Here is an 86,396-nt window from a genome sequence, read left to right on the forward strand (position 1 = left end):
TATTGAACAAGGAACTCCAGAGTGGCACAAATGGCGTAGAACAGGTGTTACGGCAACATGCTCCCCAATTCTCTTGGGTGCGCCTGGAGCTATGAAAACGCCTTATCAGTTATACCTTCAGTATGCAGGCTTGCTTGCTTCTGAAGATCTATCTGCGATTAAGCAGGTGGATGCCGGTAACAAACTCGAAGCGCTTGCGCGGTCTTACTGCGAAAGTGAATTGGGGCAAATAGCCTCACCCTTTTGCGTTCGACATGCCAAGTACCCGTTCATGATAGCTTCGCTTGATGGACAGCTCGATGACCGTTCTGTACTGGAGATCAAGAATCTCTCAGAGAAAAAACATTTAGCTATCCTCGAACAAGGTTCAGCCTCGCCGGAATTTAAATATTACTTCTGGCAGGTGCAGCATCAGTTATTCGTAACAGGTGCCCCGCAAGCTTATCTTGTTTTCTGGTCCGCTAAAGATCAGCCGAAGATTTTCCTTATCAAACCTAACCAGGGCGCTTTCACACGTTTGTTTGCTGCATGCAAAGAGTTCTGGGAACGTTTAAATCAAAAGGTAGCTCCGGCTTTTGATAAACAGCAAGACATCCTGCTGGTTTCTGATGCCGATATTCTGGCCCAAACCAGTGAATTTACTGCTCCAGATGATCTCTCTGCTCGTATCGCTGACATCCGCCGTCAAGTTGCGAATGTCCGCGCCAAAGAAGCCGAGTTTGAAGCCGTGAAAGCCCAGTTGTCTAATCTTGAAGAAACGCTTAAGGCGTCGATTCAAGGTCTTGCAACAGGTCTTGGTTTCAAAAGCACAGACCCTGTCCGTATTGATGGGTTTGGTTTTCGCTATCTGGAAAGTAAAGTCAAAGGTCGCACTAACTGGAAAATGATCGCTGAGCGTCTTAATGTGACTGCTGAGCAATATCCGGACTGTGTGACTCAGGAGTCTCTTCGCTCCAGCCTGTCTGTCTATGAGTATGAAGCTTCCCCAGAGGACAGCGTTTATATTCCACCTGAAGCCATCAAACCTGTTGTGGCAGAAGGAGATGCACTCACCGGTGTTGAAGACAATGCCTTGTTGTTGTTTTAACTCTCTCACACCCGACTTCGGTCGGGTTTTTTCTTGTTGACCCAGCTGTAAGAATTGATTATTGTAGCGGTGCGGTACACACCGCCTAACTTCTGGCAACCTGCCCCTAAACACCTAATTTCGGCCATATCGCCATTCTGAATGCGTTTACTCTCATTCACACGGCACACGCATATCTGTACCAAATTCGATAGCCCGTTGCTTTTTAAGCAGCGGGTTTTTTTATGCGTCGAAAACGGTGTTTCGTTCTCAAGCTGAGAACAACAAGTGCCTCCAGTCACTCTACTGGAACTTTGCAATACCTTAAATCTCGCCTCTTTTCTGAGGCCTTAAACCTTTTAAATCTATTAATTTTAGGAGTCTCTCCATGTCCATCGTTAATCTGACTGCATATAAAGCATCCGACGCACAACGCGAAATGGGTGTGATTGATGTTGAACGTGACATTTCACAAATCATTCGTGAAAAACTCTCGTTCAATGACTGCCCCACCGTTTCGTTAATGCAGCAACGTGCCGACGAACTAGCAGATATCGCTTTGCTGCTGTGTTCCCGTCACCAGGCTGAAGGTGTTTTGGTTTATGCCAAAACCTACTTTATGCCAACCCTGATCACCGCGCTTTCCGAGCGTGGTATTACGGCGTTTGCCACTTATGCACCTAAGTCGATTGTCTGTGAACAAGGACAAATGAGTAGCCGGTATACACATTCCAATCTGGTTTGCTGTTCTCCTGCTGCTTAATTCGACGACTCTTCACTTTTAAATTCCCTAACTCTTTTAAATCTATCTAAATTATTGAGGTAATACATGTCTACTTTTAACACTACTCTAGCTGCTGATACCCTGGTTCGTAACGTCGCAATCTCTCCGGAATTATTCGGCGTTGTCATTCCAGAACACATGAAAGCGCAGGTTAAACCGTATGCTGGTTTCGCTGCGGATAATGCATTCAGTGCTGCCATCCCTAGCCGAAATGATCATTACGTGTTTGAGCCGTCTCTGCGTGCGTCTGTCCTGATGTGGATTAACTACCCTCAGGGTCAGTCGCTGTGGATCTCCGGCCCTACAGGCTGCGGTAAAACCAGTATTGTTGAGCAAGTTGCCGCTCGACTGAACTGGCCTTTGATGAAAACAACAGCTTCTCAGGATTTGGACATTAATAGTCTTGTCGGTGGTCTTCGTCTCGTTTGCGACACAATGACCGGTGATACCCGTACAGACTTCCTTTATGGTCCTCTGGCACTTGCTTACAAATTTGGCCTCATTTTCCTTTTGGATGAATACGACCAACTTGACCCAAGCTGTGCTAACGCTTTTAACGCGATCTTAGAAGGTGGGAATCTTGTTATTCCTGAAACCAACGAAGTGATCAAAAAGCATCCTAACTTCCGTTTTGTCGCTACAGCCAACTCGATCGGCCAAGGTGATTTAACGGGTGTCTATGGTGGTGTAAAAGTGCTGAACGTCGCGAACCTCGATCGCTATATGTTCATCAACGCGAATTACATGCCAAAAGACGTTGAAACCTCGTTAATCAAGAAGTTCATTTCAGATGAAGTGCTCGCAGGTAAGTTTGTTGAAATCGCTAACATCATTCGTAAGTTGTTTGTCGGCAGTGATATCGCTGGTGATTTTAATCAGTCCAATGACAGTTCTTCTGTCAAGGTATCCGCTGTTTCGCCAGACACGCGATTGTCTGTTACGTGCTCTACTCGCTCGCTGATTGCCTGGGTTGAACGTTTCTCGCTGATGAATAAGGCCAAAATGCCTGAAGCTCTGCAAGTTTCCTTCGACTTACAAATCGGTAACCGTGCCGGTGCTGATGATAAGCGTGCTCTGCATGCCATCCTCAAAGCGGTATTCGGTTAAACCTTGTTAACACCTCTCTAAATGCAATTCTCTAAATAAATAATGGCCCATTTCTGGGCCTTTTTAATATTTTAAATTTATAAATAAAAGGTAACTAATATGTCTACGAATAACCAAACTCACACTCAAGTTTTAGACCAATTAATCCTGGTTTCTCTTTCTGAGATTTCCTGCATTAGCGGCCGTAAAAAGCTGCAACGTCAAGACTTAGGTGAAAATGCCGAACTGCCACCAGAAGTCATGGTGTCTCTTGGTTCTAAGAAAGTGATTGACCCGCAGTTGATTAACCCGTTTGAACGCTTTAAGAACAAGGCTAAGAAAGCTTGTTTGTCCTACGGTGTTGCTTTCATGGGCGGCTATGCTGTCCCAACGGATAAGGTCAATGCACTCATCGATGAACTGAAGGATGTGAAGCAAGAGTTTTATGACTACAAAAAAGAATTTTTGAAGGCTGATTTTAATGGCTGGATTAATTCATTTGAGGAAAAGTATCGTGCAATCCTTGTGCGCGATGCCGCGATTGATATCGGCTATATGGATTCCCAAATTCAATTTGGGTTTACTGCGATTCATATCACTCCTTATGGCAATGCCATCATTCAAGATGGTTTTGCAAGTCAGGTAAAAAGTCTAGCAGATGAAGTCTATGAAGACGTTGCCTCCGTTGCTGACAAGTTCTTAAAGAACCTGAATAGCAAAGATGCAATCAGTCAACACACACTGAATCCGCTACGTCGTTCTGCTGAAAAACTTCGTACTCTGGCGTTTATTGACCCCAGTGTTGAAGGTCTGTGCGAGTACATGTCTCAAGTGCTTGATAACTTACCTTTGACAGGCAAAGTTACCGGTCAAGACTACAACAATGCATTATCCCTTCTAAACAACCTCCGCGATCCACAAGCTGCTAAGTCGTTTGTATCGTTGCTTTCAAATCCGCAAGCTGATTCTGGTTTGGATGCCTCTTTGGTTCTCGACGCCTCTTTTGAGTTGCCGACTACCGATTTGGTTTCTCCACCAGCACAACCTGCTTTGGAAACAACACCAGCCACTCCTGCTGACGTGGTTCCACACACGAACGCATTCGCTGTTGCTGAAACGATTGATGATAGCTTCTTGGCCGACCTGCCACTCGACTTGCCTCCGGCCGGTCCTGTTGCAGACCCGGTTGTTACAGTGGCTGATACGTCAAGCACTGTTGAAGTTAATCAGCCTGCTGGTTCTGTTGAAGTTGTTGATGATAGCGCGCTGCTGAGTTCTTTCGTCGTTCCTGCTGCCGCTGTCGATTTGAATGCCCCGGCTTCTGCTACTCCAGTTAATCTGGATTTTGCTGATACCGATTCAGACGATGGGATCATGATGTTCTAAATCTAAGGCCCCTTTACGGGCCTTTTTTAATTTCCTAAATATGGACTTGGTTATGCAAAAGTATCTTTTGTGCAACAACGAGTTACTTGTTGAGTTTAGTAAATACGGTGAGCAGCTTCCTATGGCTTTTGCTGTGTTGTTTGGTAATACCCTGCCCTGGCTTGGTGTTTCTGAAACTGATTTCGACATCCTCCGTTTAGGCCCGTCTCACTCTCTCTACCGCTTTACCTGGCAACAGGTACTGCAAAACGCCTCGGTGACTTTGGATAGCAAAACGTTTTTTTTACGTTTGGCTGACAACGGTGACCTTCGCACCTGTTTGAAACGTCCTTAACGACTCGTTTTCGTCCTTTTAAATTTATATTAAATCTATTGTGAGGTAAGTATGGGTATTTATAACTCTCTGCCCGTCGTTGCACGCGCCCTGAGCGATCAGCTCGGAGTGAATGTAACTGTTGGTGGTTCTACGGCTTGTGCTTCTCAGCAAGGTTCTTCATTCACTATCAACATTCCTTTCTATAAGGATGCTGAAAAATTGTCTGACGTCCTTCTGGGTTATTTGGTTCACGAAGCTGCGCATGTCAAATACACAGAATTTCCGATTCTGAAAGAAGACATTCCTGCTCGTGCCAAACAAGGCTACAACCCAAGTGTTCTTGGTAAGTTGGTAAACATAACCGAAGATCTTCGTATTGAACGTGCGATAGGTCGTCGCTTTCCCGGAGTGCCTTCATTTCTCAAAGCGTTAAATCACTTTGTTTTTAATGAGGACACGAAACCAACTGATGATCCTGCTGTAGCATTTATCAACGGTTTACTCTTGTGTGGTTTCAAACGGTATCACGCACTTAACATTCCTGTTGATCAAGCCCAATCAGACTTCATTCGCTTATTCGGACAAAACATGTTTGATACAGCGATGGACATTCTCGGTTTGGCGATTAACGCGCCTTCCATTGCCGACTGTCTGGATATTTCCTGTCGTCTTTACGATCTTGCAGTAGATGCTTTTAACGATAATCAACAAGACCAACATGATCTGCCTCCTGAGACCGGTGACGATTCACAATCCGAACCAAGCAGTGATAACTCACAGCCTGGCGAAGATAATGATAGTGCTGACTCTAATGTAGATGCTGGCGATGGCTCTTCTGACGGTCAATCGTCTCAAGGTACTTCCGCTCAGCCTGGTAATGAACCTGAAAATGGTGACAGCCCTGCTTCTGGCAGTGATGTTTCCACCAGCGTTTCTACCAGCTCAACACCGTCTAAATCAGACCATTCAGACCCTTTTGCCAATGTCACTGATGATAATCTCAACGAGGTTATTAAAGGTGCTGGTGAACGCTTGAATGACTGTATTAAAGACAACGTTTCTCCAAGTGAACGCACACCTGCTGCTACCCCGTTCGGTATTGCTCCGGCTAAGCGTCACGCAACCAGAGAAGCTTCGGTTCTCCGAGGTGTTCAGGCTGCGTCTGGCCTTCGTCAGTCAATGCACGGGCTACTACAAGGTATGCAACAAACTCGTCGTACACACAAAGAAACGGGTCGTGTTATGGATACGCGTCGGCTGACTTCGGCTCTTTTAGGAGAAACCAAGTTATTCCGACACAAATCTAAAGCTGTTGAGTTCAACTCTGCCTTTACTGTTCTGCTTGATTCAAGCAGTTCATTGGGTTCTGACATGGTTGAAGCTGAAGCCGCTGTTGTCTCCTTGCTCTTTGCGTTGGACGGCATCAAAGGTGTTTCGACTTCGGCCTATCATTTCCCACATGCCACCGCAAATAACGTTGGCTTGCTAAAAGCGCGTGAACAAAGCTTCCGGGCTGCGGTTAACGCTAAGCAATTTGGTATTAGCGCAAATGGTTGTACGCCACTGGAACAAGCTTTATGGCCTGCGTTCAGTGACTTGCTAAATGCGCGCGCTGATCGCCATGTCATGGTCGTGGTCACTGATGGTAAGCCCGATAACTCCGGGCCTGTTATTCAGATGGTTAATGACGCGAAAAAAGAAGGTGTGATTGTTATTGGTATTGGCTTCGGCGGTGCTAATTCAAACATTATGACTTCTCTATTCGATGATACTGGTGTTGCTGTAGGTTCTGTCTCTGCCCTTCGCGGAAAGCTTCTCGAAGTCTCCCGCAAAGCTTTAACTCGTTAATTTTAAAACCTTCCTAAACAAATCCTTAGCCTCCTGCTTTGCATGAGGCCGGGTTTTTAATTCCTAAATTTATTTTAAATCTATTAAAGGTGATCAAAATGACTATGTCCAAAAATGCATTTGCTCATGAAAATCAGCTGTCCTTCAACGAACTGTTTGAAGCTGACGACCGGACTTATGAAGCAATTTGCGCTGCCAAAGATGATCGTTATGAATTGCGTTATTCGCAACAGATGGCTTACGAAATTATTCGTGACTCTCTGTACATCATGACGGCCCCCAGAAGCAACGTTGAACAGCGTGTTGATGAAATTCTCTGGATCTTCTCTGATAAAAATCAGTCGGATCTGTGCTCTTTCACTAGCTGCTGCTTCTTCGCCAAACTGGACCCAGAAGAGACTCGTATGAGTGTTCTGCATCGCTGGAAGCATGACCTGGCTGAACAAGATCGTTTAATTCAGTCGAACCACTACGATGCGCCATCAAATATGGACTTCGTTGAATCACAGCGTCGCGGTTTCGAAAAATACAAGAAGGCGTTCTATCACTACTACCCGAACGAAGCTGCTCGGAAGTGTGCATAACCGCTTAAAGAATAACGCTGGCATTTGTCAGCGTTTTACTTTCTCTTGGAGATATTCATCATGGCTAAATATATTAATTTTGATACTTCTGTCGTTGAACCACAAAGCGGCTTTACCGTTGAAATGATTGATGACCTCATTGGTTACGTGCATGGCAATTCACCAAAGCGTAGTGTTAGTTTGTTTGAAAACCTACCCGTTTTTGAAGAGTCTTTCGTGATCAATACGTACCACCCAATGGCCCCGGATTCACTAGAAATACACTTCTTCCGTGATGAGACAGGTAATTGGTGGCCGTACATGACCGTTGATGCACTGTGTTTAGTGCATACGTTAACGACATACGGCTACGGTCTGATGGGCTCAGAGGGTTAAGCAATGCTGATACCTTATGTGTCTTTCACATCAAATAAACGGTCATATTTAATCCGCGAAACCTCAATTTCTCAGTCCTGGCCTGATAGTCGCCATGCTGATGTTGAGACCTTTGTGCTCTCTACTGGCAAAGTGCTTCGCGCCACCAACATTAAACGTTTTAACTTCATCGATATTGCTGCACATCAGGATCCTATTCCTGTCACAGTAAACGATAATATTAACTTCTGAAAAGCAAAGGCCCCGTAGCGGGCCTTTCGTTTTGGTGAACTGTATGAGTGCTTGTGCATTGATTGAATACAATAACGCTTCCGCGAAACTGCGTGGCGTTGTCGTTCCGGGTGATGAAGCTTGTATTAAATATGCTTTATCACGTTGGGCAGTGATTGCATTTCGTATCCGCAATACAGACGACAAATTCACCCGCATACCGGTTGAGGATTGGATGGAAGGCATTCAGGCAACTGTTAGCCCCTCCCCTGCTCGCGAACGCATTCTGGCCGCATTGGCTCGTTGCAAGCCCGGTATCTTTTAATTTTCTAAATTCATAAATCTATTAAAGAGGTACGTATGTCTCATTCTGTCGAATTGAGCATTTACGGATTCGTATCTGAAAAGATGCGCCTTTGGCCCACTTCTGATGTTCAGGAGCAAGCTGACTTGGCGTTAATTCATTCCGATATGTTAACTGTGAAATTGCTTAACGATCGTGGACTTGGCATTGCCAATACTGCGTTTGGTATTAATCAGAACGAATCCCAGGTATTAAAGCTGGCGACTCGTTTTGCGTATTGTTGTGCATGTGGCCGTTTCTCCGACCCTAGCCTTGACCTTCTCAAAAAAGAGATAGTCATGCTTGGCCGGAGTTTGTGTTCCAGGTTCTTCGACTCAACGATGGCTGAGGCTGTTCGTTTCGTGGCACATGAGCCCGAGTTCATGAAAGAACAATGTGTTTGGTAATCCTTACCCTTCATTTTTATCTACAGGAGTATTTCTCATGCGTTACGTTACCTCTGACAATAGCTACACCACAACTTTCCCTATCGCTGTTCGCAACATCCTTTTGGAAATTGTGCCCGTTGATGAAGAAGATTACTCGCGCGGTTCTGATTTACGCGATGATCTCGGTGTGGTGATTAATGAAGAAACCTATATTGACATCAATCATCGCTTTGCTGATTTGGAAGGCGAGGTTCGGACATTGCTTGCAATGAACCGAATTGGTGTTGGTACGGAATCGTTCAATGACCCTGACTGCCCTTCGCTGTCTGTTAATCAAGCATTATTGATTAACTTGGCGATGGACTTGAATGGGGTGATTCATACCAGTTTGTACCGGGATTTGTTTAAGAAAAACTCATTCTGCGCGCAGATGTTGGTGAGTATCGTGGAGATGGCTGAGGCTGTTTTGTCTGATAATGAAGAACCGGATGTTTTCAAAGATTCTCTCTTTGGTGGTATCTACTCTCGTTACACCATCGGTTTAAAAGCACACCTGTTTCACTAATTGCTTTTTTGCTGTCCACAAACTCTCTTTCACTGGTGATGTATGAAAAACATATTTAAATTCCTGCCGCTGATTCCTGCGGTAATCATTGTAGCTGCAACGGTATTTTTCAGCTTTGATGTCATGACTATGGTAGTTGTTATTGTTGTCATGTCTGTCATTGCTGCCGGTTGTGTTGCATTGGCCGCTTATTTCATCGTGCTCATCCTTCAGGATGTCTACGGTAAAATTATGAAACTGCGTCACTCTCTATAACTTCGATTTAACTTCCCCTCCGCACAACATCCTCGTTGTGCTTAACTTCCCTCAGTGAGCCCTAAAATGAAACTTAATACCCTTCGCTTCTTCTCTCTTGTTTTTACTGTTGCAATTGCTGTCATGGTGATTGTTTTCGGTAGTCACTTTGGCATCAAGGTGACAGAGGACTTTGTCATCAAAGTTCTTTTGATTGTCTCGATGCCGATCGCGTTTACTCGCAACAAGAGCAAATCGTAATTCCAGCCTAGGGTAACCACCCAAAACCCTGTCTTCGGACAGGGTTTTTTTTTGCTTTTTTTTACCAGCCATAACCGGAGCTGCATTCACAGACAACGGAAGGATGGTAAACAAAACGCAAGCACATGCGATTCCTTCAACCCTTTGAGAACACCGGTTTTTGGCCTCATTTTGCTGGCCTTTTTTGCCGTTTTCCTTGCCTGTGTATGACAAAATGACCGCTCATTGATTCATCAGATGAGGGATTTGATGAAACTTCTCGTATGTGCTCACAGCCGTTCGATGCTCATGCCTGTTTTTAAGCTGCCAGCCATACTCTGCACTGACTCTAACCGTCTCAGCTTGCAGCGTGAACTTGAACGTAAGTACGGCGGACGCATGACCCTCGATGAGGCCTGTAAGGAAATTGGTATAAAACCCGAAAGCATCATTAAGAAGATCGGGCAACAAAGATATAGACACTATCAACTGTGCCAACAGCTTGAAAAAGCCAGGGTTTTTAAGGGGAAAAACTCCTTTTTTTGGACTGACAGGATAGCGGCAATTCTTACCAAAGGTAATGAAGATGAAATTCCAAAGTTTCAATAAAACAGTCATCGCTACCCTGGTATTTGGGGTGCTCTCTGCTCATGCGGTAGCAGAGGGTGGCAAAGATAATAAACCAAAGGCTTCCAACGGGCAGGTTACCGCTGGAGGTACCTCGTTTCTGGATGGAAAAGAAGAAGGCTGGTTCTGGAAAAAAATGCCTCCTGAACCGCCGAAAGAAATCGAACCTGAGACTACTGTTGCTAAAGCGGACAAAACCGTAGAGCAGGACAAGCAAATGCCTGTCCCTGAACCTTCCGTTGCGGTTACTCCTGAAGAGGGGCCTGAAGCCTTTACCGTGGCCTGGTACCGTGAAAACGTACAGAAATTACGTGACCGCGCAATTGACGAGCCAACCCAGGAAAACGTCCGGGCCTATTACCTTGCGCAGCGCATTATGTTGGACAAGGCGAGCCGGTTTACTGATATGGCGCGCTTAGTGACATCTACAGATCCATTGATTGATGAAAGCAGTCGTCGCTCTACGTCTACCTTCGGCGCTATGGACCAGTCTGCGGAGGCTGAAAAAAACTCACGGCTTGTTATAAAAGACATTGCCACACGCGCTGGGGTTTTCTTTTTCTTCCGTGGCGAAGATTGCTCAATCTGTGTGAAACAAGCGGCGATCATGAATACGTTCACTTACATGACCGGTATGAAAGTTATTCCAATTTCGATTGATGGTAAACCAATGCCTGGAAACATCATGGAGAACTGGCGTGCAGATACTGGTCAAGCAGCAAAATTGCAGATCACCAACACTCCTGCGCTCGCACTGGCTATTCCTCCAGAGGCAACGCGGATTCTTTCATTCGGGCCTCTCAGTGCCGATCAGTTGATATCCCGCACAATCATGATTGCACATGACTCGGGGCTCATCACCAACGAGCAGTACAAAAGCACGCTTCCATATAACGACAATGGGTATATCGATTCGAGCATCCTGAAAGATATGCCGGAAGAGTACCTGGAGAACTCGGACGACTTTATCAAATACATTCAGAAGAAATCTGGTTACGCAGCATCTACAAAGGCGAAATAACAGTAGCGGGAGTAACAAAAAATGGTTTTACAACATCAAAAATCTAAAGGGCTCAAACGCACTATCTTAGCAATATCGATTGCTCTGTCGGGTGTGTTCACGTCTTCTTCCAATGCTGCGGATATCAGTACCCAGCTCGATAGTATGTTCGGTTCAATGTCCAATGTAACTGGCGCGGGAGATTATCACAGCATTACTCGTGATGGGTACACTGGTGGGGGCTTTGTTCTCCGAAATAAACTAAGAACTCTTACGCCAGTCACAATCGATCTTCCTGCCGCGTCGGGCGGCTGTGGAGGGATCGACCTTTTTGGTGGGTCTTTCTCATTTATCAATGCCGAGCAGTTTGTTCAGATGCTACGTAACATCGCCGCTAACGCGGCTGGTCTGGCTTTTCAGCTGGCACTTAACGCAATGGATGCAGTTCTGGATAATGCCATTTCAAAAATGCAGGCTGTTGTTCAGCAAATGAACGATCTGACCGTTAACTCCTGCCAATTAGCAAAAGGATTACTGGTAGATACAGCTTCCGCATTTGGTGAAAATGCCAAAATGTCCGTGTCATCCCAACTCTCGTCTGATGGTGTTGTTGACCAGTTCAAGGCAATGTGGGGTAACTCAGGTGGTGGTGAAGCCCCAGAGAAAGTCAAAGGTGATACAGGGAAACGTAAGCCTTGTGGCGACTATGGCAACCTCATGTGGTGCTTGCTGCAAAATGGACAGTTCTCATCTCAATTCGAAGGCTCTGAGCAACAACAGAAAGAATTGGTTATGTCTCTCACTGGTACGATTATTGTTGGAAAAGATATCAGTACAGACAAAGACGGATCCATTAAAAAAAGCGTTGTTCGACTTGGCCCTCTGGCAACTAGCTCCGTGTTGGATTCTATTATTCATGGTGACCCCGCCTTCCATATGTGGAGTTGCGTAAACCAAACCGAAACGTGCGAAAACCCAGTGCAACAGCAAATTGGCTTGAATGGCGTTGCTAACACCATTAATAAATTCTTCATTGATGATGGGTATCTGGTTTCGGCAAAATCGGGTGGTGAAGTATCTAGAGAGCGGCATGAACAGGCTGGGTATTACAACGTTGGTGGCGCTGGTAATAAAGCTATCATTTTGGCAAGGCATGACCTGAACGCCAGTCATTCGTATATTCGAGCCATCTCACCTGTCCTATCCTACTCGGCTGCGAATCAATACCTCAGTGATCTACTAACGGCCGCAGCAACAGGGGCCCGTATGGCGCAGTCTAACGATGATTCTGCTTCAGCTTACTACGAAGAGATGTATAAGTTGATAGAAGATGCGCGACGTAATTTGGCAATTTCCTATAGCACATTAGCGGCCAGATACGGCGGTGAAGAGAAGATCCAGGAAACCTTCCAGTCCTACATGCAATCCCTGCCTTTAACTGAATATCAAGGTGAAGGGTCGGTAGACGGCGCACTCTAAGAGGATATGAGTAAATGACTCAGTGGAACGTATATACCGTTGGTGACATTGAATTTATGCATAATGTTTTCAACGCAGTTGCAATGCTAATGAATAGTGGGATGTTCTCAGATCTATTTCGCATTGCTGCATTGTTAGGGGTGATCGGGATTGTTATTTCATCGGCTATTTCAGCAGGTAAAACCGTCTCCTTCCAAAACATGGCCGTCTGTATTGTCATGTATATGGTGTTCTTCCAGGTTTCGGCTCGTGTCAACATCGAAGATGTTACTAGCGGACGTTTCCGTGCAGTTGATAACGTTCCGGCAGGCCTTGCAGCATCGGCCTCCATCATATCCACTGTCGGGTATTCAATTACAGAAAAAATGGAGCAAGCATTCTCCACTCCTTCAATGACTGAGTATGGTGCATTGGATCCATTGGTGGCAATGACGTCTCTTTATGACACATTAAAAAACCCAATGCGCTGGTTTTTAGCCAACGAAAAACCGCGTGTAGATTTCGCCAGAAGCGTGGAAAGTTATATGAAAACCTGCGTGACTAAAGATGTTATTCGGGGGGCGAAAACCTACTCAACTCTTTATAGAGGCACTCAAGGCGTGCAAGGGCTGAGATCTGATGACCGCTTCCAGCACGTCGTGCTTTATGATGGCAATATGGTGGGCTGGGCTCCAGGAATGGAAGATATGAAAGGTGTATCTTCACAATATTCTTGTGCAGATGCTTTTGATAAATTGATCATGCAACATGCATCCTCTTCTGACATGTTCCGTAAAGCCTACCAGCGTTCTTATGCCGCTTTGGGCCGGACTTGTCAGGGCGATGGTGACGTCTGTAATACGAGCAGAAAAGTTCAGGAGATCATGAATTTTTACAACCTAAGCGGTACAACGATGCGTGATTTCCAAATGACGATGATCATGTACCCCTACCTTCGTGATGTGCCTAAGTATGGATATGAAGCCTCCTTCCGAGGTGCCGCTGCTATCACCCGAACTCAAACGCAAACCCAACAAGCCTTCCAGTGGGCATCCTCCGGCGCGTCTTTCCTGTCTTGGATGGCGGCGTTTATGCCAATTTTCCAAGGGCTAATCTATGCTCTTACGCCATTCATGGCCTTTTTATTCGGTCTGGGCATTATGGGTGTTCGCTTGGTTATGAAATATTTTCTGGTCATTATCTGGACTCAGACTTGGATGCCACTGGCAGCAGTTGTAAACATGTACGTGCTTGTTCACACTCAAACTAACTTGTCTGCCATTTTCAATGGTATAGATCCGATTTCATTCGATAAGCTATATCTGATGCTATTTGAAACTCAAAAAAGCATCGGCCTTGCTGGGAATTTATATGCGATGATCCCTGCATTGGGTGGCTTTATCGTATGGGGTAGTTCGGTCGCCTTTAACTCACTGGCAAACTCCGCCGCTGCGCCTCACGCAGCTGATACCAAGCAGATGGCTCCTGATGTATCGAACGCGCCAGCCATGAACAACCGAAGCGCTGATGTGAACTTCGATCGCTCCAGTGGGTCTGTCATGGGTGGTGCATCTTCCGCATTGCCTAAATTTGATATGAAGCAATCTGCTTCTACTAACCTCGCCAGCGCTAAACAGAACGTCGAGTCAGCCTCGGTTGAACGCTCTGCATCAGAAGGGAAAATGTTCCAAGAGGTTGCTTCCAACATGCGAAATGGAACCCAGTCTCAACAAAGCCAGGATGCCATGCAAGCTGCTTTGGGTTCTCTAACCTCTTCCCAGCGTTCGTTTGTTCAAGATGTCGCTTCGCGTAACGGGACTTCCGAAGCTGAAGCATTGACAGCTTTGAATATGGGCTCTGTTCAAGGTAGCGCTGAGGCATCTGCTGGTTTGAAAATTGGAGGGTCTGGTGCCTCAGTTTCTGGGTCGGCATCCTTACAGCGTAATGAGTCAGCTTCAAAAGGTAAAACTCACACGGCGGACGCGAGCTACTCAAGCAGTGATAACGCTTCAAACAGTGACGCGCTAAGCTCGCAACTCAGTCAAATCAGGTCACAGTCTTCAATGGCTTATTACAGCAGCATGCAGGCAGCAGGACAAAGCACTGCGGCAACCCAACAATACGGTGAAGCTTATAAAAAACAGGAGTCGGCTCAAAAATCCTATTCTGAAGCACAACAGTATTCGATGAGTAGCTCTCTGGGCCAAAACATGAACTCAGCACAGATTGCGCAATCCATTGGAGGTAGCAACGAAGCTCAAGCCGCACTAACTCAGGTATTGGCTGGTCGCGAAGACTTATCTCAGCGGATCAACGAAGATACAGCACGCCTCTCTTCACTAGGGATGACACAGGAAGATGCGCATACATTCGCTCAGTTCAGCGCAGCGGCTTCAATAGGTCAAGCTGGCGAAGTAGCTAAACTGTCAGGTTTCGTTAGTGGAGGTTCGCAACAACCAGAGGTCAGCGCTGATGCTGCCAGGGCAAACCAAGGGATCGCAGCTAACGCAGAGCAAGCCGAAGCGCATATCGATAGTATTGCTGGTGGTGTTAATAATGGTTCAAGTTCTACCCAGGGTCAGGCAGCAGCAGGCATAGCTGGTAATTATGCCCAATCAGCACCAGGCACAGCCCAGGGGCACGTTATTGATCAGCATTTCGATAATAAAGGACAGGTTGAGAATCATGAATCCCGTTCAACCCAAGAACTCAACACTATGAGAGGCAATGCTGCACGATATGAACTGGTGAACAAATCAAATTATGGAATGACGGGGGATGCGATGCCTAAGGTTCAAAGCGCCTTAGACAAGGTTTCAAACGGCATTAAGCCGGGGGGGTTCTCTTATCAGGAAGGTTACGGTCAGGGACAGGAAATGGCTTCTCAAGTAACTGGTGTTGGAGGTGAAAGAGGCGAATACGCTAAAAATGCCATCTCACACTTGTACGGTACCGTCAAAGACAAAGACAATACGCCAGAGCAAATGGAACACGCTCGTATTCAGGCCTTCCACGCTGTCACCCTCGCAACCGGCGGTGAATATGTGAACGGTAGGCTTGAAGGCGGCGATCAGCAGCTAGCAATGGCGATTATTGGCAAGGTAGAATCCACGAAGAGCAACATGCATCGTACTGATGCTCATGTCGTAAAAGAATCTGTCGAGGCGCTGATGTCTGATAACGAGAAGAAATAACCCTTAACATACAAAAGCCTCCAGTCGGAGGTTTTTTTTTGGCCTAAAAAACTCAACCGATATAGAGCATATAAGCAGCGGGAACGCTGAGTACCAGCCAAAACATGCAAAGCGCAATGTCTCTTTGGATCCCCGGTGGTTTGGGTGGTGACTTTTTCGTGCTTATTGGAACTCTGTGAACCACAATGGGGGGTAGATAGGCTACGCCGTGTGCGCCAAATGTACTCATGTTTTACTCCCAAATATCAGTAAAAGAAAAGCACCTCGTTTTGCTGCCCTTCTTTGTTGCCCGTATACGTCATTGATTTATGCTTGCTCAATGGCGTCTCTATGCATTGATTCTCTCACAGTTCTTTCAGGTGACGAAATTTTCTGTGATACGCCTAGCCATCAATGCCTGCAATCTACAAGGTGATTACGAATGATAACCCTTTTTAGGAAAAATTGGTTTTCAAAAACGGTCTGCACGTTGTTCACGATGAGCCACTTGGGTGTAGCGATGTATGCCCCCTACGCTTACTCGGCAAACTCGGCAGCAAATGCTCAGTCAGCGGTTGAATTCTATAAGTCTCTACCCGGTCTTTCTGCAAATAGTAACGGCACTGTTCAGTATGGGGATGGTGAGGCCGTTAACTTAAATAACGTGTATCCTGGCGAGGCGTCATCCACCTCCCTGGATCAGCTGAAATCCGTGTATGGTAATGATGGTGAAACCCAAAAGTTAGGCTTTGATACTGGTTCTGCACTTGCCTCTGAATCGTCATTGCGAGGCGAAGCCTATCGCGCCGTTTCAGGCTCAACGAAAACGACTGCAAAACTGAAAGCCACGGATTCTATCTTTGACAAACACAAAGATTTCTTGGCGAACCAGGATAAATACATGCAGGATCTGGATGACTGCTCAATGACCTCCGAACTGAATACGGACGGTGTTAAGCAACACATTCCTGATTATAAAGAGTGCACTCGCACCACCAGCGTCAGTGGCACCTATCGTTTAACCCACCCTTACGTGGCAGGCTTCCTGAGCCATAGCTCCGGTTCTGCCAACATTGAAGGTTGCGGTGAAGCCTGCGTAACTCTTTGGGTGGGTAGAGTCGGCGATAACTACTGGGATGGTCGTTGTAAAATATATGAAGAATATACAGGTGTTCGCGTTTACAACCCGCAAGCCATTTCCAGTGCAAAACTGACTTACGCAACCTGGGATGATTATATGCAGATCTACCTTGGTGAGAAAAAAGTATTTGCGGGCCCTGTTGCAGGAATGAAGGATGCAGGTACTGATGGGAAATACCGACCTTGGAACTACAGCAAAGGTGAGTTATTCCCACCAGAAACCGAAGGGCCTTGCGAGTTGGATACCAGTTGGCGTGTTGATCCACAGGCTGACGTGACTCAGAACTTCCAGGAAGTACAAGACGGCGATGAACTGATTTTCAAAACACGCGTTTCAGTTTATGGCAATGGTGAAGGCTATGCGAAATTGGAAGTTCGCTACGACCCATCTAAGGCCGTTAGCAAAGATGAATGGATTGCCGACAACCAAGAAGGGTTCAATACTTTTCTGGATGCAGTCAATCAGGGTTATTGCCAAAACTATTCGGTCACCTGCAATGAAACAGTCACACCTGACGCGAATGGCTGCGCTTATATCAATGGGGTTACTGTGTGCGAAAAGGATCTTAAAACACCACCGATCGGCGGGCTTTCCCCATTCTGCCGTAGTGCAACCGTTGTATCTAACTGTGGTACTGATGCCGGAGTGAATAACTCATGCAAAGACTTTGATAATAACAATGCCTGCAAATTTATTAAGTCTTCCTGCATCACAGGCGCAGCTGGTGGGCAAAGCGGTTGTTGGCAAGCTTCTGAGACCTGGGACTGCGGTCAAGATGTTACAGTGCCAAGCACTACACAAACCGAGACTTACCAGTGTGCTGGAGCGGTGCAGTGCATCAACGGTACCTGTTTAACGCCAGAATCGGAACCTAGTGGAGACTTCCAAACGGCAGTCGCAATGCTTCAAGCGGCGACTTACGCGGTTAACGAAATGACCTGCGGTGATGAAACTATCAACGTCAATCGCACTTGCACCTTATTCAAAGGTGAAGCTGCTACTTGTAAATCAGCACTGGGTGGCTGGGTCGATTGCTGCAACCAGCCTGTTGATGTCAGCTGGATTGAGTATCTTCAGCTAACCTACTACACCCTGAAAGTTTCAGATGCGCTGGCCGTTAAAGCGGGCATGTTCGAGCAAGGTAAAGGCATGTTCGACATGGGTTCTGAATTGGCTAACAGTGCTATTGATGCAATCACTAAACCTGCAATGTCTGCACTGGATAGCTTAACTGGTAATGCAGGGTCAGCGGTTGCAGATAAAATTGCAGATCTCGGTATCGGAGAAATGATGGATCAGGCGGTGGGCACTTTAACTAAACAAGTTGCTCAATGGACTTTGGACACCTTTGGTTCGAGCGTAACAAATGCGTTATTCCAGGCCGGGGGCACAGCTGCTGGGTCAGAATCGGTTGCTGCGGTCGGGTCCGACGGCGCATTAGCCAGTTCTGTAGAGCTGTCTTCCACCCTTACTTCCGCTATTTCCGTTGTCGGTTATGCCTACATGGCATATCAGGTTGCAAACATCTTGGTAAACATCATCTGGGCTTGTACAGCAGATGAATTTAAGCTTGCTGTGAAAAAAGAAACCAAACTTGCGACCTTCATCGATAGCTGGTGCCAATCCAAAGTGTTAGGGCAGTGCATTGAAAAACGGTCAAGTTACTGCACGTTCAACTCACAGATTGGGCGAATTTTCCAAGAACAAGGGCGCGCCCAGTTGGGCATTGGTTGGGGTGATAACAAGAATCCGGATTGCCGTGGCTTAACGTTGGAAGAGTTTGGTCGAATTGACTTCCAAAAAGTCGATCTGTCGGAATGGATTGGTTCACTTTACTCAGCCGATTTACTGCCAACGCCCGAATCAGTCAATCTCGACAGCATTACCGGTTCAGGCAGCATTCTCAACGTTGACGGTAAACGTAAAAACAGCCTCGACCGTTTCAAGGATGGCGTTGATAGCGTTGATATAAATGACCTGAAGGATAAAGCAGGCGCTTCAATACAAGTGCGTTAATCATAAAAAACCCCGCTCAGTTTTGGCGGGGTTTCTACTTTCGTCTGTAATATTAGTTTTTGAATTCAAGAACCTTACCGTTGTAAAACACATACGGAGCATGCTCTTGGGAGGCTGGCACAAACAGAGCTCGTTTTGCACCAAGGGCCACAGATAGTTCCTTCATCAATGGCATGTTTTCTTTTTTCGCCGCAAGATAGAAGAAACAGGCCGATGCGTACCCAGAGCGATACTCTTCAGGGCTGACTAAAACAGGCGGTTTTGGTAGGTGCCCGGTTTCTTTAGCTTTACTTAACGAGAACCAACTCCAGCTCTTGTCCTGCCCGCATAGTTCATATTCATTAAAACCTGCCATTTTAGGGGCGAAGGTTTTAAAGGCTTCAAACATTTGAGACTGATCTACTTCCCGGTCTCCCCCTGCCCAGGAACCGAATAAAACAACCCCATCAGTATAAGGCTGAGGTCTTTTCGCGGTTAAAAAACCTGTTAAAGCAATGAATGGATCTTTAATAGCCAACCCACCAACAACATCTGCCGTACCGGCACCTGACCGTTGAGTTTTGGCAACCTCTCCTGCTCTTACTGGATTCTCAAGTGGGAGAATACGCCCGCCGTCAACCAGCTTGTTATAGATGACATAATTATCACCTGCATCTGTAATTTGGCGCATCTCCATTGCACGGGCAAACTGTAAAGCCTCCGACGGATTGGTATCCACCGGCATCGGAACAGGTTTAGAAGCACAGCCCGTCATTGCCATTGCCAGAGTAATCAAAGAAGCGGTCAGAATCTTTTTCATGTTCGGTACCTTATTCGTAGAGTTGCAGGTAAGTAGTTTTTCGTGTTGAGAGCATAGTAACCCCGCCATGACAGCTGACGAAGAAATCTGGCTAAAAAAAATCCCCTATTGTTTAAATAAGGGATCTAACACTGTGAATTTGATTTAAATTGAATCTTTCCAAGCGGTTAGCACTTGCTGGTGGCTGCATGTCGCATCTTTCGTGCAAGGTACTTTAAGGGCTGGTTCGAAATTTCCCGGAATAAATTCCCCTTCCAGAGGGGGGATTTCTGTCTTCAGTTCCGGGTCGTAGAAAACAAAAGGTGCATTCACTTTGTTTACCACCCATCCCCAACCAACAGAATCTGGAATGATATACCCCGCCGTGGAGGAAATGTCTTTCACGATCAGCCGTTTCTTGAACTCGCCAAACTTCGACTTGCAAAGCTCGGGCGAGTCCAGCTTTTGGCACAGATTCACGCGCATATAACCGGGAGCAACCAACTGGCTGCCAGGCAACGTATGAAAAGTGCATCCCTGCAAAGCTAACGCTGTGAATATTCCAATCAAAGTTCGCGTTTGCATTAATGAGCCTTATCTTCGCAGAACGGGCACTTATGCTTTTTATTCGAACGATCACCATCAAAGGGAGTGATAAAGGACATTTTACAATGTACGCATTTCACCATTCGGATCTCATCAGAACGGAAGTCACGCGCCAGTGTCCAGGCTTCGTTCGGATGAAGCATAACATCCGCCGCAATAGTCGGTCTGAATCGCATATTTAACTCGCGATACACTTCAAACGAATCGACCACTTCACTGATGTCATCCTGATTGCTAGGGTCCTTCGCGCGACGTAGATAGATGCTCATAAAGTTGGTTGCCTCCATCTTTTTTGGCTGCGAAGCCAAGAAGGTTTCCGACAGTTTCAAGCGTCCGATTGCCACTTCTTCCTGACCGAACTGTTTTTTCAAATGGTCAATGAGTCGGTCACTTGCATTAAGCGACGTGGTAATGATACGACGACGGAAGCCCAGTTTGACCATCCGCTGTGCCAAAGCAAAAATGTCTTCATCTTTTACGAGTGCGGCTTTCATAGATCTGTGCTCCAATGTTCAAAACGTAATTGCAAATAAGCTGGCAAAGTCATGTGCGGGTTATCACTGCCAAAAACAGAGCTCCACTCCCCAGAAGCGAGCTCCCGCAGCGAACGAACCGGTTTGATATACAGTTCGCCCTTGATGATGGCGTCAATGGTTTGACTATCGTCAAGCCGCTCAATGAAATTCAACGCTTCATCGGAGCCCAACCAGTAAAATGACTCGGCCAGCGTGCCGTTGAGAATTTTCACCCTGATGCTGTACACGAGAAGTGCAAGCCGAAGAATATAGGAGTCATGCCGGACGAAGTTATCCACTTCTGTAAGTTTGCGTCCAGGCATGTAGTCAACTATAAAAACAGGTACGTTGTATGATTTAACAGATTTTGTCAGCTGCGCTAGAAGGTCTTTGTCTTTTAACACTAAGCGATCATCTTCAGACAGAACAAACGGACTGCGGAAAAAAGATTGCGCGCGTGTTTCCAGTGAAGCAGCGCAGCTCAATAGCGATATGTTTTCATTAACCATTTTCAATCAGCCTCTTCCAGATTCTGAGCACATTCGTACCGTACCAACGCGCTTTGTCACGCAGTTCCGGGTTCGGAGTGTGATAACTACCTATTGCTAAAACGATGTCATCTGGGGAGTTTTTGATAGCGTTACATAACACTTTCGCGCCAACCCGAATGTTAGTGTCTACATCCAGAAGATCCTCTGGCTTGCTGACATACTTCCCGTTCCAGCGATAGTTGACCTGGGCGATACCGATATCGGTTACTTTAGATGCGGCTATGTAGCGCTTAAGCGCGCGCTTCGCATCTTCGTAGTTTTTTGGATAGTAGGCACCGTAAACTGCATTATTCAGTGCCCAAGGGCTTGGGGCGACATAACCGCCGCCACCGGCACGCTGTTTGCTTTCCCACAAAGCAACGGCGTATAAGAGATGCGGGTCCAGACCGCATTCATTCTTGGCATGTTTTTCCCATGCCGTTCCTTTCAAATCAACCACCCCAGCTTGTGCCGGGAGTATTTGAGATGAGAGGATTACTGCTGCCACACTGGCGCTTAACAGTAATTTACCCATTTTGTTTACCCCTAACCCAACAGAGTGGCTTAGCCTAAGCGGAACCGCTTACGCGGCAACGCGGTCTCTGTATGGATCGATTTTTCAGCGTTAACATAGGTATCCCTCTCAGTAGATTGAGTATCTACTGATACCGACAATGTATTTTCGCTTCCTGCCTCGCTCTTCATCAACACCGCCCCACGCGGCTCCGAAGACTCAATATTGCTTCCTGGTATAACGGATACTGCTTCTACTGCTTTTGATGCCAACGGCTGAGCTACTTGCTGCTTTGCTAACTCAGGTTGGTTTTCAGAATAAGACGATTGTAGACCGGTCCCCACCGGCGACGAAATATTCTGCCCTGTTTTTCCTCCTTTTGCCAATTTTTGTGAGCGCGGCTTCTCGCTTACCTTTCCTTTCTTGTAGATGTTGGGCGTTGCCTCACGCCCTAACCCTTCAAGATAAGCCCTGTTCGCCAGGGCAACCAGTGCGCTACTTCTTTTGCCTGGTGGACAGGACTCAAGGTACGCAGCGAGCTCGGGACAAAGAATGTCATTAATCGTCACCCGTAACTGCATTACGTATCCTTATCCGTTATTCGTCACCGTAGATGACGGTGTCAACGCCGTAGTTCCAGAAGCCAATTGCGTTGCTTGCGACCGGATTTGGGCTCGTTACAATACGGGCATTCTGGAACGCTTCGCGCACGGCCTGCTCATAATAAGGAGCTCCACCACCAGCGGTCACAATGATGTGAATAGCCCCTAACGCACGGACATTTTTGCGCAATTCTTTTACTACGCCACCAGCGATTTGCGGAATAACTTTGCTTAGCAGCGGTTTTACTTCAATGTGGCGGGCACCATTGAAGAACGAAGCCGCATCTTTGCGTAACGCAATTTCGACCATTTCAGGAAGATCATCACGCCGCTCATGCGGGTTTTCTTCATTGAGAGTGCGAACAATTCCTTCAATGATCGTGCTGGTGGCTTTCAGTGAAGAGCCGCTGGAGCCCATCACGCGGCTACCATTACTGAAGGCCACATAGTCCATCGAGAAAAAACCAGGGTCGATGACCAGAATATTAGATTCTGACAGTTCATCTTCACTGATAAAGCCTTCGCGGTTCGCGACATCGTTGATAACACCAACACCTTGCGGGATTACCATCACTTGCTTGACCGTCACTTTTGTGGACGGATTAATCGTGAATGTACCTGTCAACCTGGCGACCAACTTGGAGCGCTCGTTATCATCACTGGCGAGCCTTACAGGCAAACCAGTTACCAACAGGTCAATGGTGCTACCGACCTTCTCGGCAATTTTTGCCAACGAGCCAAAGTACAGCGCCAAGTACATTTCCGTGGTGTGATAACTGTCATGTAGTTCACGCCCATCTGGACGATCAGTAAATGCTCGCCACATGTTTCCGTTCGGGTAGACGGTGACTTCGTGGTCACGATTGCGCTTCACCAGATTTACATCCTCTTCTTCTTCCGTGGTGGCATACGCTGGGAAGATTGAGACGTCTGGTACAGAAGCAAAAGCATCGCCAGTCGCAATTTTGACGTTGCTATAACCAATGTCCACACCACATACGATCGCGTTTTTCTTACTCATTTGTTAACCTTTTATTAACACAATTACAGCTTGTGATACCCTTCCGTCCCCCCCATCCTTGCCACTTCATGCTGCTAACAAAGTGAGACAGTCGAGATATCACCCCGAAAAATTCGTTCGCCCCGAGACAATCGGAGCACATCATAGCCATTCGAAAATCACAAAACATCCTTTTTCATCGACAAAACGAGGACGAAAAAGGACATGATTTACGGCTATATTTAGCCAATTTTTAAGGCCAGATTTAGCCTTCATTCATGGCCTTTTTTATCCCTGATTTACGGCTAGATATGGCCGTAAATCAGGGCTATCGACTTAAAAATAATTCTTGTTTTTGGTACGGATTACCCCTCTCGTTTTATCATGGGGATAACCGCTGACGAAATTAACTAACCCAAATACAGGTCAGAAACTCACCGATTGAACCAAATTATTTTGAGTGGCAACACCTGCTAATCTTCATCTCTTTTCCACGATGTTTCGGCTGTTACCAGGATAGATTTTGATGGGACGATTTCGATCGCAAGCCGGAAAAGCGCCTCGTTTCGGGGACGAAAAACCTTGAGTTGATGTGCTGTTTTAGTGCTTAGTGTGCCTGGTGACTGGATTACGTAACGACTATTGAACTCTTATGCCTTTCTTTTCGCCATAAGAGTGTTAATCAAGGGAAATGCCACAAGATCACTCTGCTGCCATATTATATACGGGGTTAGTTAAAAGGCAGTGATTTAGCCTCTTTGCCCCCCAAAATCGCAGTCTTGCTCAAAAAGGTATTTTCATGTGTTCACCCAACAACTCTGATGCCTTTCTTTTCGCCATGAGAGTGCAAAAGAAGAGAAACAGTCCATGAGATCACTAAGGCGGCGTAATAATATTACCGCTTTTTTTGGGGGGGCTGAGTTTTTGAACCTATTTAGGGTGTTTTTGCTTTAGCCGGAAGAGATCTCATGTGGGGTAATAATAGGGGTTCCGTTTTTTTGGTCTTTTTGAATTTTTAAAGTGAGGGTAACTCTATGGATGTGGAAAGCTACATCAAGCATCTGGAGGAAAGCGTCAAAGCCTTGGACAGATCGGCTGATGTTTTGACTGCCGAAGCAACGACGCTGAGAGAAGATTTTTGGAAGCTGGCAACGGCCGGTGGTGAAAAAGCGCATTACTCATTCAACGTTGTTAAGCAGGGTCCATCCGTTCGGATCCGCTGGGCGAGGATGACTCCATTGCGAAAGGCGGGAGGGGAAATTGCAAGGGTGGTTCCGAAGTATTTGAAAGTGAACAAAGGGGAAAGCTATCCAGCGAAAGTTTTCACGGATGCTACACCCCGTGAATTGACGCTCATTGTTACTTACGAACCGCAGCTGAGTTTGATCCGTTCTGAGATGAAAAAGAACCGGGCAATTCGCCAGCTGTTATCCCGGCGGATAACAGAGAGTAGGAAGCAGCTTTAGCGTGGGGTTATAGCTGCGTAAACAAAACGACCGGTATGGTTAAAATCAACTCAAGAGGAATGTTGAGAATGTCTCACGAAAACGTTAACAGACACGCAACAATTGCAATCAGTGAAGTGTGCGCAAATTTCACCCGCAACCTGGGTACAAAACACGAAGAGTTACTTTGGGGACTAAAGGCGACCCATGAAGTTTTGGACGGTACTGTCGAAACGGTAATGACAATGGCGAATCACAAAAAGATCGCGGCCGTTAAGGTGTTGGCTGATACCAATAGTGATCTGGCTGCACTTGAAGTATTTGCGAAGGGTCTGCAACGCAACACTCTGGTGTATATCCATCATGCTGATGAATGGGATCAGGACGTTCTCTTGAAGGTGATGGCATTGTTCGGGGCGAGGGAATCGAAATGCATGCTGGGCTTCACTGAGCCTTCACGCTTGTGCTTCGGGATTTACATGTTCCTGGTCAGCTATCAAGTTGATGCTGAGAACAAGGTCTCCCGCTGGTCTCTCAATATGAGCGCGCCAATCCATGAGCTTGCCTCTATGAGCTAACTTAACGCATCGCCATAGCACATCTGAAGCCGGGCACCGTCCCGGTTTTTTACGCCTAATTTTAAACACGTCTCCCTCTGTAAAGTGAGCCTTCAGGCGATCAGTTAGTGAGCCTTTAGGCGACTCTCGGGCTTTCAACGGGCGCTGGGGTATCAAGAATGAATTCGGGATGGCCGGGTTTGTTTTTTTTGCGGTGACTATTTGCGATCGGGAAAGGTGGGAAGGTAAACGAAACAAGAAGGAGCGATTTTGTTTTTGTTTTGTTCTCGATGTGAATGTAATTCGGGTAAACAAAGTGAGAATGAGGTACGGAAATGGCGCTTTGTTTTTTCTCAGGGATTGCGGGCAATGATATGGGTGGGATTGTTTAGGGTGTTGAGTTAGAGCACTTCGCGGGTCGCGGATGGCGGGTTCAGTATGAGGTTTAGATGAGCAGGATGCCTCGAATGATTTTCCTCCGGGGGTTGTTGAGGGGTGTGAATGCATTTTGGATTTTTGGAGTGAGTTTCCTCCGGGGGTTTTGGGGTTTTTTACGGTTTATTCCACTGGGGGTGTTAACGGATTTGGTTTTGAGTCCGTCCCAAAACGGGCGCAAAACGAGGCCGATAACCTTTGCCTGATTTTTTTGGCTCCCGTACTCTTTGAGTCGTTTCTCGGGTGTGAAAGAGGGTTCAGCTTTCCACCCGGTTATTTGAGAAGGAAGCCCTGAGGGAGAGTTTTGGGGGTCCCCATAGTTCACGCTGTTGAAAAGTGTGGAGCCGAGCTTGTCGGATGCGGCGGAATTGCCACAGAGCGATCGGCGCAACGAGCATCTGGGGTGGGAGAGCGCACAGAGGTAGTTGCGTTGACGTTGAGCCTGGCGCTGGTGGATGAGATAGGTTTGGTGAAGTTACTTTGTGATTTCGCGGGCAAGGCATTCAGTGACGAAATTGGATACTCATCATTGGCTTCGTTAAGCAATTTCGTCACGGAGCGTATGGGTCTTAATATTCATCTGGTGATGTTGTGTCACAAGGTGGGTCACTCTGTCGGGGGCGAAGAAAGTGGCTTTATCGCGATTTGGTGATGAGGCTGGGCAGGGTTTTAAAGTTCTGAGTTTTGCTCTCGTTATCCGTGGGGGATGTCGAGGGCTCAAGTGATTGGATTGGCCGATCACGAACTAACAATCAACGAGGGGTAAGCATGAGCATCGAAGCGGCAAAGGCACCGAGTGAGTCTGGATTGTTTGGCACTAAAATACCGGCACCGGGATCTCTGTACTGGTTTAACGTATCGTTACTGTTTCTGGTTGTGGCGGGGATGAATGCCCTGGCTGATGGAGCGTTTCCGAGCCTGTTTATCTGTTTCGCTTTATTTGGTTGCGCGGTGTATGGGTGGCTAAGGCCATTGACAAACGGAGAGCAACGTTTGGTATCCGTTCCTGGTTTTCTGTGTTACGCCGGTTGCATGTGGGCGATCATGAACATTCAGCAGCATGTACTGCATGAACCAATTGGGTTTACTGGAACCATGTGTGTGGTGTTGAGCTCGTTCGTCGGGTTCTATCTGGGTCGCTATACCCGGATTGGGCGTTTCTCGTTGAAGCCTCTGACCGAGGAATAACGCGAGCAATATGCTGGATTTGAAACCGCCTTCACTTGGGCGGTTTTTTCATTTTGGGAACCGTGAACAGGAAAATAACTTGTTGTTCTCCTGTGAGGGGTTGGCCGAGAGAATCGCTGGCAAGTTGTGTTAATCCCGCTTTGTCGGAGGGTGCTTGGTGGTAGGATTGACCACAGACAAGAAAACGACACAGGAGAAGCGTATGGAGTTGGCAGGCAAGGTAAAAACGGCAAATGGTTATGCGCATGTTTCAGTGGAAGCGAGCTTCAGCCGATCGGTACATGGTGAACAAGTAGAGTTTCTGGTTACCCGCTCCATGAATGACCATCACCTGGTGGTCACCCATAAGCTGTCTGGCCGCATGGTGTGCCCGATCGACTTCCTGGCAACGGCATTGGAAGGGGCTGAGTTAGCGGGCCGTAAAGCGCTGGACTCGTTCTTGTTTGGTGTTGGGGAAAAACGTTTTATCGACGCCGTGAGTCGCTCCACGGCGTCGTAAAGTAGATCGGAGAAGGATCGGGATCCCTTCTCATTCGCCATGAAAACGTCTCAGGGCGACTTTTTGATTTAAATCCACATACGATTGCACTGGAAACAAAGAAACGCCTCTGGGAGCCGCTGAGGCGTTTTTAGCACATTTTAAGATCCCTTGGTTCAGTATCACTACATAGGGTGGAATTATGTCTGGGTGTATCCATGCAGTACATAGCAAAAAGCGGATTGAAGCCACCAGCGACGTGAGTACCATCCTCGAACGACTGGAGTCAGTAGGCATTGTGGTTGAGTATCAGTGCCGGGAAGGTTACTGCGGTTCGTGCCGAGTGTCTTTACTGGCCGGTACGGTGGAGTATGTGACTAAGCCCCTGGCCTTTGTGAATCCAGGCGAAGTGTTGCCTTGTTGTTGTCGTCCCCGAACTGACGTTGAGCTGGATATCTAATCGCTTCCGTCTGTTCCGTTCGATAATTCATACACGATATGATTAAGCGCCACCAGCAACAGTGGCGTTTTTTTCTGGTATCTCTCATACGTAATCAAGCGCTCTCACTTACCCAAAAAAGACGTTCTACTGTGGCCGCTCGCTATTCGTCAGCCAAATGCACCGTGCTAGCTTTGTTTTAAGATTAACAACCGGAGTATTTACGATGGCACTCTACGACCCCTCTCAAGGTGTTCTCCTTTCCATCCGGGATGACCGCTTCAGTACCATTCGCCCAATCATGCGCCCAGTAGTTCTATTGGTCATTGCGGTGCTGGTGGTAAAGCTGTCTATGTGGATTAACGACGGCAGTTCCTCTATGCCGATGACATCACTCCCAGCCATTTCCTTCTCGCTGATCGGTAGTGGGGTATTGGTATTTGCTCTCTTTGTTATGCGTATACAGCGGCGTGCTCGCTATCACCTCTATCTCGATTCCATTCTGGAGGAACAAATCACATTGCAGGCCGGTGACATGGATGCTGATTCTCAAAGAGAGATTGAGGCCTGGCAACAAATTCAGAAGAGCAAAATCAGTCAGTAAGCAGTAAAGACCCGTTACAAGTTGGCTTTAAAATCTGCGCGTTAAAGCGTTTATGAAATCGGAGAGAAGATGACTTTGCCGAAGTACACTAAACAGCAGCTTGAATTCCTTCAGGCAGATACGTCTGGTAATTTGACTGTGTTGGAGCGGTCGCTGGTGGCGCAGTTGTTGGCAGCTATGCACGTACAAGTAAAACAAGGCTCCGCCCCGGATTGGATACTGACCCACAGCGGGAAACGTTTTTCGTTCCAAGATATCAACCCTGATGCGATTAATATTGAGGATATCGCGACGGCTCTGTCCAATATCTGTCGTTTTACCGGTCACCTGGATCAGCATTACAGCGTGGCTCAGCATTGCGTGCTGGTCAGCCATTTGGTTGAACTGTAGTGGTCAACTAAAATTGGCCACGGTTTTAGAGTTTTTCCGGTATTGGTTTTCTGATTCGTTTGGTGGTAATCCACCGTTATATTCATGCGGCCTGACTTCGCTGTAATACCCGACGATATAATCCGTTATTGCATGGGCTGCTTCACTGAAGCTGATGTAGCCGGTCACCGGCACCCACTCATTTTTCAGACTTCTGAAGAAGCGCTCCATCGGGCTGTTATCCCAGCAGTTACCACGCCTACTCATACTTTGTTTTATCCGGTATCGCCACAGTAACTGTCGGAACTGCCTGCTTGTATAGTGGCTACCCTGATCACTGTGGAACATGAGCCCGGATGGCTTATTTCGTATTTCCCATGCCATTTTCAGCGCTTTGGTTGTCAGTTTGCTGTCCGGAGAAAATGACATTGCCCAGCCCACGGGTTTCCTTGCGAACAGGTCGAGTACAACGGCCAGGTATGCCCAGCGTTTACCGGTCCAGATATACGTTACGTCGCCGCACCATACCTGATTGGGCTCTGTCACTGCGAACTGTCGCTCAAGGTGGTTCGGGATAGCAATGTGTTCATGACCGCCACGTTTATACCGGTGAACAGGCTGCTGACAGCTCACCAGCCCCATCTCCTTCATTAGCCGTCCGGCAAGCCATCGTCCCATCCGGAAGCCCCTGTGTGTTGCCATTACAGCGATACTTCTTGCACCTGCTGAGCCATGACTGAGGCCGTGCAGCTCCTGAACCTGACTACGTAATACGGCTCTCCTGCCGTCCGGATTGTCAGGCCGGTTTTCCCGGTATCTATAGCTGCTGCGGTGAACTCCGAACACGCAGCAAAGAGTGGCCACAGGATAATGCGCTCTGAGTTTCCCGATCACCGAGACCTGTTCAGGGAGTCTGACATCAAGAGCGCGGTAGCCTTTTTTAATATTTCGTTTTCCATTTCAATACGTTGAATTTTTTTCTTCAGCTCACGTATCTCAATTTGTTCCGGCGTGATAGGGGATGCTTTCGGTGTTTTGCCTGCCCGTTCGTCCCGTAATTGCTTTACCCACCGCGTCAAGGTGGAAAGCCCGATATTCATGGCTTTCGCGGCATCTGCAACTGTATAGTTCTGATCCACAACCAGCTGGGCTGATTCACGTCTGAATTCTGCACTGAAATTTCGTTTTTTCATTAAGGCACCTGTGTTGTTCTGAGGTGAGCATATCACCTCTGTTCAGGTGGCCAAATTTATTAAACCACTACAAACCGCATCTTGCGTTCGAAGCCTTGATGCATGATGCCAGTGAAGCATACTGCGGTGATGTGAGCAGCCCTCTTAAAGCGCGCTTGCCGGACTACCGTGAAATCGAAGGTCGTGTCGATCGCGCTATTCGAGCAAAGTATGGTTTGCCGCTGGTGGAGTCGCCGGAGGTGAAAGTGGCTGATTTGCGTATGCTCGCAACTGAAATGAGTATGTTCGGCCGACATGGTGCCCAGGCGTTTCCGGATCCCGCTAAATATCCACCAGCGGATTTGATGGGGTTACGACTTCTCCCGGCGGAGGAAGCCCGCGTTGCTTTCCTTCAACGTTTCGAGTTGCTTTACCCTGGCGGATAACCCAAAAAAACAGAACCGAGGTATATCAGAAATGATATGCTTCGGCAGATTATAATCCCAACAGGTTAATATCCAATGAAAAGATTGCTTATTTTATTGTCGCTGACCCTTGCGTTACCTACATTGGCTCAAGCTACTACGGCTGAGGGTGAGTTGCCAAAACTGCATCTGAACGAAGAGAACGAGCACATCGCTCGCAAGGTTGCATTTGATTATTTAGCAAATGCAAAGATTTTCATTTCCCAGGGTACGGTTTCTAAAGACACGTTAACCTATGAAGCCATCATTGCAGACCAGAGATGTACCATTGAAATGGAGTTAGAGACCCTCCCGGTTCAGCGCTGGCTCGTCAAAAAGCTCGACTGCAAAAACTGAGATCTGCTGCGCCATTCATATCGGCAGACCTAAGCATGATGTGGTTTGCCAATCTCTTTGCAATTAATCCCCGTTTTAACACCTTCCAAATTTGTCGTCCTTTTAACTTCGTCAGCGGTAAAGGTCATGGTTAACTATTAACACAAAAATAATTAACACATGGAGTTACAATGTTAAATCTGATTGCTCACCTGGCAGAAAGTGGTCATCAAGTTTGGTTCGGTGAAAACGATACTGTGACGGTGACACAGGTTCGTGGTGATTCGCGAGTGGTTCTTGAAAGCATCCTCGCTAAGGAACCAGCGGCCATCCTGAATCTGTTATCCCGTTATGGGGCTAGCGTTAAGGCTGTAGATGATAAACTGCTTATCTGGCGTGACGTAGATGGTGATGACTGGGCCTGCGATCGTGGTCACCTCTATCGTGGCATCAGAGGTGAATATGGTGTTCGCTGGGAAGTGAAGCTGATACATGGCATCAATATCCACTCCCCATTCGATGCCGTGTTCTGGTTTGCTATACCTTGGGCGTCCCGCGTTGATGTGAACGTCCATTTCTCTATCGGTAATTCGCTCCTGGTTGCCGCTCCGGCTTACATCACCCTGAGCGGCCAGTTGGACAAAGAACAAGTTATGGCCTGGGTGAAACTTTCCGGAATGCAAAATGCCACCAGCATTACCGAACGGTAATACGCCATCTAAACTATGGGGGGATCTCCCCCATTCTGTTTTGCCCTCCCCTCTCAAAAAAATATCTTTTTTTCCTTCGATTCGCTTCGTCAGCGGTTACCCGTGGGTGATACTGTTTTTAGAGGCAGTAAACAAAACGAATAACAGTTATCGAGGTCATTACTATGAACGCTATCAACCAAAAACCAAAACGCCCGAGCCAGACTCCGGCTCAGTTCATGCGCATAGCAAACGAGTCCGACCTGTTCAAGAAAGGTCGCACGTTGTGGTACCACTACAGCAGCAGCTTTGGTTATGAGCGTGAGCTGGTTCGTTCTAACACTCAGCGCCTGGCGCATGGCAGTGGTCTGCCGGTCTCGTTCGTTGAGCGTGCCATCAACCATTATCTGACCCACAGATCCACCAGCGTAAGGACAAAAGCGATGAGCGCAATCAACGGTACATACTGGGTCAAGAACGGCCACACATTTGGTTATACCTTTCCTGAGCAACCGAACATCTTAGGCGTTCTGGCAAGCAAGCCGCAGTTAGGTGCGTGCCTGTCTATGGAGCCGCAGCTGATCACCCCATCGGATGACATGCGTAAGGCCACCGTGCAGGACTTCGATTTTTTCCGCGTTGTCGTCCCTTCGGACTTCAAGCCTGAATAAAACCCTCGGTGCTCTTCGGGGCACCCTGCATTGAGAGTTACCTCCATGATTGACGAACTGAAGGGCCTGATCGTAATGCTCCTGGAAGATGCAACGCGTATTCAGCAGTTGGAACCAAACGCCGGAACATCGGCACGCATTCAAGCCGCTAAAAAAGCCTTGGCCTCTGGAGTATTCGACACACTGTTAATGCTGGTGGCTTCCAATTATCGCTTAGCAATTGCAGAAGCTGGGTATGAGTATGTCATTGGCGCTGATGGTTCGCTGATTGTCAGGGATCCTGTCCAATGCAGTAACGGTGCTTTCAAGTGGGTGGAGCACAAAGACGTTGTTCTGCGTAGCAACGATGATGCTATGCAATTCCTCATTGAGCGAAGTTAGGGGGTAGGTATGTTTCCTCAGGGTATAGAGGTGCGCGCACACCGTTACACTCAGGCGGGTGGCAAGCGCATGGTGCAATACAGCACCCCAGGCACCAATGGTTGGCTGATCACTAACGGCAGCGTAAGTGACTTGGCAGATGTACAGTCACGGCACAATGCTTTGCTAATACATGCCCGCGATAACGGCCTATTGGTGAAATCCCTACACTGATTAGCCATTTCAAAACTCGATACCCTGCCCGAACGCGCGTCGAGCGGGGTATGTCTGCTTGCCAATTTTGCGGCCAAGAGTTTGGCTCTGGTTTTCCTGGGGAATGGGATGAAAGGGCGCGTATTTTTTATCGTGATTCACTTCGTCAGCAGTTCGGGTCGTGTGAGAATTTAATGAGTAAACAAAACAAATAACACGAGGAAAACCGATGCATACTTTAGCTGAGTTGTTACGTTACGCAGGTATCACTTCCCATAAACGTACCCTGCTATCCATCCGTCAGCACACGACCAATTGGGGTCGCTCCGGTCGCGGTGTGCGTCAGAAGCCTCGTTACACGGTCTGGTACGACACCGAAGACAATAACGACCGTATTGTCTTTACCTTCGATGCTGTGCTTAACCTCAAACGTACCGCGCCGGAAAAGCTGGCGGATATCGATATTCAAATCAGTCATTACAGTGGCTGGGATCCCGTGAAGCGCAGATTGACCGTCACCCACCCAGAACGCTACCTGAAGGTCGATGGCATGGTTGAAGGTGGCGGTGAGAAGACCAAAGCCCTCTGGCAAGAAATCATCGCGCTGACTGAAGGCATGGAACGTGACGATAAACTGAGTTCGTATGAGATCACGTTCCTCGCAGCTTAATTGACTGACGACTGACCGCTCCGGCGGTCACTCCCCCTTCCCTATACCAATAACGAGGCAATAATGGGATATGAGATAATCATCACCTCTGACGAGGAACAAGCTGTTTTCGATTCACTCTTGGCAAGCGCGCTTACGGGTGTGGCATCTACCCTTTGGGACAATAACCGTCCATCGGGGCCGAGGGATAGCGAAGCGGCTAACGTGGCATTCAATCTTGCTGAAGAAGCCTTTAAACTCAGACAGGCATATTGCCGTCGAGCGTAATTGTATCGCCTCCGGTTACGGGGGCTAATTTCCCAATCTGAGGAATTTGTATGAATTTCGGCACTCGTGAGTACCTGATCAATTATCTGATGAGCAATTTCAAAGAAGGCCAGATGATTGCCATCGATACACTGACGCTCGAAAACGTCGCGGATGTTGCTTCTGACCTTTCCCTGGAACGCGCCCTTACTCCAGCCGAACAGGTACAGGTGCTGAATGCGGTAGTCAGTGATTATGATGTGAATACTGGGGCTGGCTTTGACCATATTCGCAAAGAGATCGCAGCTCTGGGTATTGCCCAACAGGACGGTGACAAATGAAAAAGGGGCTGCGCAAATTTTACTGCACACTGCCAAATGGCAAAGTGCAAGAAGCGGAACTGACGTGGAAAGCTACCCATGCTGTTGCCTGCCGAACTGGAGAGCGTGACTGGTATGCGCACTCGTGGTGCTCTGCAAAATCTGCGGCGTTGCGCTGTGTCGAGTTAACGCAAAAGGAACAGGGCGCTGAAGTTGAGATCTTGGTCGTTAAAGAAGTTCCACCCGCTGCGTAGCGAGTGAATCAAGTCGCGTGAGGTAGAACAATGCTGATACTTACAACCGATCTCATTCCTGATATTTATGCCATACAAAAAATTCATGGGATGGTTCAAGTCATCGCTAATTTTGAAGCCAATAGGCGGGGAGTGATACCGTCAAGGCAAGCTCGCGTCGCATTGGAGGAATTAAGTGCGGCTGCATCCGAGGCGTCAAATGGCGAGGCGAATGCCGTGTACGGTGTTAAAGCAACACCACTCCTGAACGGCGGCATGCTGTATATCGGAACTGCGGTAACCCTCAAGTGATGCAGCGGTAATAAATATGTTTTTTTCATCCTTTTGCCTTCGTCACCGGTTGGTGCTGGTGGATACTGGAAGTCCAACAACTGATAACACAAACGAGGATACACCATGTCTCTGAACCCAACTCTGGTCGCGATGTTCATCTTCAGCAGCTTCAACGAAACCCGCGTCCCACTCATCGTGAATGATGACACCGCGCAGGAACGTATCGACTTCAACGTTGCTGGTGGTGGTGAAATCGAATGTGCCGATTGGATCCGTGAACTGGCTATCGACATCGTTGAAGAGTGCGATGAGACCTTCACCGGGAAAGAAGGGCCGGGCATCTGGTATTACGAAGTGGCTGAAGTTATCGGCGCTAAGATCGCGAACGATGCTAACGAGGGGCACGTTTACCAATGTGACATCGTTAAGTTCGCGCTGGAGCAAACCACCAGCTGGGTTAACTCCTAACGTCCATCCACCAGCCGCCTGCGGGCGGCTTCATTTTATCTGCCGGGAACTCTGCTATGGTCATTAGCAAACTGAAGGTGGGCGATACCGTATGGTCTATCACTCGCCACAAACTGGGGAGCACGAATATTCCCACCGTGTCTGTACACCCTGTCCTGATCGTCGAGGTCAATGAGACCAGTGTTATCGCAAGCTGGAATCACAACAAGCCGAAGCCGTTTGGCTTGAACTCCATCAAGGGATGGAAAAAAGAGAAACCTGTTCTGATCAAGGGGTTGTTTGGTAGTCAGCGCCTTGCCACAAGAGCGGAAGTCGCTGCGTTACAGACTCAATAATTCGTCAAACGTACATTCCCTCTCAAACACAGTAATGCCAGTGCATTGGAGGGGGTGACCTATCTTTTAAATGTGAAAACAACCCCCTTGTTCGCCAACCCCCACCCTGACATTCACGATGCGAATATTTAATAATTGTGCATTACAATGCACTTTTACCTTGTCTTGCGCTCAATTTGCATTAATAATAATGAAAAACAATTAGAGGGCTATTTATGTCAATTCTTGATCAAATCCTGGTCATCGGCCAGCGAATGAAAGCCGAGCAAATTTCTCTGAAAGAATCCATCACCGAAGCCAATACCATCAAGGTCACTGATGAGCAGGTAGATGGCTTAGATAGACTCATTTATAACCATTGCCTGAACAAAACGATGCTCGCTGATTTCTTCGGCAAGTCACGTAATACGTTCACTAAAATTCTGACCGAGTTACAAGATCAGAAAATTATTGGTGAGCCTATCTTCCAAAACAAAAACCACCTTTACACACGATTTGACGTGCAGGCCATCATGAATGAGTTGGGCGCGCCCCGTTACTCCGACATGTATGAGTCTCGGGTTATCGTCGTTGAAAACCACAAAGGTGGTACAGGCAAAAGTACCACGACCGCGACGATCGCCTTGGCGTCAGCTTTGGATTTAAATCTGAACGCGCGTTGCTGCATCATTGACCTTGACCCCCAAGGGTCTATCGGTAACAACCTGATCCGCTCCACCAGCGAAGATGATATCTATCTGACTATCACTGATGTGCTGTTAGCCGAATACGAGCCTGAGGGTGATTTCTCACAGTACATCAACGCCGGTTACTCAGAAGCGGACATCATTGCCAACATTCCGTTTAGCACTCACCTGCCAAATATGGACGTCATCACGGCCTTCCCTACTGATGACCGTTTTACTGATACCTATTGGCGGTTGAACAAGGAAGAGCGCAATACGCTTTTAACGCGCTTTAGAGATGTTGTTATCCCTGTGCTGAAACAGCATTACGACCTAATCTTCATCGACACCCCACCGCAGGACTCACCAATTATCTGGTCTACGAACGAAGCCGCCGACGCCCTTCTCGTTCCTATCACTCCGCGTGAATATGACTTTGCATCCACGACGAACTACATGTTGACGATCGGCGCTCGTCTGCAACAACTTCCATCCAGGGGTGAAAACATCAAATGGATGAAGGTGCTGGCTGTTAATGTCGATGATAAAAGCCAGCACGAAGTTCGCACTCTGAATAAGCTGGTGCGAACTGTGCAGGACAAGTTTATGACTACGAACATCAAACACTCTGAAGCGTTTGTTGCTGCGGCCGAACGAGGCCGCACCGTCTTGGATATCAAGAAGTCAGAAGACCTGTGCCCTGCAAAACAATTTGACATGGCAGAAATGTCAGTCACTTCTGTGTATCAGCAATTTATTAATGAAATCAAAAGTTTTTCGGCGAAAAGTGAGAAATAAAAATGACCGACGTAGAAAGAGGCACAAGCAAGGATATGTATCTGGGTGCAGGCAAGCGAACCGGCTTTGAGCAAAAAAGCGGATTACCACCACTGCGGGGTGCAGGCGCACCTAAGAGAACATTCACCTTAAAAGATGGCCGTAAAGTCGATGCCGAGCATGTTGTCGTTCCTGGCAGTAAAGTATCTGAGCAAACAGTGGTTCACGCCCTCAACCCACGCAACCAGGAAGCGCTCGACGAGAACTCCATGCGTGACATCCTTGAGCAGATCAGGGAAAGAGGGGTGGATACCGAAGGTATCGCTGTCCGCGTAGATGGAATCTATCAACTCATTGAAGGTAGCCGACGCCGCTACTGCTGTGAAAAGCTATCAGCTGATTTACCGCTGTGGGTATTACCAAACGATATCTCAAACGAAGATATCTTCTCTATCATCAGCGCCGCACAAAGCTCTCGCAAATTCTCGTATCGCGAAGTTGGTATGCAGTATTTGAAACTGATGGAAGAGAATGGTTTCACGACCAATGAGGAACTTGCGCAGCATATCGGCATTAGTACCGAGTCTGTCCGTAAGCGGATTCAAGCTGCCCAAATCGACCCTCGCCTGATCGCTCTGTTCCCAGATTGCGAAGGTATCCCGAATACTTTCTATAGCCGTTTAGCGAAGGTGCAGGGTTCGGCGAAGAAGGAAATGATCGACATTGGTGAGCTGTGCCAGGAAGTCCAAGACAACCGTAAGGACAAGCCTGTTGAGAATATTCAGGAGACGCAGAAAGATATCCTGGAAGAAGTAGCCACTATGTTGGAAATCATGGCTGATAAAGCGAAGCCCGCCGCTGCATGGAAAACATCTGATATTGTCGCATTCGAGAACAAGGATCAGTATGCACGAATCAGTTACAGTGGTAACGGCCGGAAAGTCCGCTTTGAGTTTAACAGGCTCAATCAAAAAGTCGTCGAAGACATAGAGCGTCTGATACGTCTGAAGCTAACAAAAAGTCTTCAGGAAGACAGTGAGTAAGTTCTTTTCTAAGCCACCTACCCCGGTGGCTTTTTCTTTACAGCCCTCCCCTCCCCTCATTTCCTGTAGCAAAAACCATTTTTTTCGCCAAAAAAACCAAAGTTTAAAATCGCTTAATAAACAGCGTGTTACGATAGAATATCAACTAAAGCAGAAGAAAAACCAATAAAAACCACCCCCTTGTTCGCCAAAACAAAAAACACCTCCATCCCCCTTCGTCAACTGTAGAACTGCTGGATAATAGAACTCAATACCGCCCTTACTCGTGGATTAAAAATGCAGATCTCAAAGACAACCCATAGCTTTGCCGAGCGTCGCGGTTTGGAACTGACGACCGAAAATAACGACGGTACCGAGTTGCTGTGTATTTGGGAAACCAATAACGATTGGGAGTGGATTTGCAGCTTCCAACCAACTCAAGATCAGCTGGTATTCTTCGGTAATATCTACCTGCCCCAGGAATGCCTGAACGCCATCCCGGCTATCATCGCCGATGAAACTCAGCTGCGTGCGGTGCTCACCAAAATTGCCGAATCACTGAAAACCAAATCCTGACGCTGGAAAGGAAAATCATGAAGACGTGGACGCCGAACGAGAACATCACACAGGTCATTCTGGCATTTGGGCCTCCGGACATTGAAAAGTTTCTGCCAAAATGGGATCTCATCCCTGACGAATTCAAACAGGGAAAGAACCCCTGGATTGCATTCATTGAGCGTTGGTTTTACCACGGGCTTGAATGCCCACCAGCAGCCAAGGAAGGTGTCGAACTGAAATGGGCGCTGGCGCATATCGTGGTTATCCTGAAAAGCTTCGACCCGAAGCACGAACAAAAGATTGCCGGGTGCGCCTATCTTGCCTCGCTCTGGTTTGTGGAGTAAGTGAACTAAACCGCCTTTGTGGCGGTTTAATTTTGGATGTCACTTTGTCAGCGCTGGTGGTGCGATAAAATTAAATCAGTAAATAATAAATCTATGGGATAGAACGATGAGCAGCAAAACCAAATTGACCGCCGAAGAACAAACGGCAAAAGCATACAGCAACTTCCTGGAATCCAAGGGACTGAAGCCGCGTGCTGGTCAACAAGACATGATCCGCTTTTGCTCATCCATCATTACCAACATTCCCGAAGATAACGACAAGCCTATTGTCGGTGTAGTTGAAGCCGGTACCGGCACCGGTAAAACGCTGGGGTACTGCCTGCCGCTGATCCCGTTGGCGATGGAAAAGGGAAAGACTCTCGTTCTGTCTACAGCAACCGTGGCGCTTCAGGAGCAAGTTGTCGTTAAAGACCTGCCGGAAATCCAAAGCCAGGGCGGTCTTAAATTTTCATACGCTATGGCGAAAGGTCGTGGCCGTTACTTCTGCCGACTGCGCTACGATGCGCACGTCGATGCCGAGCATAATGCGTATGGTTACGTTCGCGACGACATGACGAGTCTGGGTAACGAATTCGCAAGTGGTGACTGGAATGGTGAGCGTGATACATATCCGCTGGAGCTTGCCGACAAATCCTGGAACAAAGTTAATGCGGTCGCCAGCCAGTGCCCTAAGATTAAATGCCCGCATTACAAAAACTGCCCCTTCTTTGCCGCGCGTAGCCGACTGGAAGAAGTCGATGTGGTGATAGCTAACCACGATATCGTTTTGAGCGATCTGTCTTTGGGTGGTGGTGTCATCCTGCCACCGCCGAAAGAAACCATCTACGTTTTCGACGAAGGCCATCACCTTACAAGTAAGGCCATTGAGCACTTTGCCGCAAATGCCTCGTTGGATAACACGGCGCGCTGGTTGGGTGACGTCAGTGACATGGTGATGGACATGCAGACCCCTTACGGTGAGAAGATGAATGACCACGTTTACAAGCTGGTGGCGCTGGCATCGGACACGGCTGCCGAGATGATGACAGTTCGCGGAACTCTTTTATCTTCACTCAACTTCCGGAACGACCACGGTAACATTGACGTCTATCGGTTCCCTGAAGGTGACGTACCCAATGATGTGCGCGCACTGTTTAAAAACGGGCTGTACCTGGCAAACCAAATGCAGAGTTTGGTTGAGAAAATGATAATCATCATTGATGAGGCAGGCGATAAAATTGTCGCTGAGGATAATGCCCGCCACAAAATGGCTATCGGTGATTTAAAGAACCGTGTAGAAAACTTGCTTGAAGCGATGAGTCGTTTTGCTGCCCCGGCGAAGAAAGGTGAGTTTGCAGTACCGGTAGCGCGCTGGGTAAACATCAAGCGTGACAATAAATCCGAGGTCATTATTCATAGCAGCCCAGTGCATGCTGGTGAGCAATTGGATAGAGAGCTGTGGAACGAAGCCTATGGGGTGATCATTACTTCAGCGACTTTGCGGACAATGGGCAACTTCAATGCCTACCTGAATGAAGCGGGTTTGAAAATGGACACGCCAACGTTGCTGGCGAGAAGCCCGTTCGACTACGAGAACAACGGTGTTCTGTTCGTACCCAGGATGCGCAGTACCCCAAAGAATGCCGAGGCGCATACCGATGAGCTGATCGAGTTGATGCCTAAGCTGATGTTACGGCGTAAAGGATGTCTGGTGCTGTTTTCATCCCGCAAGCAAATGACAGAGGTGTGTGAGGGTATGCCGGAGGACATCAAAGAGCACATCCTCATGCAGACCACGATGCCGAAAACGGAAATCGTTTCCCGTCATAAGCTGCGTATTGATCGTGGCGAGCCAAGCATTATCTTCGGCATGGCCTCTTTCAGTGAAGGCGTGGACCTGCCTGGGGATTACTGCGATAACGTGATTATTGCCAAGCTGCCATTTAGCGTACCGAGCGATCCGGTTAGTCAGACGATGACTGAGTGGATGGAGAAGGCGGGGCGTAACACCTTTGAAGAAATAACCGTTCCTCAGGCGTGTATCAAACTTATCCAGGCTGTGGGGCGACTCATCCGAACCGAGACCGATACAGGTGCAGTGACGATACTGGACTCTCGCATCAAGAACACACGGTACGGCCAGAACATTCTCGACTCGCTTCCGCCGTTTCGCCGTGTGATCAGATAGTGGTATCATTCGGTAAACAAAACGAATGAATAGGTGTGTAATGGAAAAGTATGAAAGTGTCATCACTGTGGTATTTCAGTTTGTAGGCAAAGTGCCCGCACCTTTTTCCACAAGCAGCCTGTTTGCCGAAAACCTACTGAAGGGCGAGAAACTGTGGAATGACCCTGGGACAGCAGGCAACCTGATGCTGCAAAAAATTCTGGCAGAGCAGGGCGCAGCCGATCACGACGATGGTAAAATTCATACTCGCACTACGGAGCTGAAAACACACGATGAACGTATGGCTTTCCAAAAGCTGGTGGGTTTGCCGCCTTACAGCGATTTGACCAATGCCGTAGGTATCCTGATCGGTGGACTGGAGAAAGCAGGGCGGTTGATTAGTGTGAAAACCACTTCAGCCACCCCGCTACCAAACGGGGAAACTATTATCTCTACCCGTGATGCACAACGTCGTTTGTTCTTCATGAACCAGCACGGGATATGCTTTACGGTAGATAGCCAGTTACTGATCGCTGTCGATAAACTGGAAGGAGCAAAGTTCTTCGCCACAGAAGAAGAGCTGGACGCTGCTGGTGTTAAGCTTTGGGGTGAGAATGGTACAGGTCGCTGGCGCGTGCTGGTGGCTCCGATCGGGGAAGAGATTTGCGGCCTCTTTGAATTCGGCGAGATGACGACCTTGGGTAAACGGCCGGAGGGCAGGATTAACGAACTGTCGTTGTAAGGCAAATCCCACTATGCATAGAAAGCACCTTTTTTGGTGCTTTTTTTGTTTTAGCTATTCGTCAGCGGGTGGAGTGGGATGATACTGATTGCAGGTAAACAAAACAAACAACATAAGGGAATCATCATGAAAACTCTTCTTGCTGCTCTGCGTGTTACTGATCAGGTTCAGCCTGATATTGCTATCCCGGCTTCAGGTAAAACTACTGGCTTTACCTACGACGCTGCCAAGATCGGTTCGTTCAAAGGTGAAACCATTGCTATTTATCCGGCCTGGTCAAAACCTAACTCACACGGCGCGGCCGGTAACCCAACTGAATTCTACGGTGGCTTGCCGCTGTATTCGACCAAGCTACTTGCCTATCAGGCACTGCGTAACGAAATCGAAAAGCGTTTCGCTGCACAGCTTCAGGCGATTGATAAACAGATCCTGGCACTGGAAGACCGTCCATAACCAATAGGGCAGGGGGGTTCCCCCTGTTTATGACAACCACCAGCTGAGGAACGAAAAATGAAAGAACAAGAACTGGTCACCAAAGCGGAACAGCTTATTCAGCGCAATGATGGTTCGCAGGCAAAAATTGTTGCTACGGCAATGTTTGGCGCTGGCCTGCACATGTCGGTCGATGTCTTCGTGCTTCGCCGCGATAGCGCTGACCAGAATTGGCAGCTTTGTAACGACAGGCCACATCCGGATTACAAAACCATGTCCCGTGAGGATTACGTTAAGTTCGGGCGCTCCGAAATGCTGCGCACAGTCACCGCTGGAGAACTGTTGAAGGTCACTGGGATGATCGGTCAACCACTTTCCAATTATCAGTAAAAGCACGGTTGCAGCGCCCCCCATTTTTCCACCAAACATCATGCGGGCCTGGCGTTTTAAAATACCAAAATAAAAGCATCTTTCGAGGTGCTTTTTTTATGTCAAATGCTTCGTCAGCCGTTGGGGGGAGGGGATACTGGTTGCAGGTAAACAAACTAACCGATAACAGGGGTCACCATGAAAGTCATTATCTTCAGCCTCCCAAATTGCCAGCCTTGCCGTATGACCAAAGAGCGCCTGGCCGCAAACGGTGTTGAGTTCGTAGAAGGCAGCATCGAAATTCATCGCGAGCTGTTCCGCAATATGGGCTTCAAGTCTGCGCCGGTTGTGCTGGTGGAGCCTGATGCAGGCGAAGCGGTGTCCTGGTCGGGTTATCGCCCCGATTGTATCAAGGCGCTGATTGACGGAAAGCCAGAAGGCGATGCTATCTCTGGTTATACCCGGATGTGTGTCATGATCGAGATGCGCGAGCCTGAACTGTTTTCGGCTCCTGGCGAAGCCAAGTAAGAAGGTGAATGCCGTGAGCTATCAAACCGTCGCAATCCCTCCAGCCTTAGGGCTTCAACCACCAAGCGGGGCTGACGTTGTCTTGCTCGCCGAGCTGACACAAGCGCTGGTGGATGCAAAAGTCGAAATGAAAGTGATGCTGGAGCCTATCAACTGGACGCCGCCTTCCGGCCGTCCGGTGATGTACCGACAGGACGCTATCGACGTACTGTTTAAAGCCGGGGTTCCTGTTGATGCGGGCGAAGTAGTGTCGGCCACCAGCAATGCCGTGCAGCCGATCGACGATGCCGAGCTGGAAGCGCTGCTGGATATGCGTGACGAAATGGCTGGCACAGATTCGTTTTACAAAGCGCTGGATGGCGCGCTGGATGGCATTCTGGCTCGCCTGTATGCCGCTGAACGTCAAACCAATCACTAAGAGTATCGATAATGACTGTACACGACTTTGTATCAGGAGCGAGTGGCATTTCACCCTTTGCCATTGTTATGTTGGCCTTTTTCATCCTCTTTTTCGTCGTAGCGTGCTGTATCCCTCGCCCATCATTGGGTCTGATGGTGGCGGGCGGAATTGCTGGGCTGGGTGCAATTGCCACAATTCTTTGGATTAACTTTGCTTAGACCTTAAGGCGATTTGTCATTAATGGGCCATTTAAACCAGATTTTATCGGCTATCGGTAAAACACCAGAAGGGCACGCTACCCTGGGTTATTTTCTTCTTGGGCTGATGAGTGTGATATTCGGTTGGGCCCTTTTTCAATTCAACAGCGAGAATGACATTCCTAAACGTTACCGCGTGATGTTGTCACTTTCTCTCTGTGCAATATGGCTGAGCATAGCCATAGAAATCATCGACCATCTCTGAGGAAAGTCGAATGTCACCAGTTCTGATGAACAGTTATTTTTGCGGTGCCGGGCTGATGGATATCGGCCTGAAGAATGCCGGTATTCAGATCGCCCAGTCTTTCGAACTGGACGAAGATGCCGTTAAGACCTATCGCCACAACCTGGGCGACCATATCAAACACTGCGATATCACACAGGAAATGGTGCTGGAGCAGGATAGCTGCCACGGCATGTCGTTTACCTATCCCTGTACGAAGTATTCGACGATCGGCGACATCCACGGCACGCGAACGGGTGATGAGCTATTCCTTCACGCACTGCGCCACCTGGCTGTCGCCCGGCCTGAGTTCTATGTCATTGAAAACGTGCCGGGCATGCAGGCTTTCCCGGTCGTTATGGAAGCCATGACCAAGCTGGCGGGCTATTTCATTCAGGTATTCTGCCCCGTGAAATCTGAGCTGTGGGTACCGCAGCGTCGGCACCGCCTGATCATCATTGGCACACGACGCCCGTTCGATATCCGCCCGCCGGAAAATACGCGCCCAATCCCCCTCAGCGCGATTTTAGAGGATAACCCGGATGTTCGTATCCCTAAGTCGGTAGAAACACGCCTACAGGGCGGATATCGCGATTTACCCATCATTAGCGACCCGGCCAAAGACGATATCGCGCCGACGTGTGTAGCTCACTATGCAAAGGATAAATCGACACGATTAGTCGTTGATAAACGTTTCCCTCTGGGAGCGCGTCCGTATTCAGTGCGTGAATATGCACGTTTGCAAGGGGTTCCAGACTGGTTTGAATTCCCGGTATGCGATACCTCCGCGTATAAGCAGATCGGTAACGGTGTCAGCACCTACGTCGGCGAGTGGGTAGGGATTGAGATGATCCGCTACATGGCGCAGGTTAGCGATAAGTTTTCCCTCATTCATTAACCCTGGAGAAAAAGATGAAATTAACGGAAGAGCAAAAAGCCGACCGTCGGGAACTTGCCATGCTGGTTCAGTATGCCGCTTTGGCATACGCACTGTTTGGTGCAGGCGTCGCGGGAATTCTGGGAGCGTTGGATATCAACTCACTGTGGATGGGAGTCGCGATTGCGCTGGTTTCTCATGTTCTCATTTTTTCCAGGCCTTCTGTCCGAGAGAACTTCCCTGAAACCATCTATTGGTTATCGCTGTGGGCGTGTGCCCTTGGCGGGCCGATCGTGATCGGTTTCGGTCCCTTTGAACCACCGTTTAAAAACCCACTCATTATGGCCGCGCTGATTGTGTTCATCGTTACAGCGCTATACCGTCGGCAGGAAAAAAAGGATATGCAGTAATGAGCCACTCACCAGCTAAAACCACCAGCGAACAGATACTGGAAGCGGGGCTGCGGATAATTCACACCTGCACGCACAGCGATCACCAGGGGTATTATGTGATAGGCAAAAACAGGGCTGTCTTATCCGATTGTGCAACGGTTAAGGCCTATGACGGCGGGGCTGTATCGGTTGAGTATTTCCGTCCTGGCAATATCCCCCTGGTGGTCGTTAACAATGATGATTGGCTCAAAATCATCACTCACCTGTTAAATGAGCCACCTGCACCATCATCGCTAGGCCGGATCCCTTTAGAACTGGTGAATTTTCTGGAGAAGATTGCGGGGCAAACACTGTCGCCTGAAGCCCGCATCCGCGCGCGCGATCTGGCTGAAGGTGAGTGCTTTAAAAATGAAGTGCTCACGTTAACGACGCTGTTCAACGTCTGGATGAGGGATCCGCTGCTGACTGAGTTCGTCTCGCCGCTGAAGCAATATACATTGCCAGGAGAGCACGCCAAACATTTCTGGTCATGTTGCAAATGACAGGGGCGAAAGCCCCTTTTTTTGTACCTGCAATAGCTTCGTTGGCTGAGAGGGCGGGGCGATACTGGTTGTGGAATATAAGCGCCCTTTGGATGGAAAAACGAAACAATGACTACTGAACAGAAACCCTCGCTCGCGACCGGTGCGCCATTAAACGCGGAAACCTGGGCTGATTTTGTCTCCCGCCTGAAATATCACTGCGTCGGCAAAGGCGTTGATGAGCACTGTACCGCAGACCCGTTGTTCGTCGTTCAAAAGAAACGCCTGATCACGGGGCTGGATATGGACTACATCGAAGACCGGCTGGTGGCCATAGATGATGCTCGCTGGTTTAGCCCCCAAGAATACTGGGATGACCTGGATACGGACGAGCGAAACGAGCTCAACCAAAAATGCCAGGCCGAATACCAAGCTGATTTTCTGGCTATTCGCGTCGATCAGCAATGGGATGTGCTCGGCGAGTTACCAGAGCATACCGTAACCGGCTACGTCTGGGAGTGGGAATACGTCAACGCACACTTCACGCGCGAAGCCGCGCAGGCCTTCATTCAACGCAAAAAGCACGACTACAACAAGTTGGAAATTTTCGTCGATTCGCAGTATTGGGCGAAGGAGTTCAACACCATCCGCGACGCCATTTTGACTGGCAAACTGGTATATCAGGAGAAGAAAGATGACACCAATTGAGATCCAAGGTCTGCTGGACGGCAAATGCATTCCTCGCGACATGAAGGTCAACGAGCCGCTGGTGAATTATCTGGCGCGCAAATTGACTGAAGGCGAGCAGATGCGCGCTGAGAACATCCATCTGGTGGAAGAGCTCAAGCGCGTGACCGACGGTTTGGAGTTTTTCTCCTACAGTACCGACGGCGGTTACGATGAGCACGACAGCGCCGACAAAGCCCGAAAAGCCGCTGAAGAGCATATCGACTACTACCGGGGAGAGGCCTGTGACGGCTGGCCTGAAGAAACAGACCAGGTTGTTTGGGGTATCGTCGTGCAACGCGCCAGTCAGACCGACCTGCGCGAAGTGGGGCCGGAAGACAGCGTGGGCCGTCACATCACTCAGGTTTGTGACTATGCACTGATGCCTGCACTGGAAAACAGCCCGACGAAAGGTTACATCCCGACGTCTGAAGTGGAACAGCTGATGGCTGAAGGTAAAATGCTGAAAGATGCTCATGCGGCCATTCTTGAGCACATCGACGTGACGGACAAAGGCGCGGCCGGTACTGCGGCTATGATCGCAAACGACGCTCTCCACAACACGGACTACCCGGCGATTGAACGCGGCCTGCGGAAAATCAAGAAGGATGCCACCATCGCAGCGGCAAACCATGCCGGTAACATTGCGCAGGAAATGACGCGTGAAACTAGCCAGGAAGTTGTCAAGGCCGTCGGTCGTCGCCTCCTTGTGCTGGCGGAACATGTAGGGAACGGCCAATGAACAACCTGAAGGCAACGATGCGCCGGATGTTGGATGGCGATGATATGGACTGCGTGAGCGATCGCACAGGTAAAAGCGGCGACTACTGCGAAGGCTTTGTGGACGGTATGCACGAAGCGCTTAACCAGCTGACTGAAGGCGTTGCACCTTTGCTGGCTGGGGCTGAAATCGCTGGGTTGGAGCGCTTTGTTGCTCGCATGTACCAGCGCGCTAATCAGCTAGTGGACGACAGCATGAGCACGGCGCTGATTAACCAGGCGCGCTCTGCGGCGGTATTGGCTGAGCAGATGATCAGCGAACTGAAAGGTGAAAGTAGGCAGTTATAGTCCCAACTTAGCAGTTCTTACTGACCAAGTTGGGATTGTACAAATTTTAATGTCTGCTCATGCCGTAATTTACAAACGACATTTTGGTTCGCGAAGACGCCTGAAAACGTTTTCGCCTGCTCTTTCGGAAGTTGTTTGATCCAGCGAACACCAACAACCCATTCTGAAAGCTCTTCATTGTCAGCGTTTTCGTCTGGGTATTGCGCTTTTAATCCGGCAGAGAGAAGAGGAACATTTGAATCAGTAATGAAATCGCGAATCATAACTGCTGATTTGGTTACTTCTCCAAAACCGACATAACCACATCCCTTCATGTAAGCATAAATTTTGTCACCAACTGCAAGTCGCTTAAGCGCAGATGAATACACTTTCCCTTGACCTGCGCCAATGAATCCAAATTTTCTATTATCATCCCAAGTTCTATATTCGCATTCACCTACATTCACGAACCAACTACCAGTCCAATCATCTTGACTTGAAGCAATGACTCTTTGCTTAACTTCTTTTCGTTCAATATAATCTTTAGCCTCCGGTAACGGAATAATCGTTTCAGGCTTAATAAATAGCTCCCCATTGGAATCAACATATGGAGCCAAGCGAGTGCATTGAATGTCTACACCATATTCTCGCAACCATAATACTGCTGAGATGACTTCCGAATTGAACTCCTTTGAGGCCAAGATAATATGCTGTTTAGTGTTAAGTGACGTGATATCAGCATCGATAAATTGCTCAATTTCTTTTGTTGCATCAAATTCTGATTTACCTAAATACGACGCGTATTGCTTAAAAATCTCACTGGGTAAAAGGCTTGAGCAATACGATGCATATTTTATTGCCTGCCATTCAACGGACGAGCCTGAATCATCCCTTTTTAGTTCTACAATAACAAGTGCTGCCGATTTATTCACGCAAAGCAAATCAAGACGCTTGTTGGAAGTAAGGGTGACCTCTTTTCCAATAACAAGGAGTTCCTGGCCTAAAATAGTTGGACTTTTTTCGATCCACTCCTGAATATCAAAGCGTTCCTTTAGCCCAAGCTCCGAAAAGCTTGTTGGTTTTAGTTTGATTAATGACTTATTTTCTACATCAACACGAAACATTGGTTATATCTCCTTTCAGAGGTTTCCCCCTCTTGAATATGCCATACTTGGCACGATAAGGCTGCCAAAGATAGTACGATAGCTCTGCTTTCCTCATAACAGAACATCGGGGGTTGATTGGAGTTCCAGTAAATAAGGAATAAAAAAGATATTAATTTTCATTTAATTCTTCATTACAATATTGACGATGTTCTTCCAAGTGAATTTCTAATGGCCAATGTCGTTTATCACTTGGTAATCTTAGTTTTTGCCCATCAAGTTCTGCATATTCTGTTCCAGCTAACAAATCAGATAACCTAATTAACATTTTGGAATCAATCCAAAGCAAGCCTCGGTCAAAAAGAGTATGAATGTCTGTTTTAAGTAACAATCCATGCTGGACTTGGGTGTGCCAGAGGCCTTCATAGGGAATTATATGAGCAGCCTCTAATAACACTTGGATAGAACACCCTGTCACAGCGCACTTACCCTCATAAGCTTCAATCAGCTTTCTTCTGAACGCTGGCTGGCCTTGTCGAATAACAACTTCACGTAAAGCTTTTAATCGGGAATCAACTTCTTCTTCAGATAAATCAGCAAATAATTCATCCCTAGCTTCCACAACTAAGCGATCACATTGCCTAGGGGAAATAATGCGCTTTGGCGTTTTGCCATCATCACTAATATCCCAAACTCCATGAAGCTCCTGAACATATAGCTCATATCTTGTATTTCTCAATTTTCCTGTACGGAATAATAAGTCATATGGGCTGCCCTGATCAGAACGTGCATTTTTGCGGCTACCAAGATATCTATATCTGGCCTTGCTGTTAACTGTTAATGCATCTAATTGAATACGAACTTCAGATTCCTTTAACGGAGCATTGCTATTAAGAATCCATTTGACAATATCCACTGCTGAAGCAGAACTAAGCTGAGTGACAGCATACCAAACACGAAGATATTGAGGATGAAGCATTTCTTCAGGAATAATCCCCGGAATGTCTGCTACATAAGTTGAAAAGTTATGAAAACGAATCCATTCTCCCCATTGCCGAGAATGAGTGCTAATACCAGTTCGATGGGGCTCACGTTTTCGTATTTCATTGTTAAATTCCTGACGGCTAGGAGCGCGGCCAAGTTTTTCATAAAGATCATCACAACAGTCCCAAACCGCCCGCACTAGCAAGCCAGTTGGATAGCCATTTTTATTTAATTCCATAAGCCCCTCTAGCAAAAATGAATTGAGCTGAGTAATAACAGATTCCGTTACGACGTTCACTATAATTCATTAACGCAACTGTAGCGAATGACAACTATCAAATTAAAGTGTATGGAAGGTTGTGAGTGCCAAACCTTCCAACACAAAATATCCATTCTATACATCACTCATGCCTCATGCCAAAAATCAGATCGGTAAGCAATAAAATAGGCGCCTTCAATAACTTCGTCAGCTGAACGGGTGGGGTAATACTGGTTTCACGGCAAGCAACACCGCCACACAATCCATAAATAATTTATGCGCCATCAGCGCGATAAGGATCTGACATGAAAAACGAACTGCTGGAAGTTGTCATTGCAATGCGCGATTACATCGACGCGCTGCCGTCTGATGTTGTGTCACGTTTGCCTGCAATGCCAGGGTTCGACCGCGATTGGGCTAATGAAGTGATTGATGCGGCGCAGCGCGCTGAAATAAGCCAAACGATCAGCGCTCCGGGTGCTGTGGCGTTCCGTGAACAGATCGTGAAATATGTCGGCGGTCTGGGTAGCTCCGTTATCGCACAATCCGTGGTGGAAGCCATTTTGAGTGCAGCTAAGCGCTCCGAAGCGAAGGATGCCAAAGCATGAAAGCATTATCTATCCGACAGCCGTGGGCATGGCTTATCACTCACGGCCACAAGGACATCGAAAACCGCAGCTGGAACACCCACCAGCGCGGACCGGTGCTCATTCACGCCAGTGCGCAACTGGCATCCAAAGCCGACATGGAAAAGGCGCGGGAGATCCTGCGCGCCAAATATGGCGATTCCCTGATGCTGCCTGAAAGAAAGTATTTATCTTACGGCGCGATTGTCGGCGTAGCCACAATCACAGGCTGTGTCGAAGAGAGCGAATCTCCGTGGTTCTTCGGGCCGAAAGGCTTCACGCTGGCGGATGCCAAGACGCTGAAGCCAGTGTCTATTCGCGGCCGACTGAGCTTTTTCGAGACTGGCCTTCGTCCACATGCGGTATTCAGCTTGCTCGTACCTAATGAGCATACGGATGATACCGAAACCAAAGCAGCATGTTTGCAGGGGGAAAGGGCATGAAACTGTTTCCTATCAATTTCACCGACGAACAGGTACGGGCAATCCACAGCGGCCAGAAGGTGCAAACCCGCCAACTGATCAAAGAAATCTGCCTCGATACCTTCCCGGAATCCCTGACCAAACGCCAGCGCGCGCTGGTGGATAAGGTTTTGCCCCCCAAGTTTGGGCCGACGTTTTTCTGTCGTTTCGGGCATGTAGGCGATCGGTTGTGGGTCCGTGAAACCTATGGCGATTGCGGTGTGCGACTGGTCTATCGTGCAGACCTTGAAGATGGCTCAGCCAATAAAGTTAAACGCTGGTTTCCGGCGCAGCAAATGACGCAGTTTGAGTCGCGAATTACGCTGGAGATTACGGCGGTTCGTATTGAGCCCCTTCGCGACATCAGTGATGCCGATGCGCTGAGGGAAGGCTGTTCTATCAGGGATACCCGCAGCGGTGACTGCCTGGCCGATGTGTTCGCCCGTAAGTGGTCGGTTATCCACGGCGTTGACTGCTGGGAGGCCAATCCGATGGTTTGGGTGATCGACTTCAAAGTCGTGGAAGATGCCCGATGAGCCGCCTGGTTGTTGTGACTTTGCTGGAAGACGGCGGGGAAGAGCATGTTCACTTGCCCGTGGGGGATTTGGGCACGGGTGGCGGCTATACGACTCTGTGCGGCCTTGATGGTGGCCTGAGCGACACGGCGATGGAAACCAAACCCGCACCTCGTGGCGCAAAAGTTAACTGTCCCAATTGCTGGGCAATCTTCAATACCTGCCGTTCGTTCCGGGCAACTGACTTCGATTCGGCTGTAAAGCAGGAGTAATACCCCATGCAGGAAAAAGACATCGTTCACGAGAATGGAAAATTTTGGGTGTTGCGCGATAAAGATGCTTACTGCGTGATGAAGTCCGGTGTAACCCACTCCGAGGGGGATAGTGCTTATGCACTCACTGAAGATGGTCTGAGCATTGCGATCGCACGCTGCGACTATCTGGCTGGCCGGGCTGAAACGACAGAGCGAGTGGGCTTCGCCAAGACCCTGCATTTCTACATGACTGAAGCTTCTGCCTGGTTGTTGGAAGAGCGACGGGAATACATTCAGCGTGTGATCGTTAAAAAGCTGGTTGTCGGTCTGGCCGACATGGCGAAATGGTCGCCGGAGTGCGCTGCTGAGCCGGGTTCTGCTGAACTGAAGCAGATGTACTCCGAAGGGCTGGCTTTCTTCACTGAAAAGGGATTCCCTGCTAATGGGCAAAATTGACAAATACCAGATTCAAGACCTGAGCCGCCTCCGGAATGAAACCGGTGAGCTCGCGCGCTGGGTTATTCAGCTTCAGACAGACCTGGACACTGCGCGCCGTGAAAAGGCCTCTGTGGAGGCGGAACTATACAGGGCAACAGCGCCTATGCCGGTGGCGGAGTATCAATACCGGTATAGTTCTTCCGATCGCAGTATGTGGAGCGCCGGCACTCCATCCCTAACGAATCGCTGTACCAACGTATGCGGGCTATTCATACCGATGGTTCATACCAGTTCCGTGAGCTGTTTGAAAAGCCACATACCCTCTAATTGACGTAGCAAAACAGGAAATCGTAATGGCAATGACAGTAGAGCAGTTAAAAACGCGCGCTGCGGCATTTCGTCTGGAGGCGTTGCGCTGGGAAGACATGGGCTATTCCGAGCAAACGAAACGGCTGCGGGATAATGCTGATGCTTTGGAAGAGCTGGCCGAACTGAAGGAAGCGCCTCCATTGGGTTATGCCGAAAACGGCAAAGGCTTCATTTATCCGGCTGACCGTGCCGATCGCATTACAAACCCGGTGCCGGTGTTTGCCGCTCCACCAGCGCTGCATATTCCTGTCGGGTTTATGCTGGTACCGAAAAAACCGACCGACGAACAGCTGCGGGCGATGCTCGCAGTGCAGTGGCCTGCGATCTACCGTGAACACCTTCGCCACCCAGACAACGGGCCGAAGTCAGCGAAAAAGACTGAAGACGACATTGATGTCGCTACCCGTCAGTATGCTGCGGCGATGTGTGCTTCACCTGAGGCGGATCTGCCTACTGAAATCAAGCAGAGTTAAAAGCAATGTCAGTAATTCCCGGAAGGTGAACCCGGTGTTAGACTCAAAAATTCAAGCGTTAAAGTACCGTGTTCTATCTTTCTGAAAATTATTGGGGTTGTTAATCATGCCAATTGCAAAAGAGAAGCCAGCGGAAAATCCAATTCTCCAGGATCTGGATTTTTTCATTGAAGACCGTTCGGGTATTTGGGTCAAACAATGGAAGTCTGGCGGTGGGTGCTGTCCGGCCACTGATGAAGAAGTTGTGATGTGGAATTTGCTGGTAAAACTAACCGATCAGTAGATGTTGGCTTAAGCCACCCGCGCGCTGATGAAAGTCAACTTATACAAAAGGTAATGACGATGAAAGTAACTGAAACCAAGGTGATGAGCCTTGAGATCAGCGAGCTTCGGGACTTTGACCCGATCCGCGTGGTGACTGAAAACTACGGGCCTGGGCGTGGCCGAATCACGATAACGTGTGAGGGCAAGGCGTGGACAGGCTCCTGGTTCGCAATGAGCGACCGCTCCGTTGAGCAGTTTTTCTGTGACTGCGGCAATGATTACCTGGTCAATTGCATGGCCGGTAACGTGAGCAGCGAAATCGACAATGACAATGAGGCGAATATGCGTTTCATGTTCAGTGAAGTGCTGCGCCTGCGCCGGGAAGGGGAGTTATCCAAAGACCAAGCCCGTGTGTGCTGGGAGGAAATCGACGGATCTGACGATATCAAAAGCACAGTCTGTGCCTATTCTTCAGTGATCAGTGAGGTGCCATACTTCAGCACTGAACCGTGGTACCTGCCGTGGCCGACGGTGCCGAACCCAGTCTTTATCCGCCTGAATAGCATGTTTGACATCGTTCGGGCTGCACTGCAACAGCACCTGGCTTTGGCCGGGCAGTCAGAGGAAACGATAGCATGACCGAACGTGAGCAGTTTGCCAAAGATAACGCCATGTCGATGGACTTTGTGAATTGGTTCTTCGACAACAAAAAAGACAGCTGTGGCAACGTCTGGTTTATGATGGCTGCGGCCATGTGGGAAGGGTGGAAAGGGCGGGCGAGCCGAGAGGCTCAGGCAGTTCAAGTAACAGAACGGATGGCGCTCGACTTTCATCACGCCCTGACTGATGGCAGTATCGGCAACGACGAACTAGAAGAAATCAAGGTCGGTCTACGTGCTGCTCTATGCAATGTCGCCGTTCCACCAGCGCCAGCAGTGCCAGATGCTGTCGATTATTCAGATCTCGACACTACCAGCCAAGATAGAGAGGTTATCGAAGCTATTGCTGAGTGCAAAGGCTGGAACGCCTACCGCACCGCATTGCTTGCTCAGCCTGTAAGTAGCTGTTACACGTTAGCAGACGATGCCCGGCGCATGAATTGGCTGGTGGCGCATCATGTTGCGGTTAGAAAACCGCTTCGCTATGGAAGTGAGGCTATGTTCACAGCCCAAACCATAACCGATGAAGAGGATGATCATCACGCCACTAAGCTGCGAGAACAAATTGATGCAGCCATGAAGGCTGAAGCGGTCAAAGTACAAAAATAACACCTCTCCTTCTTTTTCCTACTTCCCCCAGAAAGTCCTGCTTATGAAGTGACCCCATTATGTCGGGCTTTTTTTAATCATTAACAGCTGATGACCTGTACGTGAGGATATCAAAATTCCCCTTATGTATAGTCAAATGATACTGAATCATATAGATAGGATCAAGTACTAAATGATACTATTTTAGTTGAATTAGGCGGGTATCATTAGGGAGTACTTAAATGATAATACTATACTACTTATAGTAATCTCTAGAATAAAGTTAATAAACAAAGAGTTAAAAATCTATTTTATTAGATAAAAATATAGATTATAATTTTAGAAAATTTAGTTATTTAAATATCATGTATTAATACTTTTGATAATAATTGATTTTTTTAAAAAGCACCTTTCGTGTATGAAACAGTTCAATTGTAATTAATAATAATTAATCTATTTCAGCTAAATTTATAGGTTGGCAGTAAGATGAAACTTGATAAAATTGATATACAAATCCTTAAACTTTTACAAGAAGATGGCCGCTTGAATAACGCAGAGATTGCCAAACGAGTCTTTTTATCTCCCCCCGCATGTTGGAAAAGATTAAAAATTTTAGAGCAAAGTGCCATTAAACACTACCAAGCAGTCATTGAACCTAAAAGCATTGGATATAATTTTTATGCATTTATGAATATTACATTAGATTTACATTCAGAAGAGTCAATGAAACGTTTTGAAAAAGAAATATTAAAAGTAGATAATGTTATTACTTGCCATAATATTTCTGGTAGATATGACTACCTTTTACAATTAGTGGTCAAAGATATGGATGATTTTCATCATGTATCAATGGAGAAGATTCGTTCTATTGGAAATATAAAAGAAATGAATACAAGTTTTGGTATTAGAGAAATTAAATCATTTAGAGGTTTACCAATATAACGTCGCCATTTTACAGACAACCTAATGATAATAGGTTGTCTATAATTTTATTTTATTACTGAAATTTAAACATCCTTATTTCATTCAAAAAGTTTCAAAAATGGAGATATACAAAGAAGTAAGCCAAAAAAAGCAATGTATATTGAAGAGTATTTTTTATACTTCTGTAATGAATCGACTTTATAGACTAAATAAACTGGTATTAAACATGCTACAATCCCATACAGTGGACCCGCAAGTTGGAATACTAATAGAACTGGGAATTTTGTAGATACCCATATTGACAATGATAAGATAACAAAAATACCAATGAGAATATCTAATAATTTATTGCTTATTTTGTTATTTGGTATAAATCGAGATATTATATTTACAATGATTCCTTTTATTGATTCGTGTATACCTAAATATATACCTAAAAATGCAGTAATTAATGAAAAAATATTTAGTAATGTAGCCATTACTTTGACTGTAGATCCTGGTATTACTTGTGCTGCTATTGCTAGTGCCGAAATATTTTGCTCAAATGCAGATACTGCCTGTTCATAGCTTATTGAAAATGTGAATGAAAACGCATAAAAAAGAACACCAACCGCTAGCACAAAATATGCAATTCTATTAGTTCTTATCGCACGGTAAATTGCGATTTCTTTATTATTTTCTACTTTCCTATAAGCTATATTCATTGGATTTAAAATTTGGACAAATAAAATTGAATATAGTGTAAAAGGCAAAGTTAAAAAAACATCTCGTGTAAATGATAATAAATCAGGCATGGCTTTTATATTATCAAAATTCCAATGTGGTATCATGAAAAAACCTAGAATCAAAATTATTCCAAATTTTATAATAACCATTGGCCCTGAGATTTTAAATAATATTTTTTCTCCTTGGGAGGCAATGAACACTAATAATGATAATATTATTAATGGGAACCAAAATGAATCTGATAGTGTTTTGTTAGTTAATCCAAATGTTTTTAAATAAGATGCTCCATCATACGTTATTGCTAATGAATAACCGAGTATTCCTGTTAATAACATTAGAAAATATATAATGCCTAAAGCTATCCCCCAATTTTTTCCTAAATATTGAGTTATGATTCCAGTATAATTATCACACTCCTTTGTTTCTGATAATGTCCTTAGATAAAGGTTTTGTAAGAGATATATTGCAGGATACGAGAGTAATATAGAAAATAAAAATACCCACACTCCTTTAAGGCCAATCTGTATTGGCATTAGAACTATACCAGAACCAATTGCCATTCCAATACATAGAATAACCCAACCAAGGTCGTATGAAGTAAATGGTATTTTAGATTTATGATTATCTTTCATAATTTTCACTCACTTTAATATAGTGATAATAAAGAGGTCTTAATTCTATTTAATCCTTCAATTAATATTTCCCTAGGGCATGCTAAGTTTAATCTTATGAATCCATCTCCATTCCCCACAAACATATTACCACCTTCCAGTAAAACGCCAGATTTATTAGCGAAAAATAGCGATAATTTATCTTTATTGAAATAGCTTGGTAAGTATTCATTTATATCTATCCAAGCTAAATAAGTTGAGTCTGGAATTATAAAATTACATTTTGGGAAGTTTTCCATAAAAAATTCATGAGTTAATTTAAAATTATCATCTAAGTATTCTTTTAATTGCTCTAGCCAATCATCACAATCTTTATATGCTGATTTTGTTGCTATAATACTAAGTGGAGATATAAAATCATCATATAATTTTAACCATTCATGTCTTACTTTTTCATTTTTAATCAATAAGTTAGACATTAGATTCCCAGCTAAATTAAAAGTTTTGCTTGGTGCCATACAAGTTATTATTTTATCCTCATTAGGGAATAATTTAGCTAAAGGAACATGCTTTTTTCCCTTTCTTAGCAAATCGCAATGTATTTCATCAGAAATAATCCATACATTATTATCAAAACATATTTTTCCTATACTGATTAACTCCTCTTCAGTCCAGATATGCCCTGTAGGATTTTGTGGATTAGAGAGAATGAATAACCTTATATTTAGATCAACATTTGTTATTTTTTTTTCAAAATCGACTAAATCAATCTCATATTTTCCATTTACATATTTAAGATTAGAATAAATTACTTCTCTTGAATTGTAGTCACCAGCATTTTTAAATGGTGCATATGATGGGGTATGTATTAAAATTTTCTCGTTACTATCTATGATTAAAGGAATTATTCTATTTAATGCAGGGATAATCCCAGGAGATATAACTATTTCATTTCTATCTATCTCCCATTGATATTTTCTTTTACACCAGTTTTCAAATATTTGATAATATTCATCATTATAGACCTTAGTGTATCCTAGTATTTTTCGGTCCAATCTTTCTTTTAATGAATTCAATATTTCTGGAGGAGTTGAAAAATCCATATCAGCAACCCACATACGGATAAATTCATCATCATCAAAATTATATTTTGCGTTCTTATCATCTTTAAATATGTACTGCCTCCAACCATCATAATTTAGAGAATCTGTATCTTTCCTATCAATAATCTCATCAAAATTATATTTCATAATAACCTCTTTTATTAAATTTGATTTTTATCTCTTATTGAAATCTAGCATTTGCATACTAGCAATATCAGTAAGAAATTATCTATCTTTAATAATGTTAGCCCTGCTAACATAGGAAATTTAATTAATCTTTAGTGTTTTTTTGTTTAATAATATTCACTATTTTTATTATTTTAAAGTGAATCACAAGCTATAAAAAAAATAAGATTGACTAGTTATGAATAAATGATATTTTTAGAAGTTAACTTTTAAATTTACTTTGCTCTATTCATTGGTGTTAATATTCAGTTAATTTAACGTAAAAATACTCCCATTTTATCAATAGAAGATAAGTGTTACAATAACCTTTTGACTTTTATCTATTTTAAACCATATTAAAGATGAAATTTTTTGATATGCTGATTTTATAGCATCAATAGAAATGAATTTTTCATTGTGGATTATATCGAATATTTTGCATTTAAATTTTAATAATTATATTTCTATATGGTTTTTTATTTGAACTCAGTAAAGTATGTCTTAATGTTTTAACAGTGATAAGTATTTTAATAGAGTTAAATATATTGGGTTTTATAATGGATAAAATTTAAATGAATTCCTAGGCATGTGTTAAATTTAATTCTCGGATGTACTGAGTTACCTATATTACTTGATAATACAGTACTACCTGTTAAGTGTTTAGATACGGTAGATATACATATTAATAAATTACTATCTACTATAGATGTTCGAATAGATTTATAGATTGCACTAATAAATACAGTTTATTTATTTGTTTTTCCTCTATTAAACACTGAATTAGTTTCATCAGTTTTATTAACCCCCATTAATACTAATTAATTTAATCTCCAAAGTGGATATTTAATTCTTTAACAATAGCAAGATGAATTATATACTCCACTTTGTTAAAGTATAGATATATTAAATATATTGTTTAAAATTCATTACCAAAATTTACTATTTATGTATACTGAACTTTTACTTCAATGATATAAAAAGCTCATCATTTTTTACTTCAGTAAGGGATTACTTTAAGTATTCATAAAATCAGTATATTCCCCCTGACCCAAAATAATTCGAGTACTAAAGGCAAGTAACTTTGTCGCGAGAACACAGTGAACTTCAGTTTTGTACTTATCATAACGCTACCATATCAGTACTGGAGCCTGATATAATCATGTAATATTCATGTAAAACTAAACTCATTAGCATGTGAGTATGAATTGTAATTCATTGTAATAACTAATTTTTTTGGATTAGGATCCAGTACTGATAGTACTCGAAGATGAGTAACCAGTACTGAAAGGTTAGGTGCTAATATAGTACCTAACCTTTATTTTCAATGTGTTATGTGAATATTCGCGTGCTGATGGTAAAAACTTAGCTATGTTGGAACAACATGGCTAAGTTCGGTCAATTGCTTCTTTCATCAGAAAAATAGGCTCTTTCCCTCTATATACGCTATCAGTCATACTACTACTACTGTGACCAAGTATGCTAAACCTTATATGGTCGGGAAGGTCTGATATATCTCTTAGCCTATCACTCATAGCGTATCGATAGTCATGTGGGCTATGCTTTTCATCTATTTTTTTAAATAGGTTTGCTACAGCATTAGATACTGGATTATGAACAGCCCATGGAAATACAGGCTTCTCATCCATAATTCCGCTTTGAAGTAAATTTTTATGAATTGGTATAGTTCTTATACTACTTGAATTTTTAATCCTCTTACCATCCCTATCATTAACACTTATACAAGCTATCTTTTGTCCTTTATCCGCAATGTATACATAATCCTGCTCTGTTAGCTGTATACATTCGGTCACTCTCATACCTGTGTAATATAGTACCTGTATAAGCCACCACAGATGAGATTTGTGCTCTATAAGTTCAAGTACTTTTTTGTGTGATTCAGTGGATACTGAGATTCTAGGGTTAATTTTTTTAATCTTCTTATATCCCATATTACTAAAAGGATTTTTAGTAATATAATCCCTTTTATCAGCGGCAAAGCTAAAAAGAGCTGATACTTTCTTAAACATGGATTGGCTAGAGAATTCAGACTTATACTTATTCTTTAAAGCCTTTTTAAAACTAGCTACCTTTGGTTTGTTAAATGATTGAATATCTTTATCACCATATAGGCTAATTAAATAATCAATCGCAGCCTTGTTACCTTTAAATGTTAATGGCCTCCATTCAGATTTCATTTCGTTGTACCACTCATCAGCAACTTGGCTAATTTTATGCCCTTTAGCTTGAAAGCGGCTATCATTCTGCTGTCTACTAGGTAAATTCCCGCTATTAATCCAATAAATGTAGTTTGCCTCTAAATGAATCCCTTCTTCGATGAACATATCTCGTTCATTAATTAAATGTGCTCTGATCTCATCAAAATCAGTGCATTCTTTTTTTAATCGATGAAAAGTACTAAGTAGAATTTTTGAACGTTTATGAGCGATTTGTAGATCTCTAGTTCTCAAGTCAAATCGAATTAGCTTTCCTACATATGACTTTTGCCAAATATAATAACCACGAGAATTACATGAAATATACATGAAATGTACATGTGCCATTGGTGCCCCTTGAATTACCATCAGCACGCGAATATTCACATAACACATTGAAAATAAAGGTTAGGTACTATATTAGCACCTAACCTTTCAGTACTGGTTACTCATCTTCGAGACGGATTTGGTCGAAATATACGGCCTGCGCATGTTTGCATGCTACTTTCACGAGTACGCGCATGTTTGCAAGGATAAGGAAATTGGCTCATTTTATTCCATTAACCGACTAGACCATCTTCGGGCGCTGGTAGCGCATGAGCTCGCGCATTTTTTCCAATTCAATACTGCATCGAAAAACTATAATCAACACGATGCAAAGCAGCATCTACCGCGCCTGGATTACCGTACACCACACGGGGAAGGGTGGCAGTTCATTTACCGTTACCTGAAAATGCCCCTCAATTTGCGACTGAATTAATTACTATTTTAATTATTAACATTGTACCATTGCTTCAAAGTATGTATTCCTGAGTTTTGGAGAGTAAATGTATTTAATAATGACGGTCCTATTTATGATCGCAGCGATATTTTCCTTCGCAAAAACAATGAAAGTTGTGCTAGAAGAAGCGAGCCTTGACAAGGAAAAACGTATAGCAGCTATCGGACAAGTAAAATTGACTTGGCTATTCTATGTTCCGGCTTTCTTCTTGCTCCTTGCTCCATTCATCAAATCATTGATGGATGCAGGCTCTGAACAGGTGGACCAATCAGGCTCCAATTTACCTGTATGGCTTTTCCTGGCTGGTGGCCTGTACTTGCTGTTTGGTGCCGCGCTTTTATTACGCAAAGCCATGAAAGAAAAAACTCTCGGACAGATAGGCACTATCCTTAATATCCAGATCCTTCTGTGGGTCGGCCTTTACAGCACATTTGCGGCCTATGACCACTTGAAGTTTGCAGATGAACATTTTGGGATAATGAGCACCCGCCTGATTGAGATCGGTGGTGTGAAAGATGTCACTTGCGAGCAAGAACTGATGTTGGTTAACTTCACTGAAGGTCAAACGACTCCAATGCAATGGCGGTGCCCTACAGGTTTCTCTTTGCTGAACAAAACAAATCGTCCTTTCGTTCCTTGGCCGGATTACACCGAAGGTGAAAGCGAGCAGCTTGCCGCTGCAATGAACAAAATCATGACGGAAGCGAAAGCCAACTCACAGTAACGGAACTCTCCAACCAAAGGCCAGCAATACTGGCTTTTTTTACGCCCATTTCCCATCGATAAAAAAACAATCGAAAAAAGACTATTTTTTTCCGCATTTGCTATTCGTCACCGGTACACGCCGTGTTTAACTGGATTCAGAAGTAAGCACAAACACGTAAACAACCAATAACAATTTGCGGAGTAACTATCATGACTATCAACGTACAACAAATCTTCCAAGCTTCCCGTGACAACGAGCTGATGGGCAATCTGGGCGCTATCATGCGTCAGATGGACAAGGCCCCATCCACGCTGCGTGGTCTGAGCGACTTCGTATCCAAAGAGCGCAAAACAGCTGCAAACAGCGCGCTGTTTGAAGAGCTGAACGTTGGTCGAAACAACGTGTACGCGGTCAGCGTCTCATGGTTGTACGTTGAAGAAGGCCTGAACCTGCGTGAGGTTGATGTAGAGCGCGCAGAGATGTTCAAGAACGCCTACCTGAACCACCCGAGCAGCGTCCCGGCTATCCGCGTTAAAGTGGTTGTTGTGAACGGTGTGACTCGCCTGAAAATCATCGACGGTCACCACCGCTTCACCGGCCTGATGGCCGCTATCGCTGAAGGTGCAGTATTTGAAAAGCTGATCATTGAAGAGTTCGAAGGCGGTAAGGACGAAGAAGTCTTCAACATGATCGAAAGCGCCAACACCAAGCACCTGAAGATGATTGAGCGCGCTGAAGGTTTCCGCCGTCTGGTTGATTGGGGCCACGAAATCGACTCTATCGCTCGTCGTCTGGGTCTGTCCGGCGTAACCGTTCGTCGCAGCCTGATCCTGGCTAAAGCCGAAGAGCGCATTAAAAAATTGGTACGAGACGATAAAGTGTCCGGTGATGTTGCGATTGACGTGATCACTGATTGCCAAGGCACCGACCGTGACGCTTTCGACATCCTGATGGCTTCTCTGGCTAAAGCCGAGCAAGCAGGTAAAAACCGCGTCACCGCGCGCTATGTGTCTTCGCCGAAGAAAGCCAAGGTGAAACCAAAAGTCGTGCGCAAAACCTTCGAAAGCCTGTTGCCGACGTTGGATCAGCTGCGCTCGCAGATCCCTCCCGCACCAACGGCTGAGCACGAAAACCAGATTGAAATCGCTGAGACCGTGCCGGAAGAAGTGGTGCTGCGTCTGTCCCCTGAAGTTGCCCGCCAGCTGATGGCAGCGCTGAGCGATGTAGAAGCGGCCAAGCTGGAAGAGGAAGCCGAACAGGCGGCGAAAGAAGCTGCTGAGGCTGAAAACGAAGGCAATGAAGAAGCCACTGAGGCTCATGACGGTGAAGGCGAGGGCAATGAAGAAGCCACTGAGGCTCATGACGGTGAAGGCGAGGGCGACGCTGAGGCATAAACCAACGCGCTGTCTTCGCAAGATTAGGCCGGTTCTCCGGCCTTTTTTATCTCACTTCACTACACCGCCCGTGCCGTTCAATAAAAAAATAACGTCACGGCAGCTCGGAGGTTTTATGGATCACGCACTGCCTATCCTGCCTAAAATCACCATCCGCGTCATTGATGACGCTTCCTTGGAAACGTTAGCTATCTCCCACTATGAAAGCCGAGGCTGTAAGCCGCGCGCGCTGGGGAAAGGCCATTCCATTCGCCGAAAAGGCAAAAACACCGACGCGTTTCTGGCTCGCATAAAAGTGAATTACGTTCGACAGCTGCTCAGCAACTACGATCACGATAAAGAAAATGCGTATCGTAGCTCTGGGCAGGAACGTGAAGCCTCTTGCATGAGCCAGCAACTGTATTCTGCAATTGCACAGCATTACCCGTCCTTGGCGGCTGAATGTGAACGCCAAATCGCGCAACGAAACACGCTGTGAGGCCGGTGATGAAAGAGAAAAATCAACGTTCGTCCACGATCGCCACTGAACAAGATATGCGTCTGGCTGGTCTTCGAATGCCTCCCCATTCACTTGAAGCGGAGCAATCCGTTCTTGGCGGTCTGATGCTGGACAATGAACGCTGGGATTTGGTGAGCGAACGTGTTGTGGAAGGGGATTTCTTTACCCGTGCCCACAAAAGTATTTTTACCATGATGCAACGGCTGGTGGAATCAAGCCGACCGATTGACCTGATCACACTTGCTGAAGCACTGGAGCAACACAACCAGCTTGACTTGGTCGGTGGCTTTGCCTATCTGGCCGAACTGTCGAAAAATACCCCAAGCGCCGCTAACATCACAGCCTACGCCGACATCGTGCGTGAGCGTGCCGTAGTGAGGGAAATGATCACTGCGGCCAATGATATTGCGGATGCGGGTTACGATCCCCAGGGTCGGAATAGTGCTGAATTACTGGACCTGGCCGAAAGCCGTGTGTTCCAGATTGCAGAGGCTCGAACTAATAAAGACAGCGGGCCGATGGGCATTGATGCCATTCTGGAGAAAACTGTAACGCGCATCGAGCAGCTGTACCAAACACCGCATGACGGGGTGACAGGCGTCGATACGGGTTACACCGATCTGAACAAAAAGACAGCCGGACTCCAAAAGTCCGACCTGATCATCGTCGCAGCGCGCCCTTCAATGGGTAAAACCACCTTTGCGATGAACATCTGTGAGAACGCAGCGATGACACAGGACAAGCCTGTGATGATTTTCAGCCTGGAGATGCCAGGTGAACAAATCATGATGCGTATGCTGGCTTCCATGTCCCGCGTTGACCAGACCAAAATCAGGACGGGCCAACTGGATGACGAAGATTGGGCTCGTATTTCAAGCACGATGGGCATTTTGCTGGAAAAACGAAACGTCTATATCGACGACAGCAGCGGCCTAACTCCGACTGAATTGCGATCGCGGGCACGGCGAGTGTTTCGTGAAAACGGTGGTTTGAGCCTGATCATGGTGGACTACCTTCAGTTGATGCGGGTTCCGGCGTTGAAAGACAACCGAACACAGGAAATAGCAGAAATATCCCGCTCTTTGAAGGCGCTTGCGAAGGAACTACAGGTACCCGTGGTGGCCTTATCGCAGCTTAACCGCTCACTGGAGCAACGAGCAGATAAACGACCCGTAAACTCGGATCTGCGCGAGTCGGGTTCGATAGAGCAAGATGCGGACCTCATCATGTTCATCTACCGTGACGAGGTCTACAACGAGAATAGCGAGCACAAAGGGGTAGCCGAAATTATCCTGGGTAAGCAGCGTAACGGGCCTATCGGCTCGGTTCGTTTGGCCTTCAACGGCCAGTGGTCGCGATTTGACAACTACACCGGACCACAGTTTGAAGAATATTGAATGTTACCAAAGCCAGGGTATTCTGGCTTTTTTTAAACTTATCTATTTGTTCTTATTTACTTCTTCAAAATACTCTCGCAATAATTCTTTATTCATAAAATATAGCTCAAGAATTATGAGTAGCAAGTAATTACCTTTATGCTTATAGAAAAAAGGAATTTTCGAGTTGTCAATTTTAAATGTTTTTATTTTATCTACACTGCCTTTTTGTTCAGGTTTTTCCTCTTTTAATGTATATTCAGATGAATCATATAAAATATACTCATGATCTAGATGCTCAATGAAGTATTCTCCACATTCTTGACTATAAAATATTTAATGTGAATAACTTGAGTAACAACGCAGCCGTCATCCAATAGATTGTAATCATCCCTTAATTCTTCAAATGTTATTTCTTGCTTTTCTTTGTTGTGTGAAACTATTAATTTATCATTATATATCACACCATAAAAACAAGATAATGAAGGTAGCATTTTTATTGATGCACCAAGAGGGGCGCCTCGTTCTATAGATTCCAATCCGAAACCTACGTCAATGATACCCATTGGCTTTAATGCTAGATTTTTTAAAAAGTTACAGGAGATCAACTCTTTAAATATATTTAATAACTTTGGAGAAGTATTAATTTGCAATTTCTTATTTATTCGACTGTCAAACACAGCACCAAACGGACCGTCGTTTTCTATGTTAGTAAACTCATTAATAGATAACAAGCTATACCGGGCAAACTGTGCGTCAACCAGTTTTAGCTTCACTCCATTGGCATTGTATTCCTGAGAAATTGATTCGATATCGACATTTCTTTCTGTTAGATCGTTCGGTTTATCCCTATTGAATTGTTTTATAATACTATCTAAAATATGGTAATACTTATAATTGTCTTTATGTTGTGTTATTTTATTATCATTAACACTTGATGTTTCATTCGGATAGTAATATCGTTTTTCTATAAAATCAAATAACTCAAGTTTGTTTTTAATTAACTTTATTTGTTGCAAGTTATATGTTGCTACATCAATTCTTTCGTGCGCACCACTCAACCAAGATGCATAAGAGCCGCCATGATGGCATTTCCATTTTGTTTTTTCTTTATGCTCATTGATAAAGCTAAGGCTAATAATATTTCGGTGGCTGCGTAGGCAGTTACAATTATTATAAATGTCAGCCCCTTTAATTACGAATGAAATGTCTTTACTTTCATCATTAGAAATATACTGATTAATTATTTCTTGATTTTCATAGGATGTTAGGATGTAGGTGAAGAATTTGCTATTCGAAAAAAATCTTTCTATAAAACCAATTGCATATTTGAAGGTTTCTGTATTTGCTTCAAAAGCACAATAAGCTGCCCCTGAACAGCATAATGTTTCCTCCTTCGCAATTTCGTAATCTGAATCCAATTTCTTAATTATACTTTCCAGTTCAATTTGCCACATGAGATAACCTTTTAGGTTTTAGTCTAATTTATCACAGAATATTATAAATTTAATTATCTAGCTAAAGAATTGTTTTTAGCGCTCATTACTTCGTCAGCTGTCTGCCTCATGAGAAAATATCCTGTAAACAAAACAAATAACAGGTGATTTATGCAGCATTCCTTCAACTTTAAAAATCCGGAACTACCTTCCATATCAGTCTTAAAAGCGGATAAGTGGCAGGCCGTATGGCAAACACTGAAGGAAGATGCCGACCTGAACTATCGTGATGCCAGTCGTGGAGTCAGCATGGCTGATCTCATCCATAATGGCACAGCTTCTATCTACCAAGCCCTTGCTGATAATTGGACGATCTCCCTCGCCTGGAGTAGCGGTAAAGACTCCGAAATTGTCCTGCACTTATTCCTCATGGCGTTGGTGCGCGCTGTTCGCGCGGGAATTCCTATTAGCCAACACCATTACCTTTTGCATACCGATACTGGCATTGAAAACCCTGAGATACGCTGGCTCGCCGATCAGAAACTGGCTGCGCTTGAAAAGTTCATCGATCAAGAAAACCTGCCGCTGTCTATTGTTCTCGCAAAACCGGGGCTCACCTCCAGCTGGACGGGGCGGATACTGACGGGGCGTGGCTTGCCCACGTTCACCAACAGCTCAGTGCGTCAGTGCTCCAACGACTTGAAGATTTTTGCGGCCAAACGCGCCAAAACGGCATACGTGAAAAGCCTGCCAAAATCCGTGGGTAAACGCGTCTGTTTGCTGCTGGGAAGCCGCGATGCAGAGGGCGTTATCCGAGCCAAAAACATCGCCTTAAAAGGCGGGAATGCGAGTCAGGTTAAGATCACAAAAGAAGGCGGCGAATTGTACCCCATCAGGCATTGGTTACAGGGCGACGTGTGGGAGTTTCTGCTAAGCGCCGGAAGCGCTTCTAAGTATCTGCTGCCGAGCTACCTGGACAGCAACAACGACACCGCTGAGCTCTACAAGGCCGCAACAGGGGAATGTGTTTGGTCGGGTTCTGAGAAAAAATCCAGTGAAGCCTGTGGGAGCCGGTTTGGATGTTGGGCTTGCCAGGCGGTCGGTCTCGATAAATCAATGGAAAACCTTCTGCGTTCTGATGACGATCGCCACGGTTACATGGCTGGGCTCAACCGTATTCAGCGATTTTTGTCCAAGCGTCGCAATGCGTGGGAAGATAGGCATCCTGTGGGTCGCACCTTGTATGCTGGAGGCTTCATCAAGGTTCAGCCTGATGTCTATTCACCGCGCTTCCTGGAGCGCCTGCTGCATGTTTGTTGCAGTATGGACTACGTTGAGCAGCTGCGTGCTGAGGATGTAGCCGATAAACTTCGATCGGGCGAACTGGAAAACACCGCCCACAACCGCCGCATGGCGTCACCTCAATTTCGCATTGTCAGTGAGGTTGCGTTAATCCATATAGACTTCATGTGGTCATTCCACCATTTTAACGAAAAACCGTTTCATGCTCTGGAAATCTATCGCCGCGTCTGGGCAAAAGGTGAGCTCGACTTACTGGAAGATGAGCCTGAAATGCCTGTCACCCCAAAGACCCCTATGCCCAAAGCATTGTGGGTCAAGGTCGGGCAGTTTGGTAATGATTCCGGTATGGATGGCCTGGCTGATCCCATCGCTGAAATGGCCTATTTTAACGGTGCCGACGATGAGCGTGCCAGCCGCATTATCAATACGCCGAACGGAAAACGTCGCGTGGTTAGCTTCAGCGAGGACAGTGAAGTGACCATCGACGCGGATGCTGCTGAGTTCATCATTTGGGAGGAATATCCTCGACTGCGTGAAGCGGTATTGGCTGGGCAATACACCTCCGGCAGTGCTGCTCAATTTTATCTGCGCTTCGGTGCAGTTTCCCTGTGCAAAGGAAAGTCAGCACTGTACAACCGCATGATGCAGCGCGGCCAAACTTATCGCAGCCTGGGCTTAAACGGCCATCAGACAATGGATGGGATTGCGTCTCGTAAAGACCTGCGTGTACTAACGACGGAACGCTATCAGTTTCTGATCGCCAACAAAGTGAACGCCAGTATCATCCGTCTACGCTGGTGGGCTAATCTGGCATTCACCATGCAGTGGCACTTGGCGAATCAGACCTCAACCGGTCAATGGATCCGTGCATCTTTGACGCGCGAGGATGAACTATCCATGCAGCAAGAGAAAAATAGGGCCAAAAACACACTTTCGGTTTTCGTGATCGGGCATACCAGTGCTTGGTGCTCGTTGAAGCTGAGTAAGTCCGGCACGTCCACTGAGCGCGCTTTTCGTCGTTACCATCAACATACTCGTCGTAATGCAATTACAAGCTGCCAGGGGCTCTCTCAGCATCTGAGAGAAGTGATCGTCAATCAACTGAAACTGGAGTATCTGCGGATGCTGTGGCGACTGGATGATGGCTTGATGCTGAAGCATGACTCCGATCCCATCACCAAAATGGCTGGGCGGGACCCTGTTGCGCTAAGCAAACACTTCCGTCTCGTGGTGAGAACAATGGAGCGCTTCGTTCAGGAGGCAGCGTGAAACGCTTAATTTCGTCGGCAGTACAAGTTGAGTCAGTATTGAAGTTTACTATTCATACAGGATATGAATGATGAAAACGAATATGACCGATGTGTTGTTAGATGGTGCGTTGATTATGGTGTTAGGGGGCGCTCTGATCGCTGGGTTCGAATTGATGCCCAGCCAGGAGAAAACCGATTCTGTCATCGCTGAATACCGAGTCGATATTGAAAAACGTGACGGGTTAAGCCTGTACAGTAACAAAAGTACCGTCCGTATTGATGTAGTGGGTGAGATCCCGGCAGAAAAAGATCTGCCTCTGCCCGGCGAGCGTGTCGCGTTGATGCTCTACGACAAAAGTCAGGCGCAAATGTGTCAGGACAATCGTTGCATGGATGTGGACGTTATTATCACAAAACCTGCTTTTTTACGGAGGCATCATGAGCCTGGCAAACAATCGGCCTCAAATTAACTATCTTAAATTAATTAAGGCGGAAAAATTCCCTCCGGGGATCTGCGTTAAGTCACTCTCGGTTTTCGAACGCGACACATTGCGCGTGGCTTTAACCATGATGGCGCACTGGAACAATTATCCGGAGTCGCCAGTCCACATGCGGCCAGAGTGGTCAGCACAGGTGTCTCGGCTCTTGATTGAAACGATGAAGGAGCGGGACGAACTGAGAGCACACTTGAAGAGTCTCGGTGCTGAAGTGCCTGAGAAAGTAGTGAAAATGTCCGACATGACATTTCAGCAACTCATGTTGAAGTGCAACTGTAGTTGAGAAATTCACCCATTCCGAAAATGAGGTTTTCATGAATCCGACACCTGAAAAAACGAATGCTGGGCCTGATGTTGATGGTACCCGCAACGCCAATATTCTGACCAACCATGCCCGACTCGTGGACATGAAAAATCGCCTTTCATTCTGGGGGGCAGGCGTGAGCTTAACACCGGATGAACAGCTGGCGCTGATCCAGTTCCGGCTTCAGCACTTCTCAGACGATGTGCTTCCGCAATGCATTAAAGAGATTGCCGATGAACTGGGGTGTAAGCCAGATAATGAAGCGATGCTGCAATCGATTGACGATCTGCGTGTAGCGGCAGGTGAACGTGAAGCTATGGCACGTCGTGCTGGTGTCACTGTTTGCGAAATGAATCTCGTATTAGCACGTCCGGAAAGTGTGGTGAAGGCAGTTCCTGAAATGGTCATTGACCAAGTGTGTCATATTGCGGCCGAAATTCACAATAGGGGGGCGGGAGTGGGGGATGATAAAGCCCAAACCACCATTGATCGCATTCGTGAAGTGTTAACCAACGTCGGCCAGTAATTTCAGTGGGTGGGATTACCCACCCATTTCCACAAACTAACTTTGTTTTTCGATTTCCGTTGTGTTTACCCCTTTGTCAGCTGCATGGGAGGCTTGATACTGAAAGTCTGATACGCAAAGGAATAAACACTGATGAATTACTCACACATTCCCATGTCTTCCCGTGAAGAGCATTATGCTTTTTTAAAGTCTCACTATCACCATGCCCGTTTTGAAGGCCGTAATAATGCATCCTGGGGTGAGGACTACTCTCAGCGTATTGCTAATAGCGACTATCTAGAATTGGAAAAAAATGGTTATGCGCTGATCTCCAATCACGAGTCTGCTACCCGTGAAGCGGTGTTCTATCATCGTTCACTGGTCGGTTATGGCACGATGAGTTTGATGTGTGATAGCGCTTGTAACGCCCCTGAGGCGATTTGCCTGCAAGTTTCAGTTCCTGCTCACTTAGCTCCAAAGATCCCTGGAAAATCACTTAGCGAGCTTTTGGCGAAGCTTAAGCGGGACATTATGGGTACGTTTCCATTGTGTCGGGTAGAACTCGCTTCTGGCTCTAAAGAAATTTGCATCGAAGTATTCCAAGCCGAAGAAGTGATCTCAAAAGAGATCGTTGGTTTCACAAGCACGATCATTTCAAATTGGTCACAAGGGTAAAATATGACGTATTTAGAAGAAGTTTTTGCAGGTGTAGAGCGAAATAAAGGGAAAGAATTGGCTGACCTGTTTCGCTCTGCTGAGGCTCAAATTGCCCGTGCTGAACAGGGTTCCACTGAATCGGATGACAATGCATATGACCTTCGTCAACAAGAAGGTCTGAAGGTTACAGAAGCATTGATCAGAGCTGGTGGTTTGTCTGGAAAGACTATTGAGATCATTCGTTATAGTAAGACATCAACTCAGGTAGAAATTCGTGATGCGGATGGTTGCCTGGTGTGGCGTGATTTTACATTCACTAATGATTTTGTTTTTGGTCTGGCAAAAAATATTGCTTTTTAAATAAATTCGATCCCGTGTGGCTACTTAAACTTTAAGCGGATTGCATTCCAGATGTCCGCTTTTCAAATAGTTATACCCATTATTCACAGGGATGATCTAATAATTGGATCTTTTGATCTAATAACTGATCTAAAAAGACCTAAGGGATCTAAGGGCGAGATTGATTAATACTATCAAAGTATTATAGAACATTTTTCCCCCGCAAACATGCTGTTTCCTCCTGCAAATATGTAAGTTCTCCTTGCAAGTATGTAAGATCATCCTGCAAACATGCATATTTTCCCTTGCAAACATGCAAATCATTCCCCTGCAAACATGTATATGTTACTTCCGGCTGTGGACAAATAAAGGAAACCAAATCCTTATAGTTAATCTTTAAAATCAATCAATTAAAGGTGGTTTTTGATTTATGCAAGAATGAAGGAAAGGAGTTATTACTGAATAATCCACTGATTTCTAGGGACGGAAAGGCATCGGTTTTTAATAGAGATGCGGAGTGAAAAAGTAGGATTTGAAATTATTTTTCCCAATGGAAATACATTTAGAGTTTTTAAAGTAAATTGAAGGGTGGTAAGGAAGTTATCCCCGTTATTAACAGGAGTGATCTAATAATTGGATCTATTGTGATCTTAAATAACTAAAAACAACTAAGTGATCTAAGGTTGATATTTTATTTTATTTTCAACCAGTTGCAGAGTTAAATTCCCTTGCAAACATGTTATTTCCCCTTGCAAACATGCAAGATCAGCTTACAAACATGCATTTTTCCCTTGCAAATATGCTGATTTCCTCCTGCAAACATGTTATACATCCCCCTGCAAATATGCAAAGGCTCAAAATGCCTGTTAACAAATAATAATATTTTAGGAATAACTATGGCTAAGGATATTAATGATTTAGGCCTGTCTGTGGAAGTAAAAAACAAGACGACGGGCGAAATTGATTACATATCATCAACAGATACGCGATCGATTCAACCTATCTCACTGCTTAGGCTTAGTGTTTTTAGTCCCGTTAGTAGCAGGGAAAAGAAAAATGTTGGTAGCAGGGTGATGGATGCTTCGGAAGAGCTGAGAAACCTTGAGATTGTTAATAGCGAAGGTTATGACAGAGTCACCATATCTGGGCCTAAATTAGATATGGATACAGACTTTCGTATCTGGCTTTCAATAATTCAGTCACTCAGTGAATATCCAATGGTAGACAATAAAGTTGTGCTTCCCTTCAGTGATTTTGCAAAGATGTGTGATTACAACACAAGGCAAATTAACAAAATCCTGAAAGAAAGGGTCGCTAAATCACTTCGAAAAATTACATCCACTTCAATATCTGTGTACAAAGATACTGGCGATGATTTGATTAGTGCTACAACTCACTTGTTGAATTTCTCCAGGGTGGATACAGCTGCAAACGAAGTTATTTTGGAATTCAATCCAAAATTAAGTGACTTGTACAAAATGGACTACAAGCGCGTTCTGAAGCTGAAGGTATTCCCTGCGATCAAAAGAAATGAAGTGGCAAAGGCTATCTATGCTTTTCTTGAAGGGTTGCCAAACAGTGAGAATAGGGTGCAGATAGTCTCATTTGAAAGGTTGATGAAGCGTTTAAATATGCGCTCAGACCCTTATAAGCAACTTGAAATGGTTAGAAGGGCAATGAAGTTATTAGAAGACGTCAAATACCTCAAGTACACTGAAGGCTATAGGGTGTCGAAAGGAAAGCGACAAGTTTTTTTCTCAATCAATTCGCGTGACCCAGATTTGTTGAAAAATACCGACCTGGATTAAGTATATTCCAGGGCGTATGCGTCCCCCTGCAAACATGTTATTGAGGAACCGTGATTTCCTCCTGCAAACATGCTGTTCCCTTGCAAACATGTCGTGGAAGGGCAGTTATATCCCCTTGCAAAGATGCTATTCCCTTGCAAACATGCAGCGAAGGGGCAGTTATATCCCCTTGCAAATATGCTGTTCCCCTGCAAACATGCAGCGGAGGGGCAGTTATATCCCCTTGCAAATATGCTGTTCCCCTGCAAACATGCAGCGGAACGGCAGTTATATCCCCCCTGCAAATATGCTTTTCCCTGCAAACATGCAGTAGTAGGCTGAGTTTATCCCCTTGCAAATATGCATTCCCCTGCAAACATGCAGCGGAACGGCAGTGAATTTCCCCTGCAAACATGTAGGGGAGGGGCTGGAGTTTCCCCCCTGCAAATATGCTTTTCCCCTGCAAATATGTAGGGGAGGGGCTGGAGTTTCCCCCCTGCAAATATGCATTCCCCTGCAAACATGCAGCGGAACGGCAGTGAATTTCCCCTGCAAATATGCTTTTCCCCTGCAAACATGTAGGGGAGGGGCTGGAGTTTCCCCCTGCAAATATGCATTCCCCTGCAAACATGCAGCGGAACGGCAGGGAATTTCCCCTGCAAATATGCTATTCCCCTGCAAATATGCAGCGGAACGGCAGTGTTATTCCCCTGCAAATATGCTATTCCCGTGCAAAGATGCAGCGGAACGGCAGTGTTATTCCCCTACAAATATGCTATTCCCCTGCAAACATGCAGCGGAGGGGGCTGAGTTTACCCCCTGCAAATATGCTATTCCCCTGCAAACATGCAGCGGAGGGGCTGAGTTTACCCCCTGCAAATATGCTATTCCCCTGCAAACATGCAGCGTAGGAGCTGATTTTACCCCTTGCAAGTATGCTGTTTTTCGCAGACGCGTAACGATGGGGCGGAGTTTCCTCCTGCAAACATGCAGGTGAATGAAGGTGGTTTCGCCCTGCAAACATGCGCTGGTCAGATCCCTCTATCCCTATTCAAATATGTCTTTCTGTGCGCCTGTGACCTATTCGTCAGCTGTTCACTACGTGTAAAGATAGTAATAGAAAATGAATCACAATTGAGGGCAGAGCCATGACAGGCATTGTAGTTCGTGAAGAACACGTCGAACGTATCCAGCGTTTCAACTCACTTCAAAGCGGGCAATATTGGCGCGCAATGCAGGATATCCCAGAAGAAGCTATCCTGATGGATGAGGTACTTCTCATCGAATCCCTACGTTGGGTTGAAAATCAGCTTCATACCGTCATCCTCCGCGCACATCCGAAGCACTACGAGCAATACGCAACCTTTGTCACAGTAGACAAAGACGGCGTTTCTCACAGTGTTAAGCGAACTGTCAAAGAGCACCGATTCTTGTTTAATGACTTTGTTGAGCTTTTTGTATTCGCTGATGATGCGCGTCAGATCCGTGATGCTGAAGTCGCATTGTGCCAGCAGCGTGTTACCGATCTAACTCAATCTCTGTCGAAGTCTCTCGCTAACCCTGAGGCGATGAAAGCTATTGTGACAGAACGTATTGAGCAAAAAGCCGCAAAGAAAGGTGTAAGTGCGAGCACCATGCCTGCTATCAGTAATAACGCTATTCGCCTGGCTACAGGCTCGGTGGGTAATGCTATTGCAGCGGGCGTGACTGAAGCCGATATCAAGAACATGCGTGATGCGGCCGAGCAAAACCATCAAATAGCGACAATCCAATCCGAGTGGATCCAAGAGCGTAATATCGAAATTACAGCGGCAGTTCAGGCTGTGGTGCCTTATTTTGCCGAAATGGCAGCGGCGCAGCTGGCTGCAACAGAAGATGCGCGTTCTCAGGTTGACAAACTGATGGACGGTATCAAGTCTTTAGATCTCTATATTGGCAAAGACGTCAACGTGAAGGTGATCCGTAAAGGGCAGTCCGCTCCCAGCAATGAGCCTCTGACCTTTGTTCAGCAGAAATTGATGGTCGATGAAGAGTTGGCCATCTACCACGACTTAAGTGACTGGTTCGACTTTGGTGACCTGGACAAGTTCTATCAAGCGCTGTGCAATACCCATGCGCTGGTGGATCAAATTTTCCCTTCGCCGCGCTGCGTACTGGTCATGGCAACGACTCGCCGCTATATCGACTACAAAGACCGTATGGAAAACCTTATTAATAACAGCGAGAATGCCAAGGTATTCTTGATGGTTCGCGACGGCGAAAACCTGTATCGCATCGTGTCCCCTGTGGAGTCTCACCTGGGTGCGAACATGCTGTTCCCGTCTCGGGATGAGCAAGAGCGCTTGTTCCGGGGGATGGATGGGGAACAAATTAAATTCCAAAACGTCGCTTATTCTGATCGGCTGAAGGCGCATGAGCGCATGGCACTGCACTACAAACGTTTCCTGATTATGTGTTGTGGGCTTGACCATCGGGAACAACTATTTGGTGATTTCTACGACCGGAGTCTGGGTCTGAATTTTGTGTCGATGAAATTCCAAGAGCAACATTGCCGCTTCATTCATGATGCTGACGGTACAGGCATGCTGAGTAACCCAGAAAATAAAAAGTATCCATCCTTGGCTGGTTTCATCGAATGGGCAAACAGTCACCTACGTAGCGGCTCTCGTGTGATGTGCCAATGGCATTCACTGGCGAACCCAGAGACTGCGCCAGGTGCAGCCAAAGAAAATGACGATCGTTCCTATGGTTCCTTTAGTTTTACCGTGGACTTTAAAGACGACCGCAACGTAGCTGTAGCCTTTATCAAAGACGGCCTGTTGAATGTCAAAGCGCCAGTCAGCAAGACCAGTTATAGCAACAAGAGAGGAAGTGTGACGCGTGACTATAACGTCAACGTCTGTATCGAAAAGTACAACAAACAGTGGAAGGAAGACGACGCACGTTTGCCTTACCTGTGCCTGGACGCGGTCACCGCTGAGCATCTGGAGCACTACATCTATTCTCGGGCTGTGCGCTCGGACCACACCTACTACATTGCGCTGTTCAAATCGTTGGCTAAGTACCTACGAGAAGAGCGTCAGTCAGAGCAGAAGTCTCGCGACCTGCTGAAAGCAGCGCTGGTGGTAGGGCGTGTGGGGAATGAAGCCGACCAAGATACCGTTATCGACAAAACAGTCATGGCATGGCGTGCAGCGAACCGTGGAGCACCTTTGGCAGAGGCGATGGCCGACAAAGCGCAGTGGGAAAACCTGCTGGGCGTGATGGACATGATCGCCTGCCGGGGCATGAATATGCTGCCTCAGATAGTCGATTTTGCGCGCATAATTAAGGCCGCACCTTTGCGCCTCATTGTGAACACGAATGGTAAATTATCGTTGTACGTTGCGCCAACGGATGGTGAGCGTGATGATCGGATAGAGCCGCATATCTGGGTGCAGCGCATTAACTTCAACCTGACGAAAACGGGAATCAAAGAAGGCTCACGCAGCTGGGTGAAACTGAACGCCTCGAATGTGGCGGAAACAACAATTTTTGAATGGCCGGAGGCGGAGGCGTGGAAGAATCTGAATGCTGCTTTTGGCAGTTATGAAGAAAAACAGGAAGCGTTTAGCTTTGTGGAAAGCAGAGCCGGTGATCTACATCGTTTAAACCCAGCCAACCAAAGACGTCTGGCGGAAATGTCTCATCTTTGGAAAGAAGCTTACTACGAGATGAACTACGTTCATGAGACGGGTGGGCAAGTCCAGGTTCCAGCTTTGATGATCCCGATCGGCATCCGCATTGAAGGCAGTGAATGGAACTTTGTGTACGTGGGCTCTATAAGCCGATCGGTACACTGCATCTATCAGTTGCTGGAAAGTGAGAGCGCCAAGAGCGGTCTGGCGGAGATGTATGCATCGTTCTACAAACACCCTGAAGGGCGCATCAAAGAACTGAGCACAAAGGCTGCTGACATGTGGATGTTTTCCTCTAAGGAAATGCCCGACGTGAACATGTTCAGCACGAACAAGGATCTCGAATACAGCGGGCTGGACTATTCACTGAATAGCAACTCTGTATCCGAAATACACAGCTTTGATGTCCGCTGGCGCTACGCACAGGAATACGTGTCACATCCACATCGTTCTAAGAGCACGCTGTGGCTTGCAGAGAGCCTACGCGATGAAAGCGGCAGGCCTATGATCGATACACTGCTTGGTAGTCCTCACCTCCACCAGGATGCCCCTGTCGATGTGATTGAAGTGACGTTGCCTCAGCGTTATGACGATCCGAATAAAGCGAAGATTGCGAAGACAAAAGCACCATTCAACCATGCTCATTGGTTCGATATCTGCCCTGTTGGGTACAACGAAAATCAATGTCTGGAGGGCATTATTGCACCAGTGAAAACCTTTACCAGGATGACTTTTGCCAACAAAGAACTGGCGTTGCATTACATCTTTTCGCGTAACTCAGAAGCGAGAAAATACCAGACCGGTTACTTCTCCGAGGTGGAAGTGCCATTGCCTGAAGGCGTGACACGCTGGACAACGCGTAATTAATACAGTGTATGAATAGCATTATCAACCGCCCCTGAGGGCATTTAGGAGGTGAATGTGTCTCAAGAATATAACCCGATCCCGCGCAATGTGATGTTCACGGAATTCCTTCAGTTACTGGAGGAAGACGGCTTACCAGCCAGTCACCTGGAAACCGTCCGTAAAATTTTTGCGGAGATCACCCAGCAGGTGAATGAATTTGGTCCGGAGCGTGGTGCGTTGTTGGCACTGGCAGAGGCTCACTCACCGTTTTACCGTGATTTGAAAGCTGAAAAGGACTTTATCAGCGGCGTATTAAACATGCCTATTTTCTTTCACGGAGTATTAAACATGCCTATTTTCTTTCACGGATAAGTAGGCGATATGTGTTTTTATAGGCCGGTTTCCGGCCTATTGCTGTTCATTTAGATAATAAAGAATGTAACCAGAATAAAGCAGATTGCTTTTCGTTATTTCAGCGTCGAAACATTGCTTTAATTCATCAGGTGTTTGAAATCCATATTGGCTTAAATTGTCCTTTGCAAAGCCGGATAAGCGCCAAAAATCGAAACCATTGAATTCCCCGTGTTCTCCAAAATCAAAATCGATAGTGCCCGTTCGTAAATGCACGGCGCATCCGTAACCATGTTTGAAATACCTGATGCCACTATGCAACTCCCCGCTTTGTGGAATGCTGTTTCCTGCCCACGCGTTATTAGATATTGGCAATTCGAACCCTGAGAGCTTCATTAACTCAATGGCTTCAGAAACGCGTTTTAAATAATCATTGATTAGGTCGCGAAGACGACTGTCCATATTAACCACCTTGTTATTAATTTTAATCAAAACAATATCCTCGCTAGCGGTCTTGTCAAGTTAGAGGGGGCTTGATTTTTAAAATGAGGATTAGAAATTTCATTACCGGTTGTCTACGGGGGACAATATCCTGGTCTACCACAACACTTAAGCGAGGAAATATGATCACTTTATTCACCGCAGTGGCTTCTACCTCTGGTGGGGCGCTCTTTTTCATTTGCCTGGGCATTACCTGTTCAGCGATAGCCATGTTGACCGCGAAAGGAGTCAAAGCAAAGATCGCTAAAATTGGCCTGGGTATCTTAGCGGGATATTTCCTGTTATTTGTTGTGACTAATTCAGCGATGAAAACGCAGAAATCTGTCGCAACCTCCATCGCGAAACGCGTACCGTTACCTACTTTCCCCATCGCTGATGCAGAGGCAAATCAGCTGAAGTCTGAGTATCTTGAAGCTATTGCTACTGCGTCGTTGTTCAGCGAGCCCATGCCAACCAAACGTATGATAGCCGTTCAGGAAATGGCGGAAGCACTGGCACAGGAGCAGAATGAAAGGTTGATTCGGATCATCAACGGGAAAGGTTAAGTTGCCCCGTTTTAATCGCTCACTTCGGTGGGCATTTTTTTGCCTGAAGCAAAACCAATCACAAAAGAAATAATTCAAAATAATATAGTTTACGCTATTCGTCAGCGGCTGAGGTCATGGTTTACTAATTACATAGAAACCAACAAGGCTGAATGAAATGAACGACGTGAAAATGGTTAAAGTATTGAGAGATAATACCTTCTGTCACGCTGCGTGGATGGATTTTAAAAAGGTCTTAGGAGAGTCACCTTTTGGTGTTTTCCTGGAGTTTGTAGACCCACGCAATGGTGCATTAGTTCAGCTGATGTTTCCATTCTGGTGCAAGCCTCAGAAAACGTATAAGCCAATGGGTAACGTGTTTATGACCCAATGGCACGGATTAACTCTGACAATCCCGCCCGACTTTGATTGGTGGGTTCAGGCTCAATCTAACGGCATTGGAATGCGTCGTATCGACCAGAAAGTTCAGTTTCTAAAGCACGGGGAATATGTGGAGGTAAATCTGAAAGTCGAAATGGCTACAGTCATTCGCGTTAACCCAGTGTTTTCACCCGAGTTCGACGCTGCCACACATGCTTAGCGTCTGATCAATGAAGTGGGCTTCCCAAACCCACGATACCCCTTAATGCCCATCACCCTCGATGGGCATTTTTTATGATAAAAATCAGCGTGTAATCACTTCGTCAGCGGTCAATCTCATGCTTGAATGATTGGGTCAACAAAATGAATAAACCGAGGAAGTTACGATGACCCCATTAGTCAATGCAAACGAAAAACGTGCTGAAAACCATTTAGCTTCAGCAATCCGTTTCAACGGTTCAGTAGTGACTGTCCGCGAGTGGATTGACGCGTTGATCGCGCAAGGCTACAAGCCAAACGCCAAGGCTGTCCTGAAGGGCAAAGAAGCCAGCCGTATGCAATTGCACCGCTGGAACAATGCTCAGCAAACTGAGCACATGAAAAAACGTGCTAATGCTGGGACAAAAATTGAATACACGATGTCACATGAAGAAAGTGGTAGTTTCTATGACGTGAAAAAATTTGCGTTCGATTACGCTGTATCAATAGCAGGACCGGAATATGGTGAGCCAGAAGACCGTTGCTTCATCGTTTATGCAATTCCTCAGCTACGAAAAGGTGCTGAGTATGAGCGCTGTGTCGCGGCATACAAGCCCGTGTTTGCTGAGGATGAACAGCGCGCTTTGAACATCCTGCGCTTCGACTTTCCTTCAGCAAGGATCTTGTGGTTGGGGATCGCTAAAACTCAAGAACAAGCTTTGTCTCTGGCCGAAACCGCAATGGCCTGATGAGGCGTGCTAAAAAGTTCGACTCCAAGCCTGCACCAGATGGTGTGGGCTTTTTTGTCCGCAAAGCGTCGGCCTTTAACGTGGATTAAAAAAGTATCTTTTTTAAAATCATCGGCAGTGTATCGACCTGGAAATAGTTATGAAAACTGCCTTATTTCTTACCCTGTTCCTGCCTGCAATATCATTGGCTAAGCCACTGTTTATCGGTGATAGCTTAACCTATACCCTCGCGACGAGCGCAAAGAAGCACATCCCAGTAGACGGCCTTTATAAGGAGAGCACAGGGCTTACCGACCGCAGTTCGGTAAAGTGGAACGATTATGTTCAGACAATGAGTTTTCAGGACTATGAGACCGTGGTTATCTCTCTGGGGGCTAATGACGGCATCGGTGCAAACCAAGTCACGAACTACCAGCAGAAGGCAACACAGTTTATCCAGCAAATCCAGCAGAGCAACCCCGGTGCATCGATTATCTGGATATTGCCACCTGCAATGAAGAATCCTGCCACCGAAGCCGCCTTGGTAAATACCAGACAAGCAATCCGTCAGGCGGTGGATGAAACACAGATCGCTTTTTTCGACCCCGAGGTCGCTATTGGGCGTCAGTTTAACCTTACCGTGAACGATGTGCAGGTACGAACCCATGACGGGATACATTACACGAGCAAAGGTAGTGATTTGATAATTGGGAGGCTGTTCAACCAGTAAAAACAGGGGGAATGTATTTTATTTTGAACCTCTTTGTCAGCGCTGAACCTGTGGGATGATCTTCCTATCGAACCAACTCGGGTTTAAAAGGAAGATTCATGGGTGCCAACCGTAGAAACAAGTTTGGGGTCAGCCGTCGCTTTGCTGTCCGTTATGACCGGGCAAATGATCCGGAGTATATGGCTTTGGTTGAGCGATACCAGACAACTAAGCGATACAGCCAATCGGGCAAGGCGGGTGATGACGACCACAAGGAAAGCGTTCGCGCGCTTCATCATTACCACGGGAAAATAGCTGTGGAGTCCTTCCGGAAATAACATTTTCACTACTCGATATTGTTTCTCAAAATAATCTCTTTTCTATTATTCGTCAGCGGCTTAGGTCATGTTTTACTGGTTAAGTAAACAAAACAACGATACCAATAAGAAAAGAGGATTCACATGTCAGATAAGCAAGAATTTATCCAAAGTTTTATCGTCACGTTTAGTGCAGATGCGCCCATTGGATCCTTGCCCAAAGAAGGGTTGGAGTTTTTCCATTCATCTAATCGCAGTGTCTCATTCGGTTTTAATCGACTAAGTGGAAAAGAAGCGATTGGTAGCTTTCTTAGAGCGTTTAAGCCAGACCATGAGTTTGTGCAGCAGCTGGATGAACTGCTTGCGGCTCCTACGCCAGATGAAGGGGCATTGGAGGATTTGCGTGGTTGGATCAATGCGATGGAATGGACGGCAGAAGAGCTGTTGTATGAGCTTCGCAGCGTGGGGGTTATCTCCATTGTCATGAATAGCATCATTTATCGTGGCGCGTTTTTCCACACTGAAGTGACTGGCGCTGCCTATATCGGTGGAAAAATGGAATCGCTGGAATTGAGTGGGGAAACAGTCCTAAAGCAGCTTCATCAAGAGTTAAACGTACAGTACGTAGTCTGACACCTAATCGTTCGGTCTGATCGCAGGCCGAACATTATCGCAACGAGGAAACCCGTTATGAACCAGCTGAAAATCGACAAGCTAAAACAGCAATACGTTTTCACTCAAGACCGTGGTGTTTTCAAGGTCGGGATAGCCCTGCTGGCGAAGCGTGCAAAAGCCGTGGCTCAGTGGATGGGGGTTGTCGAACCGAAGAGCAAAGCAGGCTCTTTCGAGCATTACACCGAGTGTATGGCAATGATGGAAAAAGGCCATCAGTACGCGAAGCGCACCGGTTTGCAATGCACTGGGAACCTGAGTCCTCAGCTGGTGGGCTATGAAGGCGAACGGGTATCCGTTGTCGATAATGCTGGGCATACCCGAAGTTTCTGGGTTGCACGCACTCTGGGATGGATGCCAAGCCATCTTGAAGTTGATCGTCTACCAGCCATGTTCTGGCAGGACAACGATGAAGACGACGTACTGGCTGCTGAAAGCTATCAATCCGTCGTAGTGATCGGGTAAAGCAATTTAAGCCGTCAGCGTGGGGCTGGTGGCTAATTCAATATCAATAAATTGGGGTAAGAAATGCAAGTATCAAATGACGTCCTCGCAGTTCTGTCTGAAGCGCGTGTGGAGGGCAACAAACTCTTCCTGGAAGGCCAGCTGGATCGTCGCCTGTACACCAACACCAACAAGGTGCTTGAAGCCGCTGGTGGGAAGTGGAACCGCAAAGAGAAAGCCCATATTTTTGATGGCAGTGCGGAAGGGCGTATCGACGACATTATCCTGTCTGGATCGGTTGTGGTGCCAAAAGACGACTTCAACTTTTTTCCAACGCCGGAAAAAATCATCAATACGATGGTTACCAGTGCCAATATTCAGGACGGGGATCGAGTGCTGGAGCCGTCCTGCGGTGATGGGCGTATTGTCAAAGCTGTGGCTAAAGCGGCAAAAAACCTCAATATCGTGGCTGTTGAGCTGGATGAAAAGCGCGTTCAGCAACTGAACAGCGACCCTGAAATTACGTCGCTGGTAAACCCTGAATTTACGGGCACAAGCCTTGAACTGGTCAATGCTGATTTTCTCAGCCATGAAATGGACGAGAAATTCGATGTCATCATCATGAACCCGCCTTTCAAAAATAAGGCCGACATTAAGCATACAAACCGAGCGTTGGATCTGCTGCTTTCAGGTGGGGTGTATACGCAAGGTGGTCGCCTGCGGGGCATTTTGTCTGCGGGCGTGCTGTTCCGTGAAGATGCCTTGACCAAGGCCTTCCGTGAGCGTGTGAAACTGCTCGGGGGCTCATTCACTGAACTGGAAGACAAAGCTTTCAAAGAGTCCGGCACGATGGTCAAAACTGTTCTACTGGAAATTGACCTCTAACAGCCAATGTCAAAGCCGCCTTCGGGCGGTTTTTTCGTCAGCGATATCTGCTGAGTGATACTGGAACTTCCCGATACCGGGGGGGAACGCCATCCAAAGTGAGGCGCTGAAAAGAGCGCAGGGGGGATAGATGAAGCCACGAAACATTATCAGCGTAAATCCGAATTCAACCGTCTTTGGCGGCCAGGGTAGTTGGGTTAACGAACACTTGCTGGAGGTGCTGATTAATCGCGGCATGTTCAGTTCGGCGTTAGAGCGATATCGCCAGAGGGGTAAAGGGGTGATGTCTGTTCCCGTACATATCAGCATCCGGTTGTTTGGGATCAGCGTATCGGGTGCGCACATGCTCATTACGCCGTATGGCCTGGTGTGCAAGTTCGATGATAACGAGTTGGGTGAGAGCTACTCATTCGACGTGAGTGGTGAAGCGCGAAAGCTGTGGAAAAGCGTTTGCCATATTGGCTGACAAGTTGGGGTTAAGGGGGTTGTCATGCTGGCACTACTGATCGGCACTTTAACGTTGATGACATTGTCCTTGCTGGTGCTGTGTGGATTGTATGCAAAGTACCAGTATCACGAAACACACAAATTGCCAGGGCTGCGAAGTCCAGTGGTTGTGTGTCTCTCGTTGGCGGTTAAATACATAGGCCTTTTTGGTTTGATGTTGACGGTGACAACGGCTTTCCTAGACTCGTTTCATATCCCAGCTTCAGGGGGATTTGTGTTGATAGCTTTCGTGCTGCATGCGGGTCTTGGTGCGACCTGTACTGTTCTGCACAACCGGCAGCTAATTCGGTAAGATTGTCCACTGAATCAAAAAAGAAACCCGCATAAAAAGCGGGTTTTTTGTTAGTGTAGGAACTCGATTGTAACCGTTTAGTCTATGAAAATGGAGGCAGGGATATTAAAACGCGCAGACAGTTTTTTAATGTGCTCCAGTGTTAATCCTCGTTCACCGTTGAGGATGCGGCTAACGTATGAGCGCGAACCGAGCTCATCTTGAAAGTCTGTCGTATTAAGGTGGTATTGATCCATCAGCGTTCTCAATGCTGCTACACCGCCATTGCTTTTTGCTAAGCGCTCGTTAAATTCAGCAAATTCGGGCGCTGTTTTTTCATACGCATCAATCTTCGCGCAAATCAAGTCGATAAGCGGGTTGTCTGGGTCATTTTCGACAAGGTGCTCAACCAGTTGAACGGCTTTTTCATAGTCTTCGCGAGAATGGCTGTTTCCCAATAACGGCACAATGCTTATCAGGTTTTGTGCTGCGTTTACTGCATCTTGAAACATCATGCTTTTGTTCTCCGGTAGTGATCAGTCAACCTATCGTATTCAGCGTGGGTTGTTATATGTTTCACGAATATTTTCCCCCGGTCAAAGTCGGCAAAAAACATCATTCTTAATGAATTGCCACTGATGTCGATGACCCACCATTTCTCTCTATACTTCATCCGATCAAGGCTGGGGAAAACCTTTTTAAGCTCATCAGGCGTTTGATAACTGTCGCGCTTGAGTGTTCGATATATGTCAGATAGCGCCTGAGCACTGTTTGGAAATCGCTTGGATGCCTGGTCAAAAGGTTCTCTTGATATTACGTGCATTGCATCTCTCATGTTTCCTATTTGTCAACATTGTAGCATCTAAACTATTGGTTGCCAATATGGCAACTAATAAATTAATTATTCTGCTATCTATTCTTCGTCAGCGGTTGAGGTCATGCTTCAATAAAGAGGTAAACAAAACAAACAATATCAATAAAAGAGGTTTCTTATGTACTGCACAGTCAAAGAGTTAATCGCGCACCTGTCCACAAAAAATCAATACGATGTTGTGCTTTCCAAGCTGTGGGATACTGAAGACATCCACCAAGTTTTGTCTGACAATGAGATGGAACCCATTTCTGAATATGAGGCACACAAGGCGCTTCAGCTGGTGGATCGCACTCATGATGCAAACATCGGCATTACATGGGATACGCTGCTCTGTGCAGTGGAGTCGCCACGAAACCTAACAGCTGAGCAATATGCGCTGGCTAATACCTGCTTTACCGTACCTCGCGAACTGTACTCCGTCTGTAACGAAGTGACGCTCCCAGCTGGGTCAATTACCGTGGAGTTTGATGCGTTTGAGCTCCGCTCAGCTATCGCCACGTCCAAACTTACCATTGCAAAAAAGCATGAGCTCGGTGGCTTTGTTAAATCAGTTTCCGGCAGCTGTGATACACCCGCATTCCACTGGAGTGTTTACGCAGAGTGCCGCAACGGAAAATGCACGATCTGCTTGCAGGATAATTTCCAATCCAAAGAATATCGTTGGGTCGAAAAGAGCCTGCAATGAAATAGCGCTGTAACGCTTTCTACGATGCGATGTGGTACTCATCGCATCATTTCGCACAAAACATCGTAAAACTGCTGAGGATCGCCATGAGAGAGCCTCAGGGCATGAAAGGGTAACCAATGCTGACTGAACTTAAACTCCAAGATAATATTCGCTGTTTGAACGTAACGCTGAAATTTGACAAATCCGCGCTGATCGACGCTTTTGCTGTATTGGAAAGAAACCCGCAATTCCTCCATGTTGTCATCTATAGCGAAGCGACGTTCGACGACTTTGATGACTCGGATGAGAGTGTTGAAAACTGCATGAGCGACCCCGTTCTGGCGGTATGGCGATCTGGAGCGTGTATAACTTGGATAGACCGTGCCGATGACACTGAATTTCAGTGCGATTTGCCAAGCATCAGTGTACTGAACTCTACGAGGGATTACGCGTGACCAGTGAAGAAGCCATTAAGCATTTGAGACGCAGTATCTGGGACTTGTCAGGGCAAAAAGAAGCGCAGGCTGAGCGTGTGCTGGCTTACCTGAAAGTGCGTGTCAATCGCGCCAAGGGGCTGGTGGTGAATCCTATTAGCCCAAAGCCGATGACATTCATGCAAGCGATAAGACTGGGCTATATTCGGCAGCAAGGCAACTGGAAAGATGCGCCCTGGGTTTTCGATAACCGCATCATGCCCTCAGCTTCAGCTGCGTTAGATGAAGCTAACAGACAACTCAAAGCCCATTGGGCAGAATAGCCACCCAAACAAAAACCAGTACCTGTGTTGGGCGCTGGTTTTCACTTATCAACTTTTCAACAAGCTAGATCCTAATAATTAACCTAATTAGTTCCTAACAGATCCTAAAAGATCCCTGTCG

General features: G+C 46.4%; 110 protein-coding genes and 1 pseudogene (1 of these 111 cut by a window edge). 93 read left to right on the plus strand and 18 right to left on the minus strand.

What is annotated here, in order from left to right:
• The 13 genes from M1F05_RS22160 to M1F05_RS22220 all read left to right on the plus strand — a co-directional run.
• Positions 1-1,087: the 3' portion of a lambda-exonuclease family protein gene (locus M1F05_RS22160; RefSeq protein ID WP_052219377.1), read on the plus strand. The gene continues 29 nt to the left of window position 1, outside the view; the window shows 1,087 of its 1,116 coding nt (coding positions 30-1,116); the start codon falls outside the window, past its left edge; it ends in the stop codon at positions 1,085-1,087.
• A 367-nt stretch (positions 1,088-1,454) separates the two neighbouring features.
• Positions 1,455-1,829, plus strand: coding sequence for a hypothetical protein (locus tag M1F05_RS22165; protein WP_042847234.1), 375 nt, complete (start codon positions 1,455-1,457; stop codon positions 1,827-1,829).
• Between the two features lie 66 nt (positions 1,830-1,895).
• Positions 1,896-2,957, plus strand: coding sequence for an AAA family ATPase (locus tag M1F05_RS22170; protein WP_042847233.1), 1,062 nt, complete (start codon positions 1,896-1,898; stop codon positions 2,955-2,957).
• 99 nt (positions 2,958-3,056) lie between these two features.
• Positions 3,057-4,322, plus strand: a complete 1,266-nt coding sequence (locus M1F05_RS22175; RefSeq protein ID WP_052219376.1) for a DUF3150 domain-containing protein — start codon at positions 3,057-3,059, stop codon at positions 4,320-4,322.
• Positions 4,323-4,374: 52 nt separating this feature from the next.
• Entirely contained in the window at positions 4,375-4,656 is a 282-nt protein-coding gene (locus tag M1F05_RS22180) for a hypothetical protein (RefSeq protein ID WP_042847232.1), read from the plus strand.
• Positions 4,657-4,764: 108 nt separating this feature from the next.
• Positions 4,765-6,486, plus strand: coding sequence for a VWA domain-containing protein (locus M1F05_RS22185; RefSeq protein ID WP_226617179.1), 1,722 nt, complete (start codon positions 4,765-4,767; stop codon positions 6,484-6,486).
• A 98-nt stretch (positions 6,487-6,584) separates the two neighbouring features.
• Positions 6,585-7,070 carry a hypothetical protein gene (locus M1F05_RS22190; RefSeq protein WP_042847230.1) on the plus strand — a complete coding sequence of 162 codons (486 nt, stop codon included), beginning with the start codon at positions 6,585-6,587 and terminating at the stop codon, positions 7,068-7,070.
• A 60-nt stretch (positions 7,071-7,130) separates the two neighbouring features.
• Positions 7,131-7,445: a hypothetical protein gene (locus M1F05_RS22195; RefSeq protein WP_042847229.1), complete on the plus strand. Its 315-nt coding sequence runs from the start codon at positions 7,131-7,133 to the stop codon at positions 7,443-7,445.
• A 3-nt stretch (positions 7,446-7,448) separates the two neighbouring features.
• Positions 7,449-7,676: a hypothetical protein gene (locus tag M1F05_RS22200; RefSeq protein ID WP_042847228.1), complete on the plus strand. Its 228-nt coding sequence runs from the start codon at positions 7,449-7,451 to the stop codon at positions 7,674-7,676.
• A 43-nt stretch (positions 7,677-7,719) separates the two neighbouring features.
• Entirely contained in the window at positions 7,720-7,980 is a 261-nt protein-coding gene (locus tag M1F05_RS22205; RefSeq protein WP_042847227.1) for a hypothetical protein, read from the plus strand.
• Between the two features lie 35 nt (positions 7,981-8,015).
• Positions 8,016-8,405 carry a hypothetical protein gene (locus M1F05_RS22210; protein ID WP_042847226.1) on the plus strand — a complete coding sequence of 130 codons (390 nt, stop codon included), beginning with the start codon at positions 8,016-8,018 and terminating at the stop codon, positions 8,403-8,405.
• A 37-nt stretch (positions 8,406-8,442) separates the two neighbouring features.
• Positions 8,443-8,952, plus strand: coding sequence for a hypothetical protein (locus M1F05_RS22215; RefSeq protein WP_042847225.1), 510 nt, complete (start codon positions 8,443-8,445; stop codon positions 8,950-8,952).
• A gap of 42 nt (positions 8,953-8,994) precedes the next feature.
• Positions 8,995-9,207, plus strand: coding sequence for a hypothetical protein (locus M1F05_RS22220; protein ID WP_042847224.1), 213 nt, complete (start codon positions 8,995-8,997; stop codon positions 9,205-9,207).
• Between the two features lie 51 nt (positions 9,208-9,258).
• Here M1F05_RS22220 and M1F05_RS22225 read toward each other — a convergent pair whose 3' ends face one another.
• Entirely contained in the window at positions 9,259-9,660 is a 402-nt protein-coding gene (locus tag M1F05_RS22225; protein ID WP_042847223.1) for a hypothetical protein, read from the minus strand.
• A 36-nt stretch (positions 9,661-9,696) separates the two neighbouring features.
• On the opposite strand from M1F05_RS22225, the gene M1F05_RS22230 reads away from it, so the two are divergent.
• The 5 genes from M1F05_RS22230 (at position 9,697) to traN (ending at position 18,841) form a co-directional block, all read left to right on the plus strand.
• A complete protein-coding gene (locus M1F05_RS22230) occupies positions 9,697-10,035 on the plus strand; it encodes a hypothetical protein (protein WP_166268095.1) in 339 nt (112 codons plus the stop codon).
• On the plus strand, positions 10,013-11,074 hold the full coding sequence (traF, locus tag M1F05_RS22235) for a conjugal transfer protein TraF (protein WP_237072361.1): 1,062 nt from the start codon (positions 10,013-10,015) through the stop codon (positions 11,072-11,074). The genes M1F05_RS22230 and traF overlap by 23 nt, the downstream gene beginning before the upstream one ends.
• 21 nt (positions 11,075-11,095) lie before the next feature.
• Positions 11,096-12,532 carry a conjugal transfer protein TraH gene (locus M1F05_RS22240; protein ID WP_042847221.1) on the plus strand — a complete coding sequence of 479 codons (1,437 nt, stop codon included), beginning with the start codon at positions 11,096-11,098 and terminating at the stop codon, positions 12,530-12,532.
• 14 nt (positions 12,533-12,546) lie between these two features.
• Entirely contained in the window at positions 12,547-15,705 is a 3,159-nt protein-coding gene (locus tag M1F05_RS22245) for a conjugal transfer protein TraG N-terminal domain-containing protein (protein ID WP_052219375.1), read from the plus strand.
• Between the two features lie 421 nt (positions 15,706-16,126).
• Complete coding sequence (gene traN / locus M1F05_RS22250; RefSeq protein ID WP_196053746.1) at positions 16,127-18,841, plus strand: conjugal transfer mating pair stabilization protein TraN; 2,715 nt, start codon at positions 16,127-16,129, stop codon at positions 18,839-18,841.
• A 52-nt stretch (positions 18,842-18,893) separates the two neighbouring features.
• Here traN and M1F05_RS22255 read toward each other — a convergent pair whose 3' ends face one another.
• From M1F05_RS22255 to M1F05_RS22285, 7 genes are all read right to left on the minus strand, one after another.
• Positions 18,894-19,640, minus strand: a complete 747-nt coding sequence (locus M1F05_RS22255; RefSeq protein ID WP_042847220.1) for a hypothetical protein — start codon at positions 19,638-19,640, stop codon at positions 18,894-18,896.
• Between the two features lie 144 nt (positions 19,641-19,784).
• The gene (locus M1F05_RS22260) at positions 19,785-20,204 is read right to left on the minus strand and encodes a hypothetical protein (RefSeq protein WP_042847219.1); all 420 of its coding nucleotides are present in this window, start codon (positions 20,202-20,204) and stop codon (positions 19,785-19,787) included.
• The gene (locus M1F05_RS22265) at positions 20,204-20,719 is read right to left on the minus strand and encodes a FlhC family transcriptional regulator (protein ID WP_042847218.1); all 516 of its coding nucleotides are present in this window, start codon (positions 20,717-20,719) and stop codon (positions 20,204-20,206) included. Before M1F05_RS22265 ends, M1F05_RS22260 begins: the two co-directional genes overlap by 1 nt.
• On the minus strand, positions 20,716-21,249 hold the full coding sequence (locus M1F05_RS22270; protein WP_042847215.1) for a hypothetical protein: 534 nt from the start codon (positions 21,247-21,249) through the stop codon (positions 20,716-20,718). The genes M1F05_RS22265 and M1F05_RS22270 overlap by 4 nt, the downstream gene beginning before the upstream one ends.
• Entirely contained in the window at positions 21,242-21,805 is a 564-nt protein-coding gene (locus tag M1F05_RS22275) for a transglycosylase SLT domain-containing protein (RefSeq protein WP_042847212.1), read from the minus strand. The genes M1F05_RS22270 and M1F05_RS22275 overlap by 8 nt, the downstream gene beginning before the upstream one ends.
• A 29-nt stretch (positions 21,806-21,834) precedes the next feature.
• On the minus strand, positions 21,835-22,365 hold the full coding sequence (locus tag M1F05_RS22280; RefSeq protein ID WP_237072363.1) for a hypothetical protein: 531 nt from the start codon (positions 22,363-22,365) through the stop codon (positions 21,835-21,837).
• Between the two features lie 16 nt (positions 22,366-22,381).
• Positions 22,382-23,407, minus strand: a complete 1,026-nt coding sequence (locus M1F05_RS22285; RefSeq protein ID WP_042847207.1) for a ParM/StbA family protein — start codon at positions 23,405-23,407, stop codon at positions 22,382-22,384.
• Positions 23,408-24,420: 1,013 nt separating this feature from the next.
• Between M1F05_RS22285 and mobI the strand changes: the two genes are divergently transcribed.
• The 8 genes and pseudogenes from mobI to M1F05_RS22325 all read left to right on the plus strand — a co-directional run.
• The gene (gene mobI, locus M1F05_RS22290) at positions 24,421-24,852 is read left to right on the plus strand and encodes a conjugative transfer protein MobI(A/C) (protein WP_042847206.1); all 432 of its coding nucleotides are present in this window, start codon (positions 24,421-24,423) and stop codon (positions 24,850-24,852) included.
• A gap of 68 nt (positions 24,853-24,920) precedes the next feature.
• Complete coding sequence (locus M1F05_RS22295) at positions 24,921-25,409, plus strand: hypothetical protein (protein ID WP_042847204.1); 489 nt, start codon at positions 24,921-24,923, stop codon at positions 25,407-25,409.
• Between the two features lie 844 nt (positions 25,410-26,253).
• Positions 26,254-26,475, plus strand: a complete 222-nt coding sequence (locus tag M1F05_RS22300) for a hypothetical protein (RefSeq protein ID WP_191901263.1) — start codon at positions 26,254-26,256, stop codon at positions 26,473-26,475.
• Between the two features lie 116 nt (positions 26,476-26,591).
• Positions 26,592-27,011: a hypothetical protein gene (locus M1F05_RS22305; protein ID WP_144139060.1), complete on the plus strand. Its 420-nt coding sequence runs from the start codon at positions 26,592-26,594 to the stop codon at positions 27,009-27,011.
• Positions 27,012-27,213: 202 nt separating this feature from the next.
• Positions 27,214-27,510 (plus strand): hypothetical protein, encoded by a 297-nt coding sequence (locus tag M1F05_RS22310; protein ID WP_042847195.1) that lies wholly within the window; start codon positions 27,214-27,216, stop codon positions 27,508-27,510.
• 181 nt (positions 27,511-27,691) lie between these two features.
• Positions 27,692-27,949: a class I ribonucleotide reductase maintenance protein YfaE gene (gene yfaE / locus M1F05_RS22315; protein WP_080750913.1), complete on the plus strand. Its 258-nt coding sequence runs from the start codon at positions 27,692-27,694 to the stop codon at positions 27,947-27,949.
• 205 nt (positions 27,950-28,154) lie between these two features.
• Positions 28,155-28,532: a hypothetical protein gene (locus M1F05_RS22320; protein ID WP_042847192.1), complete on the plus strand. Its 378-nt coding sequence runs from the start codon at positions 28,155-28,157 to the stop codon at positions 28,530-28,532.
• Between the two features lie 177 nt (positions 28,533-28,709).
• Positions 28,710-28,913 (plus strand): annotated as a pseudogene (locus M1F05_RS22325) (hypothetical protein); the annotation flags it as partial.
• Between the two features lie 12 nt (positions 28,914-28,925).
• On the opposite strand, the gene M1F05_RS22330 reads toward M1F05_RS22325, so the two are convergent.
• Positions 28,926-30,094 (minus strand): IS3 family transposase gene (locus tag M1F05_RS22330; RefSeq protein WP_094963266.1). Its coding sequence is split into 2 segments (ribosomal slippage): positions 28,926-29,845 and positions 29,845-30,094, totalling 1,170 coding nucleotides; the frame shifts between segments, so codons are not numbered across the junction.
• A gap of 98 nt (positions 30,095-30,192) precedes the next feature.
• On the opposite strand from M1F05_RS22330, the gene M1F05_RS22790 reads away from it, so the two are divergent.
• From M1F05_RS22790 to M1F05_RS22485, 31 genes are all read left to right on the plus strand, one after another.
• The gene (locus M1F05_RS22790) at positions 30,193-30,519 is read left to right on the plus strand and encodes an HD family hydrolase (RefSeq protein ID WP_370661374.1); all 327 of its coding nucleotides are present in this window, start codon (positions 30,193-30,195) and stop codon (positions 30,517-30,519) included.
• Positions 30,520-30,594: 75 nt separating this feature from the next.
• The gene (locus M1F05_RS22340; RefSeq protein ID WP_042847189.1) at positions 30,595-30,894 is read left to right on the plus strand and encodes a hypothetical protein; all 300 of its coding nucleotides are present in this window, start codon (positions 30,595-30,597) and stop codon (positions 30,892-30,894) included.
• A 170-nt stretch (positions 30,895-31,064) separates the two neighbouring features.
• A complete protein-coding gene (locus M1F05_RS22345; RefSeq protein ID WP_042847185.1) occupies positions 31,065-31,583 on the plus strand; it encodes a hypothetical protein in 519 nt (172 codons plus the stop codon).
• A 164-nt stretch (positions 31,584-31,747) separates the two neighbouring features.
• The gene (locus M1F05_RS22350; RefSeq protein WP_237072366.1) at positions 31,748-32,233 is read left to right on the plus strand and encodes a hypothetical protein; all 486 of its coding nucleotides are present in this window, start codon (positions 31,748-31,750) and stop codon (positions 32,231-32,233) included.
• 75 nt (positions 32,234-32,308) lie between these two features.
• The gene (locus tag M1F05_RS22355; RefSeq protein ID WP_162762190.1) at positions 32,309-32,614 is read left to right on the plus strand and encodes a hypothetical protein; all 306 of its coding nucleotides are present in this window, start codon (positions 32,309-32,311) and stop codon (positions 32,612-32,614) included.
• Positions 32,615-32,623: 9 nt separating this feature from the next.
• Positions 32,624-32,827 carry a hypothetical protein gene (locus tag M1F05_RS22360; RefSeq protein WP_042847177.1) on the plus strand — a complete coding sequence of 68 codons (204 nt, stop codon included), beginning with the start codon at positions 32,624-32,626 and terminating at the stop codon, positions 32,825-32,827.
• A gap of 208 nt (positions 32,828-33,035) precedes the next feature.
• Entirely contained in the window at positions 33,036-33,476 is a 441-nt protein-coding gene (locus M1F05_RS22365; RefSeq protein ID WP_042847174.1) for a hypothetical protein, read from the plus strand.
• 63 nt (positions 33,477-33,539) lie between these two features.
• Complete coding sequence (locus tag M1F05_RS22370; RefSeq protein ID WP_042847172.1) at positions 33,540-33,743, plus strand: hypothetical protein; 204 nt, start codon at positions 33,540-33,542, stop codon at positions 33,741-33,743.
• 50 nt (positions 33,744-33,793) lie between these two features.
• On the plus strand, positions 33,794-34,063 hold the full coding sequence (locus tag M1F05_RS22375; protein ID WP_042847169.1) for a hypothetical protein: 270 nt from the start codon (positions 33,794-33,796) through the stop codon (positions 34,061-34,063).
• Positions 34,060-34,296 (plus strand): hypothetical protein, encoded by a 237-nt coding sequence (locus M1F05_RS22380; RefSeq protein ID WP_042847168.1) that lies wholly within the window; start codon positions 34,060-34,062, stop codon positions 34,294-34,296. The genes M1F05_RS22375 and M1F05_RS22380 overlap by 4 nt, the downstream gene beginning before the upstream one ends.
• A 30-nt stretch (positions 34,297-34,326) precedes the next feature.
• Entirely contained in the window at positions 34,327-34,587 is a 261-nt protein-coding gene (locus tag M1F05_RS22385) for a hypothetical protein (RefSeq protein WP_042847166.1), read from the plus strand.
• A gap of 105 nt (positions 34,588-34,692) precedes the next feature.
• A complete protein-coding gene (locus M1F05_RS22390; RefSeq protein WP_042847164.1) occupies positions 34,693-35,037 on the plus strand; it encodes a hypothetical protein in 345 nt (114 codons plus the stop codon).
• 56 nt (positions 35,038-35,093) lie between these two features.
• Complete coding sequence (locus tag M1F05_RS22395; protein ID WP_042847162.1) at positions 35,094-35,372, plus strand: hypothetical protein; 279 nt, start codon at positions 35,094-35,096, stop codon at positions 35,370-35,372.
• 215 nt (positions 35,373-35,587) lie between these two features.
• A complete protein-coding gene (locus M1F05_RS22400) occupies positions 35,588-36,835 on the plus strand; it encodes a ParA family protein (RefSeq protein WP_042847160.1) in 1,248 nt (415 codons plus the stop codon).
• A 2-nt stretch (positions 36,836-36,837) separates the two neighbouring features.
• A complete protein-coding gene (locus M1F05_RS22405) occupies positions 36,838-37,857 on the plus strand; it encodes a ParB family protein (RefSeq protein WP_042847158.1) in 1,020 nt (339 codons plus the stop codon).
• A gap of 276 nt (positions 37,858-38,133) precedes the next feature.
• Positions 38,134-38,412, plus strand: a complete 279-nt coding sequence (locus M1F05_RS22410; RefSeq protein ID WP_166268101.1) for a hypothetical protein — start codon at positions 38,134-38,136, stop codon at positions 38,410-38,412.
• Positions 38,413-38,429: 17 nt separating this feature from the next.
• Positions 38,430-38,738, plus strand: a complete 309-nt coding sequence (locus tag M1F05_RS22415) for a hypothetical protein (RefSeq protein WP_042847153.1) — start codon at positions 38,430-38,432, stop codon at positions 38,736-38,738.
• A 106-nt stretch (positions 38,739-38,844) separates the two neighbouring features.
• Entirely contained in the window at positions 38,845-40,905 is a 2,061-nt protein-coding gene (gene dinG / locus M1F05_RS22420; protein ID WP_072035186.1) for an ATP-dependent DNA helicase DinG, read from the plus strand.
• A 40-nt stretch (positions 40,906-40,945) separates the two neighbouring features.
• Positions 40,946-41,626: a hypothetical protein gene (locus tag M1F05_RS22425; RefSeq protein WP_052219373.1), complete on the plus strand. Its 681-nt coding sequence runs from the start codon at positions 40,946-40,948 to the stop codon at positions 41,624-41,626.
• A gap of 78 nt (positions 41,627-41,704) precedes the next feature.
• Positions 41,705-42,079, plus strand: a complete 375-nt coding sequence (locus tag M1F05_RS22430; protein ID WP_042847151.1) for a hypothetical protein — start codon at positions 41,705-41,707, stop codon at positions 42,077-42,079.
• A 57-nt stretch (positions 42,080-42,136) separates the two neighbouring features.
• A complete protein-coding gene (locus M1F05_RS22435; RefSeq protein WP_042847150.1) occupies positions 42,137-42,448 on the plus strand; it encodes a hypothetical protein in 312 nt (103 codons plus the stop codon).
• A 177-nt stretch (positions 42,449-42,625) separates the two neighbouring features.
• Complete coding sequence (locus M1F05_RS22440; RefSeq protein WP_052219372.1) at positions 42,626-42,955, plus strand: glutaredoxin domain-containing protein; 330 nt, start codon at positions 42,626-42,628, stop codon at positions 42,953-42,955.
• A 13-nt stretch (positions 42,956-42,968) separates the two neighbouring features.
• Positions 42,969-43,373 (plus strand): hypothetical protein, encoded by a 405-nt coding sequence (locus M1F05_RS22445; protein WP_042847149.1) that lies wholly within the window; start codon positions 42,969-42,971, stop codon positions 43,371-43,373.
• Positions 43,374-43,384: 11 nt separating this feature from the next.
• A complete protein-coding gene (locus tag M1F05_RS22450; protein ID WP_042847147.1) occupies positions 43,385-43,573 on the plus strand; it encodes a hypothetical protein in 189 nt (62 codons plus the stop codon).
• Between the two features lie 22 nt (positions 43,574-43,595).
• On the plus strand, positions 43,596-43,817 hold the full coding sequence (locus tag M1F05_RS22455) for a hypothetical protein (RefSeq protein ID WP_042847145.1): 222 nt from the start codon (positions 43,596-43,598) through the stop codon (positions 43,815-43,817).
• A 10-nt stretch (positions 43,818-43,827) separates the two neighbouring features.
• Positions 43,828-44,733, plus strand: coding sequence for a DNA cytosine methyltransferase (locus M1F05_RS22460; RefSeq protein WP_080750912.1), 906 nt, complete (start codon positions 43,828-43,830; stop codon positions 44,731-44,733).
• A gap of 14 nt (positions 44,734-44,747) precedes the next feature.
• Positions 44,748-45,122, plus strand: coding sequence for a hypothetical protein (locus tag M1F05_RS22465; protein WP_042847144.1), 375 nt, complete (start codon positions 44,748-44,750; stop codon positions 45,120-45,122).
• On the plus strand, positions 45,122-45,646 hold the full coding sequence (locus tag M1F05_RS22470) for a hypothetical protein (protein ID WP_042847142.1): 525 nt from the start codon (positions 45,122-45,124) through the stop codon (positions 45,644-45,646). Before M1F05_RS22465 ends, M1F05_RS22470 begins: the two co-directional genes overlap by 1 nt.
• Positions 45,647-45,754: 108 nt before the next feature.
• A complete protein-coding gene (locus tag M1F05_RS22475) occupies positions 45,755-46,333 on the plus strand; it encodes a hypothetical protein (protein ID WP_237072369.1) in 579 nt (192 codons plus the stop codon).
• The gene (locus tag M1F05_RS22480) at positions 46,320-47,093 is read left to right on the plus strand and encodes a hypothetical protein (RefSeq protein ID WP_213914251.1); all 774 of its coding nucleotides are present in this window, start codon (positions 46,320-46,322) and stop codon (positions 47,091-47,093) included. Before M1F05_RS22475 ends, M1F05_RS22480 begins: the two co-directional genes overlap by 14 nt.
• A 17-nt stretch (positions 47,094-47,110) precedes the next feature.
• Complete coding sequence (locus M1F05_RS22485; RefSeq protein WP_206086753.1) at positions 47,111-47,419, plus strand: hypothetical protein; 309 nt, start codon at positions 47,111-47,113, stop codon at positions 47,417-47,419.
• A 17-nt stretch (positions 47,420-47,436) separates the two neighbouring features.
• On the opposite strand, the gene M1F05_RS22490 is transcribed toward M1F05_RS22485, so the two are convergent.
• Together M1F05_RS22490 and M1F05_RS22495 are read right to left on the minus strand one after the other, a co-directional pair.
• Positions 47,437-48,522 (minus strand): hypothetical protein, encoded by a 1,086-nt coding sequence (locus M1F05_RS22490; RefSeq protein WP_042847135.1) that lies wholly within the window; start codon positions 48,520-48,522, stop codon positions 47,437-47,439.
• 151 nt (positions 48,523-48,673) lie between these two features.
• On the minus strand, positions 48,674-49,723 hold the full coding sequence (locus tag M1F05_RS22495; RefSeq protein WP_052219370.1) for an HNH endonuclease: 1,050 nt from the start codon (positions 49,721-49,723) through the stop codon (positions 48,674-48,676).
• Positions 49,724-50,049: 326 nt separating this feature from the next.
• Between M1F05_RS22495 and M1F05_RS22500 the strand changes: the two genes are divergently transcribed.
• The 10 genes from M1F05_RS22500 (at position 50,050) to M1F05_RS22545 (ending at position 55,333) form a co-directional block, all read left to right on the plus strand.
• Positions 50,050-50,352 carry a hypothetical protein gene (locus M1F05_RS22500; RefSeq protein WP_042847133.1) on the plus strand — a complete coding sequence of 101 codons (303 nt, stop codon included), beginning with the start codon at positions 50,050-50,052 and terminating at the stop codon, positions 50,350-50,352.
• Entirely contained in the window at positions 50,349-50,813 is a 465-nt protein-coding gene (locus tag M1F05_RS22505) for an ASCH domain-containing protein (RefSeq protein ID WP_052219369.1), read from the plus strand. The genes M1F05_RS22500 and M1F05_RS22505 overlap by 4 nt, the downstream gene beginning before the upstream one ends.
• Positions 50,810-51,367: a hypothetical protein gene (locus M1F05_RS22510; protein ID WP_042847132.1), complete on the plus strand. Its 558-nt coding sequence runs from the start codon at positions 50,810-50,812 to the stop codon at positions 51,365-51,367. Before M1F05_RS22505 ends, M1F05_RS22510 begins: the two co-directional genes overlap by 4 nt.
• Entirely contained in the window at positions 51,364-51,618 is a 255-nt protein-coding gene (locus M1F05_RS22515; RefSeq protein ID WP_042847130.1) for a hypothetical protein, read from the plus strand. Before M1F05_RS22510 ends, M1F05_RS22515 begins: the two co-directional genes overlap by 4 nt.
• Positions 51,619-51,624: 6 nt before the next feature.
• Positions 51,625-52,056 carry a hypothetical protein gene (locus M1F05_RS22520; RefSeq protein WP_042847127.1) on the plus strand — a complete coding sequence of 144 codons (432 nt, stop codon included), beginning with the start codon at positions 51,625-51,627 and terminating at the stop codon, positions 52,054-52,056.
• A 335-nt stretch (positions 52,057-52,391) separates the two neighbouring features.
• The gene (locus tag M1F05_RS22525; protein WP_042847123.1) at positions 52,392-52,880 is read left to right on the plus strand and encodes a hypothetical protein; all 489 of its coding nucleotides are present in this window, start codon (positions 52,392-52,394) and stop codon (positions 52,878-52,880) included.
• Positions 52,881-52,986: 106 nt separating this feature from the next.
• Positions 52,987-53,163: a hypothetical protein gene (locus tag M1F05_RS22530; protein ID WP_162762197.1), complete on the plus strand. Its 177-nt coding sequence runs from the start codon at positions 52,987-52,989 to the stop codon at positions 53,161-53,163.
• A 59-nt stretch (positions 53,164-53,222) separates the two neighbouring features.
• The gene (locus M1F05_RS22535) at positions 53,223-53,783 is read left to right on the plus strand and encodes a hypothetical protein (RefSeq protein ID WP_052219368.1); all 561 of its coding nucleotides are present in this window, start codon (positions 53,223-53,225) and stop codon (positions 53,781-53,783) included.
• Positions 53,780-54,412, plus strand: coding sequence for a hypothetical protein (locus M1F05_RS22540; RefSeq protein WP_052219367.1), 633 nt, complete (start codon positions 53,780-53,782; stop codon positions 54,410-54,412). Before M1F05_RS22535 ends, M1F05_RS22540 begins: the two co-directional genes overlap by 4 nt.
• A gap of 465 nt (positions 54,413-54,877) precedes the next feature.
• Positions 54,878-55,333 (plus strand): Lrp/AsnC family transcriptional regulator, encoded by a 456-nt coding sequence (locus tag M1F05_RS22545; RefSeq protein ID WP_237072372.1) that lies wholly within the window; start codon positions 54,878-54,880, stop codon positions 55,331-55,333.
• 80 nt (positions 55,334-55,413) lie between these two features.
• On the opposite strand, the gene M1F05_RS22550 is transcribed toward M1F05_RS22545, so the two are convergent.
• The 3 genes from M1F05_RS22550 to M1F05_RS22560 all read right to left on the minus strand — a co-directional run bounded on the left by M1F05_RS22550 (position 55,414) and on the right by M1F05_RS22560 (position 60,481).
• The gene (locus tag M1F05_RS22550) at positions 55,414-56,673 is read right to left on the minus strand and encodes an amino acid permease (protein WP_263057244.1); all 1,260 of its coding nucleotides are present in this window, start codon (positions 56,671-56,673) and stop codon (positions 55,414-55,416) included.
• 14 nt (positions 56,674-56,687) lie between these two features.
• Positions 56,688-57,902: a MalY/PatB family protein gene (locus tag M1F05_RS22555; RefSeq protein ID WP_237072373.1), complete on the minus strand. Its 1,215-nt coding sequence runs from the start codon at positions 57,900-57,902 to the stop codon at positions 56,688-56,690.
• A 1,403-nt stretch (positions 57,903-59,305) separates the two neighbouring features.
• Positions 59,306-60,481 (minus strand): tyrosine-type recombinase/integrase, encoded by a 1,176-nt coding sequence (locus M1F05_RS22560; RefSeq protein ID WP_237072374.1) that lies wholly within the window; start codon positions 60,479-60,481, stop codon positions 59,306-59,308.
• Positions 60,482-60,987: 506 nt separating this feature from the next.
• On the opposite strand from M1F05_RS22560, the gene M1F05_RS22565 reads away from it, so the two are divergent.
• From M1F05_RS22565 to dnaB, 4 genes are all read left to right on the plus strand, one after another.
• On the plus strand, positions 60,988-61,638 hold the full coding sequence (locus M1F05_RS22565; protein ID WP_206086752.1) for a hypothetical protein: 651 nt from the start codon (positions 60,988-60,990) through the stop codon (positions 61,636-61,638).
• A gap of 191 nt (positions 61,639-61,829) precedes the next feature.
• Positions 61,830-63,014 (plus strand): ParB/RepB/Spo0J family partition protein, encoded by a 1,185-nt coding sequence (locus tag M1F05_RS22570; protein WP_237072375.1) that lies wholly within the window; start codon positions 61,830-61,832, stop codon positions 63,012-63,014.
• Between the two features lie 115 nt (positions 63,015-63,129).
• Entirely contained in the window at positions 63,130-63,492 is a 363-nt protein-coding gene (locus M1F05_RS22575; RefSeq protein WP_042847064.1) for a hypothetical protein, read from the plus strand.
• A gap of 8 nt (positions 63,493-63,500) precedes the next feature.
• Positions 63,501-64,910: a replicative DNA helicase gene (gene dnaB, locus M1F05_RS22580; protein WP_042847063.1), complete on the plus strand. Its 1,410-nt coding sequence runs from the start codon at positions 63,501-63,503 to the stop codon at positions 64,908-64,910.
• Positions 64,911-65,179: 269 nt separating this feature from the next.
• Here the strand turns inward: dnaB and M1F05_RS22585 are convergent, their stop codons facing one another.
• Positions 65,180-66,346 carry a hypothetical protein gene (locus M1F05_RS22585; protein WP_237072376.1) on the minus strand — a complete coding sequence of 389 codons (1,167 nt, stop codon included), beginning with the start codon at positions 66,344-66,346 and terminating at the stop codon, positions 65,180-65,182.
• Positions 66,347-66,496: 150 nt separating this feature from the next.
• Between M1F05_RS22585 and M1F05_RS22590 the strand changes: the two genes are divergently transcribed.
• From M1F05_RS22590 to M1F05_RS22630, 9 genes are all read left to right on the plus strand, one after another.
• The gene (locus M1F05_RS22590; protein WP_052219362.1) at positions 66,497-68,896 is read left to right on the plus strand and encodes a phosphoadenosine phosphosulfate reductase family protein; all 2,400 of its coding nucleotides are present in this window, start codon (positions 66,497-66,499) and stop codon (positions 68,894-68,896) included.
• Between the two features lie 67 nt (positions 68,897-68,963).
• A complete protein-coding gene (locus M1F05_RS22595; RefSeq protein WP_166268273.1) occupies positions 68,964-69,347 on the plus strand; it encodes a hypothetical protein in 384 nt (127 codons plus the stop codon).
• Entirely contained in the window at positions 69,316-69,657 is a 342-nt protein-coding gene (locus tag M1F05_RS22600; protein ID WP_042847060.1) for a hypothetical protein, read from the plus strand. The genes M1F05_RS22595 and M1F05_RS22600 overlap by 32 nt, the downstream gene beginning before the upstream one ends.
• A gap of 157 nt (positions 69,658-69,814) precedes the next feature.
• Positions 69,815-70,204: a hypothetical protein gene (locus M1F05_RS22605; RefSeq protein WP_208201657.1), complete on the plus strand. Its 390-nt coding sequence runs from the start codon at positions 69,815-69,817 to the stop codon at positions 70,202-70,204.
• Positions 70,205-70,336: 132 nt separating this feature from the next.
• A complete protein-coding gene (locus M1F05_RS22610; protein WP_263057246.1) occupies positions 70,337-70,858 on the plus strand; it encodes a hypothetical protein in 522 nt (173 codons plus the stop codon).
• A 3-nt stretch (positions 70,859-70,861) separates the two neighbouring features.
• Positions 70,862-71,200, plus strand: coding sequence for a hypothetical protein (locus M1F05_RS22615; RefSeq protein WP_191901268.1), 339 nt, complete (start codon positions 70,862-70,864; stop codon positions 71,198-71,200).
• Positions 71,201-72,075: 875 nt separating this feature from the next.
• The gene (locus M1F05_RS22620; protein ID WP_042847057.1) at positions 72,076-72,987 is read left to right on the plus strand and encodes a RepB family plasmid replication initiator protein; all 912 of its coding nucleotides are present in this window, start codon (positions 72,076-72,078) and stop codon (positions 72,985-72,987) included.
• A 1,127-nt stretch (positions 72,988-74,114) separates the two neighbouring features.
• Positions 74,115-77,510, plus strand: a complete 3,396-nt coding sequence (locus tag M1F05_RS22625) for a hypothetical protein (protein ID WP_042847054.1) — start codon at positions 74,115-74,117, stop codon at positions 77,508-77,510.
• Positions 77,511-77,564: 54 nt separating this feature from the next.
• A complete protein-coding gene (locus M1F05_RS22630; RefSeq protein ID WP_042847053.1) occupies positions 77,565-77,861 on the plus strand; it encodes a hypothetical protein in 297 nt (98 codons plus the stop codon).
• 36 nt (positions 77,862-77,897) lie between these two features.
• Here M1F05_RS22630 and M1F05_RS22635 read toward each other — a convergent pair whose 3' ends face one another.
• On the minus strand, positions 77,898-78,302 hold the full coding sequence (locus M1F05_RS22635; protein WP_042847052.1) for a DUF6896 domain-containing protein: 405 nt from the start codon (positions 78,300-78,302) through the stop codon (positions 77,898-77,900).
• A 251-nt stretch (positions 78,303-78,553) separates the two neighbouring features.
• On the opposite strand from M1F05_RS22635, the gene M1F05_RS22640 reads away from it, so the two are divergent.
• The 10 genes from M1F05_RS22640 to M1F05_RS22685 all read left to right on the plus strand — a co-directional run bounded on the left by M1F05_RS22640 (position 78,554) and on the right by M1F05_RS22685 (position 83,998).
• A complete protein-coding gene (locus M1F05_RS22640) occupies positions 78,554-78,886 on the plus strand; it encodes a hypothetical protein (protein WP_318826065.1) in 333 nt (110 codons plus the stop codon).
• Between the two features lie 157 nt (positions 78,887-79,043).
• Positions 79,044-79,466 (plus strand): hypothetical protein, encoded by a 423-nt coding sequence (locus tag M1F05_RS22645; protein WP_042847049.1) that lies wholly within the window; start codon positions 79,044-79,046, stop codon positions 79,464-79,466.
• Between the two features lie 166 nt (positions 79,467-79,632).
• Positions 79,633-80,193, plus strand: a complete 561-nt coding sequence (locus M1F05_RS22650) for a hypothetical protein (RefSeq protein WP_042847048.1) — start codon at positions 79,633-79,635, stop codon at positions 80,191-80,193.
• 139 nt (positions 80,194-80,332) lie between these two features.
• The gene (locus M1F05_RS22655; protein WP_072035184.1) at positions 80,333-80,902 is read left to right on the plus strand and encodes a GDSL-type esterase/lipase family protein; all 570 of its coding nucleotides are present in this window, start codon (positions 80,333-80,335) and stop codon (positions 80,900-80,902) included.
• A gap of 98 nt (positions 80,903-81,000) precedes the next feature.
• Positions 81,001-81,219, plus strand: a complete 219-nt coding sequence (locus tag M1F05_RS22660) for a hypothetical protein (RefSeq protein ID WP_042847047.1) — start codon at positions 81,001-81,003, stop codon at positions 81,217-81,219.
• Between the two features lie 123 nt (positions 81,220-81,342).
• Positions 81,343-81,831: a hypothetical protein gene (locus M1F05_RS22665; protein WP_042847046.1), complete on the plus strand. Its 489-nt coding sequence runs from the start codon at positions 81,343-81,345 to the stop codon at positions 81,829-81,831.
• A gap of 57 nt (positions 81,832-81,888) precedes the next feature.
• Positions 81,889-82,335 carry a hypothetical protein gene (locus tag M1F05_RS22670; RefSeq protein ID WP_052219361.1) on the plus strand — a complete coding sequence of 149 codons (447 nt, stop codon included), beginning with the start codon at positions 81,889-81,891 and terminating at the stop codon, positions 82,333-82,335.
• Positions 82,336-82,398: 63 nt separating this feature from the next.
• Complete coding sequence (locus tag M1F05_RS22675; RefSeq protein WP_042847045.1) at positions 82,399-83,199, plus strand: methyltransferase; 801 nt, start codon at positions 82,399-82,401, stop codon at positions 83,197-83,199.
• A 130-nt stretch (positions 83,200-83,329) separates the two neighbouring features.
• Entirely contained in the window at positions 83,330-83,665 is a 336-nt protein-coding gene (locus M1F05_RS22680; RefSeq protein ID WP_166268283.1) for a hypothetical protein, read from the plus strand.
• A 24-nt stretch (positions 83,666-83,689) separates the two neighbouring features.
• A complete protein-coding gene (locus M1F05_RS22685; RefSeq protein WP_166268285.1) occupies positions 83,690-83,998 on the plus strand; it encodes a hypothetical protein in 309 nt (102 codons plus the stop codon).
• Between the two features lie 77 nt (positions 83,999-84,075).
• Here the strand turns inward: M1F05_RS22685 and M1F05_RS22690 are convergent, their stop codons facing one another.
• Complete coding sequence (locus M1F05_RS22690; RefSeq protein ID WP_042847042.1) at positions 84,076-84,492, minus strand: helix-turn-helix domain-containing protein; 417 nt, start codon at positions 84,490-84,492, stop codon at positions 84,076-84,078.
• Complete coding sequence (locus M1F05_RS22695; RefSeq protein ID WP_042847414.1) at positions 84,489-84,800, minus strand: type II toxin-antitoxin system HigB family toxin; 312 nt, start codon at positions 84,798-84,800, stop codon at positions 84,489-84,491. The genes M1F05_RS22690 and M1F05_RS22695 overlap by 4 nt, the downstream gene beginning before the upstream one ends.
• 169 nt (positions 84,801-84,969) lie before the next feature.
• Between M1F05_RS22695 and M1F05_RS22700 the strand changes: the two genes are divergently transcribed.
• From M1F05_RS22700 to M1F05_RS22710, 3 genes are all read left to right on the plus strand, one after another.
• Positions 84,970-85,536 (plus strand): hypothetical protein, encoded by a 567-nt coding sequence (locus M1F05_RS22700; RefSeq protein ID WP_042847041.1) that lies wholly within the window; start codon positions 84,970-84,972, stop codon positions 85,534-85,536.
• Positions 85,537-85,655: 119 nt separating this feature from the next.
• Positions 85,656-85,973, plus strand: a complete 318-nt coding sequence (locus M1F05_RS22705) for a hypothetical protein (RefSeq protein WP_042847040.1) — start codon at positions 85,656-85,658, stop codon at positions 85,971-85,973.
• Between the two features lie 23 nt (positions 85,974-85,996).
• Positions 85,997-86,275 carry a hypothetical protein gene (locus M1F05_RS22710; RefSeq protein WP_162762192.1) on the plus strand — a complete coding sequence of 93 codons (279 nt, stop codon included), beginning with the start codon at positions 85,997-85,999 and terminating at the stop codon, positions 86,273-86,275.
• The last annotated feature ends 121 nt before the right edge of the window (positions 86,276-86,396 follow it).

It is taken from the genome of Providencia sp. PROV252 (assembly GCF_033676005.1).
GTDB classification, from domain to species: Bacteria; Pseudomonadota; Gammaproteobacteria; order Enterobacterales; family Enterobacteriaceae; genus Providencia; species Providencia vermicola.

Bases quoted from the DNA above. Each gene is read 5' to 3' on its own strand.
- M1F05_RS22550 (WP_263057244.1), bottom strand. From the start codon at position 56,673: ATGAAAGATAATCATAAATCTAAAATACCATTTACTTCATACGACCTT.
- M1F05_RS22370 (WP_042847172.1), top strand. From the start codon at position 33,540: ATGGGATATGAGATAATCATCACCTCTGACGAGGAACAAGCTGTTTTC.
- M1F05_RS22490 (WP_042847135.1), bottom strand. From the start codon at position 48,522: ATGTTTCGTGTTGATGTAGAAAATAAGTCATTAATCAAACTAAAACCA.
- M1F05_RS22175 (WP_052219376.1), top strand. From the start codon at position 3,057: ATGTCTACGAATAACCAAACTCACACTCAAGTTTTAGACCAATTAATC.
- M1F05_RS22270 (WP_042847215.1), bottom strand. From the start codon at position 21,249: ATGGTTAATGAAAACATATCGCTATTGAGCTGCGCTGCTTCACTGGAA.
- M1F05_RS22355 (WP_162762190.1), top strand. From the start codon at position 32,309: ATGCTCCTGGAAGATGCAACGCGTATTCAGCAGTTGGAACCAAACGCC.
- M1F05_RS22650 (WP_042847048.1), top strand. From the start codon at position 79,633: ATGACCCCATTAGTCAATGCAAACGAAAAACGTGCTGAAAACCATTTA.
- M1F05_RS22655 (WP_072035184.1), top strand. From the start codon at position 80,333: ATGAAAACTGCCTTATTTCTTACCCTGTTCCTGCCTGCAATATCATTG.
- M1F05_RS22400 (WP_042847160.1), top strand. From the start codon at position 35,588: ATGTCAATTCTTGATCAAATCCTGGTCATCGGCCAGCGAATGAAAGCC.
- M1F05_RS22690 (WP_042847042.1), bottom strand. From the start codon at position 84,492: ATGATGTTTCAAGATGCAGTAAACGCAGCACAAAACCTGATAAGCATT.
- M1F05_RS22390 (WP_042847164.1), top strand. From the start codon at position 34,693: ATGTCTCTGAACCCAACTCTGGTCGCGATGTTCATCTTCAGCAGCTTC.
- M1F05_RS22385 (WP_042847166.1), top strand. From the start codon at position 34,327: ATGCTGATACTTACAACCGATCTCATTCCTGATATTTATGCCATACAA.
- M1F05_RS22340 (WP_042847189.1), top strand. From the start codon at position 30,595: ATGAAAAGATTGCTTATTTTATTGTCGCTGACCCTTGCGTTACCTACA.
- M1F05_RS22345 (WP_042847185.1), top strand. From the start codon at position 31,065: ATGTTAAATCTGATTGCTCACCTGGCAGAAAGTGGTCATCAAGTTTGG.
- M1F05_RS22625 (WP_042847054.1), top strand. From the start codon at position 74,115: ATGACAGGCATTGTAGTTCGTGAAGAACACGTCGAACGTATCCAGCGT.
- M1F05_RS22495 (WP_052219370.1), bottom strand. From the start codon at position 49,723: ATGGAATTAAATAAAAATGGCTATCCAACTGGCTTGCTAGTGCGGGCG.
- M1F05_RS22700 (WP_042847041.1), top strand. From the start codon at position 84,970: ATGTACTGCACAGTCAAAGAGTTAATCGCGCACCTGTCCACAAAAAAT.
- M1F05_RS22600 (WP_042847060.1), top strand. From the start codon at position 69,316: ATGAGCCTGGCAAACAATCGGCCTCAAATTAACTATCTTAAATTAATT.
- M1F05_RS22410 (WP_166268101.1), top strand. From the start codon at position 38,134: ATGCAGATCTCAAAGACAACCCATAGCTTTGCCGAGCGTCGCGGTTTG.
- M1F05_RS22310 (WP_042847195.1), top strand. From the start codon at position 27,214: ATGGAGTTGGCAGGCAAGGTAAAAACGGCAAATGGTTATGCGCATGTT.
- M1F05_RS22360 (WP_042847177.1), top strand. From the start codon at position 32,624: ATGTTTCCTCAGGGTATAGAGGTGCGCGCACACCGTTACACTCAGGCG.
- M1F05_RS22570 (WP_237072375.1), top strand. From the start codon at position 61,830: ATGACTATCAACGTACAACAAATCTTCCAAGCTTCCCGTGACAACGAG.
- M1F05_RS22665 (WP_042847046.1), top strand. From the start codon at position 81,343: ATGTCAGATAAGCAAGAATTTATCCAAAGTTTTATCGTCACGTTTAGT.
- traF (WP_237072361.1), top strand. From the start codon at position 10,013: ATGAAATTCCAAAGTTTCAATAAAACAGTCATCGCTACCCTGGTATTT.
- M1F05_RS22480 (WP_213914251.1), top strand. From the start codon at position 46,320: ATGACACCAATTGAGATCCAAGGTCTGCTGGACGGCAAATGCATTCCT.
- M1F05_RS22200 (WP_042847228.1), top strand. From the start codon at position 7,449: ATGCTGATACCTTATGTGTCTTTCACATCAAATAAACGGTCATATTTA.
- M1F05_RS22675 (WP_042847045.1), top strand. From the start codon at position 82,399: ATGCAAGTATCAAATGACGTCCTCGCAGTTCTGTCTGAAGCGCGTGTG.
- M1F05_RS22440 (WP_052219372.1), top strand. From the start codon at position 42,626: ATGAAAGTCATTATCTTCAGCCTCCCAAATTGCCAGCCTTGCCGTATG.
- M1F05_RS22485 (WP_206086753.1), top strand. From the start codon at position 47,111: ATGCGCCGGATGTTGGATGGCGATGATATGGACTGCGTGAGCGATCGC.
- M1F05_RS22375 (WP_042847169.1), top strand. From the start codon at position 33,794: ATGAATTTCGGCACTCGTGAGTACCTGATCAATTATCTGATGAGCAAT.
- M1F05_RS22230 (WP_166268095.1), top strand. From the start codon at position 9,697: ATGAAACTTCTCGTATGTGCTCACAGCCGTTCGATGCTCATGCCTGTT.
- M1F05_RS22465 (WP_042847144.1), top strand. From the start codon at position 44,748: ATGAAATTAACGGAAGAGCAAAAAGCCGACCGTCGGGAACTTGCCATG.
- M1F05_RS22585 (WP_237072376.1), bottom strand. From the start codon at position 66,346: ATGTGGCAAATTGAACTGGAAAGTATAATTAAGAAATTGGATTCAGAT.
- traN (WP_196053746.1), top strand. From the start codon at position 16,127: ATGATAACCCTTTTTAGGAAAAATTGGTTTTCAAAAACGGTCTGCACG.
- M1F05_RS22560 (WP_237072374.1), bottom strand. From the start codon at position 60,481: ATGGCACATGTACATTTCATGTATATTTCATGTAATTCTCGTGGTTAT.
- M1F05_RS22660 (WP_042847047.1), top strand. From the start codon at position 81,001: ATGGGTGCCAACCGTAGAAACAAGTTTGGGGTCAGCCGTCGCTTTGCT.
- M1F05_RS22685 (WP_166268285.1), top strand. From the start codon at position 83,690: ATGCTGGCACTACTGATCGGCACTTTAACGTTGATGACATTGTCCTTG.
- M1F05_RS22475 (WP_237072369.1), top strand. From the start codon at position 45,755: ATGACTACTGAACAGAAACCCTCGCTCGCGACCGGTGCGCCATTAAAC.
- M1F05_RS22540 (WP_052219367.1), top strand. From the start codon at position 53,780: ATGACCGAACGTGAGCAGTTTGCCAAAGATAACGCCATGTCGATGGAC.
- M1F05_RS22595 (WP_166268273.1), top strand. From the start codon at position 68,964: ATGATGAAAACGAATATGACCGATGTGTTGTTAGATGGTGCGTTGATT.
- M1F05_RS22285 (WP_042847207.1), bottom strand. From the start codon at position 23,407: ATGAGTAAGAAAAACGCGATCGTATGTGGTGTGGACATTGGTTATAGC.
- mobI (WP_042847206.1), top strand. From the start codon at position 24,421: ATGGATGTGGAAAGCTACATCAAGCATCTGGAGGAAAGCGTCAAAGCC.
- M1F05_RS22415 (WP_042847153.1), top strand. From the start codon at position 38,430: ATGAAGACGTGGACGCCGAACGAGAACATCACACAGGTCATTCTGGCA.
- M1F05_RS22575 (WP_042847064.1), top strand. From the start codon at position 63,130: ATGGATCACGCACTGCCTATCCTGCCTAAAATCACCATCCGCGTCATT.
- M1F05_RS22180 (WP_042847232.1), top strand. From the start codon at position 4,375: ATGCAAAAGTATCTTTTGTGCAACAACGAGTTACTTGTTGAGTTTAGT.
- M1F05_RS22680 (WP_166268283.1), top strand. From the start codon at position 83,330: ATGAAGCCACGAAACATTATCAGCGTAAATCCGAATTCAACCGTCTTT.
- M1F05_RS22620 (WP_042847057.1), top strand. From the start codon at position 72,076: ATGGCTAAGGATATTAATGATTTAGGCCTGTCTGTGGAAGTAAAAAAC.
- M1F05_RS22260 (WP_042847219.1), bottom strand. From the start codon at position 20,204: ATGCAAACGCGAACTTTGATTGGAATATTCACAGCGTTAGCTTTGCAG.
- M1F05_RS22245 (WP_052219375.1), top strand. From the start codon at position 12,547: ATGACTCAGTGGAACGTATATACCGTTGGTGACATTGAATTTATGCAT.
- M1F05_RS22545 (WP_237072372.1), top strand. From the start codon at position 54,878: ATGAAACTTGATAAAATTGATATACAAATCCTTAAACTTTTACAAGAA.
- M1F05_RS22380 (WP_042847168.1), top strand. From the start codon at position 34,060: ATGAAAAAGGGGCTGCGCAAATTTTACTGCACACTGCCAAATGGCAAA.
- M1F05_RS22500 (WP_042847133.1), top strand. From the start codon at position 50,050: ATGAAAAACGAACTGCTGGAAGTTGTCATTGCAATGCGCGATTACATC.
- M1F05_RS22470 (WP_042847142.1), top strand. From the start codon at position 45,122: ATGAGCCACTCACCAGCTAAAACCACCAGCGAACAGATACTGGAAGCG.
- M1F05_RS22590 (WP_052219362.1), top strand. From the start codon at position 66,497: ATGCAGCATTCCTTCAACTTTAAAAATCCGGAACTACCTTCCATATCA.
- M1F05_RS22515 (WP_042847130.1), top strand. From the start codon at position 51,364: ATGAGCCGCCTGGTTGTTGTGACTTTGCTGGAAGACGGCGGGGAAGAG.
- M1F05_RS22455 (WP_042847145.1), top strand. From the start codon at position 43,596: ATGGGCCATTTAAACCAGATTTTATCGGCTATCGGTAAAACACCAGAA.
- M1F05_RS22610 (WP_263057246.1), top strand. From the start codon at position 70,337: ATGAATTACTCACACATTCCCATGTCTTCCCGTGAAGAGCATTATGCT.
- M1F05_RS22210 (WP_042847226.1), top strand. From the start codon at position 8,016: ATGTCTCATTCTGTCGAATTGAGCATTTACGGATTCGTATCTGAAAAG.
- dnaB (WP_042847063.1), top strand. From the start codon at position 63,501: ATGAAAGAGAAAAATCAACGTTCGTCCACGATCGCCACTGAACAAGAT.
- M1F05_RS22190 (WP_042847230.1), top strand. From the start codon at position 6,585: ATGACTATGTCCAAAAATGCATTTGCTCATGAAAATCAGCTGTCCTTC.
- M1F05_RS22790 (WP_370661374.1), top strand. From the start codon at position 30,193: ATGCATGATGCCAGTGAAGCATACTGCGGTGATGTGAGCAGCCCTCTT.
- yfaE (WP_080750913.1), top strand. From the start codon at position 27,692: ATGTCTGGGTGTATCCATGCAGTACATAGCAAAAAGCGGATTGAAGCC.
- M1F05_RS22350 (WP_237072366.1), top strand. From the start codon at position 31,748: ATGAACGCTATCAACCAAAAACCAAAACGCCCGAGCCAGACTCCGGCT.
- M1F05_RS22565 (WP_206086752.1), top strand. From the start codon at position 60,988: ATGATCGCAGCGATATTTTCCTTCGCAAAAACAATGAAAGTTGTGCTA.
- M1F05_RS22505 (WP_052219369.1), top strand. From the start codon at position 50,349: ATGAAAGCATTATCTATCCGACAGCCGTGGGCATGGCTTATCACTCAC.
- M1F05_RS22220 (WP_042847224.1), top strand. From the start codon at position 8,995: ATGAAAAACATATTTAAATTCCTGCCGCTGATTCCTGCGGTAATCATT.
- M1F05_RS22295 (WP_042847204.1), top strand. From the start codon at position 24,921: ATGTCTCACGAAAACGTTAACAGACACGCAACAATTGCAATCAGTGAA.
- M1F05_RS22205 (WP_042847227.1), top strand. From the start codon at position 7,720: ATGAGTGCTTGTGCATTGATTGAATACAATAACGCTTCCGCGAAACTG.
- M1F05_RS22705 (WP_042847040.1), top strand. From the start codon at position 85,656: ATGCTGACTGAACTTAAACTCCAAGATAATATTCGCTGTTTGAACGTA.
- M1F05_RS22320 (WP_042847192.1), top strand. From the start codon at position 28,155: ATGGCACTCTACGACCCCTCTCAAGGTGTTCTCCTTTCCATCCGGGAT.
- M1F05_RS22425 (WP_052219373.1), top strand. From the start codon at position 40,946: ATGGAAAAGTATGAAAGTGTCATCACTGTGGTATTTCAGTTTGTAGGC.
- M1F05_RS22670 (WP_052219361.1), top strand. From the start codon at position 81,889: ATGAACCAGCTGAAAATCGACAAGCTAAAACAGCAATACGTTTTCACT.
- M1F05_RS22405 (WP_042847158.1), top strand. From the start codon at position 36,838: ATGACCGACGTAGAAAGAGGCACAAGCAAGGATATGTATCTGGGTGCA.
- M1F05_RS22645 (WP_042847049.1), top strand. From the start codon at position 79,044: ATGAACGACGTGAAAATGGTTAAAGTATTGAGAGATAATACCTTCTGT.
- M1F05_RS22430 (WP_042847151.1), top strand. From the start codon at position 41,705: ATGATACTGATTGCAGGTAAACAAAACAAACAACATAAGGGAATCATC.
- M1F05_RS22195 (WP_042847229.1), top strand. From the start codon at position 7,131: ATGGCTAAATATATTAATTTTGATACTTCTGTCGTTGAACCACAAAGC.
- M1F05_RS22695 (WP_042847414.1), bottom strand. From the start codon at position 84,800: ATGCACGTAATATCAAGAGAACCTTTTGACCAGGCATCCAAGCGATTT.
- dinG (WP_072035186.1), top strand. From the start codon at position 38,845: ATGAGCAGCAAAACCAAATTGACCGCCGAAGAACAAACGGCAAAAGCA.
- M1F05_RS22280 (WP_237072363.1), bottom strand. From the start codon at position 22,365: ATGCAGTTACGGGTGACGATTAATGACATTCTTTGTCCCGAGCTCGCT.
- M1F05_RS22165 (WP_042847234.1), top strand. From the start codon at position 1,455: ATGTCCATCGTTAATCTGACTGCATATAAAGCATCCGACGCACAACGC.
- M1F05_RS22615 (WP_191901268.1), top strand. From the start codon at position 70,862: ATGACGTATTTAGAAGAAGTTTTTGCAGGTGTAGAGCGAAATAAAGGG.
- M1F05_RS22530 (WP_162762197.1), top strand. From the start codon at position 52,987: ATGCCAATTGCAAAAGAGAAGCCAGCGGAAAATCCAATTCTCCAGGAT.
- M1F05_RS22450 (WP_042847147.1), top strand. From the start codon at position 43,385: ATGACTGTACACGACTTTGTATCAGGAGCGAGTGGCATTTCACCCTTT.
- M1F05_RS22460 (WP_080750912.1), top strand. From the start codon at position 43,828: ATGTCACCAGTTCTGATGAACAGTTATTTTTGCGGTGCCGGGCTGATG.
- M1F05_RS22365 (WP_042847174.1), top strand. From the start codon at position 33,036: ATGCATACTTTAGCTGAGTTGTTACGTTACGCAGGTATCACTTCCCAT.
- M1F05_RS22395 (WP_042847162.1), top strand. From the start codon at position 35,094: ATGGTCATTAGCAAACTGAAGGTGGGCGATACCGTATGGTCTATCACT.
- M1F05_RS22520 (WP_042847127.1), top strand. From the start codon at position 51,625: ATGCAGGAAAAAGACATCGTTCACGAGAATGGAAAATTTTGGGTGTTG.
- M1F05_RS22255 (WP_042847220.1), bottom strand. From the start codon at position 19,640: ATGAAAAAGATTCTGACCGCTTCTTTGATTACTCTGGCAATGGCAATG.
- M1F05_RS22555 (WP_237072373.1), bottom strand. From the start codon at position 57,902: ATGAAATATAATTTTGATGAGATTATTGATAGGAAAGATACAGATTCT.
- M1F05_RS22170 (WP_042847233.1), top strand. From the start codon at position 1,896: ATGTCTACTTTTAACACTACTCTAGCTGCTGATACCCTGGTTCGTAAC.
- M1F05_RS22265 (WP_042847218.1), bottom strand. From the start codon at position 20,719: ATGAAAGCCGCACTCGTAAAAGATGAAGACATTTTTGCTTTGGCACAG.
- M1F05_RS22435 (WP_042847150.1), top strand. From the start codon at position 42,137: ATGAAAGAACAAGAACTGGTCACCAAAGCGGAACAGCTTATTCAGCGC.
- M1F05_RS22635 (WP_042847052.1), bottom strand. From the start codon at position 78,302: ATGGACAGTCGTCTTCGCGACCTAATCAATGATTATTTAAAACGCGTT.
- M1F05_RS22275 (WP_042847212.1), bottom strand. From the start codon at position 21,805: ATGGGTAAATTACTGTTAAGCGCCAGTGTGGCAGCAGTAATCCTCTCA.
- M1F05_RS22240 (WP_042847221.1), top strand. From the start codon at position 11,096: ATGGTTTTACAACATCAAAAATCTAAAGGGCTCAAACGCACTATCTTA.
- M1F05_RS22215 (WP_042847225.1), top strand. From the start codon at position 8,443: ATGCGTTACGTTACCTCTGACAATAGCTACACCACAACTTTCCCTATC.
- M1F05_RS22305 (WP_144139060.1), top strand. From the start codon at position 26,592: ATGAGCATCGAAGCGGCAAAGGCACCGAGTGAGTCTGGATTGTTTGGC.
- M1F05_RS22510 (WP_042847132.1), top strand. From the start codon at position 50,810: ATGAAACTGTTTCCTATCAATTTCACCGACGAACAGGTACGGGCAATC.
- M1F05_RS22535 (WP_052219368.1), top strand. From the start codon at position 53,223: ATGAAAGTAACTGAAACCAAGGTGATGAGCCTTGAGATCAGCGAGCTT.
- M1F05_RS22525 (WP_042847123.1), top strand. From the start codon at position 52,392: ATGGCAATGACAGTAGAGCAGTTAAAAACGCGCGCTGCGGCATTTCGT.